Here is a 115,343-nt window from a genome sequence, read left to right as displayed (position 1 = left end):
GGGGTTTGCAACACAATATCATCGCTGAAGGAAAAGGTTTCTATTTACCCCTATCTGGCATTGCCCCTGAAGATCCCAAACAACAGCGTACAGAAATTCGGCTTGTGCGTCTCAACTAACTATTAGCGAAAAAATCATTGTTACTAGAAATGATGTGAGCTTTTAAGTTCATGAAGTTCATGACAGAGAGAGGCGATCGCCTCTGAATTCTACTCACAACCAAAGACTAATCAAAAAGAACCCCAACAATTCTCAGATCAAGAATTTAACTGGAGAGAATCTTCTTTATGTGGATCTTTAAACAACAGCAGTGCGTGATTGACTATCTTCATGAAATGCATCTGAGCTTCCAAGGTGGGCGGAGAAATCCCCAAAAACTCATCAGTATTCGTCGAAAATTGCCACTTTTCATCGCCACGCTCAAAACCATTGGCATCTATCCGACTTAACCGGCAAGTCGGCTCCCGAAGATCTGTCGAGAACTTCAGCTGCATTAGAACACAATTGACATTTAACCCAGTACTCTGATGAAAGGAGTGAAAACTTAGATCAATGGAATTAGGGTCTAAGTGACTTTGAGTTTTCCGATCCTCCAACCATGGCCTGAGATCGACATGAGTACCCAAAAATTCTGCTCGAAATAGAACGCCTAAGTAGGCAATCTTACTGGTTAGCTTAAGGGTGAAAGACTGACTGACTGCATTCATAGGCTTTAAACGGACTTTTATTTATAGTTTTTCTTAATAAAAAATATCTCAATTAAATTCCGCCACAAAAATCCAAAATATATCCAACGGGAAAAGCCTCCAAAAATCAGTCTACAGAAGTAATAGAAGCAGATCCAAGAAATCTTAAGGCATTCATCTCGGCAAAGAAGAAAAGGAAAATATTGAGAATATAGAGCTTGACAAATAAATCTTATTGAGAGTATATGTCAATAAGCAACTGCAAGCAAAAAATTTAGGACCTCTTGATGAGTAAATATTCAGAAGAATTACGAGCAACAGCAAAAGCAATGGTTGCTAAAGGCAAGGGTATTCTTGCGATGGACGAGAGTAACGGTACTTGTAACAAGCGCTTTCAAAAGCTTGGTATTCCAGCAACTGAGGAATATCGTCAGATGTATCGCACGCTAATCTTGACCACTCCTAATCTTGCAGACTACGTCAGTGGGCCCATTCTCTATGATGAGACCATTCGTCAAACAACTCCTGAAGGTGTGTCTTTACTAGCTGTCATTAAAGAGGCTGGTATGATTCCTGGCATTAAGGTTGATACTGGCGCGAAAGAGCTAGCTGGTCACACTGATGAAAAAGTAACTGAAGGTCTTGATGATTTGCGCGATCGCCTGGCTGAATACTACAAAATGGGTGCGCGGTTTGCGAAATGGCGTGCGGTTATCACCATTGGCAACAATATTCCTAGCAAGGGGTGTATCGAAGCAAATGCCCATAGTTTGGCGCGTTATGCTGCACTATGCCAAGAATGTGGCCTTGTCCCAATTGTTGAGCCTGAAGTCTTAATTGATGGCGACCACACCTTACAGAAGTGTTGGGATGTGACTGACGCAACACTCCATGAAGTGTTTAAGCAGCTCCATGCCCAGAGCGTTGCCTATGATCAGATGATCCTCAAGCCCAGTATGGTCATTGCAGGCAAAGATTGTCCGCAACAAACAAGTGTTGAAGATGTGGCTGAGGCAACAATCAGCTGTTTACTCAAGAATGTTCCTGCAACTGTAGCCGGGATTGCGTTCCTTTCTGGCGGGCAATCAATGCAGCAATCATCTGCCCATCTGAATGAGATGAACAAACGCTTTGGTGATCAATGTCCATGGCCGGTAACCTTCTCCTATGCACGCGCCATCCAGCAGCCCGCTCTAGATCATTGGTCTGGTCATAAAGCGAATATTGCAGAAGCGCAATCTCGTCTGCTTAAGCGTGCTCAATGCAATAGCGCAGCCAGCCGCGGTGAATACTCTGCCGAGATGGAAAAAGAACTGGCGATCGCCTAAAAAGCTTTTAAGTTGTGCCTAGTGCTCTCAAAATAGCCCGATATTTTGGGAGTTTTTTTAATTATCAAATTGAGTATTTAATCGTATTAAATACTCAATTTGAGCTCTAAATCAGCCACTCATTCAAATATTAAAATCATGTCAAAGATTGGATTATTTTTTGGTTCAACAACAGGCAAAACAGCAGATATTGCAGAACAAATACAGGAGGTTTTAGGTGGAGAAGGGATCATAGACCTTCATGATATCAGTGAGAAAAATGCATCTGACTTATTAGAATATGACTTCTTGATTATTGGATGTCCCACATGGAATATTGGTGATATCCAAGATGATTAGAATGAAGTTTTTGAAGATTTAGATGATCTCAGCTTTAATGGCAAAACAATTGCTTATTTTGGTACCGGTGATCAAATTAGTTATGCAGATAACTTTCAAGATGCAATGGGTCAACTTGAAGCAAAGATTTCCAGTCTAGGCGGTAAAACTGTTGGATATTGGCCAGCAGATGGTTATAGTCATACAGACTCAAAAGCCATACGTGGTAGTCAGTTTTGTGGTTTAGCTCTAGATGATGACAACGAGTTTGAGAAGAGTGGAGAACGTATCGAAATTTGGTGTATTCAACTTAAACCATTATTTAATTTATAGAAAAAGATCAGTCTATCAAGTAATTTCGAGTTCTTGTTAAAACTCCATGAAAATGCGAGGATTAAGCATAGTTAACCCTCGCAAAAAAATTCACTGGTGTGACTATATTATAATCTTTTATCAAACAGATTACTTAATTTCTCAAAAATAAAATATGTCACAGAATAATCATTGATATTAATATCTTCAGTCTCCCATTTAAGAATGATCCCAATCTGGTCTAAACCCTTTACGACTATTTAGATATTTATCGATTGCCATTGCTGCAACACAACCATCACCGGCTGCAACAACTGCTTGCTTAAATGGTGTATTTCGTATATCTCCAATTGCCCAAACACCGTCAATATTTGTAGACATCAAATCATTAACTTTCACACCACCATCATCATTGAATTCCACTTGATCACCAATAAAATCTGTAATGGGCTTTGAGCCACTTTGATAGACGAATACTCCTTCAAGGGATAAAGATACTGGCTCTTTTGATTCTTTGGTTTTTATTTGAACGCCTGTCACACCAGTATCATCACCCTGAATACCGACAAGGCGAGAGCGATCCCAATGTTTGACATTTGGTGAGGCTAATAAAGCTTGAACATGGGGCTCTTCCATAACCGGGATTTTAAACGTCACAAAATGTACAGTAGATGCAAATTTTGTTAGCACCTGCGCTTCTTCTATTGCTTCTTGGTTAGAGCCCACAACTACAACTTCACGATCGCGATAAAAAGCTGCATCACAGGTTGCGCAATAACTGACACCACGTCCCAAAAATTCTGCTTCTCCTTTAAATGATGCTTTGCGACCCATTGCACCTGTCGCCAAAACGAGAGCCCGACAAGTAAATGTACCTTCTGGTGTATATACTGTTTTCTTTTCACCGCTAACGTCGATGCCAAATACCTGAGCCCGACGGTAGTCCGTGCCATAGGATATCGCTTGTTCACGCATAATTTGCAACAGTTCATCCCCGCTGATATCTGTAGCAACACCAGGATAATTAGCGATTTTGTGGGTGATAGCTAGTGCACCAACTGCTGAGTTTTTATCTAAAATGACGGTCTTTAGATCGGCTCTGGATGTATATAGGGCACAAGTGCAGCCAGCTGGTCCACCACCAATGATCGCGACATCAAATTCATACGTTTCCACAAATACTAATCTCCATTCAATTGAGAGGTCTACTGAAAGTTAGGAAATGACTTCAATGAGTGCTGTTCTTGCGAAAGGTGAGGTCGCCCTCTGCCAAAAATCAACGATGATCGGGTTAACTTGTGAGGCATGGCTATGATGGAAAAAATGTCTTCCTTTTTGGCATGTCCATAGGCGATCGCCACTATTCAGATACGGCTGCCAACGAGCATGTTCATTTGGATCAATAATGGTGTCGAACGCCCCATTGCACACGAGGATTGGAACTTCCACACCGCCACTCTCAAAATTACGATGCTCGATCAGAGAGTGAGAAGACAATTCTGTATCTAAATTTTTGACTAACACCCTGGCAATACCAGTCAGTTTTTTTGAACCAATAGCACCAAATAAAATTCTTGCCATCTGCATCAAAATCATTTGACGATTGCAAGGCAAATTATTTCTAAGAGCATAGTATTGGGTATGCCAACTAATCGCAGGATTTGCACCAACCCCCAATAGAGTCAAGGACTTAACTCTCGATGGGTGTAAGCGCGCGTATAACAAAGCTACAGCACCACTTACACCATGTCCGATGAGATGAATGGGTACTGATCGATGCTTGAGATAATCATGAAGTAGCGTAACGGCCGTTTCAATAGAGCAAGGCTCATCAGGTGTTTGATGGTAGCTCCAATATTGGATTTCGACATGTCTGCGCAGTAGTCGACATAAACGCTGATCGAAGTGTCTCAAGCTGGGATTGACGCTTAGCCATAAAGCATCAGAAGGACAGGCCATAGTAAGTTTAATGAAACAGTATTTTCTAAACGATATTTAGCGAAAAGTAGGTAGAGTCTGCTTACGCATGTCAGTAAATATGGTGTTCTCCATGGAATAAATCAAATCTCTCCAGCGTAAAAAGAGACACAGAAGAGACGAAAGCCGATTCCTATTAGTTTGGAAGTTATCCACTAAATATGTATGTCACATGAAATAGCATACCAGACAAAGTTGATAATTAATCTCATTAAGACTGATCAAAAATTCTCTCTATAGTTACAGATCATGGTTCGATTCCAGTTTTTCAGAAGCAATACGGTTAGGTCTTTTAGATCTAAAGACCTAGAATCCAGCAGTCTGGTGTATGTTTTTTTCATTAAAAGATTTTTCTTGATCGCCCATAATCTCCTAAAAGCTTTGTGAGATAAGCCTTGAAACTTTTTTTGTCGTCTCCAAAAAAAGATGGGTGATTTTTTGTCAGATAAGACAAGGAGAGTAAATTTAATATTGCGTGCGCAGACTTATAGCTCTTTTTTTGACACACACCTCTAAAATACCCCAAAGACTCTATTGCCAATTTATTTCAGATAAATATCTAACACTATAGCAGGCAAGGAGTGGGTTAAGACAAAATAGGATAGAAGCAATAAACATAGATGCCATGCCTGCTCCCCATAGTCTTGATTTACGCCTAAAAGCTGTTGCCGCCTTCGATAAAGGTGAACGAAAAAGTGATATCTGTCGCTTCTTTGGTATTAGCCGAAATACGCTAGACCTGTGGCTGAAACGACGAGAGAAAATCGGTTCAGTCGCTCCGAAGACAGATTACCGTCGAGGCCCTCAACCGAAGATTAATGATCTAGATGCTTTTCGTGCTTTTGCAGAGAAATATGGGCATCTAACCCAGAAGGAAATGGCGGAGAAATGGCCAGAGTCTATTAGTGATGCATCCAGACGTGAAGCTCTACGGAAAATTGAATTTACTCGAAAAAAAGACCTATCGATATCAAGAGAGAGATAAAGAATTAGAAAAAGCATTTGTGGCACAACTGAAGCAGTATGTCCAAGAACGACTCGTATATATCGATGAAAGTGGATTTGATAATACCTTAGATTATGGGTATGGCTACTGCCATAAGTCAGAGAGGTTTATCGCAGAGAAGTTAGGTCATCGTACAGAACGAGTTAGCGTGATTGGAGGATGGCGAGAGGGAGAGCAGATAGCACCGATGGTATTTGAGGGCTATGCCAACAGCGCCTTAGTTTGCCAATGGGTAGAGGATTGCTTAGTGCCAGAGTTGATTCCGGGTCAAATTATTATTCTGGATAATGCCAGTGTTCATCCAAAGGAAAGAATACAAACATTGGTGGCGAAGGCAGGATGTGAAGTGATATTTTTGCCACCCTACTCACCACACCTGAACAAGATAGAGAAGTTTTGGGGGAGGTTAAAGAAGGAGGTAAGTAAGCTCATCAAGAAGACTGAGGATTTGTTCGATGCCATCAGAATAGCCTTCTGTTCTATGTCCTAACCTTCTCCTTCGCTGCTATAGAAGGTATTCCAGCTTTATTTCGGTATTCTGGCAAATTTCATCATGTGTATTTTCAATATGCAGAATCTGACGGATAAGAACTATTCCAAATGGTTTGTACTTCAGCATGTGACTTACTTGGCTCAGATAAATCACAAAGGCAAAAATAGGCGACCGCCCTCCTGATGCCACATATTCCGCCACTGATTGTTACAGGCACTACAATTGCGGATAGTCTAAATTCTTTCTCCCCATGACCCAGCCGCTGAAACCCCAAGCCGAAAAACTCAATCTCACCACAAAAATTGCGTTTGGGGCGGGAGATATTGGGCCAGCCCTTACGGCTAATGTTTTAGTCTTTTTCTTGCTGTACTTTTTTACGCAGGTGGCCGGCTTACCGCCAGGATTAGCGGGCAGTATTTTGATGATTGGCAAAATTGCCGATGCGGTGAATGATCCTGTCGTCGGCATGATGAGTGATCGCACCCGAACGAAATGGGGCAGGCGAATCCCTTGGATGTTGTGGGGAACCTTGCCATTTGTGATCGTCTTTTTCGGGCAATGGCTTGTGCCACATTTCAGCGATGTTGATGCCATTAATGACTGGTTTTTATTTGGCTATTACGTGGTGATGGGGATTTTATTTAACCTCGCCTACACTGCTGTTAATTTGCCCTATGCTGCGCTCACACCAGAGTTGACGCAAGACTATAACGAGCGGACAAGCCTTAACAGTTTTCGGTTTAGCTTTTCCATTGGCTCCAGTATTTTTTCGCTAATTGTGGCGCGCATTGTGTTTCAGGCTTACCCCGATAATCCAGCTAAACAATATTGGATTTTAGGTTTAGTGTGCTCGATATTTGCGTTGCTCACATTGCTCTGGTGTACGTTGCGATTGCAGGAAAAAGGTCGCGAAGCCATCTTCAATAATGCACAGCGTATTGCCTTGGGATATATTTTGGCTGGATTGTCTGGATTATCGGTTTTAGGGGTGATTGTTCTGCAATGGCTGCAAGTCGGTTTTGTTTGGATATTTGTGGCGATCGCCCTTGCAATTCTATTGGGTGTGAGTGCTTTTACCTTTATTCAGTCACCGACAGAAGAGCATCTATTAGTCGCTCATCCTAGCCATGATGATGGTGAAGCCCCAGTTCCATTCAAAGAACAACTCAAAATTGCCTTTAATAACAAGCCTTTCCTTTATGTGATCGGCATCTATTTAGCATCGTGGTTGGCAATCCAATTAACCGCGTCAATTTTGCCCTACTTCGTCATTAGCTGGATGGGTTTACCCGATGCCATGTTCCCCAACGCAGCCCTTGCAGTACAGGGAACAGCCTTAATTTTGTTATTTGTCGCCAGTGCCTTCAGCAAAAAAGTAGGCAAGAAAAAAGTCTATTTTGCGGGGGTTAGCATTTGGATTCTCGCGCAAGTTGGCTTGTTTTTCCTTCAGCCCGGACAAGTGGGTTTGATGTTCTTCTTTGCAGTGATGGCGGGATGCGGTGTGGCAGTCAGTTATCTAATTCCTTGGTCAATGGTTCCCGATGTCATTGAGCTAGACGAACTCAACACAGGCAAACGGCGGGAAGGCGTTTTCTATGGCTTTATGGTGTTACTCCAAAAAATGGGCTTAGCGATTAGTCTATTTCTCGTGGGACAAGCCCTATCTTGGGCGGGCTTCGTCGAATCCGTGGCGGGTGAAACACCTCCCATCCAACCAGACTCTGCTTTGTTTGCTATCCGCGTGGCGATCGCCCCCTTGCCAACTCTTGCCTTAATTATCGGTTTAGTATTGGCGTATTTTTATCCCATCACCAAGGAATACCACGAAGAAATTCGCCTCAAACTTACTGAACGCAATAATAAGCAGATTGTCGATTCTTAGGTGGAGATGATCAATGACACCCATTACCTCGGTTTTAACCAAACAAAATACGGCCAATCCCTAATAAGCAACCTCATTCTGCATATTTTCAATGTCGCAAGTCGAAATACAAATCGAAATATTTGACTGAGGAGCGAACTCCCTAACAAGAGAATTTTTACACTACGACGCAAGGTGGAACAATGTTTTCTTTCTCGGAAAAAAGACTTAAGAACTCAGCTGCTGGATTTTACCAGATTCAAGCATTTGGGTCATTATCGCAAGGGACTCCATTTCTCGTTTGCTGAACTTATGAGACCACAAAATCGAACTATAGCAATGGTCATATAGTTTGATACGTCATGTGAACCTCAATCCTAAGCTTGTCTGCAAAACCATTATGGAGTGTCTTAATCTATCTGGCGACTGCTATAAGTGCTTCTGGCGATCGCCGAACTCACGTTCTTTAAGAGATGCGATGGATGAGGTTCTTTGTTCTTCGTCTTGATCTATCTGGGCATTGCTATATCTTGTCGTCCATGCGTAATTTTGTAGCGCAGCATATGAGGAGACTTCCAAAAATCAGCTTTAACAAGGACGAAAGTACTGCGATTCTTTGTGCCTTGCATAAGCAAGGCGAGGATTGCTGCTCATACCTTGATAAATCCGTTTCATAGGGCATCCAGTACACAGAATCCAAGGTTAATGTTGTTTATGCTGAGATGATTTGCTGTGTTTTGTTTTAGTAATGCATTGCTAAATCCTAAAGACGCTAGGATTGTATTTTGTATGGAATGACGGCGCTACATTATTAAGTTTTCAAATCTATTATCCGCATTTTACTCGTATTAACTATTCTATTTTAGTCTTTCCTTTTTTTCTATCGTTGTGGCAGCAACTGACTGGTTGGATGCTGACTTATTTGTTAGCGATCGCCACTGTTGAGCAATACGTTCTCTCTGATTAATAAGATAGATACTCACAAGGGTTAAACCGACGCCGAACCACTGGAGCTGACTTAACTCCTCTGCAAGAATGAGGTGTCCAAAAATCAAGGCAAAAACTGGTGTGAGAAAGGTTAAAGCACTAAGACTCGTTAAATTGCCTTTGGAAGCGAGGAGGAAAAATAAACCATAGGCGATCGCACTGCCAAAGATCGTGGAGTAACCCAGCGCCAACCACCCCGACACATTGATGTTTTGCCACTGCTGCGTTTCAAGAAAGCCAGAGGCTACTAATAATGGAATACCGCCGATAATCATGTGCCAACCCGTCGCCACCACAGGGTCAACATAACGACTGACATACCGAATCAAAATTGTTCCGACTGCCATTGACAGCGATGCAGCTAGCATTAATACCTCGCCACTGATTTCGAGGTTGTCCACTTGCAAAAATGAAAAATCCCCAGCCGTTACCGCAAAAATCCAGTCATCGGGAATGCCAATGAGGCTAATGCCTAGGATGCCAAATGTTAGACCCAGCCAACCCCATAGACCGATACGCTCACCAAATAACCAACTCGACAGTAGTGCAACGGCAAGCGGTTGAGAATCGATCATGACTGATCCTAAACCTGCCCCAGTTTTCACCAGCCCTTCTGCAAGAAAACCCTGAAACATAAGGCCATCGATGAAAGCAAAGGCACAGATCCAAATCCAGCCCTCTGCTGGAATTCTTTGGTTCCGACCCATGATGCGAGCAAATAGTAAAACCAAAATTCCGGCAGGAACAAGACGTGTCGAGGCGAGAAACAAAGGCGATGTGACTTCCAAAACGCCTTTCATGGCCACCATCGCTGTGCCCCACAAAAAGAATGGCGCAATTAACACCAAAGGAAATTTGAGGAATGTGTCCTTCGATAAGTTTCCGGTCATAGGGTCTTGGTAGGGATAAAAAAAGACGTAATGATAAGGATAGGGGAATTTCTCAGCGATCGCAGCGCAATTTCTGACATTTCTGAAAGGTAAACCCCTATCACTTCGCTTTATGTTTTGGCCTACTCTTAATTGTTTTTTTTCCAAGGACTCTGAGGCGATCGCCACGGAATAACCAGCATCCGATAAGATAAAGAACTGTCGTCGATTGTGACTGCGACTCAAGTCTTTTATTTTTCCTCAAAAATCTATGGTGTGGCCTTTTCCTCCCAAATCTCGGAAACAAATAGCTCGCATTGAAATCACTGGGGCGATCGCCTCGGAAACGCGCAAAACAGTTTTAAAAGCGCTAAAAGAAGTTGAGGAAAAGAAATTTCCGGCTCTATTACTCCGCATCGATTCTCCTGGTGGTACAGTCGGTGATTCTCAGGAAATTTACGAAGCACTCAAAAAATTACAAAAGAAAGTCAAAATTGTCGCGAGTTTTGGCAATATCTCAGCATCCGGCGGCGTTTATATCAGTATGGGTGCGCAGCACATTGTCTCGAATCCAGGCACGATTACGGGTAGTATCGGCGTCATTCTACGAGGCAATAATTTAGAGCGGCTCCTCGAAAAAGTCGGTGTTTCTTTTAAGGTGATTAAATCAGGGCCGTACAAAGATATTTTGTCTTTTGATCGGCAGCTAACCTCTGAGGAAGAGCGCATTCTCCAAGACTTAATCGACGTGAGTTATGGGCAATTTGTCAAAACCATTGCTGATGCTCGTGGTCTAGAGGTCGATGCAGTAAAAGCATTTGCGGATGGCCGTATTTTCAGTGGTGAACAAGCAAAAGAACTCGGTACTGTGGATCGCTTAGGGACTGAGGAAGATGCCAGAATTTGGGCGGCAGAGCTGGCGGGCCTTGATCCAGAGAAAGCAGAATGTAACACCATTGAAGAGCCAAAATCTTTTGTCAATCGACTTTTAAATCGGAGTCAGGGGCGATCGCCTATTGGCAATACCCTCAATTGGGTAGAATTTGAACTGGCGACAGCAGGACAACCACTCTGGTTATTTCGCCCCTAAAGACAACCCTATATAGTGAAGTCATAATTTCTCGTGGAGGACAACAACGTGGACTGGAAGGTACGAGCAATTCGCGGCGCAACGACAGCATCGTCAAATACCAAGGAGGCGATCGCAGAGTCTGTCAAAGAATTACTCGATGATATCGACCAGCGTAACGAGCTTGATCCCGAAGAAATTATCAGTGTTGTGTTTACGACGACAGCGGATTTGGACGCGATCTTTCCGGCGGCGATCGCCCGCAAACGAGATCATTGGGACAGTGTGCCTCTTTTAGATGTGCAACAGATGGCAGTAACTCCCAGCTTGCAACAATGCATCCGGGTACTCATCCACATCAATACCCCCAAACCCCAAGCAGAGATTAAGCATTCCTACCTCCGCGAGGCTAGCAATCTCAGACCAGATTGGTCTTTAGCCCAAGTGGCTAGCCGTTAACCAATCGCTAAGTTTTCGAGATCAACATTGAGTCCATAGGCTAGAGAAAGCTGTCTAAGCGCTTGCCAACATCTGGCACGCACTACAATTTCATCTTCTATAGTGATAAATTTTTGTAGGTAATCGCAAGCTTCTCTTTGTCGCTCATCAGATAGAGATTTCACTAATCCTTCTAAGCCGGCGATCGCCCCATAGCGAACAACCCATTCTCCATCCTCTAAAGCGAGCAATAAACAATCAAGTACTTTTCGTTGCCATTGGAAACGCTCATTTTCATCAGCAATATCTTGCCAGAGAATACTCCCTAAACCTTTCGTGGCAGCTCGTCTCACACTGAGAGAAAAATCAGTATTAGCCGCCTCAACCAATAAATCTAAAGCTCTTGGGTCGCCGACTCCTGCAAACACACGAATCATCCATGCCCTTGCACCATAGTTATAGCCATCCAGATTTTCCAATAGATACGAAACAACTGGCTTACCCAACTGAATCAGGCCATCTACAGCGGCCACTGCAGCCCCTGGATTATTAAACTTGAGCACGTCTACAAGGGTTGTCATCGCGGTTTGATCAACGTGAGCCACCAAATCTTCCACAGCATCGATTAAGCCTTGCGCAGAATCGGCATTATTAACGGCAGTAATTAAGTCTGAGACGGTCATAAATTCGGAAAAAACTAGGCAATAAGTGAGGGAGGTTAGAGCAAACTATCCATTAACTGTAAGAGGTTATCGCCCTCGGCGTCTAATTTGCTGTTGGTGCGATTGAGATGGGCTTCCAAAACACCTTTGAGGGAAATCAATTTTAGGCTATTTTCCGCTAATGTATTGGCGATCGCCGGACCTGCTGGCACATAGCCCACTGCGCCCAAATCCATCAACGCAGACCGACGAAGCTGCAAAGTATCTCCGCCCAATGCATCGATTAATTGTTCTGCATAAATTGCTTTGCCTGTGAGCTGATACATCGCTCTAAGGGTTGCATAGCGAATCTTTTCGGCATCATGCTCTAGAAATACTTGAATATCGGCGATCGCCTCCGTTGCACACATCGCTCCTAGAGCCTCAATAATCGCTTCATAGGGTTGTACAAAATGAGGTTTTCCTTCCTTTAATACCGCGGCTTCTATTCCACCCACCAACATCTTTCGGAGAGGGGAGATCGACCGCTCATCTTTTAAAAGCTCTAAAGATTGCGCCGCTGATTCCCGCACATAATAGTCTTCGCTATCCAGACAACCAATCAAAGGTTCAACAACGTTGGGATTATTTAATTTACCCAAAGCTTTGGCGGCATTGCGCCGGAGGGGATAGCCTCCATCAGGAGAACGGTCTGCTTCATCTTTTAAAGCATCGAGTAAAGCAGCCAAGGCCCGATCATCTTGCACTCGAAAACGACCAAACCACCAAGCCGCATAATATCTTTTGCCTAAATCTTCTGTTTGCTGGATATTGGCGATCGCCTCTTCAAGCGTCCATGCCTCAGCCATCTTCCAGTCACTATCACCCATACCAACTTCTTACCATGTTTGGTTTATAGCCAAGACCAAAATATTCATAGATACAACAAGACCCAGATAGATAATCAAACATCGACAAAAAAGCCACTAGTCGATTATCCACCTAGGTCGGTCAAACAATCACAATCAATTAGCTAAGAGCGTTGATCGCGTAGTCGATATAGTTATTAGTTTCAGTAGCAGACTGGCCACTAAGACCATGGTTTGCTTTGATGTAAGTCAAAGCTTCAATGTACCAGCTAGGAGAAAGCTCAAAAGTACGGTTGATCTCATCAAGACCAGCGACAAGATACTCATCCATAGGACCAGTACCACCAGCAACTAGGCAGTAAGTAACCATGCGGAGGTAGTAGCCAATGTCACGAGCACACTTTTCTTTACCAACAGCGCTGGAAGCGTAAGTAGGGCCAGGAGTAGAAGTCGTGTAAGGGAACTTGCTGTAAACAGCATTAGCTGCACCAGTGATGAGAGAGCTAGAACTAGCACTTAGGCTTTTAGCTGCTGCCATTGCTGCTGCTGCGCGCTCAAAACGACCAAACAAAGATTGGAGCTCAGTGTTGCTTAAAAAGCGACCTTGAGAGTCTGCAACAGATACCGCTTCGGTGAGAGGGGTTTTCATTGTTAAATTATCTCCCTGTGGATTATCAATAACTTTCTTTAAAAAATTGCCTTACAAATTTTGCTGTAAGACTAGCGTAAAAAGCTTGGGCCATAAAGACCGTCACTTCCTACTCGACAGCAGCTGCCGCAGCTTCGAAATAAAGGTTGATTTCTTGAAGTAGAGTGCTGCAATCGCCAGTAGTGATTCCATTAGAATCGCCAACAATCTTTTGAGCAGCTTTACCCATCATTCTGACGCCAACAGCAACAGAAGCACCGGGAGTACCGAGAGCGAGATAAGTCTCACGAAGGCCATTGAGACAACGATCGTTAAGAACAGACGCATCTCCAGTGAAGATTGCGTAAGTTACATAGCGGAGGATGATCTCCATGTCGCGCAAACAAGCAGCCATACGACGGCTAGTGTAAGCGTTACCACCAGGAGCAATAAGTTGAGGCTGGTCTGCAAAGAGTGTGCGAGCAGCTTCAGTAACAATAGCGGAAGCGGAACCAGTGATGCGGTTCACAGCATCGGCACGCTTGTTGCCATCACTAACGATTTTGCTAAGAGCATCGAGCTTGTCAGTAGAGATGAACTCACCTCGGGCATCAGCCTGAGAAACAACCCGAGTAAAGATGTCAAACATGTTTTTATCTCCTACTTATATTTATGAGTGGGATTTTATTGAGTATGTTTTCGCTTAGTTTTTTTTAAGCTTGGTTCAGAGCCATTGGCGCCGCAAAAGTTTGATTCAAAGGCTGTGAAGCAAAATATTGTGACAAGGCAAATTGACTCTCTAAACCATTTAAGAGTGTGAGCCATTTTCGTGGCTTTCCTCCCCACACCTTTAAGAAACTTTACAAAGATTAAGTTCGAAAGTCTTTAGTGGGCGAAAAAGGAAAATTCACGATTAAAGTCCCGGTTTGAAAGGATCTTTAAGGCTGCATTTTTGTAATCTTAGGTACAAGTTATACAACGAGCTACTCACTTAGATCATTACATCTTGTAAAAATATTGCGTTACATTTCGCAACAAGAATAAGTGCTATTCAATGCTGTTTCATGCTCCTCTCCGAGGAGATATGTTGTACTTATCTGGCTTAGTTTCCTTGCCTGGTGAGGATTAAATCATCCAAGCTGCTGAGTCGGATGTCTAGACAGCATAGACGTCGTTAAAATATCAACTCAGAAAATAATGAATTTACTAGGCGCGATCTTTAACAAAAATCAATAAGTGGCGATGATCATCCTTACAGAATGACCTAGTTAAAGTATTACTTCACTGCATACTGAGCGATTACCCACTCAGAGATAGAGGCTTGTTTATCCATACAGAAAAACCTCCTTCTTAGCAAGGAGGTTTGATTCCAGTTGTGATGAAATTTTTTGACTGATTCAGAAGCGCGATTTAGCCTTCGGAATCAGAAGAAGCTGAAGAGCTGAAGATTACATCAGATTCTTTTACGAAACCGCTGTAAGCTTCCATGCCGTGCTCACTAATATCGAGACCACGGAGTTCTTCGTCTTCTTCGACACGAATACCGCCAAGAACTGCGGCGATCGCGTACCAAGCGATGAAACTAAAGGCAACGGTAAAGCCACCGATAGAGAGAATTCCAACGACCTGAGCAATTAACTGTTGGATACCACCACCAGTGAAGAGACCTCCACCCATTTTGAATAGACCAACAGCGAATGTACCCCAGATACCACAAACGAGGTGTACAGAGGTCGCACCAACGGGGTCATCAATCTTGATGCTATCGAACATAGCAACGGAGAAGACCACGATTACGCCGGCGATCGCACCAATGATTACAGCAGAGAAGATAGAAACACTATCACAACCTGCAGTGATACCAACGAGACCAGCAAGGATACCGTTAATAATCATGGAAAGATCAGGCTTGCCATCCTTTAACCAAGACGTGATTGTTGCAGTGCAACCACCAGCAGCAGCAGCCAAGTTAGTCGTTACAGCGATGTAAGGAACATTTGCACTTGCTGCCAACTCGGAACCAGGGTTAAAACCAAACCAGCCGATCCAGAGAATCAAACAACCAAGGGTCGCGATACTCATGTTGTGACCGGGAATTGCATTGACTTTACCGTCTTCACGATACTTGCCAGCACGAGGGCCAAGCACAGCGGCACCAACAAGAGCAGCCCAACCACCAACAGAGTGAACGATGGTAGAACCAGCAAAGTCATGGAAACCAAACAGAGCTGCACCTTCTTCATCTACACCGAGGAAAGGAAGCGCTGATAGCCATTCGCCATCCCACTGCCAGTGACCTGTGATGGGGTAAGAAATAGCAACCAAAAGGAAACTAAAAATCAAGAAAGCATCAAACTTAATCCTTTCTGCAACCGCACCGGAAACGATGGTTGCCGCTGTTGCTGCGAAGGCAACTTGGAAAAGGAAAGAGATACTTTCAGGGACGAAGTTCAGGATTTGAGCGTCACCATCCATGGTGTACCACTCACTACCATCGCCACTGTAGGGAACACTACTACCGGAGAAGAAGAAACCCTTCAAACCGATGAAAGAATTACCGTCGCCATACATAAAGGCGTAACCGATTGCCCAGTATGCAATTGTTGCAACCGCAAAGACAATCAGGTTTTTGGAAAGGATGTTAACGGCATTTTTCTGACGACAGAAGCCAGCTTCGAGCATTCCGAAGCCTGCGTTCATGAAAATGACCAGCACTGATGCAACAAGCAGGAAGATAGTGTCCAAAATGATTTGGACTTGACCAGCTGCATCAACGGCTACTTCATGGCCGTCTGCCATAGCTGCTGTGCTCCAAACTACAGTGATAATCGCTGCAGCAGGAATACAAGCTAGCCAGATTGGAGAAAAGTTACGGGAGAGCTTACGGGCAAAGTTCAGAACAACACTATCATCGTGTGCTGGGCTGAAATGTGCTTGCTCCATAGCCAGACTCCGTTTTTGGAAAGTTGACTTAGGCATTAGTTTGAGATGTTTTAGGCATTTATGCTCTTGAATAACACAGACAAATATCTCTAATCGGTAGCAGAAGTAACTTTTAACCGATGAGAATATTGGCTTTGTTTCACAAAATACTAATGGATCGAGCGAAAGAATCAAGGGGTGACTTGATGGGTCTTAATCCTAATTGCCTTGGATTTCTCTGTGTATTACGGGAGAAACTTATTCAGCAGCTCTTTTTGAAATTAGTATTTATGCTTATCACGTCTTAAAAAGTATTAAGAAATGATTTTGGTTACCCTAAGGCATACTGGTTTCTAAAACGATTTACACCTTTATTCCGTATCAAACGCTACAAAATAACTGTTGTTTCTTAGATTTAGTTCGACACTTAGAACACAATAATTGTGATGGTGAGTCAAACTCCTAGGGTGGTTTACCAAACGGGATCGCTAAATAAATGAATCGTGATTTCTGGGCGATCGCCAGGGATGCCAGCAATGCAAGCGCAAAGACTTTCTCCGTCATCTAGCTCTACTTCGCAAGCATGACATGAGCCCATCAGACAACCGGTGGGGATCATGATGCCAGCTCGCCGCGCCACCTCAAGCATCGGTTCTCCAGGTGCCGCTTCAATCACGACATCATTGGGCATAAATTTCACTGCAACTTTCGACATTTTGTTGTGTTTCCTCCAAGGGCAAATAATAAATTTCGTCGAATAACACTTGTAAGACATTGTGAATTAATCACCAGACAAACGCCGAAATTGCCTTTATTCCGTAAAATAATAAACTGTCACAAATTTTCCCTAGCACACAGGGATTGAATGGCCATTAAAACAATCTAGATTACAAAAGTTAATTTTTATAGATCTTGCTTAAAGGAGAAATAATTTGGTTACTACAGCTTTAAATACAACCAAATCAGACGAAATTTTTAGTGCAGCTCAAAAATTAATGCCGGGTGGTGTCAGTTCCCCCGTGCGAGCATTTAAATCAGTGGGTGGACAGCCCATCGTATTTGATCGCGTCAAAGGCTCTCGTGCTTGGGATGTCGATGGTAACGAATATATTGACTATGTTGGCACTTGGGGCCCAGCGATCTGTGGTCACGCAAACGATGAAGTCAATGTGGCTCTTCGTGAAACCCTTGAAAAGGGAACCAGTTTCGGTGCGCCTTGTTTTAAGGAAAATATTTTGGCTGAGATGGTCATCAATGCTGTGCCCAGTGTTGAAATGGTTCGCTTCGTCAACTCTGGTACTGAAGCTTGTATGTCCGTGTTGCGTTTAATGCGCGCATTCACTGGTCGCGAAAAAATCATTAAGTTTGAAGGATGCTACCACGGTCACGCGGATATGTTCCTCGTGAAGGCTGGTTCTGGTGTAGCAACTTTAGGTTTACCTGATTCTCCGGGTGTGCCAAAGTCAACAACTGCGTCGACTTTGACTGCGCCTTATAACGATCTTGATGCAGTGAAGAAGCTTTTCGCGGAAAATCCTGAGGCGATCGCCGGTGTAATTCTAGAACCTGTCGTTGGTAATTCTGGCTTTGTCACACCTGATGCTGGCTTCCTCGAAGGCCTGCGGGAAATTACAAAAGAAAATGGTGCATTACTCGTATTTGATGAAGTAATGACTGGTTTCCGCATTTCCTACGGTGGTGCGCAAGCCAAGTTCGGCGTCACACCTGATTTAACAACTATGGGTAAGGTCATCGGTGGTGGTCTACCTGTGGGTGCTTACGGTGGTCGTAAAGAAATTATGTCAATGGTTGCTCCTGCTGGCCCCATGTATCAAGCGGGCACACTTTCCGGTAATCCTTTGGCAATGACTGCGGGGATCAAGACATTGGAATTGCTCCAACGTCCTGGCACTTATGAGCATCTCGAAACAATTACAAACAAGTTGATTAACGGTTTATTGAGCCTTGCTCGTGAAGCGGGTCATGAAGTTTCTGGTGGCAACATCAGCGGTATGTTCGGCATGTTCTTTACTGGCAAGTCTGTCCATAACTACGATGACGCAAAGCATTCTGATCTAGAGAAATTCAGTCGTTATCACCGTGGCATGTTGGAGCAGGGTATTTACCTCGCACCTTCTCAGTTTGAAGCTGGCTTCACGTCTTTAGCTCACACTGATGAGGATATTGATAAGACTCTCGCCGCTGCGAAGATTGTTTTTGGCAATATCTAGCATCATGCTGAAAAGGTTTGGGCGATCGCCTAAATCCTCGATATTAATTTGATTGCCATAAGGGCAAACTCCCCGTTCTCTTCAAGGATGGGGTTTTTCTTTTTCGGGGACTTTAAGAATTAGTTACAATTGCTGGAATAGCGATATTTCGACGGTTTATGAGTCAGACGAAACCTAATTCGTTTTCTGAGATGCCCAATGATAAGTTGCCACAGGCGGATCAGTCTGGGGAGATTACACCCGCCATAAAACCAACGAAAATTCCCCCGCCACGACAAGATTTGATGGAACGTCGATTTTACTTACGGCAGATCGACTCATCAAATCCCTGGCTCGTGTTTACAGCAGTTGGGGTCATGGTCATAGGCCTCTTGAGTAATTGGCTATGGCTCGGTTTATCAGGCACTTTGGTGACATTGTTGCTGTCGCTCAAAATCATTTTGCCGTCGGTAAAAGAATGGCTTTCAACATTTCTCACAGCTCAAGAACGCAAAACGCTAATTGGATTTATTGCCTTTGCGATCGCGATCGCCGGATTATTTAAATTTTTGGGTGTCTATGCACTCGTTGGTTATTGGCTAAACCAAATTAAATGGGATGAATTTGGCTCTTGGGCTGACTGGGTTGGCGCATTGGGCCAAATCATGATCGCTGTGTTGGCTGTTTATGTCGCCTGGGAGCAGTATGTGATTTCCCGTGACCTAACAATCCAGCAAAACCGCATTACCCAACAGCAAACCATCGATACTTATTTCCAAGGAATTTCAGAATTAGCACTTAATGAAGAAGGTTTATTAGAAGATTGGCCACAGGAACGCTCCATTGCGGAAGGTCGAACAGCTGCAATTCTCAGCAGTGTTGATGCTGGTGGTAAAGCAAAAATTTTACGATTTTTATCTCAGTCTCGCTTGTTGACTCCGTTGCGGCGAGATGGTCGTTTGGGACGTCCGATTTTTGATGGTACTGGTGGCTATCAAGAGGATCGATTAAGTGGTGTGCGGGTGATTGACCTCGGTGTGATGTTAGCGGGAACCGATTTACACACCATGGATTTGCGCTGGACTGATCTGAGCGAAGCCAATATGGTAAGGGCAAATTTACAGGGATGTGATTTAGTGCGGGCAAATTTAGCGAGAACAATTCTTGTGGATGCCAACCTCAAAAATGCCGATCTGAAAGGCACAATTCTTTTTTATGGTTCTTTTGATGCAGCAAGTCCACGGGTAAAAAATCAGCGACCAGATTATCGGACTGGTGAGTTTACAGGGGCAGTAGTCGAGGATGTTGACTTTACCAATGTCAAACGCATGAGCGAAGAACAAAGATATTATTGCTGCTCTTGGTGTGGCGAAAAAGCTCGCGGCACAATTCCCGGCGGTTGTGATGGCATTCCGAATCGACTCAATCGCTAAAAATCTATATTGGGCGATCGCCTGCCAAGCCTAATCGTTTCAAACTCGCATTCCCTGTTGTGTAGCGAGACAACCAAGAAAATGCAGTACGATTGAACTAGCTGAATTAAAGAGATAATCATGACATCTCAAACGATTGAAGTGGCTTGGCAACAGCTTGAAAATTGGCTTGCTGAAAATGCACCAAAAGTTGCAGCAGGATTAAATCCCGGTGCTACTGAAGAAGAACTTCTAGCCTGTGAAAAAGTTTTAGAGATTGCTTTGCCAAATGATTTCAAGGATTTTTATCGTCGTCATAATGGGCAGAGTGCAGACTCACCTTGGCTATTTGATGGGGTGGAATTTCTCTCGCTACATCGCATTCAAGACGAGTGGTTAGTTTGGAAAGATTTGCTGGATGGCGGAGATTTTGAAGATAGTTATTCCGAACCGCCAGCAGAAGTAAAAAATGATTGGTGGAATAAGCACTGGATTCCATTTACTTATAACGGCGGTGGCGATCATCTTTGCATTGATCTAGATCCAACGGAAGCTGGAACAAAAGGTCAAGTCATTGAAATGTGGCATGACTGGGAGAAACGTCCGGTCCTCAATACTTCCTTTAAACAATGGTTTTGCAAATTTGTAGAAGATGTCCTCACAGGAAAATTAGCCTATGAAGAAGAAGATAGTTGTTCTCGTTAAAAAAATTGGGAATCAACCACACCGGGAAAACTTTCGCCATTTAAGATAATTAGCCAATAAAAATAAAAGTAGACCAATGATAAAACAACCGTAATCAGTTTAAAATATTCCAGAATAATAAAAAGCTAAACTATGCATAAAAAGCTACATTTATAGAAAAAGATAAAGACACTTTTGTAGAGATGAAAGAACTAGATGAGCTGCAAGAAATTGCTCGGATAGCAACAAGAAAAGCCCTTGAAGACTATGAATTTCCTGAGACATGGCAAGACAGTCTTGTATTAGGAGTATTCTTTGAAGATAATGCTCGGATTTTTGAGCTATATATTCCACGAGAGCGGCCAGAGGAAGCAATTGTCATTAGTTCTGCGAGAGTTAATTGCCAGACCAAAGCTGTTTCAGTCACCATTTCTAATTTAGAGAAAAAGATTAATTAAAGCATCATGGAAATGAATATTGCTCAATAGTTATTGAGATATAAATGAAATTTCCAATAACTGGTTGGGATTGATCGCCACATTCACTTATCTAGATTGATTCACCAATGAGGGTTGGTGCGGCCCAGAGATTTGGTGTTGCCCAAAGTACTAGGTCATCAGGCTTATCTGCAAACTCAATGAGGGTTGCAAGCATTGTTTGTCGAAGGGCGATCGCCTATCTGATCGCGATATTAGAAAACCTAAATATTGGATAGGTTATAAAGAATTGAGGCTTACTACCTATTAAGAAGGTGAAACAAGATGGGATTTTTCGCTTCAGTAACCGCTGATAACTCTTTAACTGATGAGCGTATGAATTGCAAAATGTGGCGACAATATGCCGCCCAAGCTCTCACAGTTTTCGGCTTGAGTACTTTCCTTGTTACTGGTTTACAGTCCTCTGTCATCTCTGGCGATCGCCAAATCTTTGGCGAAAATCCCACTGCTATCGAACGGTACTTTGGTCAGTACTGGACTCGCTTGACTTTGACCCATGCCGAAGGTGATCGCCACGTAACCTACACCTACAGCCCTGGAAAAATAAGATCTTTTTTCAATAATGCAGAAGACTTAAGATTATCGGTCAGGTTTACCAACGATCAAGCCGTGAGTGTTCGTGTCCACCAAGATGGTGCAGGCTTTAATATTCCAGTAGAGCGATTCGAACCTTCAGCCAATTCAATAGATATCTTTGATGATGTATTTGAATCTATTTTTGGTTATCGACCTCCTTCAATATCTCCTGTTGATCGACAAATACTCCAGCCAGAGCTATTACAAGGCACACTCCATACAGTTACCTATTGCATGGATGAGGGAATCGCAATGTCTTATGAATGGATCAGCACAGAGGATTACATCTGGTTTATCAGTTTTTTTCAAGAGCCTATGTGTGTTTGAGTCGGATTTGGCTGAATTTCGCGAGGCTTCAAGCCAAAGGTTACGAATACTTAGCGTCTCTAATGTGGCACTTTCTCATCCTTATGAATGGAGAAGCATTTTGCCAAAGCAGTTTTAGAAATGGGCGATCGCCAATACTAAACAATGCCCAATCAAAAATAAAATAAGTGCCCATACTTTCTAGACTTGAGGCGATCGCTCCCTATTCGACAAAAAATAAAAGATACCTGCCTTTCGGAAATAAATACATCTAACAATATTACTTCCGAGAGTATTCAGGATTAACAATAAAAGCCTAAATCAGTTTGAGAACTTGCCAATTTTCGGTGGCACTACACGTAAATTAGGGAGTAAGACCTTAGTGATAGTTCGGCCTTCAAATGAAATATCAGCCAATAGAGATAAAGTGCCCCAACTGCGGCGGCCTCGCCAAATTTGAAGAGCCATTTGAATTCTTGTCGAAAAACGAGATTTGCCCTGATGACACTCGACCAATGCATCAGTGGGGTGGTTGGACTGTTATCGAAAGATTTCCTTCTCAAGTCCGTTGGAAAACACCTTCAGGCTCAGGCCAATATCTTCGAGGTGGAGGTGATTCAGTTTATGGTGGTTATCCTTTACTGACGAATGGTTTGGTTCAATGTTCTCACTGCCACTCAAATAAAAAACACAAATTAAATTGGCCTAGTGATGCATATTGGCAATGGAAAATCCGAGGCAGAATTTTGTGGGCATGGGATAAAAGACATGCTCGGATAATTTTTAAATTTGTCAAAGAAACGATTAGACCATCACGACATTCGTACAGTTTGAAGTACATTCCATCACACTTTCTCTCTGCAAAAGTCCGCGATCTTGTGGTCAGAAAGATGGAGCATAGCTTAAATGCCGAACACTGCTAAATTTCTGAGGTAAATCAAAGGGCGATCACCCCATTCTTTTATCTAGATTGATTCACCAATGAGAGTCGGAGCTGCCCAGAGATTTGGTGTTGCCCAGAGTGCCGGATCATCGGGATCATCGGCAAATTCGATGAGGGTTGATAGCATGGCTTGTCGGAGGGTGATCGCTGATATTATTTTCTAGTTTATTTGTTAAGAATATAAAATACATGCACTGAGTTTATTCGAACTCGAATATTCTATATCACTGAATAATAATAAATGCCTTGGAGTTTGTAATAGAATAATATATAAATCAGGGGATTTCTAGCAAAACATATAGTATGAATATTCATTATGAGGCTGTAAAAATGAAGCCAATGAGGATAGCTTATACAGGAAATACTGAAGTGCCAGCCTACCTATCTTTGGTAAGTCTAGGATTCGAGATTTCAGTCAAAGATACTGAGAATCAAACACAAATATGGAAAGCGACAAATGGGAAACTAGAAGTGGTAGGTGAAGCTCCTCTCGAATTATTGGCATTAATAAAACTCATTGAATGTCGTGGTGAGGATTGGAAAGCAAGTGATCGTGAAATTAATGAATTTATCAATAAATATTGCTAGCCAGGAACATAACTAACAGATGTAGTTCACATATCACTTTTGCATTGGGACAATTAATACAAGTAAAGCTTACAGCAAATTTCAGCCTAGCAAGGTGTATGAAGTAGTATAGGTGAGTTGACTGGTGAGGAAGAAAGTAGCATCTTGCCGAAAGCCTACTCATTAGACTTAAGACAGAAATAGTGGATGCCTACGAAAGGGGTGGTGTGAGTCAAAGTAGTCTTGCCCGACAATTTGGAGTGGCGAAAAGTTTTGTACAAAAGCTCCTCGACCAAAAACGACTGACAGGGTCGATTGCTCCGAAAAAACGAAGCCAACAAACACCTCCCAAATTAAACGAAGAGCAATCAAACAATATTGCGCCAGTTGCTCACCAAGAAAAACGATGCGACGCTAGCGGAACTATGTGATGAGATGGAGAAACGCACTGGTCTCCGTGTGGCCAATAGCACCATGCATCGCACCTTAAGAAGAATGGGATATAGCCTCAAAAAAAACATTCTATCCAGACCTTAAGGCGACAAAACGAGTGCAACAAGCCAGATATGATTTTTGGCAGAAAATGCAAGCGACTCTAGCGAAAAACTTGATTTTTATCGATGAATCGGGCGTGAACTTAGCCATGACAAGACTGAGGGCACGTTCTGAGAAAGGGAAACGAGCTTATAGTCCGAAATCCAGTAAACGAGGCAAGAATGTTTCTTTGATTGGAGCATTAGGCTTCAAGGGAATGGTCGCTAATTATCATCTGCTGGGGAGTACGGATGGATTAACCTTTGAAGCATTCATCAGCCAGAAGTTAATACCAAACTTATGGGCGGGAGCATGTGTGGTGATGGATAACTGTTCGATTCATTTAGGAGAGTCAGTACGCACAATGATTGAGGCCGTGGGAGCTAAGTTGATTTACCTTCCTCCCTATTCTCCAGATTTTTCACCCATTGAAAATTGCTGGTCAAAGTTGAAAAGTACCTTGAAAAGTATCGGGGCAAGAACTTATCTAGCTCTAGACAAGGCAATTGAGGTAGCTTTTTCCAAGATTACCCTTGATGATATTCGATGCTGGTTTACACATTGCTGCTATTGCACCTCACTCGACTAGAAATTGCTATACTTGCTATTATTTCCTTTACAAGGATTCGCCAATAAGAGTGGGTGCAGCCCAAAGATTTGGGATTGCCCAGAGTGCTGGGTCGTCAGGATCATCTGCAAATTCGATGAGGGTTGCAAGCATTGCTTTTCGGAGGGCGATCGCCTATCCATCCAAATACTAATGGCAAATTCTAGTCTTAATTTCCAGTGATGTTTATATTAAGGGGCAAGTAAGTGGTTGATGCAGATGCATTTGTTCCAGACTTAGGATATCTGAGCGATGTGGATGTTCCTACAATTTTGGCTGCATTCGAAAACAAGGCTGCTGAGCTTGCGGAGTTGAAGATTCCAGTTTGTGGAGATTTCAGGACCGGATGGCTTGATTCCACTGCCTGCTGTTACGTAATCGCTGAAATAGCTGGGTTACCAAGATCCAATACTTGGCTGACACATCAAGAAGTAAAACAACGGTTATCATATGCTGAATGGCCAGACTTCGATAGTTTACAACGCAGTGATCAGCCATGGGAACATTCAGAATATTCTAGATATGTAGTGGCAAAAGCCTTTGTGGATCTTTGTTTGGAATATAATCTCGCAATTGTATTCTCCTGACAACAGGATACCCAAACATCGCTACAGATATTGAAACCATCAAATAAGTATTAACGTGAGTTCGGGATAAGGAATAAAGGTTCTAATCAAGCTGAAGAGAGGGTTTCTTTGGCTGATGACAATAGGCAATGAGACCACACAGCAAGTTGACACAAAAATTGGCAGGATTGCGATGGCGAGAATGTTCAATCTGAGAAATTTTCTTCAGTTGGTCAATGACTGTCTCAATTAAAGCTCGCTTACGAGCCAGAACTTTGTCACGCCAAAGCATCAAGTGATTCTTCATATTGCGACGAGGCTTAGCTAGAAGCCTCACATCATAGCTTTGTGGAATGGATGCCTTAACATTAGTACCGCTGTGCATCTATTGGCGCCACTGTTATGGCCAATGCACAGGCATTAGTTTCATTGATGCTAGTGGCATCAATGTCTGTCATAACCGTCGTATATCTCAACATCACGTTTTTGAAGGTCATGCCGCTCGAGGTAAAACCTCTGTGGGTTGGTTCTTTGGCTTCAAACTACATCTGGTTATCAATGACTGTGGAGAATTACTCAATGTGAAAGTCACGCCTGGTAACACTGATGACAGAAAACCAGCCGTGGAGCTTTTGAAAGAGTTATCGAGAAAAGTCTTTGCAGATAAAAGTTACGTCTCTCAAGCTCTGGCACAGTATTTGCAAGAAGAATATGATGTGAGGCTTCTAGCTAAGCCTCGTCGCAATATGAAGAATCACTTGATGCTTTGGCGTGACAAAGTTCTGGCTCGTAAGCGAGCTTTAATTGAGACAGTCATTGACCAACTGAAGAAAATTTCTCAGATTGAACATTCTCGCCACCGCAGTCCTGCCAATTTTTGTGTCAACTTGCTTTGTGGTCTCATTGCCTACTGTCATCAGCCTAAGAAACCTTCTCTAAAACTTGATTAGAACCTTGATTTCTTATCCCGAACTCACCTTGAAAAGGATCTGGCTTCACAACGATTTTCATGAAATCCATTGATCATTTTAATATGTCTAGAATATGGATGTTTAAAAAAGTTTTTTTGCCAATCTCTCCTCAGAAAATCAATAAAAAATCGAATTAAGATTCCTTTTTTTGAAGTATTTAGCATCTTGAATGGATCGCATTTTAAGGTCTATTTAAGCTGTTTTTTAGGCAATTCTCATTATTTCAGGGCGTACCTGGTGAAGGCACTCAGATTTATCCTTGACCAAAATGTCGACCATGGTCAGAAAAGAAAGGGATTTAAAAGCAATTTTTATTATTTTAAAGAAATATGTCTCAATGCATTGTGTTTGCTCATAGGTCATCATTCTAGTCTTACTCTTTAATAGATCAACAAAGCGGCTCAATACGACTGTTTTTCATGAATATCGAGTCGGATTAAGAGGTATTCAATGAATAACTTTGCTATCAGCATTGTTGAATGGACGCTGCAATTAATAACCGCCTACGTGATCGCTGGGCTAGTTTTTTCGATTCCCTTTGTCACATTTCTGATCAAACGGGTCGACCCAGCGGCTACAGGATGGGCGATCGGATTTCGATTGATCATTATTCCGGGTGTTGTTTTGTTTTGGCCTTTGTTTGCCATTCGACTACTAAAGGGTAAACAACATCCCACTGAGAAAAATGCCCATCGCATTGCAGCGAAACAAGCACCTGTTTCAGGAGGTTAAAGATGCTCCTTTCCCGACGACAGACCCATTTGGCCGCTAGCTCGATCTTGGCGATCGCCCTGCCTTTGATCCTATTATTTGGCTTTATATTTCGTCCCCAATATCTACCATCGGATGAGTCGGCGCAGATCCTCTTTGAACAAGATGGCTATGCCTTGGTTGCAGATAGTGAGCTAGGTGAAAAGATAGCTTCTGAAGACCTCGGTAAATCGAGTCAATTTAACGCCATAACCTATACCCAAGAAGATGACAAAGTCATTCTCACCCTCAAACCTCGGTGGGATCTGAGACAACCAGATCTATTGATTTACTGGGATGGCGCTGCGGAAGCACCAGAAGAAATTGGTGATAGCGCCCTACTACTTGGCCGATTATCCGGTTCAGCTCAACGGCAATTTAGTGTGCCAGATGCAATCGTGGGGAAAGACGGATATTTGTTGATCTACAGTCAAGGTAGACAAGCTATACAAGCTGCATTCCCGATTTCAGCATCTTTGACACAACTCTAATCCCAGTGAAGTTGGTTTTGTTTTCCATCGGAATTTTCCATCGGAGTTTTCTATGAGTGTTGCCTATAAATCTATTCAATGGAATCGACAGGTCATTATCTATGACGTCATTTTGTGGGCGTCAGTCATTGCTTATTTATTTGTGTTTGAGGCGATCGCCAAGAGCGGTGGTTCGAGTTTAGATCTGAAGGGGATTTGGATTCGCGATTATGGCTCTGCCGGATTTATCCTGCTCCACATTATTTTGGCCATTGGTCCCCTTTGCCGACTGTTCCCCAAGTTTCTTCCACTACTCTACAATCGCCGCCATATGGGCGTTACCATGTTTGCCCTCGGTGTGCTCCATGCCAAGGAAACATTAGGGTGGTATCACGACTTCGGGAATCTGAAGCCGATCGTCAGTCTGTTTGTCAGTAATACAAACTACACCTCTTTTATTCGCTTTCCCTTCGAGAGCTTAGGGGCGATCGCCTTAGTCATATTCCTCTTTATGGCCGTTACGAGCCATGACTTCTGGTTGGTTAATTTGACTCCTCCAATTTGGAAAGCTTTACACATGGGCGTTTATGTCGCCTATGGTCTCCTTGTCAGTCACGTAATCCTGGGTGCACTAGAAACAAATCGTCACCCATTAATGACCGCCTTAGTCGGCGTTGGTTTTGTCACTGTGGTAGGACTTCATCTCATCGCCGGACTCAAGGAAGCTAAGACTGATGGGAGTTGGCCTTTTGGTAAAGCTAAGCACACACTTCAAGCCGATGCCGAAGGCTATGTTGCCGCTTGTACTGTCGATGAAATTCCTGAAAATCGCGCCAAAATTGTTGTGATTGCTGGTGAGCGAGTGGCTATCTTTAAATACGACGGTAAAATCTCCGCTATTTCTAATGTCTGCCAACACCAGAATGGCCCCCTTGGCGAAGGCAAAATAATCGATGGTTGCGTTACCTGTCCTTGGCATGCGTATCAATACTATCCAGACAACGGTTCTTCTCCGCCACCCTTCACTGAGAAAGTTCCGACATTCAATGTGAAGGTCGAAGGCACTCAAATTTTCGTTGCATCAATCCCGAACCGACCCGGCACTCCGGTTGAACCTGCCCATTTCACAGAGGAGTTTGATTCATAATGGCTTTACATGATTCTGACAACGATGAATTTTATCGTGGCTATGCCAAAATCCCCCGTAAGATACGCCGCTTTTTACTAATACTGATTCCATCACTGGTGATTGGCTACATCGGCTTAGCATTGCTCTTGCCGTCTATCCATTCCGAGCAGGTAAATCCCGGTCGTTTTGCCGGGCAGCAAACTTTTGTTGGGTTGTTAATGAGCGATCCTTCACCCCATTTGATGGTGCCTCGTCCCGGCGATGTGGGCGATCAGAGTCCTTATTCGGTTTATTTGCTGTCCGGGCCAGGCAAGACTTCGCCATCAGCTAAAGTCATGGAAAATGCAGGCCAATGGGTGGAGCTGAGAGGGTTACCAGTACACCGCAATAGCTTGACTGTCTTAGCGACTTTCTCGGCAGAGCCCATCGACCCTCCAGAAACTGCACCACAGGAATTGGAGATGGGGATCTCTATGGGGCAATTCTCTTTGCGAGGAGAAATTATGGATGGTAAATGTTATCCCGGCATTATGAAACCTGGTCGCACAAAAACCCACCGCTCCTGCGCGATTCGCTGTATTTCTGGTGGTGTACCGTCTGTGTTTTTATCGCAAAATGAGGACGGTTTGCCGCTGTATTTTATGCTGTCGGATCTAGAAGGTAAGGCTGTAAACGATGAAGTATTGGATTTAGTCGCAGATCCGATTGAAATTACGGGTGATGTGATGCGCTACGGGGATGCTTACGTTCTCAAAGCTGATCCACAGACTTATAAACTGCTCTAATATTTGTTTGATTCTGAATTATTGTGGCGATCGCCTTTTTCTGCAGCGAGTGAGGGGTGGCGATCGATTTATTCACCGCAATTTACAGGAACATCTCGCCGCTCAATATGAAGCTTCTCTTCAGTCAGAATAGGGTTGCATAGATCTCCGACTTCTCAGAGAAGTCGAGGATCTGAATTTTTAAATCTAATCACAAATCGACCAGGCGATATCTGATCTGTTTTTGAGAGTTTCAAGAGAGTAATGTTAAACGCCAATTGCGCAGTAGCTCAATACTTCCATTCACTCTAAATTTCGCAAACAGTGCCATGCTCAAGTCCACCATGTGTTTTGATTTAGAGACGACCTTCGTCCTGCGATGAAACCGAGCAAACCAATGGCGATTGTCTGAGTTGTTTCTCTCAATTGCTATTGTCTCTTTCTTGCTAATGACATGAAAAGCATCTGGGTGATTCTCTAATAGCTGTTGATAGGGTTTCCAATTATCGGTGCAATAGACAGTGATTTGCCATTGCGATAACCGCTCTAGTAAATGACCTAAAGTTCGACTATCACGACTTCCCAATTCCCAGTCAATGAGTCGCCCAGTATTACGGTCATATGCTTTCCAGACCCAAAGTTTGTTTTTTTCTCTTGGATAAAATGCCATAGCTCATCTAGCTCCACCACGACAGCAGACTCAGGAGTGGGCTTTTCATAATTGGCTTCACCGAAATCTCTTACCCAATTGAGCACTGATTGAGCTGATACACCGAGAATCTTGGCTGTCGCATTCATGGACATACCACTCATATACATCAATACAGCTTCTAATTTCATCCAGAGAGGCTTGCCCCGCTCTTTAGAAAAGCTTGTAAATTGATAATTGCACTGCTTACACTTAAATCGTTGACGATTTTTAGCGAATCCACTTTTGATGATGTCTTGAGCATTACATTGGGGACAGTGAATTGTCATAGCGAGACTTCCAAGGAAACGACTCACTCCATTTTGCTATAGCATTACTTACTTGAAACTCTCCTGTTTTTTACGCGCTGTAAACAAAAATTGCCCCAGAGCCTACAAAGCGACTGAGACAACAGATTTAACGAAAGAGTGATTGAGTAAATTCTTTAGTTGGCGTAATTCCAGATGTACCAGTTGGGATAAGAATAGACCCAGTAACCAGCGGAACCATCTTCGCCACACCAGCTACCACCGCCCCAATAGCCATAATTGTTGTAGTCACCATAGGCATCCACATCGGCTGCACATTCAAGTATTTGGACAAGACCTGAGTAACTGCCATAGGCACTCGCTTCAGGGTCTAATTCATCTGTTGTCTCAGATGCCCAGACGTACCAATTGGGAGCATCATAAACCCAATATCCTTCTTTCCCATCTTCACCGCACCAACTGCCGCCACCCCAATAGCCATATTCATTGAAGTTGCCATAGGATTCTTCGTCTTCGGGGCAATGAATTGTTTGAACGAGGTCTTCGTAGCGCCCATTTACAGAGGGAGATATGGGTTGCGCAAAAACAGATGCAGTTGAAATGAAAGCAGTCGTCGCGGCGATCGCCACAGCAGAAAATTTAGTGAAAAAAGTCTTAAACATTGGGTGTTGTCCTGGAAAAATAGGCAGAAAAATAGACAGCTTGTTCGGTTGCTTGCTTTCCCCGTTGGATAGAGAATTCCATGGAATAACATCGTTTTGAGTGATGCGAGCAATGAAAACTGGGCATGGCTTTAGTATTCCCAAACTGTCTATAGAAAAGCATGTCAGCATTTGTTTTGTGTCTTGACATGATGCTTCTAACCCTTAAATTTGAAATCCGAAAAAGCACAGTAATCCCTTAACTTCTCGCAGCAGTCGAGGCTTTAAATCTTTAAGCTTAAAAATCAGCTTGCCACTTGCCAATCACAATCTGCTACAAAATCACGAAACCAGCTGACAGCTTTGAGATTCGTTTTCCCACGCCATTGCAGACCAATCGTACGGTTTAAATCTAGATCCGAGATCGGCACATAAACGATATTCTTAATCCTTTTCCACATCGGCATAATGCTGACCCCCATCCCTGCTTGGATCAATGAAATTGCCCATTCCTCATTATTAGAAGAATAAATAAATTTAGGCTCAATCCCAGCCGTCGCAAAGAGTTTGGGATGCATTTGCCATAGCTCACAATTGATCCGATTTATATAGGCATGTCCATCCAACTCAGCTAAACAAACAGTTTCTCTTTCTGCAAAAGAATGGTCTTGATGAACCGCTAAAGCTAAGGGCTGGTGAAACAAAGCCTGGGAATTTGGGATGGTCTTTTCTCCCCGTAACCAAGTAATGGCCAAATCCACATCACCTTGCTCCAACCATTGCTGGATATCTTGGAAATAACCCTGCAAAATCTCAATGGCAACATTGGGGTATTGCTCATGAAATCGACCGACAATCTGAGTTAAGCTATCGGCTCGGAGCGTGTGCAGTGTAGCAATGCGTAAGGTTGGGGCATCCTTTAACTGTTCCAAATCTTGGCGAATTGCCTTATATTCTGCCAGAATGCTTTGGGCTTTTTCTTGGAATAAACGGCCTGCCGATGTGAGTAATACTCCTCGCCCAACTCGTTCAAATAGCTGCACGTCTAAATCTTGTTCTAATTTTTTTATCCCTGCCGAGAGCGATGGTTGCGATACGTATAGTTGTTCTGCTGCTTTGGTAAAACTACCAACCTCGGCGATCGCCAGAAAATAGTGTATTTGGTAAAGATCCATCGTTATAGTTACTATCTATCGGTTCAATTAAAAAAATCAGCTTGCTCCAACCGAAAGCCCGATTCATGATCTTGGTAAGCCCATCGTAAGGCGAATGATCCATCAAAAGAGGTGATTATGGCTAATTTACAAAATCTCAACGAAGCTGGCGTTGCGCTACAAGGTTATGACCCAGTGTCTTATTTCTCTGATATGCCGACCAAAGGTGATGAAAGTATTATGGCAACCTACGAAGGCGTAACCTATCGCTTTAGTAGTGAGGCGAACAAAGCAACATTTGAAGCCAATCCAGAGCGTTATATTCCTCAGTATGGTGGCTTTTGCGCGCTGGCAGTCTCAGAAGGAAAAACCTTTCCGATCGATCCTAAGAGCTACATTGTGTCAGAGGGAAAGTTGTTCCTGTTTTATAACGGTAAGCTCGGCGAAACAAAGCCTCAGTGGGAAGCTGATCCAGAAACGCGCAAAGCAAATGCGGATACCTATTGGGAAAATAATGACGTGAAAGTTGTCTATCCGACTGCTGATTATTAGGCTGAGAAATTAGGGCAATAAAGGGACAGGCGATCGCACATTTTGTTTTGTTGAGCAAAGCCTAGTCCCTAAGTAATGATTCAGTAACATTCAGGTTAATTAATAAAGATTAGAGTGAGCCGTCTATGGAAGGACCGGGTCTGATTTTGGCTGTCGGTTTAGCCTTGATTCATGCTTTTGTTTCCAAGCGAAATATTTTTGCATTTATTCCCGAACACCGTTGGCTGTCGTTTGCCGGAGGCGTATCGATTGGATATGTTTTCCTAGAGATTTTCCCTGAACTCAGCCATGCCCAAGAGGAATTAGAACATTCTGCTGTGCCCCTGATGGCCTACCTGGAAAATCATATTTATATCATTGCACTGGTTGGTCTTTTGATTTTTTATGGGTTGGATATTTGGGCATTAAATTCGCGAAAGTTCAACCGTGAAAATCACAATTCTGATAGTACTGACACTATTACTTTTTGGATTCATATCGCCTTTTTCTCAGTACTAAACATCATTGTGGGTTATTTGCTCCAGGACATCGGTGAGCATAGTTTATTGCAGTGCATTTTGTTTTTTGTGGCGATCGCCCTGCACTTTTTTATTGTGGATCGCAGTTTACGGGAACACCATTCGATGCCCTACGACAAGCAAGGACGGTGGATATTGACCGGAGCGATTATGGTTGGGGCGATCGCTGGACAAGCCTTTCATCTCAGTGAAGTAACAGTGTCCCTGGTGTGGTCATTTTTAGCCGGAAGTATCATCCTCAATATTTTGAAACGAGAATTGCCCGACGAACAGCAGAGTTGTTTTTTCTCCTTTCTCGGCGGCACTATCCTGTATGCCGGACTCATCCTATCGAGTTAAATCAATCCCTTTTACCCCATTTTCCCAATCAGCCCCAATTCAGTTAGGAACGACACCCAATGAAAAAAGTCAAAATTGCCACCTGGAGTGAGATCGGCGATCGCCAGCCCGTTGCCGCATTAGTCGAAAACGTTGATCTTGTGATTATCCGCTGGGATGAAAAACTCTCAGTGCTCTATGGCCGATGCAAACATCGGGGAGCTTTGATGGCTGATGGCTCCATCGAAGGCGACAACATCATTTGTGGGCTGCACCAATGGGATTACCGCATGGATACAGGCGTTAGTTCTTACAATGACAGCGAAATTCTCGACAAATTTAATGCCTGGGTCGAAGACGACGATGTGTATGTCGATGCCGACGAAATAATTGCTTGGCGCACCAAACATCCCCAGCCTTATAACCGAGATGCCTACCAAGGAACCTACGCTGATATTCACGGCACTGTCGATGAACCAAGCACCCACTATATTCATGCTCTGGCCACCCACGGACTTTCAAAAACTGGACACCATGGCCCCGTTTCTGCCATGGGAGTGCCCGCCCCACAGCTCCCAAAATGGGATGATCTGCAATTTGTTACAGCCCAATTAGCCCGTTTACCCTTGCTCGATGATGCAGAAGTCGGCACAGAATTGGTGATTGGCCCCAATGCCAAGAAACCCTTAAAACTGAGTATGCCAATTTTCGTGTCAGACATGAGTTTTGGCGCATTATCTGAAGAAGCAAAGGTTGCCTTAGCGAAAGGCTCTGAACTGGCAGGCACAGGCATTTGTTCCGGTGAAGGCGGCATGTTACCCGAAGAGCAATCTGCTAATAGCCGCTATTTTTATGAACTCGCTTCTGCCCGGTTTGGTTTCTCCATGGATAAGCTCCTGCAAGTGCAAGCCTTCCACTTCAAATGTGGTCAGGGCGCAAAAACAGGCACAGGTGGCCATCTCCCCGGCCACAAGGTTAAAGGTAAAATTGCTGAGGTGCGAGGTTTAGAAGAAGGTCAATCTGCCATTTCTCCCCCACGCTTTCCAGACTGGGAGTCCGTTGATGACTTTCGTAACTTTGCCAAAACTGTACGGGAAAAAACGGGCGGTATTCCTATCGGTGTGAAGCTTTCCGCCCAGCATATTGAACAGGATATTGAAGCATCATTACGCATTGGTGTGGATTACATTATTTTGGATGGTCGCGGTGGTGGGACGGGCGCTGCACCGTTGCTCTTCCGCAATAATATTTCTGTACCCACCATTCCGGCCCTGGCTAGAGCGAGAAAATATTTAGATAGTCGCGGTGCTAAGGATGTGACTTTAATTATTACGGGCGGGTTACGAACGCCTGCTGATTTCGCGAAAGCTTTGGCTCTCGGTGCTGATGGGGTAGCCGTTTCTAATGCGGCAATTCAGGCGATCGGTTGTCTCGGGATGCGCGCTTGCCATACGAATAATTGCCCGGTGGGTATTGCCACCCAAAAAGAACATTTGCGTCGCCGCTTAATTATTGATGATGCAGCCGAAAGACTAAATCGTTTTTTCCGTGCCTCTACGGAGTTGATGCAGGTGCTTGCACGAGCCTGCGGACATACTCACTTTAATCAGTTTTGCGCTGATGATTTGACCACTTGGCATCGAGATATGGCCCATCTCACAGGCGTAGATTATGCCGGTGTCACCCCTCTTTAAAACTGATTGAAAAGAATAAGACTTTGGCTGGAGCCGTCATTTTAGATTTAACCCAATATTTAGAGCCACTCGATCCATTCATTAAAGGAATTCCATCATGGCAAATACTTCAACTCAATGGTTCAAAGTTTTAGCACCAGACGAATTGCCGGAGGGTCGTGTCAAAACGGTGATTGCCGGACATAAAGGTCTCGCTCTAACCCATTACGATGGTCAATATGGTGCCTTGGATAATCGCTGTCCGCACCAGGGTGGGCCTTTAGGGGAAGGTTCGATTGAGAATGGTTTGTTGCGCTGTCCTTGGCATGGCTGGGATTATTGCCCTCTCACTGGACAGTCTCCCGGTGCTTTCGATGACGATGATGCACTGGAAACATTCCCGGTAGAGGTGCGAGAGGATGGCGTTTATGTGGGCTTGCCTGTGGAAGACCCTCATACCAGAACAGTAAGCGATGTCATGGCTGAAACGATGGTGAACTGGGGAGTTACCCATGTTTTTGGCATGGTGGGCCATTCTAATCTTGGTTTGGCAGATGCTTTGCGGCGTCAAGAAGAGCAAGGGAATATTACCTTCTTTGGTATTCGTCATGAAGGGGCAGCGGCTTTTGCGGCAGCGGCCTATGGCAAATTAACGGGAAGACCTGCAGCTTGCCTGACGATCGCCGGGCCGGGAGCAACAAATCTTTTAACTGGGATGTGGGATGCCAAGGTGGATCGTTCACCGATCTTAGCTTTGACAGGACAAGTGAATTCTCAGGTATTGGGGACAGGCAATTTTCAGGAATGTGATCTGGGTGCAGCTTTTAGTGGGGTGGCAGCTTGGAGCCAAACAGTTTTAAGCCATAGCAAACATGCAGAGTTGATGACCCTTGCGGTAAAAAATGCACTTTTACAGCGTGATGTATCTCATTTGATTTTCCCTGATGAAGTTCAGGTACAAGCTGCTGTTGATGTGCCAGCTTCTAGTCCGACTGGGCGCATTACACCGTTACAGATTGCGCCACCACCTGATGCTCTACAAAAGGCGATCGCCCGTCTAAAGCAATCCCGTCGCCCAGTGATTATTGTGGGTCATGGATCTCGGTTTAATATGCCTGCCATTATCGAATTGGCTGAACTATTGGGAGCACCAATTCTTACGACCTTTAAAGCAAAAGGACAAATTAGCGATCGCCATCCTTTGGGCTGCGGTGTCTTAGGACGTAGTGGTACACCCATTGCCAGTTGGTTTATGAATGAGTCGGATTTGCTGTTGGTATTTGGTGCATCATTCTCTAATCACACCGGAATTTCTGCGAAAAAGCCAATTATTCAAGTAGATTTTGATCCTCTTGCCCTCGGTAAATTCCATCCGGTAGAAGTGCCAGTCTGGGGTGAGATCAGTATTGTCGTCGAACAATTAAAAACAGCTTTAACAGGGCAAGTAAATACCGAAAATCGGCGTGAGGAAATAGCAGATCGTTGGGCAATTTGGCGCGAGGAAAAAATTCGTCGAGAAGCAGATGATCGTGGCCAAGGTTTAGGTTCTGCTGCTATTTTTGCCGCGATGACCCGCCAAATTCCAGCTAATGCTGTGATTTCGGTGGATGTGGGCAACAACACCTATTCTTTTGGTCGTTACTTTGAATGTGAAGCCCAATCTGTTCTCATGTCAGGCTATCTCGGTTCTATTGGTTTTAGTTTCCCGGCGGCGATGGGGGCATGGGCGGCAGCTGGGCATGAACGGCCAATTGTCTCGGTATCCGGAGATGGTGGTTTTGGTCAATATTTGGCAGAATTTACCACTGCGGTGAAATATGACATGAATATCACTCATTTCTTGGTGAATAACTCGCAATTAGGGAAGATTAGTAAGGAGCAACGAGCTGGAGAATGGGACGTTTGGCAGACATCACTGCATAATCCTGATTTCTCGAAATATGCTGAAATTTGTGGAGGCCTGGGTATTCGGGTGACAAAAAAAGAGGAGCTTGATGATGCGATGCAACGAGCCTTGGAATATAAAGGGCCAGCTTTGGTTGAAATGATTGCGGATGCAGAGTTGATCTAGTGATTAAGCATGGCGGCGATCGCCTGAAATAAAAAAATAAATAGCGAATCTTTATCTACTTTCCTGTGGCCCAAGTTTTCCGGGCATGGTTGGTGGCGATCGCCAGAGATTTTCTTAATGAAAGTGTTTGTGTAATTTTACGCATAAACTAGATTTCTGTCGGTACAATGAGCCGTAATATTACCCTCAGACATCTCCCTGGTGTTAGGGGCTAAGACCGAGGTGCTCGTTTTGTTTCGCTCCAATATTTCTTTTTTTCTGCTTGCTATTCCAACGTTGCCCTTCGTTTTTCTGGAGCCCCAGCAACAGGCGATCGCCCAAATTACCCCAGCAGGGGATGGCACAGGTACCATTGTCAACCAAACTGGCTCAGACTTTGAGATTCTGGGCGGTAGCCTATCCGGTGATACCGCAAATCTTTTCCATAATTTTTCCGACTTTAATTTATCTCCGAGCCAAAGCGCGACTTTCTTTGCCGACCCTAATATTCAAAATATTCTTTCCAGAATCAGTGGTGGCAATCCCTCTTTTATTGATGGTTTACTACGGGTCAATGAAAGCGATGCCAACTTATTTCTCGTCAATCCTGCTGGCCTGATTTTTGGCGCTAATGCTCAGCTTGATATTGGCGGTAGTTTCACTGCAACAACGTCCACAAGAATTGGCTTTGGCGAAGACTTTCTCCAGAGTTTTGGTACTAATAACTATGCTGCCCTGAACGGAAACCCCACCAGTTTTGTGTTTGACGATGCGACAGGCATGATTCTCAATCAAGGGAATCTCGCAGTGCCAGCTAATGAGTCACTATGGTTGGTGGGCAGTAGCGTACTCAATCTGGGGACTTTGTCTGCACCCAATGGCAATATCAGTTTGACTGCCATCCCAGAACAACGACAAATCAAAATATCCCAACCCGGTAATTTACTGTCCCTAGCTCTCGATGCTGCACCTATTGGCGGAACGCTTCTCCCTAATGATCTGCAAGTCTTCACCACAACCGATCTACCGCAATATCTGACAGGTTCTAGTGAAACAGTTTCAGTTGGTGAGACTGGAGAAGTTTCTCTCAAACAAAATGGAGAAAATATTGCTTTTAATGCTGGTGATGTTGGCATTGCCGGGACAGTTCAAGCCGATACCGTGCAATTGATGGCGACTGGGCGTGTGACTCCCACTGATTTTTCTCTAATTGAAGCAGGTGAATCCAGTCGTGGCGGTTTAACCGTTGTGCGTTTCCGAGATAATTTGGAAGATTCGCTTGGTTATACATTTATTGATCAGCGGGCTGATAATCCTGACCAACTACTTTTCGGTGGTGAATCGGGAACCATTGCAACCATCGTTTTGAAACAAGAAGCTGGTTTAGATGCCGTTACCAATGCTCTCTTAGAATTTGCTGCAACGGGTGAAACTCTCGATGCGATCAATATCGTTGCAGAAGGTAATGAAGGTTATTTTTGGCTCGGTAGTGACTTAGTTGATGGTGCAACCCTAGAAGCCTATCAAGCTCAACTACAACAGTGGCGATCGGTTTTGGGGAATGGCGCAGATTTGTTACTCTATAGTTGTTTTACCGCTTTGGGGATGGATGGCGAAGCGCTACTCACTCAGTTGGCAGAGCTAACTGAGACAGACGTTGCTGCCTCTTTAGATGTCACTGGTAGTGCTGAATTTGATGGAAATTGGGATCTGGAATATAGCACTGGCGATATCGAAGCGAGTAACCCTTTCACCCTAGAAACTCTTGCCACTTGGGAAGGAAGATTAGCGACGATCCTCGTTCAAAATCTAAATGATAATGGCCCTGATTCTTTACGTGAGGCATTTTCTGCGGCCGTAGCTGGAGATTTAATTATCCCTACAATCTCAGGGAATGTTGTGCTAACCACAGGAGAAATCGCCTGGACAACGGATAATTTGGTCTTAGATGGAACAGGACAATTTTTTGCGGTTGATGGCAATGGTTCCAGCCGAATTTTTAATATTCTTGCACCTACTGCCACGATTGAAGACATAACAATTCGGAATGGTTCTGCATTCAATGGTGGTGGGATTTTTACCGCTGGAACAGGAATAGTAAACATTAATAACTCTATTATTTCTGGTAATACAGCAAGTACTGGTGCTGGCATTTACACTAATATTGCAACGGTAAATATCAATAGTTCTACTGTTTCTGGCAATATGGCTTCCCTTAATGGAGGAGGTATTCAAAATAGCTTGGGAACAGTAAATATTAATAATTCCACTATTGAGAATAATTCTGCCTCTAATTTAGGTGGAGGAATTAGTAATGATGGAACAGTAAATATTAATAGTTCCACTATCTCTGGTAATACATCTAGTTTCTTCGGAGGAGGAATTTATAATGCTGGAACAGGAATAATAGATGTTAATGATTCTAATATCTCTAATAATGACGCTTCTGCTGGTGGAGGAGCTTCTAATTTTGGTTCACTAACTATTAATAACTCTAGTATTTTTTCTAATTCTGCTTCTTCAGGTTCAGGTGGAGGTATTGACAACGTTGGAACAGTAAACATCAATAATTCCACTATCTCTGGTAATACTGCTACGACTTCTGGAGGGGGAATTTACGATCTCAGTGGAATAGTAAACATCAATAATTCCACTATCTCTGGTAACTCTACACAACCTGCTGGAGGTGGAGGAGTACGCAGAGCAGGAGGAGGCACAGCCAATCTTACAAATAGTATTATTACCAATAGCATTGGGGGAGATTGGAGTGGAGCAACGCCGACTGTCTTTGGATTTAATCTTGTACAAGATGGTAGTGTTGCAGGCGCTGGAGTACTGAATGTAGATCCGCTACTTGCTCCGTTGGGAGACTATGGTGGCTCTGAAACTGGTGACCCCAATACTGGCACAACTCCTCTACAAACACATTTATTGCTCCCCAGTAGTCCTGCCTTTGATGTTGGTGATGATTCTTTTGTTTCGAGTTCTTTTGAGCAGCGAGGTGGCGATCGCCAAGTTGGGATAGTTGACTTAGGAGCAGTGGAATTTCAGGGGACTGAACTCTTTATCCTTGCAGGCGATAATCAGACCGCACTCACCAATACAGCGTTTTCTCAAGAGTTAATTGTTTTTGCCGAAGAGGCCATTTTTGGTAATTCATTAGAAGGAATCGATGTTGATTTCCTTGCCCCTGTTACTGGAGCCAGCACTAATCCTATCGATTTTTTCACCGTCACTGATATTTTTGGTGAAGCTGCTTTTCCTGCCAGTGCGAACGGGATTGTTGGAGCTTTTGATGTTTTCGTATTTGCGGATACTGGTATCGTCGTGTTTACGCTCAACAATACAGATGATGTCACTTTAGTAAGTGAAGGTGAAACTTTCACTGATCCTTTTATTGATCTATTTTTAGACCCATTTCTTAATTCATTTTTCGAAGACTCCGATTTTATCATCGAAGAAGATACTGGCATTTTTGGAGAAGGCTCTGAAGGCATTGATACTGTAGACAGTTCGGAGGTGATCGCCGAAGGGATAGATGACAGTAGTATCACTGCCGATAATCCAGAAGAAGGTTCTGATGGAGTCGATAATGAAGACTCTGAGATCGGAGGAACCACACCAGAGGTTGGTGGACAAAATAAGCCAGATGCCATTGTTACAAATGGAGACACATTTCTGACTGCAGAAGTCGAACAAGCTGCAGAATATGGTGATTATTTGGGACAAAATTTGCCGTCTCCTTTCACTCCAGAACAATCACAAAGTCTCCTCGGGAATCTTGATGCACAAACAGACACAAAAACTGCTTATCTTTCTTTACGCTTTCGTCCGATAAGTAACAATTTGGCGTCAGATAATGAGCCACAAAGTGTACAGCTTAGTCGCACTAAAAATAATCACAAAATAGATACGCTCAAACCTTGGTTAGGTCAAATTCCAGGGCAAACAAATGGCGAAGATCCCCTTGAGGTGATTATCACGACTGCTAACGATGAAATTGTGGTGAAAACGCTTCCCATCACTCGCAGACAACTCAAACAGCTCGAACGTGAACTCCTCAGAGTTGCGATAACGCCTAATCAAATTTTTCGGCGACGTCTAGATCGCGCCTTAGAAAGCATTCATCAACAAGTGTTTGAGCCGATTGAAGAAACATTGCGAGAGGAAGAGATCAGTAATTTATTGATTTCCTTAGGACGAGATTTACGGAGTGTGCCTTGGGCTGCTTTATATGATGGAGAGCAATATCTCATCGAAAAATATAGTCTGAGTATCACCCCTAATCTGAGTTTGACAGATACCAGCTATCGCCCCCTGCATGACCGAGAGATGTTGGCGATGGGGGCATCTAGTTTCTCTGAGCTGAATGATTTGCCTGCTGTGCCAACAGAATTAGAGCTGATTACGCAGCAATTTGATAATTCTCGTTATTTTCTAAATGAAGAGTTTACGGAAGAGAATTTGCTTGCTGCTCGCGATGAGATTAATCCCGGCATTATTCATCTGGCTACTCATGCCAGTTTTCAAGGCGGTAATCTCCAGAACTCCTATATTCAACTTTGGGGTGAAGAGCAATTGGCAATTAGTGAAATGAAGCAATTGCAATGGTTTCGAGAGCCGCCTGTGGAGCTGTTGGTGCTGAGTGCTTGTCAAACAGCTTTGGGAAATCCGGAGGCAGAGCTGGGTTTTGGTGGACTGGCAATTCAGGCAGGGGTACGTTCTGCTGTGGCCAGCCTCTGGGAGGTGAGTGATGTGGGCACAATGGCGCTGATGAGTGAGTTTTATCAAAATCTGCGCGACCCTAATATTCGTACTAAAGCTGAAGCGCTACGACAGGCCCAAATCGCGCTTATTCGTGGTGATGTGAGGATTGATGGCAATCAGCTACGGGGCGGTACTCGTTCTCCTTATTCGATAGAGCTATCGGGTAATTTCACTGCTCCAACATCTAATTCCCTTGCTCATCCTTACTATTGGTCAGCGTTTACGTTGATTGGTAGTCCTTGGTAGATCAGGCGATCGCCGCGCGTTTTTTTCTCTGAGCAATATGTTTAGAGGCTAGATTTTATAGACTATTTACAGTTCTTTCGTGGCTCGATATTTTTAACCTATGCCAAAGATTATTTTCGGCGATCAAATCATTACCTGTGACGTAGGAGAAAACCTTCGTAAAGTTCTCCTCAAGCATAATGCAGCCCTCTATAACGGCAAAGCAAATATCATCAACTGTATGGGGATTGGTTCTTGTGGAACTTGTGCTGTCGAGATTGAGGGGGAGTTACCGGAGAGAAATTGGAAAGAAAAAGCGCGGCTTTCTTTCCCTCCCCATAACCCGGAGAAACAGCGCCGCCTAGCTTGCCAAATCACAGTTGAAAATGATCTGACGATCACAAAATATGATGGTTTTTGGGGACAGGGCGATCGCCGCCTATTTTAGATTACGTAACCTGACACCACACCTGATGCATTCCTTCCAGTAGTGCCTGATCTAAAGGCACCTCAATAGAAGAGTCCGGCAACACAGAATCGGTACCGCAGATTGGGCAAACAGCTGTCCTCCCGCTAATTCCTTCTGCATTGGACAGTTCATCAATCCATTCTGAGATGCGCTGCGGCTCAAAAATTGACAAGCAGTCAAAGCACCCACATATTTGACTATTCTTGATTTCTGCTTCATGGCAGATAGAGGCTAAATGTAGCTGTTTATAATCGGGCAGCATCAGCTTTTCAGCCATATTCTAAGCGAATAATTAATCGAGATAGCGTTCAAAAGATGACTGCTTAACGTGGACAAAGCGAGGGGAGAGAGGCGGTAGATTATCTGCATTATTAAAGTCCAAATCGTATTCCCAATCACGTCCTGGAGGATTATACTTTTGGCTACTCCATTTCCCGGAGACATGCTGTGATGTACCTAGACTGACAAAGGAACCACGATATCTTAGGGTTTTACCAGACCAACTCTCTGCAAAACGCGGATAGTTCTCAAGTCCGCCGTTATAACCACCATTACCGCCATTCGGAACCGTAATATCAGTGCCTGCTAGAAATGCACTATTGATTTCAGTGGTGGCGCCATTAGATTTTGTATCTTCGTTGTTAATATCTGGGTTGCAATTTTTCCCTGACTTTTTATTGATCATGCCGTCTTGGTTGCGACAAGCATTAGATAAAACATTTAGCGAGTCGGCTAAGACACTGGCTGGCTGTTTATTGACGATATTGTAATCGCCTTGGACATATACGCCATGGTCACTAACAAATGTGAGTCCGGTATTTTCGGGGTTACTGGCAGTGCCTGCTAAGCCCATCAGTTGTTCGCCTTTTGTTAGGACAAAGCCGTAGGGGCTATCAACACCTGCTGCATCAGGATAGGTTGTTTGATCAACAGTGGCATGGAAAACAAGTCCACCTTCACTGGTATCACTGGATGCTAAACCGAGACTCTGAAAAGAGTTAGCGACTGCATTACCATCTGGCTCGATGCGTTCAAATAATGATTCATCTGAGCTAAAACCCTGACCACTGTTGAGGTTTTGGACAGCTCCACTATTAAACTCCACGTAAACACCATCACGATTCCAGACCGTTAAACTCTCGATATTCATCTGTAACAGACGCATCTCGCGACCTTCGCGGTCATTGTAATAACGATAGGGAGACTGATGACTAGAAGAATCACGACCAATATCCCGCAGAGGTGCTGCAACAAAACAGCGCTCTCCTAATTCGATTGTGCTGCCATCATCGGGGTCGGTGCCTTGATAAGAAATGGCCGCAATTTGTTCGGGGGATAAATTATCTAAAATGTTGAGTTGCGTCGAGTCAACAATACTATTTAGAGATGCAATTTGGGCTGTATCACCACTAGATAAAATACTCGTGAAATTCAGCTGTGCATCCAAACGAGCAGTCAGAGCTGTGTCGAAACTTGCTTTAAGATTGGCAAACTCTGCATCACTCATGCTGGTATCTAGCGTAGTAAATTGGAGCGGTTCTACTTGGGAGGCGATCGCCGTTTGTAGTGCTTCAACAATATATCGCTTCACTTCGTTGTCCGAGGTCAGTGCCGAAATACTGGGTTCACTAACAGCATTACAATATCCTGCCTGCTCCACATCTCGACCCACCATTACAGGCTGTCGTAAACTCCGCAATTGACCTTCTGTGAGCTGTTCATGGGTTCCTGTACTACTATCCGGCACTTGAATTTCGAAAGGAACTGTCGCCAAATAATCTGTGTTATTAGTCGCCGTATCCGCAGGCTTGTATTCGATCCGAAGATCTCCATTTGTATAGTAAGCACCAGTCGCATCAATAAATGAAGGAGATGGAATGATCACAGGTTCAAGATCTGTTTGTACCTGCGTGCCCCAAGTGCTATCCACTAGCTCTGGATTCATTGCACTATTTGTTTGAGATGTGCTGCCAGTACCACCAGACAATAGATTTTGCCAATTGCCTGCCGCATCTTTAATCTGAACTTTACCCTCCGAGTAGGTCGAATTTTTGTTTTTTCGACTGTTGTATAGTTCGCCAGTAAGAGTCACTTGGTTATGAACAAACAACGTACCACCAGCTCCGAGATAAAGCGAACCATTAGTATGGACTGGCCCTCGCAAATTCATCGTAGGACCTGGCAAAATCTCAAGATCGTTAGCATAAAAAGCGGCAAACTGAAACATTGGAATCAGTCGACTTTTAATATCCATTTTTAAGCTGGCACCTAGCTCGGAATCAGCCGCAACGGTTTTTTTTGCAACGGCATGGATCGCAAAACCATACTCTTGCATATTCAAATTTTGAAATGCTTCGCCCCGTGGCACTGTACCAATGGTTGGCTGGCCATTATTTTTTGCAATGACGTAAGACGCTGCCTCAAAGGCGGCTTGGTCTGAGGAGCTAGATACAAATGTTTCGATGTCGCAGCCAAAGTCATTCGTGCCATCATTTGTGGCGTCTAAATCAAAACAGGACGTAATGTCAGTGGGTGGGGTGCCATTCGGTGTATTGTAGCCTGCAAATTTCTGGCGAATATCTTCAACTTTTAAATTTAAACTCGCTTCGGCAGCATAGAAAGCGGTATTCCCCTCAAACGAAGAGGTTGAGCGCATCTTATCAACGTGGGTGATTTTCGCGTAGGCCGCAAGTAAACCTAGGGTTGATAATGAAATCATCATAATGACAAATAAAACATACCCTCCCTCTGACCGAGGCGATCGCCGCACCGGTTTCCCTTTAGAATGATAATTTAGATGGCAAATTAATTTAAAAAAAATATTCATATGATTAAGTTTAAAAAGTAGATTGACTGATGCTTTTAGATCATTTAAGAGCTAGAAATTAAAGACATTTCGAGGAACAAATTGTCGCCTTAGTTGTAGAGCCTCACAATCATTCGGATCCGGACAATTTTCCTGTAAAGCTAATGCCGGTGACGAATCTGCTGCTACCTGTAACATCACATCAATAGCTTTAATCTGAGACCAAGAATAAGAATTGGTTAAAACAGGGTCACAATCTGTTGCTGTGGTCGGTGGCAAAACGGTGCAAGTATGTTCAACATTGTCTTGCTCGACAATCACCGCCACTTCTAAAATATCGATATTATTGGTGATACTTAATGTCTGACTATTATCTGTAATTAGTTGTAGAGTATTGGATGTTTCATCCAGTTGGTAACGGCGCTCTTCAAGCAAATAAATACGACTACTACTATCACCTAGATAGTTGTTTGTCCAAACATTACTATTGCTATCTAATGTCGTATATTCGACAGGATTTACTGTGGCTAATGGATTGGGGATTTCATTATCATCGATATCAAATGCTCTTTCATTTTGATAATCAAAAAATTCTCCTTCACCATTGCCATTGTAAATAAAAGCACGGATGGCACTACCATTATTGAGGCGGTAATCACGGAATTTTTCGGCATTGTCCCACTGGTCTGGCCACCCATCACTATCAGCATCAGAAAGTACTGTGATTTCACATCCGACTAAAGGCGTTCCACCATTTTGATCGAGTACGACAACAGGATCACTCGAACCCACTGCAATATCACGACAAACAGGAATGGATGTTGGGACTAGTTGACGTCGAATCGTTAGCTGTGTTGGGTTTTGAGTGAGTAAGACGACAGGGAAATTAGGGTCACTGGTACCAATTCCCTCTCCTGCTTGTTTAATATCATTGCCGACAGTATCAAGAGGTAAACGTAATGTTTGGGCAATCTCAGAACGTGCCCTATCTTGTACAAAAATTTGGCGATTAAGGACACTGCCAAAAAAAGCTAAACTGATTACCAGCAAGCCAATAGCAAGGGATACTAAAAGCTCAACTAGAGTAAATCCTAGTTCTGAAGAATTATTTTTTGTTTTTCTTTGATAATCTAAAAGTTTGAGATAAAAACTCAGCTTATTGGATATCTGTGTAGATGGTTTCCACTGTATAAATTGTCTCTTCATTATATTCGACCTGAAGGAGGATATATCGCATAGGATTGCTGAGATCTACTGTGGTATTACATGACACAGAGCTATCAGCATTAAAGCTAGGCTTGTCAGAACAGACAAATTGATTGTAGCTATACTCTTTTCCTAAGCTGCTAATACTACTTTCGTTGGTTTCGCCGAGCGTCAGGGATGTTTCTAGACGTAAGTTGTCGAGCACTTGTTGAGAAAGAGATACAGCTCCTGTGCGAATTTCATTATTGATATTACTTTTCTGTTGGGCAACAAATAAAGGTGCTGCCAAGGAAAAAGTAATCACAAAAATTAAGAGGGAAACGATAGATTCAATGAGAGAGAATCCACCATTGTCTTCTTTTTTATCGATATCTCTAAAAAGAAAATTGTTGATATAAAATAGCATGGTTAGAGGTGGTGATTATTGTGATATCAGGAATACAACCAAGTTAATTTTTCAATGAGTTCTGTGATGAAATTTTTATATGGCTCACTATCGCGATCTACCGTCTGAGTGCCTTCAACAAGACTCTGATAATATTCGTTGTCATCTAACCATTCTCGGTAGACGACGAGTTTTTCTTCATATGTTTGAGGTTCTTCATCATCTGGGCTCGTATTGTCTGGAGGGGTTATGTCTGTAGCTGCTGGCTCTGGGTCTGTAGCTGCTGGCTCTGGGTCTGTAGTTGCTGGCTCTGGGTCCGGGTCTGGAGGTATGGGAGAGGAATCATCAACGGTGACGACAACGCCGTTATCTAATTCATATTCGGTTTCTTCAGCGATCGCCTCTGGTTCTGTTGATGTGTCATCTGGTTCCGTCGAAGTCTCAGTCTCTGTTGATGCTTCTGGATCTGTCGAAGTGTCATCTGCTTCAGTAGAGGCGTCATCTTCGCTAGATGTTGCACTATCAGAGCCACCTCCTGTGCTGGAAGAATCACTCCCAGTCCCGGAGGACGAGTCATCTGAGGTGCTTGTACCTGTGTCGCTAGCTGATGCAACAACCACCTCTGGCTTCGGTTGAATGACAACAGAATCAATCAAACCACCTTGAAAAACAGTGATTTTTCCTTCTTTCGCACTCTGCTCACTAATCAGCGTAATTTCTAAATCATCGGTGGTGATACCTGTGTCATCACTCACACTTGCAATACCACGGCTGTCGAAACAAAGTACCCAATTGTTTAAATTGCTGGCAATTGTCACCGTATCTGGCAAGGTCATATCTTCTTGGAAAAAGGTCTTGTCACTAGTCCAAGTACTAATAATTTCAACAGCCTCGCCAGAAGCTTGAGATGTTCCTAGCGGTTGGCCTAGGGTTAGAACAGAAGTGCTGCTATCCGTTGTGAGGACGACATTTTCTGTTTCATCATCACCAACTTTGAGGCGATCACCTGCCGCAAAACCATTAGTCGAAACGACTGTCAGCTGATTGCCAGTTGTTGGGACAGCTCCTGTTAGCTGGGTAGTATTCGGATCACAACTGCGGGTATCCGATGCTTCAACTATGAGCGAATGGTCTGGATCGCTGGGGTCTGGTTGGATCCGTATTGAAGAAGTTGTGGCGATCGCCCGTGAGCGTCCTTGTGAAAAAATACCTGCCGCCTGATAAGTCGCATTTTGTAACGGCTTATTTGCCCACAGCACGAGGGGAGTAGTGATTGCTGAAAGAATACCGATAATGGCAAGAGCCACCAGCAGTTCCAGCAAAGTGAAACCTTGATCTTGATTATTATTCATGGTCTTGCAAATAGTGAAATCTAGAAGCTAATCGTTAAAAATGACTCACCCTCGACAAAGCCAAGTCGTGACAAGGGCATAGGTATTAAATAGAAAAAGAAATTGTAAAAAAGTGCTTTATCAGACTCGAAAATCAATGCGAAATGAGTCTTTACGATGCCATGTTTGTCGCAACTGAATCTCTGAGATTACGAGCAATACTGGGGCAAGCATTACCTTGGCCAGCGCCAGCAAGATTAATGTTGCGCGTGACCTCAAGACGGGATGTCGAGCCGTTTACTGTGCCTTCAACGACAAATGTGCCCTGCTGGAGGTTCGCATCATATTTATATGCAACAAGGCGGTAGCTACCATTTTGTACCGTTCCGCCAAACAAATCTGTTGGGACAGAACCTGGTGCAGTCATTGTTGCACCACAGCTTAGGGATCCTGTTGACCATTCATCGACACTAGCAGTAGTATCGAAATTTTTTGTGAGTAAGCCTCGATTTTGCTGCTGGATTAATTTGCTGAAAATGCGAGCAACGCCAGCCTCGGCGATACCGTGGCTTTGGGCATCATGTAAAGCAGCTTGGGCTTGATGCTGAGAAGAATAACCAGAGGCGATAATTGTCGAACAAGTAACTAATGAGACAACGCCAAAACCATTAATCCAACTAGAAGGGACTAGCTCTGGCGGCTTGACGTTAACTGTCTGTTGAGTTTTGCGTGCTTTCGATGCTTTTTGGAATGATGTTGTATTCATAGCGATCTGCCAATAGTTTTAAGGGCGGCAACGCACTCATTTCGCAAAGTAAATGCACGTTTTGCCCAAAAATGGATAGTCGGTAGATGCAGATCGTTTTCCTTATGTAGGCACAATTATAGGGTCGCTTGGTCTGGTGTGGCTATACGTGAATTCCCGGATTCAAAGAGTTTTCTGTAAAGGTTAGGGGCTTTATTTTAAGTTTTTGTGAAGTCTCTCGGTAATTACGTACGGGTACGGAAGGCGTTTTTGAGGTTATGTGAAATATTAGGGTGAAAATCAATCGTCAAGGGAATGAACAGCAGGTATCAGGGTTGTTGTTGAGTGAAATATTGGGATTGTAAATTGATGTTGGCAGGGTTGTATTTAGAGACTAAAGATTAGTTAGGGGTGGGCGCCTTTATGTCTAGCTATCTTGGTTTCATGGATAGTCGTACAAAATTTGAAGATGGGTTGCGTTAGATTGTAAAGCGATAAATCTAGGAAGGGTGAGAGGAGTCGCTTGTCTGAATATATTCATGGTTACGATCCTGAGGAGCAGCAACGTCTAGTTGAGCAGGCTCAGTATTGGAGCGATCGCCTCTTTCTTCCGAATTTAGATCTTGAACCAGATGCCCACATTCTTGATATTGGCTGTGGCGTTGGGGCTGTGCTTGGCATTATTAGCCAAAAGTATCCCGACTTGATTTTTGCTGGAGTCGATCTTCAACCACGTCAAATTGCCTTCGCGACGCAATATCTGACAGATTTAGGGCTGAATTTTGATTTGCGAGCGGGAGATGCCTACCAATTACCTTGGGCAGATAATACGTTTGATTTTGCGTTGACAGTGTGGCTATTAGAGCATGTGCCAGATACTGCAGGTGTTTTACAAGAGGCTTTGCGAGTTCTGAAATCTGGCGGACAAATCTGTTTAATGGAAACGGATTATCAAAGTTTGCTGGTGCATCCGACTCACCCGGATTTTGAATACTTTCGGGAGGCATTATGCGAGCTATTTTTCGCTGCGAATGGTAATGCTTATGTGGGTCGCAGTTTAGGTGCTTATCTCGTGCAAGCTGGTTTCGCTGAAGTGAATAATGAGGCGATCGCCTTTCACTATTGGCAAACTCCAGAAAATGAAGAGCTACGCGGTTTGGTGAACCATATCGATACGTGGCTAAAACTGATGATTCCGCAGATGGTTGAAAAATTAGGCAAGGATGGTGATCGCCTCAAAAACGGCTTAGAACATTTCCGCAATGTCCCGAACGATCCACTAGGTTCGATTACGCTCAATATTTATCGAGCTACTGGCACAAAGCTTTAAAAACAAAAAATCCCCCTTGAGAAAGGGGGATTTGGGTAGATGTAATCTTTAAGGATTAAACAGGTGGATTTGTTGCAGAAGGACTCTTATCAATCACCTGATCGATTAGGCCATAGTCCATCGCTTCCGCTGCGGACATAAAGAAGTCACGGTCAGTATCAACTTCAATCTTGTCGAGGGGTTGACCCGTATGATCTGCGAGGTGCTGGTTGAGCTTACCTTTGAGATACAAAATTTCTTTTGCTTGAATTTCAATATCTGTGGCTTGACCCTGAGCACCACCGAGGGGTTGGTGAATCATGATGCGGGAGTTGGGTAGACTCATACGCTTACCTTTTTCGCCAGCACTGAGTAGGAATGCGCCCATACTTGCTGCAAGGCCAATACAAATGGTGCAGACATCGGGACGAACTTGGTTCATCGTATCGAAGATGCCCATACCTGCTGAGACGGAGCCACCGGGGGAGTTGATGTAGAGGTAGATGTCTTTTTCTGGATCGTCGGCTTCTAGGAATAAGAGCTGTGCCACGATGAGGTTAGCGATTTCATCATTAACCTGTTGTCCGAGGAAAACAATTCTTTCCCGTAAAAGGCGGGAGTAAATATCAAAGGCACGTTCGCCCCGACCAGAACTTTCGATAACGGTTGGAATCATGGGGTCTGTTAGCTCGTTCTCTTGCTATGTCTATTTGTCTGATTGTAATAGATTCGGCTAGTCGTGGTCATACGGCTACTACGAAATAGTTTATGAAAAGATAGCGGCCTCAATGTCGGCGATCGCCTGTTCGAGATCATCATTAATAATCTGATAGTCAAATTCTGTGCTCAGTTCGAGTTCTTCTTTGGCGCGGGTTAAACGTTTTGCAATCACTTCGTCGGCATCTGTGCCCCGTCCCCGTAATCTTTCCTCTAATACCTCAAAAGAAGGCGGCAGAATAAAAATCCGAAGAGCCTCAGGAAAAATATTTTTAACGGAATTGGCACCAACTACTTCAATTTCCAATAATGCCGAATTCCCTTTCTTCATTTGGGCTTTTACAGGAGGGAGAGGGGTTCCATAATAATTGCCAGCATATTCCGCCCACTCTAATAATTCTTTTGCCGCAATCATCGCTTCAAATTCTGCACGGCTTTTAAAAAAATAATCTTTGCCGTCTACTTCTCCGGTACGGGGTTGACGGGTTGTTGCGGAGATCGATAAAAAAAGCTGCTCGTGGCGGGGTAATAGTTCACGGACAAGGGTGCCTTTCCCAACACCGCTAGGGCCTGTAAGGACGATAAGTTTTCCGGGGGAAGTCATGGATGCTAATAAGTGGGGTTAAACCGAGAAGACCACCCTAAACTTTAGCATTGGCGATCGCCCCATCTTTTTGCACCACGAAGCGATGGGCGACAGTCTCGGGTTGGATTGCAGAGAGAACCACATGACTAGAATCTGTGATAATTACCGCGCGGGTACGTCTGCCATAGGTTGCATCGATGAGCTGACCACGGTCACGAGCGTCACTAATAATTCGCTTGATGGGGGCGGATTCGGGGCTAACAATCGCAATCACCCGGTTCGCAGAGACAATATTACCGAACCCAATATTTATTAATTGTATTTCCATAAGTCGACTTGAGCTTTCGCAAGCAGTTGCCAGCGAATTTACAGATGACACTTTCAATGGTAGCGAGAAATAATTGGGAAAGACAACGATTTAACCGCAAAAATAATATAAATTCCCTGATTTTTACAGATGTTTACCCGCGACACGAATTATCTCGTCTATCTTTAAGCTGTATAGTGCATTTTTCATTGCATTTCGTGAAGTGATCCCAGAAAAAATAAACTGATGAGCCGCCGTCAAATTCTGGAACAGGAATATGCCGATTTTGATCTCGCCGATGTGTTTCGGATTGCCTGTGAGATGAATATCGATATTACGAAGCCTGAGCCGTGGCTGCGGGTTTATTACGATACGATTGGTCGTTGGGGTGTTGGGTTTATGGGTCCGGAATGGCCACCTGCTTTTGTCCATGCCCTTGCTGAATTAATTCGGGAAAATGTTGCTGATCAGAGCTCCTTTTGGAAGTGGGAAACATTGCCGGATGGGGCACAAGAGCTTTGCGAGCAGGACCAAATCATTGTTGAGAAATTATTTGCACCGTAAAGTCTAGTCAAGGTTTGGGACAATAATTGAGCCTGATTCATCATCAAAAAAATCGAGTCTCCGCCCAGGGATAGAATTGGGATAAACTGCTACTGAAATTACAGAATTCCCTTTTTGTCAGACTAAAATCGGGGAAATTAAAGGGTTTGGAGGCAAATCATGCAATTAGGTGAACTTCTTGGGCAAGTATCGGTTATCGACTCTCTGCCAGATCATCCTGCCCTAACTCAAGAGGTAAAAGGGCTTGTCACGAATTCCAAAGTGGTAACGACTGGGGATTTGTTTATTGGTTTGCCGGGTACAAAAGTTGATGGTGGTGAGTTTTGGTCAGGTGCTTTAGATGGTGGGGCGATCGCCGCAATAGTTTCCGCAGATGCCCTCGAAAAAGTGCCTACCGAAAATGGTGAATGTGTCATTGTTACCAGCGATCCAGTGATTGCCTGTGCAGAATTGGCTAACCTCTTTTTTGAAAACCCGACCCAATCCCTCAAACTCGTCGGCGTGACAGGCACAAACGGCAAGACGACAACCAGTCACTTAATCGAATTTTTCCTCCAGCAAGCGAAAAAAAATACTGCTCTAATCGGGACGCTCTACACCCGTTGGCAAGGTTATGAAAAAATTGCGACCCATACCACCCCTTTTGCGATAGACCTCCAGAAGAATTTTGCGAAAGCCGTTAAAGCTGAAAACACCCACGGGGTAATGGAAGTGAGCTCCCATGCCCTCGACCAAAAACGAGTGAAAGGTTGTGAATTTGATGTGTCTGTATTCACTAATTTGACGCAGGATCACCTCGATTATCACAAGACGATGGAGGAGTATTTTCAGGCGAAAGCGCTTCTCTTTAATGATGAATACTGTAAAGAGCGAGCTGTTGTTAATCTCGATGATCAATATGGCGCAAGGTTAGCCCATAAACTTGGTGAAAAATGTTGGGGATATAGTCTGCAAGATAAGTCGGCTGCAATCTTTATGGATCGGTTGGAATATACGGCTATCGGAGTGACTGGTCGTCTCACAACGCCTGAAGGAACAGCTCAATTTTCGTCGCCTTTAGTCGGTCAATTTAACCTCGAAAATGTGATGGCGGCGATTGGTGCTGGTTTGGCATTGGGTTTAGACCTCGAACAAATGTTGACAGTTTTGCCGGAATTCACTGGGGTTCCCGGTCGGATGGAGCGTGTGCAGGTATCCGATGAGCAGGATATCAGCGTGATTGTGGACTATGCCCATACGCCCGATAGTCTCGAAAATCTACTAAAGGCCTCTCGTCCGTTTATCCCTCGCAAAATGATTTGTGTGTTTGGTTGTGGGGGCGATCGCGATCGCACGAAGCGTCCATTGATGGGCAAGATTGCGGCAACAAAATCTGATTGGGCGGTGGTGACTTCTGATAATCCTCGCACCGAAGATCCGAAACGAATTTTGGTAGATGTCGTGGAAGGTATTCCCGAAGCAATTCAGTTTCTCGTGATTCCTGATCGAGCGGCCGCCATTCATCAAGCCATTCTCGAAGCCAAACCTGGAGACGGTGTACTTATTGCTGGAAAGGGTCACGAAGATTATCAAATTCTCGGCACCGAAAAAGTCCATTTCGATGACCGTGAAGAGGCTCGTAAAGCTTTGGGCGATCGCCTAAAAACATCGTAGATTTCTGGATGTTCTAATTACCAAAATTCCGCTAACTCTAGTTCAAAATCCACCAGAACATCTTCCCCAGAAAGTTTTGGCGGCGCGTCTAGAGTTTCAACCGCTTGTCCTTGGCGATAAATTTCGACTTGGCGATCGCCGCGATTAATGAGCCAGCCAAGCCGACAACCATTTGCTAAATATTCTTGTAGTTTGGCGCGAGTGTGGTGAATGATATCGCTGGGAGACATGAGTTCTGCCGCAAAATCAGGACAAAGGGGAATATATTTCTCTCGTTGCTCTGCCTGTAAAGCGTCCCACCGCAACTGCTCTACCCAAGACATATCCGGCGATCGCGTTGCACCATTCGGCAAAATAAAGCCTGTGGAAGAATCAAAACACTGACCAAGTTTATACTTGCGATGCCATAACCCCAGCTGTAAATTCAAGTCAAAATTAATGCGACTCGTTTCTCCACCAGTCGGTGGCATAACAACTAGTTCTCCCTGAGCGGTGCGTTCAAGTTTTAAATCAGGATTTGTCTGGCAAAGCTGCAAAAATTGCTCATGACTTAAGGTAGCAACTGGATTTAGATCGAGCGTAATCGCGGTCATTGACTTACCCCATAAGTCATTGGCTACATTTTAGCAATGCAAATCACATGAATAACTTACTCGGCGATCGCCTCAAAATTTCATAATCCAATCACTCATTTCACTGTTTAAATTCACTACCAAAAAAACCGGCTAGATAACTCCATCCATAACAGAGTTATCAGCGGGTGATGTGCGAAATGAAATTGTTGCCTTTGTTTGTCTATCGTTGGTGCAAACGAAAGTTATGCAATTTCTCCCAAAGTTTATTGCTAACGTGGATGAACAGATAAGTCTTGTGGGCGATCGCCCGACTTTCCTAAATTTATTTGGCGGTGTGCCTATGTCTGAGCCTCAAAATCAAAATCAAGCTACTGTCCAAATTCGTTTGATGGACATTGATGATATTGCACCCGTTTTTCACTTGGGAGAGCAATTGTTTCTGAGTGAGTTGTATCCATCTCTCTATCGCTTATGGGATCAGTGGGAAGTGACGGGAGCCTATAGTACCGATCCTGATCTCTGTTTTGTCGCCACTGTGGATGAGCAATTTGCTGGCTTTATTCTCGGGACATTAGTCGAGAAGCAAGAGAGCACCTATAGCTATATTCGGTGGTTGGGAGTTAGTCCCGATTTTCATCGGATGGGCATCGCCGGAAAGCTTTTAGAAAGATTAATCGAACGGGCGATCGCCCAAGGTGCTGACACTGTTCTGATGGATACTGACCCAGCTAATGAAGCGGCGATTCGTTTCTTCTCGAAGCAAGGTTTTCGCAATCCCCGTGAACATGTTTATCTAACGCTTGATTTGGCGAGTCATAATTATTACGGCAAGCTTCTCGAATACGAACGTGATCGCGCAGAACAATTGACTCAAATTTTACGCCACCGCTATCAATAATCATAATCGCCCTTTTCTAACAAAAAATCATTTAAACAAATTGATTTTTTGGAGCTTTTTAGAAGGCAAAGAGCTTTGATAAAGTGTATACATATATAATTCCTTAAAGCTTTGCTTTTCGTCTTCTGTCAAACGAGCATAGCTCAAAGGTGATATGACAAAGTTTTCAATATGAATTGCAATAATATTCGATAAAAAAATCTTTCTCTGTTCTATAGATAAATTCTTGGGCTCATTCATGAGTTTAGAAAAATGTTTTCTATATTTCTTCAAGCAACTAAATAGAATATAAGTTTTTCCATTCTGTGGAAATATTGTGAAATAGATGTATTTTTTGTCGCCTAAAGAAGGTTCTTCTTTGCATAAAATCTCTATCAAATTAAAGGTTGATGAAACTGCAATATGATATTCTTCGTGAAAAGTGTATAAACGAGAATAGATTAAGTCATAGTTTTTTGTTTTTAATGCATGATTAAAGATTTTGCGGTCAGATTCCATTTGATTGACTGCACATCTAGCTCCATAAAGCATTACTTGTAAATGTTCAGGTTTTTCACCGTGAATCCTTTTTAACTCTTTGATTCCATTTTGATATGCATTTACAGAGAATTTTTTAGCATGCCACTCTTTAGCAAGAGCTCGATATGCAAATAAAAAATTTTGCTCCTTATTATTAGCCAAATAATACTGTGACTCAATAGGCTTAAATATTTCACCATCATGTTTGTGACAAAATCCAGTAAATGTTGTCGCTTTTTTTCGACCTACTTTCTGCATAAAAGCTTTACCATCTCCTAGCTTTACACACATCACCTCACCATGATGGGATATTTTATTTAAAATCCGATTATTTTGAATTGAGTGAGCTGAAATTATTTGAGAATTACACGTCTTATCCTTACAAAAGCATTCTTTGACATGAGACTGTTTTTTTATCTGACTCCAGAAATAATTGGATGATTTTTGTTTTTTATTTGTTCTTTTCATCTTCATGTCTGAATGTCAGTGCATATACTCTTAAATGAAGCATTGATGTTGTTCTGACTTGTCTTTAAAAAGCGATATTCTTCGAAAGCTATATCGACGTTCTGTTGCCGCAACCATCAGAGTTTCCTCGCTCTATAGACATATTCTAAATAAAATCTCCAAGAAAAAACCTTACCCAAAGACAAGATAAGGTTTTCTTTAATTATCTAATTCAGACGAGTTAACAATTGAGTTTTTTTTCTAGGTTAGCGATCGCCAATTTAGTTTTCAGTAGAGAATCGGGGTTGAGGCTAATGGAATCAATGCCATTTTCCACGAGGAACTCCGCAAATTCTGGATAGTCAGAAGGTGCTTGTCCACAGATCCCAATCTTGCGGCCATGTTTCTTCGCACCGGCGATCGCCATTGCAACCATCCGTTTAACCCCTTCATTACGCTCATCGAAAATGTGGGCGACCAGCGCAGAATCTCGGTCTAAACCAAGGGTTAGTTGGGTGAGATCATTGGAGCCAATGGAGAAACCATCAAATACTTCGCTAAACTCGTCCACTAAAATCACGTTGGAAGGCAATTCGCACATGACATAAACTTGCAGGCCATTATCGTCGCGACGCAAATCATGTTTCGCCATTTCTGCTAGCACCCGACGACCTTCTTCAGGAGTACGGCAGAACGGAATCATCGGAATAATATTCGTCAATCCCATTTCATTGCGGGCAATCTTGAAGGCTTCACATTCGAGGGCAAAGGCTTCCACATAATTCGGATCGTAGTAGCGGGATGCCCCACGCCAGCCGATCATCGGGTTTTCTTCCTTCGGCTCAAACTGCTTGCCACCGAGCAAATTGGCATACTCATTAGATTTGAAATCGGACATGCGCACCACCACAGGATTCGGGTAGAACGCCGCTGCAATCATGGCAATGCCACTCGCCAATTTATCCACGAAGAAATCGGCTTTATTTTCATACAAATGGGTCAGTTCGGCGATCGCCTTTTTCTCTAGCAAATCTTCTAGCTCCTCAAAATGTAAAAGAGCTTTTGGGTGAGCCTTAATTTGATTAGCGATGATAAATTCGAGACGAGCTAAACCCACACCATCCGCAGGAAGCGGCGACAGCGAAAACGCTTGCTCTGGATTGCCAACATTCATCAAGATCTTGGTCTTGGTTTCGGGGATATTTTCGAGGGATGTTTCCTGAATTTCAAAGTCCAGTAAACCCTCATAAATCTTGCCGTCTTCCCCTTCGCAACAGGAAACGGTAACCTCTTGCCCCAGCGCAATGAGTTCCGTTGCATCACCACAACCGACTACTGCCGGAATGCCCATTTCTCGCGCAATAATTGCGGCATGGCAAGTGCGACCGCCTTGATCGGTAATGATCGCCGAAGCCTTTTTCATGATCGGTTCCCAATCCGGGTCGGTGCGGCGGGTAACGAGAACCTGACCGGGTTGAAAGAGTTTAATTTGCTCCACATCGAGGATGACATTCGCCTCACCCTGACCGACCATTTCACCCACACTACGACCTTCAGCGAGGATAGTTCCCGTTTCCTTGAGCTTGTAATTGCGGAGAATGTTGCCGGATTTTTGGGATTGAACCGTTTCGGGGCGGGCTTGTACAATGAAAAGTTCACCTGTGATGCCGTCCTTCGCCCACTCAATATCCATCGGGGTATATTGCCCACGCACCGCAGAATAGTGATCCTCGATGATGGTTGTCCAACGCGCCAAGGTCAAAACATCTTCATCGCTAATGCAAAACTTGTTGCGTAGCTCTGCCGGAACCGAAACGTTTTCGGTGAGTTTCGCGCCGTCGGCATAGACCATCTTGATCTGCTTGCTGCCGAGACGCCGTTCGAGAATTGGCTTAAATCCTTCCTTGAGAGTGGGTTTAAAGACCACAAATTCATCGGGATTGACTGCGCCCTGAACTACATTTTCACCAAGTCCATAGGCTCCAGTGATAAACGCTGCATCTTTAAAACCGCTCTCGGTATCGATGGAGAACATTACACCAGAAGTCGCCAAGTCTGAGCGCACCATCTTTTGCACACCGACGGACAATGCCACTTCAAAATGATCGAACCCATTGTGCTGGCGGTAGGCGATCGCCCGATCTGTAAACAGCGACGCAAAGCACTTATGACAAGCATCGAGCACACTTTTTACACCGTGGACATTGAGGTAAGTTTCCTGTTGACCGGCGAAACTCGCTTCGGGCAAATCTTCTGCCGTCGCACTAGAACGCACTGCCACATCGACATCGCTAGCATGATCTTCACAAATTTTGCGGTCTTCCCCTTCAAAGCGATCACACACATCCGAGCCATTACCATACCGCTCACACATTTTTTTGTAAGCTGAGGCGATCGCCTCCTGTAGATTCTGTGGGAAAGGTGTGTTGAGAATTAATGCCCGCGCTTGCCGACCGCGCACCTGTAAATTGGCGACATCATCAATATCTAAATCGGCGAAAAGACTGCGTAATTTCTCTTCTAAACCAGCCAATTTTACGAAGTAACGATAAGCATGGGCTGTCGTTGCAAAACCTCCTGGAACATTTACTCCCTTGGGCTGGAGCTGCTGAATCATTTCACCAAGAGATGAATTCTTTCCTCCCACTAAACCCACATCTTTAGAACCAACTTCCTCAAACCATAAAACCAATGATTCCGTACGCGGATCTGAGTTTTTAGTCGAAGTAAGAGTGTTAACCATGAATAACCATCTCCTAGGGCCAACAATTGAGAGTTATATCTCTCTAACTCCATCCTAGATCCGGAATATGGCTCTATTTCCTAATGTGAAATATATCCTTACTAACTCTGAAAAATTAATGAAAATATTGATTTAAACAACTTTTTCTTTGCTTAAATCCACAAAAAAATGAGTTACCCTAATACATATTCACATTATATCTTTTTTCCTTAATCTAAAATTAACTAGGAGATAATTTGCTTACCATAAATCTTTGTGCTTTGTGAAAAGTTGAGATGTAGATCGATGAGGAGAATCTCTTTTCTTTGCTGATTTTTAGAAGATTTAGTAAAACTTTTTACCTGGTGTTAGGCAATGATGAGATTGAGGTGCTTTGATTGTCGAATTTAGGTTGGGTTGAAGATTTGAGTTCGTTGAGCAATTCGACAGGCGATCGCCTCACAGTAAAAATTTGCCCGATTGAGTGATACCTCAAGTTTTCGGTCTGGGTTCAAGTTAAAATGATGAACCTAGCTTGCTTTGTACCAGTCTCTCGAAACAATCTATGAAAAGCCTTTTCCTCGATCGCCTCAATAGTCCCGAACGTCCCGTCCTTGTATTTGATGGAGCGATGGGAACAAATCTTCAAGTGCAGGAGTTGACCGCTGAGGATTTTGGTGGTCCTGAATATGAAGGCTGTAATGAATATTTGATCGAAACGAAACCTGAGGCTGTGGCGATCGTTCATCGTGGCTTCCTTGAAGCAGGAGCCGATGTCATTGAAACAGATACCTTTGGTGCGACATCTATCGTCCTCGCTGAATATGATTTAGCAGATAAAGCCTACGAACTAAACAAAAAAGCGGCAGAACTCGCCAAATCTGTTACCGCAGAATTTTCCACCCCAGAGAAGCCTCGTTTTGTTGCTGGTTCCATAGGACCCGGTACAAAGCTGCCAAGTTTGGGACACATTGATTACGACAGTTTAGAGAATGCCTTTGCAGAACAGGCAGATGGTCTTTTTGATGGTGGTGTTGACCTGATGCTTGTCGAAACTTGCCAAGATGTTTTACAGATTAAAGCAGCGCTTAATGGCATTGAACGTACCTTTGAGAAGAAAGGCGATCGCCTGCCGATTATGGTGTCGGTGACGATGGAAACGATGGGCACAATGCTCGTTGGAACAGAGATTTCCGCAGCCGTTGCAATCCTTGAACCCTACAAGATCGATATTTTGGGATTGAACTGTGCGACAGGCCCTGATCTAATGAAGGAGCATGTCAAATATTTATCTGAACATTCACCCTTCATCGTCTCCTGTATTCCGAACGCAGGTTTACCGGAAAATGTTGGCGGCCAGGCACACTACAAATTAACGCCCCTCGAAATGAAAATGGCGATGATGCATTTCATCGAGGATCTTGGGGTGCAAGTTATTGGTGGTTGTTGTGGAACCCGTCCCGCTCACATCAAAGCTTTAGCGGAAGTTGCGGCAGAACTAAAACCCAAAGAACGTCACACTACATTTGAACCCTCCGCAGCATCCATTTACAGCACACAGCCCTATATCCAAGACAATTCTTTCCTAATCGTTGGCGAAAGATTGAATGCGAGTGGCTCGAAAAAATGTCGAACATTACTCAATGAAGAAAATTGGGATAGCTTGATTTCCCTTGCGAAATCCCAGGTGAAAGAAGGTGCTCACGTCCTCGATGTCAACGTTGATTATGTTGGTCGTGATGGCGTGCGAGATATGCATGAACTGGCGTCACGGCTAGTGAATAACATCACGTTGCCATTAATGCTCGACTCCACCGAATGGGAAAAAATGGAGTCTGGCCTCAAGGTTGCGGGCGGTAAATGCATTCTCAACTCCACCAACTACGAGGATGGTGAAGAGCGTTTTTATAAGGTGTTATCTCTCGCGAAAAAATATGGTGCTGGTGTAGTCATTGGAACTATTGACGAAGATGGAATGGCGCGGACTGCGGAGAAAAAGTTTGCGATCGCCAAACGTGCCTACGATGCTTGCTTAGAATATGGCATTCCTCCCTATGAAATTTTCTTTGATCCGCTGGCATTACCTATCTCAACTGGTATTGAAGAAGATCGTCTCAACGGTCAGGCAACGGTAGATGCCATTAAACAAATTCGTGATGAACTGCTTCACTGTCACATTATTTTGGGTGTTTCGAATATTTCCTTTGGTCTGAATGCCGCATCACGGCAGGTCTTAAACTCAGTCTTTCTCCATGAATGTATGCAAGTGGGGATGGATTCGGCGATCGTTAGTGCCAGTAAGATTTTGCCGATGTCGAAAATTAGTGATGAACATAAGAAAGTTTGTCTCGATCTGATCGGCGATCGCCGTGAATTTGATGGCGATGTATGTACCTACGATCCGCTGACGAAACTAACGGAACTCTTTGCTGGTAAGAAAGCGAAAAAATCTGAGGCGATTGATAAAAACCTACCCATTGATGAGCGTTTAAAACAACACATTATTGATGGTGAAAGACTCGGTTTAGAAGATGCCCTTAATGAAGCTCTAGAAAATCATCCACCGCTCAATATTATTAATGTCTTTCTATTGGACGGCATGAAAGTTGTCGGTGAATTATTTGGCTCGGGTCAGATGCAATTACCTTTCGTACTCCAGTCAGCCCAAACTATGAAAGCGGCAGTGGCATTCCTCGAACCCTTTATGGATAAAGAGGAAGGCGATGATCGTGGTAAAGGCACATTTGTGATTGCAACAGTTAAAGGCGATGTGCATGATATCGGCAAAAATTTGGTCGATATTATCCTTTCAAACAATGGTTATAACGTCGTCAATCTCGGCATTAAACAGCCGATTGAAAACATCGTAAAAGCCTATGAAGAACACCGACCTGATTGCATTGCGATGAGTGGTTTATTGGTGAAATCAACTGCTTTTATGAAAGATAATCTTGAAGCATTTAATGAGCGAGGAATTACTGTTCCTGTCATTTTGGGTGGCGCAGCATTAACACCTAAATTTGTTAATCAAGACTGTCAAAACACCTATAAAGGTCGAGTGGTTTATGGTCGCGATGCCTTTGCTGATTTGCACTTTATGGACAAGCTCATGCCCGCGAAATCGGCGGAAAATTGGGATGATCTCAAAGGTTTCCTCGATGAGTATGACGAGAATGGGAGTAATGGTAATGGCCATCATGAAACCAACGGATCTGCCATCATCGAAGAAGTTGCGCCAGAGCCAGAGGAGCCAGAAGTCATTGACACTCGTCGTTCTGAAGCTGTTGCTTTGGATATCGAACGTCCAACGCCACCTTTCTGGGGCACAAAGATTTTGACTGCGGCTGACCTAGATCTGAAAGAACTTTTCTGGCATCTAGATTTGCAGGCTTTAATCGTTGGTCAATGGCAATTCCGTAAGAAGAAAAACCAGACCAAAGAAGAATATGATCAGTTTGTCATTGATGAAGTGCATCCTTTATTAGAGCAATGGAAAGCACGGGCGATCGCCGAAAAAATCCTCGATCCGACATTAATCTATGGTTATTTTCCCTGTCAATCTCAAGAGAATAGCTTGATTATTTACGATGTTGATAAATATGCAGCCGATGAAACCCTAGAGAAAGTAGCGAAGTTTGATTTTCCTCGCCAAAAATCTGGCAAGAGACTCTGTATTGCAGACTTCTTTGCAACTGTAGAATCTGGCCAAGTTGATGTCTTTCCGATGCAGGCGGTAACAGTCGGCGAAATTGCCACTGAGTACGCAAAAAAACTATTTGATGCCAACGAATACACCGATTACCTTTACTATCATGGTCTCGCTGTTCAAACCGCTGAAGCCCTTGCTGAGTGGGGTCATGCTCGTGTACGAAGAGAGCTAGGCTATGGCGATTTAGAACCGGATAATATCAAAGATATGTTGCGTCAGCGATACCAAGGTTCTCGCTATAGTTTTGGTTATTCTGCTTGTCCAAACATTCAAGATCAATACACGCAATTAGACTTGCTTAAAGTTGATCGCATTAATATGTATATGGATGAGAGCGAACAGATTTATCCAGAGCAATCCACCTCCGCCATCATTACCTACCACCCCGTTGCCAAATACTTCAACACTTAGAACCTGCGAGGAGTACTTATGAGAACTCTCACAAAATGGACGGTTAGTGAGTACCATAATCTAATTCAAAAAGGCATTCTAGATCACAAGCGAGTTGAATTATTGGATGGAGAATTAGTAGAAATGGCCCCAGAGAGTCCTTTACACCGTACGGTAATGGACAAAGGTAATGATTATCTTCGAAGTTTATTGCATGGAAAAGCGGGCGTTTATGAAGGTCATCCCATAACTCTCACGAACTCTGAGCCTGAACCCGATATTGTCGTTGTTCAACTGCCAAAATCTCAATATTCAGAAAGACATCCCAATGCCAGTGAGATTTTTCTCCTAATTGAGGTTGCAAAATCAACACTTTCTTCTGATTTAAGTGACAAAAAAAATCTTTATCAGAAAGAAGGCATTAAAGAATATTGGGTAATTGATTTAGTTAACAACCAACTTCACATTTTTAAAGACTTAATAAATGCTCAGTACCGTTCAATGACAATTTACACTGAAGGAAATGTTATACCCAATGCTTTTCCAAACTTAGAGATTTCTGTTGCTAAATTACTTAATTAATACTTGCGTTCTTTGGGTTCAAAACGATTAACGACGACTGGCATATATTCAATGTCTACGCCGTCTTCTGAACAGAAACTTAGGGTATGGCCTAGGTACTTTTTATCATCACGTATGGGGAAATCTTCCCGTGAATGAGCACCGCGACTTTCTTTGCGATTGTAGGCAGAAGTGAGAATGGCTTCCCCAACTTTAAGAATACTTTGTAGCTCCATAGCTTCGATAAGTTCTGTGTTCCAGTGAGTGGATTTGTCATCAAGAAAAACATCGTTATATTCTGCTTTTAAAGATTGAATTTCTTGAATCCCTTCGGACATGATTTCATCGGTACGGAAGACACCGCAGTGTTCACTCATCGTGTCTTGAAATCTTTGTCTTAAATCGCCAATTCTTGTTTTTCCAGTTTGGTCAATTAGTTTTTTGATGCGGGTTTTTGCGGCTTCTAGGTAATCTTTTTCGCTAATGTCTGGCAAAGGGCGATCGCCGATGTATTCGGCAATTTTGCTACCGACACGACGGCCATAAACAATACATTCGAGTAGAGAATTACTACCGAGACGATTCGCGCCATGAACCGAAACACAAGCACATTCCCCTGCTGCAAAAAATCCTTCCGTTAACTCAGTGCCATTTTTTCGGACACGCCCCTCGGTATTAACGGGAATGCCACCCATGGAATAGTGAGCAGTTGGACGCACAGGCATTGGCTCGACAATGGCATCAATCCCCACCAATCGCTCTGCCTCTTCCCAACAGAAAGGGACTTTACTCATAATTTTGTCTTTACCCATGTGAGTCAAATCGAGATGGACAAAATTACCGCCAGCACTACCATCTGGCTTAATACCGCGACCTGCTCGAATCTCTAAAGTGATGGCTCGCGAGGTGATATCTCTGGGTGCAAGTTCCATTTGTTTTGGCGCGTACTTCTCCATAAAGCGATCGCCGTCGCTATTACGGAGATAAGCGCCTTCGCCTCGTACAGCCTCAGAAATTAGAACTCCTACTGGAAATAAACCTGTTGGATGGAATTGCACAAACTCCATATCTTCGAGCGGTAATCCCACAGCTGCCGTCATCGCTAGTCCGTCACCTGTTGACGCAAAATCATTAGACGTCGTATTAAAAACGCGCCCATAACCGCCCGTTGCAAACATTACAGCTTTGGCGCAAACGACTTCGAGCTTCCCCGTTTCGATGTGATACATTACCAGACCCTTTGCCTGATTCTCCTCAAAAATGAGATTCATCACATACCATTCGTCGTAAATGGTGACGCCATTGTGCCGGAGATTATTGACGAGCTCGTGGAGAATGGCGTGACCTGTTTTATCTGCTGCGTAACACGTGCGTTTATGGGAATGCCCACCGAAAGCGCGTTGAGCAATGCGCCCATCTTCGAGGCGAGAAAATAACACCCCCATATGCTCCAGCTGGATGATAACCTCAGGAGCTTCTTTTGTGAGAATTTCGACAGCATCTTGGTCAGCTAGGTAGTCGGAACCCTTTACGGTGTCGAAGGCATGGGCTTCCCAACTGTCCTCAGGGTCAACATTTTTAAGACTGGCTGCAATGCCACCTTGGGCAGCGACGGAGTGAGAACGAATAGGATGGGTTTTGGCGATGAGCCCTACATCAATGTTGGAATTTGTTTTCTTTATTTCTAAAGCAGCGCGGCATCCTGCTAATCCACCACCCACAATGATTACGTCGTGCTGCAACATACAATCTTTTCCCCAGTCTCACTAATACTTCTATTTTTGTTGCAAAGACTGGGTTATCGGCGATCACCTGTCATATTTTGTATTTGCTCGTCATATTTTTTATAAAACATTTTTCTGTTTTCCGTTGAGTCCCTCAATATTGCAGTAAGCTGCTTTCCGCACTTCTACTTACATATGAACTTATAAATCAATTAGTTAGTGGAGGAAACTGACATTGAGGGATAGGCGATCGCAGGTACATTTTTGGACGTGTTTCTCTATAATGGCGGCACGGCAGATGCTCTCGGCTTTGCCAATTTCCACAGCTATAATGATTTCATGTCACTTTTAGCCAAAATTGACAGTTTTTTGATCTGCACCCAGACATTGATTACCATTAATGAAAATATCCACATGATTCAATTGTCTTTGCTCAATGATTGAAATTATTTTTGATGGTTCCCTTGCTGTAAATCATAAAGTTTCAATGAGAACACTAGGGATGACATATACTCATATCCAAAAGGCTCTAGAAAGAGCTTATATAGATATTGAAAGAGATGGCATTTTTAAAAATGAGAGATTAAAAAAAGAAGACTACTATCTCACCGAGTTTTTTTTAGAGAGTACAGCCAACAATTGTTATCGAGTATCTTTCAGAGAAGCAACGCAAAATCTAAAAAGGACTATTGATAGAGTATCTCAAGCAATTTTCAATCCTTATGATCTTGCTATAAGCGACGCAAAAATAACACATCAAAAAGTTTTAGAGCAAGTAAAAGACAGAGAAGGACAAAGTCTACTAATTCCCAAAAGCTACCAAGACATTTTGTCAGGAAAGAGTGAGATAAAATCAGAAAGCTATGGCAGTAAATCAATTATTAGCAATATAAATCAGGCTATCATTCCTGTGAGAAAGAGTCAGGAAGAAGGTAGCATTACCTTGAGATTAAATGGAGAGCAATCATCAGAGTATCACTTCGATACTAGGATAAGTACAAGATTTAGTACCATTACTTCATACAAAGAGTTAGGGCCAGAAATGCTCTGTGAATGTTATTTGTTAATGTTGAATCCAACCAAAACCAAAGGTAAGGTTAAGCATACTTATAATGGAAAAGAGTCAACTTTGTTTTTTGTTGAACACAGTGATTGCAATCAAGTACTACCATTCTTGGAGCAAGATGAGAACGGTCGCCCCAAGAAAAGTTTTTCCTTTATCGGCCATGTCGTTAAAGAATCTGGAGTTCTTAATGTAGAAACAGGTGATGTAATCTTCAAAAGATTGGCATCATAAGATACAAATCATGGAAGATTTTGTAGACTCCCTAAAAGACTTATATCTCGAAAAAATAACTACATCTTTTAGCCCTCAAAAGCTATTGATTTTCGTGCTATTTACTTTAGCTCAAATTATCATTCAAGATAGTACTCATGGTGATTCCTTCTTCCTTTCTTTGATTGATATTAAGATTCAAGATTTGTTTGATTTTGATGATGGTTTTTTTAGTAAGGTTCGTATACTAAATCTTATTCTTTCTTTTTTTCTTACAACATTAAATTTTCTCCTATACAATAAGCTAAAAATCTTTTTTTTCAACCAAATACCTCGTCAAAAAAAATTCAAGAGCTCAGTTAATAAAATGATTCAAAATACGAGACTAAATATGAGTCTTGAAAAGAGAATCAATATTGATGTTATGCATGAGCTAGCAGAGTCAATTAAGAGAAAAAAATTAGAGTTTATTCAAAAACATGACGCTGGAATTATTTCTATGACATTTTTGTTAATGGGATTAGTATCCTTATATACTCCAACTAAAAATGACATTTTTGTATGCGCACTTCTGTCAATTTTTATTCTGTGGATCCAGAGGAATAGTTATGTTTTTTACCTGTCGAAATTAGTTCCATTACTTGTGGTTCATAAGGTACTTCTTGAGAAGGAGTTTGATTTGCAAGATTCATCAGTTTTTGATAAAGAGTAAGTTCTTGGATGGAAAATATTTTTGAAATTCAGAAATGCCACTTCAATACATTAAATTAAAAAACATAATTTTCCTGATTAGACAGAGAAATTATTATTGTCTTACAAATGCGTGATTGTTCTGTTGTTTAGTGTAATTTCATATTGGATTTTTAATAACAAAAAAACATATCTTTTATCCATGCCAAAGCAACTACAATTAAAGACTTGATGATGATTTTCGAAAGGAGGTAAACCATAATTGAAGCAATTATCTGGAAACCCGGAAAAAAACTTTAGTTGTGATGGGGGTTAATAGTATACTTCTCTCCCTTCCCCCCCAATATATTAATTATATAGGCTAGGTATTTTTGACCTGGATTTTTTGATGATTTTTAAACCTCTTTTATCTCATGTGTAGAGACTTATCAGATAATTTCTTCTGTTGAAGTGAATCCCATTAAAAGCAATTGCCCTTAAGAATTTACGGATTATCATGAGAGCAGTAATCACCAATGTTCAATATATTTATGACCATTGCTGGCGATCGCCTGACGATATCTAAAGAAAAGCTAGTCGTAATCTGTCAACAGTGGCGAATTAAAGAACTGGCTTTATTTGGCTCAGTGCTGAGAGAAGACTTTCGGGAAGACAGTGATATTGATCTGTTGATTTCCTTTGCTCCTGAAGCTCCCCAAGGATTACTAACCCTTGCCAAAATCAAGTGCCACTTAGAAGACTCGCTGCATCGTAACGTTGACTTAGTGCTCAAAGAAGCTATACCGGAAGGAGATAATTGGATCCGTCGTCAAGAAATCTTGAATACTGCAGTAATAATCTATGAATCATGATGATGCTTACTTGCTCGATATTCTCAACGCCATTAAGCGAATTCAGTATATTTTTTTACTAGTCAGTACGGGTATGGGAAATTTGCCAACTGAGAAAAATAACAGGAATGAGACCAACACCCAAAATTGCGAGAGCTGGGACTGATGCTTCTACAAGTCTTTCGTCAGAGGCATATTGATAAACCTTGACGGCGAGAGTATCGAAATTAAAGGGCCTAATGACAAGGGTGGCTGGTAATTCTTTCATTACATCGACGAAGACCAACATCGCAGCGGTGAGTAAACCTGTCCACATTAGAGGGGTATGTACTTGGATGAGAGTTTTGATAGGGGAATAGCCCAGGCTACGGGAGGCATCGTCGAGGGTGGGTTTGATTTTGCCGAGGCTGGTTTCCACTGCGCCAAAGGATACTGCAAGAAAACGAACGAGATACGCAAAAATCAATGCTGTGATGGTGCCGCTCAGCAACAAACCTGTTGAGATATCGAATTGGGCTTTAAAAAAGTTGGCGATCGCATTATCGAGTTTACCGATGGGAATCAAAATACCAACTGCAATTACTGATCCCGGAATCGCATATCCTAGGGCCGCTACTCGAATACCAAATCTCATTACCAAGCTTTTGTTGAGTCGTTGACCATAGGCAAGAATCAAGGCGATCGCCACCGCAAGAACTGCTGTGAGCGTTGCTAATACAAAACTATGCTGTGCAAATTCCCAGAACTGTAGCCGAAACTTGGCTTGGGGACGATTTAATGCCATTTCGAGCAGGATGCCCACAGGCACCACAAAGCCGAACATGACAGGTACAGCACAAAAAATATGGACGAGGATTGATCGCCACCACGACAGACGATACAAATTTGGCGAAGAATAATTATTGCTTGTTTGGTAATATCTGGCTTGTTGTCGTGACCATTTTTCGAGAACGAGTAGCGCCGCAATAAATAGCATTAACATCGCTGCTAACTGAGCTGCAGCCTGCGGTTCTCCCATTCCAAACCAAGTTCGATAAATTCCTGTCGTAAAAGTTTCTACCCCAAAAAACTGCACGGTTCCAAAATCATTGAGGGTTTCCATCAGCGCCAATGCTAAACCTGCTGTTATTGCTGGGCGTGCTAAGGGGAGAGCAATTTCCCAAAAACTTTGCCAAGGGTCACAACCTAGAGTGCGACTGGCTTCAATAGTGGTTGCTGATTGCTCTAGAAAAGAGACTCGCGCTAATAAATAAACGTAGGGATAGAGTACTAAAATCAGCATTAAAATGGCGCCGGGCAGTGACCGAACCTCTGGGAACCAATAATGTTGAGCTGATGACCAGCCAAAAATATGTCGCAAGGTTCGCTGTACCCAGCCGTAATAATCCAGCAAATCTGTATAAACATAGGCAAGCAAATAAGCTGGAGCTGCAAGGGGAAGCAACAAGGCAACTTCCCAAAACCGTTTACCCCAGAAATCGCACATCGTCACTAGCCAAGCCGCTGTGACTCCTACCACTGTGACCCCAGTACCCACTCCCCACATCAGCCAGAGTGAATTAAAAATATACCGCCCTAAAACTGTTGCTGCGAGATGCTGCCATACTTCCCCGGAGTCTACAAAGACGCTGCTGAGAATAAATAAAATAGGGATTGCAATCAGTGTGGCGATCGCCAGAGTGATGGGAGTCCAGAAATTTAGCCGTAGACGTTTCAATAGGGTTAACCGGAAAAGATTCACAGAGCTCTATTGTGAAATGAAGCCCTATCTCCACGCAACATTATTCAAAGTCTGCAACTCTCAAACTCTCTAAAAACGAGGGCGATCGCCCTTATTCTTACACACAAGAAAAAAGGGAATAGCGACAAGACTACTCCCTCCAAAACAGTATTTATTTAGTTGAAACTGACGATCTCAAATTATTGAGAAACTTCAGGGAGACCTTCGATAATAATCGCGTCATCTAGATCAGACGAGCTTCCAGAACCACCAGAGTTGCCAGAACCACCGGAATTACCGCCAGTATTATCGTCAATCTCAGGTAGACCTTCAATGATGATTACATCATCGCCGTCGTCATCGCCGTCGTCATCGTCGTCGTCATCGTCGTCGTCATCGTCGTCATCGTCGTCGTCGTCGTCGTCGTCGTCATCATCGCCGTCGTCATCATCGTCATCATCATCGTCGTCATCATCGCCGTCGTCGTCATCGCTGTCGTTGTCGCTACCGCTGTCGTTATCATTATCAGAATTATCGACATCAGTATCGTTGTCAGAATCGTCATCGATGTCTGCATCAGCAACTTCTGGTAGGCCAACAAAAACATCGATTGGAATATCATCAAAATCGACTGCAACTAAAGCAATGAGACCAGGGAAGATAGAGGAACCAGGGCCGACTTGGCGGTAACAATATACTTCGTTTTCGTAATAGCCCTTCTTCTTTCTACCTTTGCCCTTACCTTTGTACTTATTCTTGTATTTTTTGCCTTTCTTGCGGTGAGCGACATAATACCGATCTAAACCTGCATTGACGACTGTGATGTCAATATCGATGTCAATATCAATATCCACTTCTGCGAGCTGTTCCTGTAATGCCTCATGCTCATCTTCACTGAGGTCATTAGAGTCATCAGAGTCATTTAGAGTGTCATCAGGATTATCATTCTGATCGTCTAATAAATCTTCAATGGATAAGAATCGAACATTCGTTGCAACAGTCGTGGGCGTATTGTTATTGTTTCCCTCATCTGGAGTACAAACATTACAGATTCCTAGGCCCACATTGGTGTCATCATCAACGTTGCTGATTAACTCTGTTGCACCAATTGCAGCGAGGAAATTAACTGAACCTCGACTGCGTCCACTGAATTCGTCATGGCCTTGCTCAAATTCAAAATCGATGTCTTTAGTCGCCGTTCCATCAAATTCTGCAATGGTGCTGGTGTTGCCAATTAGAGCGGTAAAGTTACCTTCCGCTTGGCCTTTGATCTCGTAGTCAAGAGCTTCGGTAATATCAATGTCGCTTGCATCGCCTTTAATTTTAGAAAAGGGACCACCAAGGGCAATATCGACAAACGCTTCATCGGATTTATTGGCTTTAATTTTAAATTCGCCAGAAGCTTGGGTGCCAATAGTTTGAATCTCGAATTTATAATTTGATGCACCGACAAAACGAATTTCGTCATCGCCAGTTAAATCCGTACCAGTGCTGGGGATAACGTCACGTCCTTCAAATTTAAATTTGATGCGTCTGACGATGCTAGGAGTATCGCCACCGCCCGAACCGCCACCAGCAAAAGTCCAATTGCTAGGCAGATTGAATTCTCCACCCTCTAGATTGGCATTTAAAGTCCCAACATCTAAATCCCCTGCCACAGCATCAAAATTAGCATCGGATTCTGGCGTGAGGGAAATATCCTTATTGATGAAAACGAGAGGCGCTGCACCAACCACTTCGGGTTGAATGAGCGTGCCTGTCAAAGACGTTAAGGCGTCAAAACTATCAACGGCAAAATCGAGCTGAGTTGCAACGCTAGTAAAGATAACTGGGTAACCATCGCTATCGTAAGCGAGGCCAGTCAATAAACCCTGCAATATGCCAGTATCGCCGGAGTCGACGGTGGCCATGGTGGGATTAACGTCGTTATTAAACCTTGTGGCAGTTGGAGTGAATACGGCGGTTGAAGTGTTGCCGATTTCTGATTCGAGATTGAGGGTTTCAATTGTCGCGTCGAGGATTTTTACATCTGAACCCATGTCAGGGAGGAAAAAGCCTGCATTACCGGAAAAGTCGCCGCCTGTGACTTGGACTTGGGCGATCGCCGGGGCATTCAAACTAAATAATGTCCCGCCGACTAATCCGAAACAAATAATGTTTTTGGGGGAGAAATACATAGGAAAGGACTCCAGATTTCAGGAAAGTTAAGGTTTGAGCTTGAGGAGAAATTGTGACGAGACTAAAAAGATTTTAGAAAATGAAAATATCAGAGGATATGGTTGATTGTTCCCAAAAAGTAGATGACTCTAATGATTTATTCGAATCTATTTTTGTCCTGAATGACAATTGTCTAGCTAGGACAAAATAAGGATCTAATGTTGATGTTTAAAACAAAAACGAAGTAAGTCTTAGTGACAGCAAAAAATATGCTGAACAGGTATAAGAATTGGCCTTTTTTGTATGGACGGGAACACATTTTAAAAGTTCCTCATCCATCGCAATTTGTTTTTTGTACTCGCACCCATCACAACATTAAAGAGTGACGGGCGATCGCCAAAGCCACATACTTTTCAAGAACATCGAGAAGCTAATTAGAAACTGACAGTTGTTCTCAAAACACCGATAGTAATGGTTTCATTATCATCGTTGTGGAGTGGATTAAATACCGCAATAAAACCGGGAGTAAGGGCAATATTATCTGTCACATTGAACCGATAAAATGCTTCCAAATGAGTAGTTGTATCAGGTTGGCCGCCAGTACCTGCAGTGAAATCACCTCTGGAAATTAGAGAAGGTAAATTGCGTCCATCGGGAAGATTACTAGATGTGATTTTTGGTGGTTGCCCAAAGAAAATGCCGCCTAAACTACCTTTTTTACCAAGGTCAGGGAAGGTCATATAGGCCATCCAGTTAAATGTTTCGACATCACCAGCTTCTGCCTGATATTCAGAGTCGGTGTATCCTGCCCAGCCACCAACATTGAATTTTGGTGTAACGCGCCAGTCCATCGCCAAACCAAAAGCATTGGTACTAATCGGAGCGCGACCGCTGCCCAAATCCTGAATGACGACTTGGTCATCACCGATGCCAGAAGGGCGAGGATTGCCGGAAAGGGTACCCCAAGGAGAATAGGAATTCATGTATTGGAAGGTAAAGTCGAGATCCCTAGAAGGAGATGCTACGAGCTGAGTACCAAAAGTGGTCGAGCCAAGCTCTCCACCGAATAGGCCACCAAAAGTGGAATTTTCTGCCAAGTTGGTGGAATAAAGTGCCTGAAGACTGACACTATTTGCGATTTGCCAGTCTAGGCCGAAACCACTGCCGCTACCACCAATGTTGATTACGGGATTACGTTGGGCAAAACGAGAAAGAGGGCCATAACCAGCACTCTGAACACGGTTGGCACCTCGGAAAATGTTCGTCGCGCTTACGCCTTCGGTACCGACAATGAGGGCGAGTTTGTCGCTTATAAGGTGGCGATAGGTTAGGTCACTGATTTGAATATCATTGCCACTGTCAGCTTCATAACCCAAAGCAACGAAGGGTTGGAGAGTCCGATTACTGGGAGTCGTGCTTCCGGAGCCAGCGCTTAAACCCGTTAATAAAATGCTATTGGGGCTGAACTGTGTAAATAAGCTCAGTTGGGTATTGGTGATGGTATTGATTTGGTTGTCTTCGTTCGTGAGGCGATCGCGGAAGAATGTGTACTCATTCGAATTGCGACCTTGAATCCCGAAAACAGTTTGACCATAGAGTTTCGTCGTTGTGGAGAACTGATAATCTTCTAGTTCACTGACGCGCCCATCCAGATCATCGACCCTAGCACCAAGGGTTGCTAATTCAGCTTCAAATTCAGAGACGAGCTGCCTAATGGAATTAACCGATGCTGCATCGATGCTCGAAGTATCGCCAAGGTAAAGTCGATTTATTTGTTCTAAACAAGCATTTAAGCCCGCTGCAAATTCGTAACGGCTCAGTGGGCGATCGCCACGGAAAGTACCGTCAGGGTAACCGACTAAGCAATTGTATTTTTCGACGAGATTGCGCAGTGCATCAAAGGCCCAATCACTCGGTGCAACATCCCGCAGCTGGAAAATATTATTAATTTGACCCAATGCAGCCGAGCTTACTTCGAGAGTTTCCTCCTCTGTTGTAAACGCACCGTAGTTTTCTAACTCTGCGAGCTGTTCGCCAACGGATTCTGCCTGTGCCTGTACTAAAGCGCCGCCACTGAGAATAAACGTGAACGCTAGTAAAGGCGATTTCCAGCGAAATTTATAATTCATTAAAGACCTCACCACACCAGATGTTTTAGGAAAGAAAAGACAATCATCTTGAGATCGCTTTTACTCTATTTGGAGCTGTGAGACGGTGGGGGTTCAGAAAAGGTTCAAACAAATAACTAAACTTAATGAAACAAGGTTTTCTGATATGTCGATCTTATGCTTTGAGTGCTGGTTGTGAACTTGATTTGTCTTTTGTAACGTTTTGCATTGAGGTCTAGACTATTTTGTCTCGATGGATAGAACACAAAAAAATATTGGTGGCGATCGCCTCATTTTTGGTTAGCGGTTGTAGTCGGGCATTGTTTTATCAGCCCCAAATTGCCACAGGGGGAATTAATAGCAATTTCGCTGAAGAATACCCAAGTTATAGCGGTGATGGACAACTCTTAGCCTTTGCCTCTGAGCGAGATGGACGACGCAATATTTATCTCTATGATTTACAGGAAAATCGATTAGTGAACCTGCCCAACCTCAATCGTCGTGATTCGAGCCAAGATCAACCAGCTTTGAGCACTGATGGCCAGTACATTGCCTATGTTTCTACCGAGCGTGGGAAACCAGATATCTTTGTCTATGATCGCCAACGGCAACGTTCCGATCTTCTAACAGCAAACCTCAAAGGTGCGGTAAAACACCCAACTATTCGAGGGGATGGCCAACAGGTGACTTTCCAAAGTAATGACCGTGGACAATGGAATTTAATGATTGTGGACGTGACAGGAAATTAAGGCTTATAGATTTTTTGCGGCAATTTTCGCCTCGGTGCAGACAATAGTAATCAGTAGAGATATTCTTTCCCACCTATGCCCATAAATCGGACTAAGATCAAACGCTTTTGGCAAGATTATCAAGATAATATTGTGCTGGCGATCGCCATTGTTTTGTTGGCTGGTGTTGTCTGTGAAGGGCGTCGTCGAGGCGGTTTTGAACAATTAGAGCTTTTGGCCTACGACAGGATGCTGACCCAGCAACCTGTTTTGCCATCTGATGATCGATTGGTATTGGTGGAGATTAACGAAGAAGACTTACGCCAACAGGAGCGTTGGCCTTTTTCTGATGAAGTATATGCCGAGGTTCTCGAACATATTCAAGCGGGCGATCCTGCTGTGGTTGGCCTTGATGTATATCGAGATTTTCCCGTGGAGCCGGGTTATGCACGTTTAGTCGAGCAGCTACAACAGCCTAATTTAATTGCCATCCGGAACCTTGATATTCTGACCGGAACTCCCGCGCCACCAGCGGTTGTAGCTGAACAGCAAGGCTTTAATGATGTGCCCCTTGATTCGGATGGCGTGCTGCGTCGTGCCTTACTCTATGCGACGGGTTCAGATCAACAGACTTTTCCCTCTTTTGCGCTGAATGTTGCGATGTCCTATCTCTATGAGCAGGAAGGTATTGCGCCGCAAGCGAGTGAGCTTGATCCGCAGTATTTGCAGCTTGGCGAGGCGACATTTTTTCCACTGGAAGCAACAAGTGGTGGTTACCAAACAATGGATGCTCGCGGTTACCAAATGTTGTTTCACTATCGCGATCGCCATAATCTCGGGCAAGTGGTTACCTTTACAGATGTTTGGGATAAGAATTTCGATAGTTCGATACTCAAGGACAAAATTGTCTTAATCGGCAGTACTGCACCCAGTCTCAAAGATGTGGTCACTTCTCCCTTTACCCTTGGCACCCCTGAAGGCAACAAAATGAATGGGGTTGTCGCCCATGGGCAGGTAATTAGCTATGTGCTCGATACGGCGTTGGGTGTGCGAGCTCAATTCCGGTTTTGGCGGGAATGGCAAGAAATGGTCTGGATTGTTAGCTGGCTTGCTGGCGGTGTGGTGATTGGTTGGTGGTTCCGACATCCTGTGGCGATTGTGGGAGGTTTTCTGTTTGGCATTGTTGGTACTTGGGGAGCAGGCTATTTTCTCCTCAAAAGTTTTATTTGGATTCCTGTCGCGACACCGATGATCTCGTTTGCGATTGCGATGGGGGTTGTAATTGTCTATCAGTCTTATCAAGATTTCCGTCAACAGAAGATGGTGATGACATTGTTGGGGCAAAATACCTCCCCGGCGATCGCCGATGCTTTGTGGGAAGAACGTTCGGAACTTTTAACCTCTGGACAACTGCCTGGATGTTCACTTACTGCGACGATGCTCTTCCTTGATGTGCGGGGCTTTAGCTCGATCTCTGAAAAAATGATGCCCCCTGATCTATTGGACTGGCTGAATAAAATGTTGGGCATGATCACCGCAGAAGTCCAGGGTCGCAATGGCATTGTGAATAAATTTACTGGGGATGGCATCGTCGCAATTTTTGGAGTGCCTGTGCCGAGAGAAAGTGATGAAGATATTGCCCAAGATGCCCAAGATTGTGTTTCTGCCGCTGTGGCGATCGCCGAGAAACTGACCGAGATTAATCAAACATTCACTGCACAAAATTTACCAAAGGCAAAACTTCGGATTGGCATTTTTACTGGGGAAGTCGTTGCTGGGAGTCTAGGGGGCAAAGATAGGATGGAATATGGCGTGATTGGCGATAGCGTTAATACTGCTTCCCGTCTCGAATCCTGTGCCAAGGAACGTCAACCTGTAGACTGCCGTATCCTTATTGCCGAAGCCACTCAACAGTATCTCGATCAAAAATTCCCATTGGAAGCTTGGGGACCCATGCCTCTCAAGGGAAAAGCAGAAGTTGTGCAAGTTTTTCGAGTCCTAACCACTGCTGAACTACAGACCTCGACATCAGTGAGTACGAGTTAAACGCTCATCCTGTTGTCACTTTTTTGACATGATGACTCTAGAGATAAAACCTTCAGTCTTAATTAGGCTTGGCTAAACGTTGCCGTAGACGTTGGTGAATGAGTGTTAATTGCGATCGCACATTACTGGGGCAGTGGGGCAAAGGCAGCTCAACATTCGGCCATGCATTGAGATCGGCACAGGGACAACCCATCTTTAAACCCAGTTCATCAGTGGGGATTGGCATGGAGCAACGGGAACAGGAGAGTAATTCCCACCGGGAAGTGAGCAGCTCGCCGAGAGTTTGTTCTGTGCCTTCAAGATAACTGTCACGGTAGCGTGGTGAGAGGATTTCCTGGAAACAAGACTCAAACTCTGAGGAATAGCGATCGCCCACAACAATAGTGTGAGGTAAGATCCGCTGATCGTTATGGGGAGAGATAAGCGGTTTTCCTACCTGAAACCAATAAGCTAAATATTTTTTGACTTGATCTGTACTTGCCATATAAACCTAAAATCTCGGCGGTCATCTAACGGAAACTTTATCTAATTTATGTTCACTGTCTCTATACTATCTAGCTCATCTTGAAACGAACTCAGCTCAGTCTGCTAACGCTAGTAAACGGATTTTTCTTAAGATGCTGTTTAGATTTAGCGGGAGATTTTGGCAGTTGATATGAATTTTTGTGAAACGCCTCACAGTGGTTATCACTGGGATTATCGGACGGCGCGTTTTTTTGAAGGCTGGTATTTTCGCATCACTCTGCCGGAAATCCAAGACAATTTTGCGTTTATGTATTCCATCGAAGATCCCCTTGGCAATCAACCCTATAGTGGTGGTGCTGTGCAGATTTTGGGATTACAGGATGAGTATTTTTGGCGCACATTTCCTAATATGAAAAATTTTTGGGCCGCGGGCGATCGCCTTGAACTGGGGCATTGGAAAACAAAACCAGCCCATCTAACGCCCAAACTATTGGCGCCAGAGGTTTTTGCTGAAACCATCGACGAAGGCTATCAAGCAACAACAACTCTCAATCAAGGCTCCATCAGAAATCCAGCAACTGGTGAAGTTTGTCGCTGGAATTATGAAACAAAACCCATTTATGGTTGGGGCATTCCGTCCATTGCTTCTGCTAATTGGTTTTCTTTTTTGCCGATTTATGATCCTGGTTGGCAAATTTTGCTAGCCCATGGATTGAGTAGCGGCTGGATTGAATGGCAGGGCGATTGCTACGAATTTACAAATGCTCCAGCCTACAGCGAAAAAAATTGGGGACAATCTTTTCCCAAGCAGTGGTTTTGGCTTAACTGTAATGCTTTTGACCAAGAGTCAGACTTAGCCTTGACTGCAGGGGGAGGAATTCGTGATATTTTTACCCAAACTGAGGAAGTTGCCCTGATTGGGCTCCATCATGCGGGTACATTTTATGAGTTTGCACCGTGGAATGCCCAAGTTAACTGGACAATTAAGCCTTGGGGAGAATGGCGAATGCAGGCGACTAATCAACAAGGTTTTTCGATCGAATTAGATGGTTTAACCGAGTTCCCTGGTCAGCCTCTACGTGCCCCAACCCATACAGGTCTAGAATTTTGTTGCCACGATACTTTACGAGGAAAACTTTCTCTTAGACTGCGATCGCCCCAACAAAAAACGATGATTCAGGCAACTAGTGCTTTATGTGGCTTAGAAGTTGGTGGCAAACCTTGGCAGACACCTTGGCGAAATTCGTAATCCTGAAACGAAATGCCAAGACCATATTAAACTAGACCCGATGATGATAATCTCTGAATCTAGACACCCTATTCTCTTTGTAATATCTCCGAAAATATCCATGACTCGTATCAAAAAAAATGTTGCATTAGTTAGTTTACTAAATCTAAAATCATAAACTTTGAAACACAACAAAAGACTAGCAATCAAAACTATTATTATTCGAGAGTTTTTTATATTTAGTAGGTTGAAAAAGTGCTTAAAAATTTTCGTTCTACCTTGTCCACACCGTCTTATCAACTTATTATTCAGACGGCATTAAAAAACTGGATATTGATTTCATTAAATATAATCACTAATCTCTTAGGTGTTTTTTTTGAAGGGACTACTCTAGGAATAATTTATGTGGCTATCTCTTTGCTTTCAGAAGGTAGTGAAGTACTAGAAAAGATACCTTTTGTTGCTGATTTTGTGAGAGAGATAGGATTAAATAATCAACTACTCTTTCTGGGTATGCTAGTAGTTGCTGTTATTTTTCAGTGTTTATTAGCAGCAAGTAAGTACTTTAATAATTTGTCAGTAGCCTTCTTATCTGCCGAAGTTCAACCTCAAGTTGTTGGTCGTGTCTTCCGACAAATTATGTCTCTCAGTTTTAGTTGTGCAAGCCGCTATAAAGTAGGAGATTTAGTTTACTATGCGAATGCTTCTGGTGGTACAGTTAATCGCCAAATTCGCATAGTAAATAATTTTTTTATTAGCTTTTCTTTTGCAATTGTCTATACTTTTATTCTTGTTCAATTATCGTCACTACTCGCTCTTATTGCGATTATTCTCGCTTTAAGCATTATTGCCATTCAGCGCTATATACTGCCGCAGCTTAAAAAGATTGCCCGGCAAGTTGTCGCTTCTCAGGTGAAGCTATCGGAAAAAATGACAGAGAATATTCAAGCATTAAGACTTGTGCATACGTTTGGCACTCAGGAACATGCTATTTCTCAAACAGATAGTGCTCTGATTAAGACTCGAAATGCTTTATTTAAACGTGGTATTTTCTTTTACCTGTCAGAACCTTTTTTGGATGTGATGCCAATTGTTGCCCTCGCAAGTTTGGCGGCAATTGCTTATTATGTTGATCCAGATAGTGAAACAGTTTTACCTTTACTACTAACTTTTTTGGTTACTCTGCAAAGACTTGCTATGCGTTTTAGAGGCGTTTCTAGTGCAGTAACAGATATGATTGATGCTAGTGCTACAATGCGTCGTCTAGATGAGATTTTAAGTAGTGATGATAAAGAGTTTACCGTTCTAGGCCATGACTCTTTTTCTCATATTGAAACGGCTCTCGAATTGCGTCATATTTCATTAGCCTATAACAGTAATGATGGTCCGGTTATTGATAAGCTTCATCTAACGATTCCCAAAAATAAAGTAACTGCTCTAGTCGGAGAATCAGGTGCTGGAAAGTCATCGATTGTAGATTTGATTATTGGACTTTATCAGCCCACAGCTGGTGATGTGATTGTTAATGATCAGAGTATTTATGAGTTTAAGCAATCAGAGTGGCGCAGCAAAATTGGGGTTGTGAGCCAAGATACTGTTGTATTTAATATGAGTATTTTGGATAACCTCAGATATGGTGCACCTGATGCAACTTTAGAAGAAGTAATTGAAATAACAAAAGCAGCCCAAGCTCATAAATTTATTACCGATTTACCGATGGGTTATGACACAATCGTTGGAGAGCGAGGCTACAGATTGTCGGGTGGTCAAAGACAACGTTTAGCCTTAGCAAGGGCATTAATTAAAGATCCTGAGATTTTGATTTTAGATGAGGCAACGAGTGCTCTAGATAGTCAATCTGAAAGATTGATTCAAGAGGCTTTAGATAAATTCCAAGAGAATCGAATGGTTATTGTGATCGCCCACAGATTATCGACGATTGTTAATGCGGATCAGATTGTTGTTTTAGAGCGCGGCAAAGTGATTGAGCTAGGTAATCATGAGGAGCTATTAGAGAAAGGCGGTCATTATGCGAAAGCCTGGAATATTCAAACAACGACTGTCCCTGGATAATCAAATTGTGAAATACGGTTTAGAAACTGGCACAGTGCTTGGTTGATTTTGACAGGTTTCTTGCAGAATCGAGATGAATGAGGCGATCGCCCACCGGAGTTTTCGGAGGACTGATGGTCTTATGTTGTGACGATCTCGACGGAGGAAAGCAGTGGCCATGAGTCGCACCTATAGTTATCAATATGCCGGTGTTGTGGGATTTGGATTTGGATCGGGTTTTGTAGCGCTGTTCACCTTTTTTATTCTGCAATGGCTACATATTCCAGTCGGCAATCTTGTGGATTGGTTGATTGGGATTGCTAGTTTTTGGTGGCTATTGGCGGTGGTGACAATTCCTTGGAATATTTATTTTGAGGCAATGGCGACTCTCGATGAGGCAAAGATTTCTGAGAAAAAAGAGATTCCTGTCGATAAGCAGCAGCTAATGTATGTGGCGAAGGTGGCACGGTGGGCTCTTATTGGGGCGATCACCTTACATATTCTCTCGGCAATTGCTTTGTATGCTTTGGCTGCTTGGGGGATTAGTGCTGTGGGCTATGTCAGTGCCTTTGCTGTTTTGCTGCTGACGATTTTGCGTCCAGCTGTTCGTGGCTATCAGTTTCTTGCATTTAAGCTGAGCAACATTCGACAACAAATTCAGTATCCTCGTGAAGATATTGTCGAGCTACGTGCCAGAGTGCAGACATTGGAATCTATCTCGGAATCCTTGCAAAAAACATTAGACAAAACGTCAGAAGAGCAGACTGAAGAATATTCGGAAATTCGACAAAGTATGGCAAAGTTACGGTCAAAACTAGAGGAGTTAGCTGCAGTTAATCAGACAGAACACCAACGTCTGGCGCGAGAGGCAACGGGAGCGATCGCCCAACTTTCTGAAGATAGTCAAGTTTTAAACCATGTGCGGGAAATTATTCGGTTTTGGAAAGACGCATAAATCGAATTTGTAAACCGTCTCGGAAAACCGTACTTTAAGGCTTCTAAACTCCTTCATACAATGAAGTTAAGAGATTTATGGAGCCTCACTAATGCCACAATTTTTTATTACTTGGCTGGCCACAGCTGCATCTTTATTTATCACCGCTATTGTTGTACCAGGTTTGGCGATCGCCGGGGCTCCGACAGCATTATTGGGGGCGGCAGTGCTGGGATTTGTAAATGCCATCGTGAAGCCACTTCTGATTGTTTTGACGCTACCTCTCACGATTTTGACGTTAGGTTTATTTCTATTAGTTATTAATGCGATCGCCCTTGGATTGGTCGGTTACTTAACGCCTGGTTTAACAGTGGGGGGATTTTTCCCTGCGATTATCGGTTCAATTGTTTTAACCGCTGTATCTAGTCTAATCAACCAGCTTTTAGGACAAGATTCAGAAGAGCAGCAACTTCAATAACATTGTCTAAACTTTGTAGAGTTTGGGCAAAAAAACTGAATAATTCATATAGGAGGCCAAGAGATTTGAGCCTCTTTTTTTGTGTCTAGGCTCTTTTGGGGCATAACCCTCTAAGGAAGAAATTGAAGAGTAAGCTAAAATGCTGGAGTTCTGAAGTTTACGGTTCGCTGGAGTGCATGGGGTATTGTCTTGAAGCGGTTTGACAAAATAGTACTCGGCAGTATTTTTGTATTGTCGTTGCTGGTTGCTTTGCTCTGGGGATTTGGCGATCGCCAACCGATTTCGGTGCAGCAGTTTAGCTGGGAAGGTAAGCAAGTTAGCGTTGCGGATAAGTTTTTTTCCTTCTCCCTAAATCAAGCGATTGACCCTGATTTTGTCGAGGCGAACCTCAGTATCGATCCGCTATTGCCGGGTCGTTTAAGTTGGACGGGCAAAAAGTTTTTTTATACGCTCACTGATCTGCCGATCTATGGACAGGAATATCAGCTCAAATTGGCCGCACCAGAAGACTCTGATTCTGAACAGGAAGAAGAAGAAAAAACAGAAGAAATTTTGCCTTTTACCTTTGAGCCTTTTTTAACGCGCTTTCAGAGCCGGGATCGAGCCTTTGCCTACATCGGGACAGAGGGTGATGACCGTGGCCGTTTAATTCTGTTTAATCTGACGAAACAGGAAAAAAGCATTTTAACGCCAGCGGATTTGACAGTTTTAGATTTTGAAGCCTATCCTGACGGCGATCGCCTGTTATTTGCAGCAATCCCCAATGCCACTTTTGATGCCAACCTCGAAGACCTACAACTCTATACAGTCACAACAGGCTTAGAAGATGATACTGTCACGACTACAGACGAAACGGTTATCGGCAAAATCGATTTGGTTTTAGATTCGGAAGAATATGTCAATGGTAAATTTCAGCTCGCCGATAATGGTCAACGGATTATCGTTCAGCGCGTTAATAAAGAAGATTCCCGTGATCGTAGTCTTTGGGTGATTGAAGGAAAAGCAGAACCGCGAGGTTTAGGGATTCCTGCGGAAGAATTTTTGTTGGCTCCCGATGCAGATGTAGTGGCTGTATCTCAAGAAGGCCGCTTGTCGATTGTGCCCCTCGGACGTAATAGTGGTGCGATCCAAGCAAAGGAGCAGTTTACGAGATTACTGGCTTTTTCCCCTAACCATAATGAGCAGATTGCCCTCCAAGAAAATGATGGCATTACATCTTTGTATCTAACTAATGGCGACGAAGATCAGGATGATCAATTACTGCTACGTACCTTAACACCAATTGTCGATTGCTTGTATGAACCGCGCTATGGCGAAACTATCTATTGCCTCAAAATTGACCAAGCTGAAAGTTTAGGTCAGATTGTCGAAGAACCTTTTCTCAGTGCCCTTGATATTGCGACGGGTAATGAAACGCCTTTATTAGCGCTGCCAAATTATCGAGATGTACGCCTCAGTGTGGCCGCAGATGGTCTGGCATTGCTTTTTGACCAAGTGGTGACTGCAAACCCTACCCAAAACTCAAATCTATTTACGGATAGTGGTCTGGCTGTGGAAGGGGGACGGGTTTGGCTGCTGGCGTTGCCAGAGCTGGAGCAAGATGCCGAGATCCAACCAGTACCACCCGAATCGCTGTTGCCTGGTTTCCGACCCCAATGGATGCCTTGATGTACGTACCTCTCCACCAAAGTTGAGTGGATAATACGCCATAATAGCGACGTGGCTTTTTCGGGCGATCGCCCCTAGCTGCGATTTTTCTGTTTGTCTGACTTTCCTATTCCATGGCTCAGCCTAACCCCATGACCAATATTGACCGTCTTGCCATCACGCTCATCGTTATTTTTAGCGTCATCATTACGATTGGCGTTGGAGGCGAACAGCTTTGCGGCACGGACTGTCCCTTTAATACAGGCCCCAAGGTACGGGAATTCTCTTGGCAAAATAAGGAGCTTGGCGCGGAAGATACAGCCTTCATCATGACTTTCGACCGACCGATGGATAATCAAGGGGTCGTTGACAATTTGGTAATCGATCCGCCGCTCCCAGGCAAAGTGAGTTGGGCTGGTAAACGCCTTGCCTATACGTTGTTACAGCCTGCACCCTATGGCGAAAGTTATCAGCTCAATCTACGGGGCGCACAGGAAAAGTTTGCGGCTTCGGATAATCTAGGACGGACAATGCAACCGTTTGCAAGTAGTTTTAGCACCCGTGATCGTGCATTAGCCTATGTTGGTACGGATGAGGAGCAGGACGAAAAAGGACGATTAGTTGTTTATAACTGGACGCAGGACGAGAAAAGAGTTTTAACGCCACCGAATTTAGTAGTGCTGGATTTTCAGGTGTACCCAGAAGCGAAAGCGATTTTGTTTAGTGCTGTTGACCGCACTAGACCAAATGAAGGTATTCAAGATAGTCAGCTCTATCGAGTAGAGACGGGTTTAAATCTGGATGAGGAGGCGGCGGCTGAGTTTACGCCGACCTTAGAGCTTGTACTCGATAATGCGGATTACCAAAATTTGCAGTTTCAGTTGGCAGCAGATGGTGAGGCGATCGCCGTACAGCGAGTAAACCGTGATGACCCGGCTGATTTTGGGTTATGGCTGATCCAACCAGAGCAAGAACCACAGCCGTTGGATTTGGTGGGAGGGGATTTTGCGATCGCCCCCGATGGCAAAACGTTAGCAGTGCCGCAAGGGGAAGGGATTGGGATTTTTTCCCTCGAAAATATTCAAAAAGAACCGCTCGATTTCTTGCCGCGTTTCGGGCAGATTGTGACATTTTCGCCAGATGGAACGGCGGCAGTATTGGTTGATTTTAATAGTGATAATCCCGAATTTCGTTATGTGCGATCGCTATATTTAGTCGATAATCGCAACCGTGAACAGAAATTATTAGATACAGATGGCTCGGTTTTAGATTGTGATTTTGACCCAGCTCAGAACAATTTGTACTGTCTCGTCACAGAGCTTATCGAAGGGGTGGAATATCAAGAGCAGCCTTATTTTGTAGAGATTAATCTTGAGACTGGGGAAGCGAATCGTCTGGCGCAACTGAATGAGTTCCAAGACATCAATCTCAGTATGGCCCCCGATGGCTTAGGGTTGTTATTTAGTCAGGTTGTGACTGATTTAACTGACACTGAAGAGCCTTATTTCCGCACAAGCTCTGGCGCGGCGATCACTGGTGGGCAATTATGGCTAATGGTGCCCGGTGTGACGCCTGATCAAACGCAATTAGAAGCTTTGCCTTTTGCTGGGGTTTATCCGCGCTGGTTGCCTTAAGTTTAAAAGAATCCCCCTAAATCTTCCTTAGAAAAGAGGGACTTGAGGTTCTAGAATGCATCCAGTTCTTGGAGCTTGGCTTGAAGGTCTGGATTGTAGAGGCGTTGGTAATTCCAGTAATTTGCAAAGACGGATTCGACATAGCCTTTGGTTTCTTTAAACGGAATCTGTTCAACGAAAAAGTCAGGGTCGCTTAGGTCATATTTCCGTACCCATTTCGCAACGTTGCCGGGGCCTGCGTTGTAGCTGGCGATCGCCAACATGGAGTTATCGTCATATTCGCGGTGAGTGTAGCGGAGATACCAGGTGCCAAATTGAATATTATCCTCGGGGTTATTGAGGGAATATTCAGTGTCATCAATCTGATCAGAAATCCATTCACCCGTCGCTGGCATCACCTGCATTAAGCCTGTCGCTCCCACCGGAGACTGAATCTCCTTCTCAAAACGGGACTCTTGGCGCATCAAAGACACTACCAATAGTGGATTTAATTCGTTGTCAGCGGAATGCCTCAGAATTTCTTCAGAGTAGGGGAATGGGAATAACGCATACCAATAATCGGGACGTTGCCGCAGTTCTAACCATGCTTGGCGATCGCCCTGAGATTCCCGTTGGCTTAGACCCCAAATTGTATTAATGCCTTTGAGATAGCGACCCTGAGAAAGTTTCAATAGCGCAGAGGTGAATTCCTCTTCAACTGTTAGCTCTTGTCGATCTGCAAGCTCTGTGTTGATCTCATTCCAAGCATCAAAATCTTGCCCAAGGCGATAAAGCTCTTGAAATGTTTCAGAGCCAGCGGGCGGTAAAGGGCGGACTTTTGGGATATTGATGGTGGGCTGTAAATCACGCACAGAGGTGAAACTACCCACGCCCCAACCGAGTTGCACAGCCGCACGCCAAGCATAGTAGGACTCGGGATAGTCGGCGATTACTGTGGTAAATGCTTGTTTGGCATCCTCCGGTCGATTGAGACGGGCTGCCCATTTTCCGATCCAGAATACGGATTCGGCGGCGAGAGAGTGGCTGGGCGTATTGACGGCGATCGGTTGTGCCCATTCCCATGCTTTATCGAAGCGTCCTTCTTTGGCGTACTGTTCTGCGCGCTTCCAACGGAATTCGCTGGTGGCTTCGTGATTTTTAAAGCCGTTGAGAGCCATTTGGCGGGCTTGTTCTGCGGATTGGCCACTGCCTAATCTATCGAGAATTTTAGCTTTACTAAATAGGGCATCGGGGGCTTCTTCTGGAAATTTCTGATAAACCTGATCGAGATAGGCGATCGCCTCTGTATCTTTAACGAGACTGGCAAGGCGGCGCATCCCTAAGCCTGTTTCTTCGGCATCGGGGAAGGTTTCGATCAGAGTACGGTAGGCGCGACGGGCATTGCGGTTTTCGTCGCTAATGTGAAAACCTCTCGCAACACGGTACAGATTACGGGAGGTGGAGGGGGCTTTTTCGTAGGCTTTGGCGGCTTTGCCATATTGCCAGCCATCCCAGAAGCTATCGCCGAGCGCTTCCCATACCTCGGGAGTGAGTTGGTCACTGTAGTTGTCTACGAGTTGTTCGCGCACTGTGCCAATATCTGGAGCATCGGCATCGTACAGTAACCGCAAAACTAAAAGTTTGAGTTGATTTGGGTTCGCTTCTAGTGCGGCTCTGATTGAAGTTTGGGTGCGGGGATGGGCGGGATATTGGGCGATCGCCTGTTCGATGTATTGATCATCATATTGACCGAGGCGGTACAGGGCTTCTGCAGAGGCGGGACTTTCTGGGTATTGCTTGACCACTTGCTGCCATGTTGTTTTCGCTAGCAACTCGTTATTGCTAAGTTCATGGGCGCGACCACGTTTGATCAAAATATGCGGTGCAAGAACTGGATAATCTTTCTCTAAGTTGTCGAGCTGCTCTAAAGCGGCTCCCCCTTCATAGGCTTCGAGGTGAGACATCGCCAATAGGTAGCGGGCACGGCTCTGGTCGAGGCGATTGGAATTTTCTGTGGCGATCGCCTGTAACTGAGGGTTACGCGAATCGGGTTCGGCATCAACCAGTTCGAGGACGGCGGATGGCGAATTTGGGTCAACCTGAGTCTGATTATCTGATGCGTTGGGTTGCCAGTTACGCCCTTTTGTAGCGAGGACGCTGATGCCCAATAACCCCGTCAAACACAAGCCAATAATAAAGGTTGGTGAACTGTAGTTGACAGAAACCCGTTTCATCTGACCGCCTGTAATAATTACGTGTCCGATCATAGGCGATCGCCACCCGATTCAGCCGCTTATAAGGTTGCTTTCTGACAAAGTTAAGTAACAAATGATGCATTTCTTACATCGCACTTACATGGAAGTACGGATTTATTCGCCATGAATGAATGTGCTGTTTTTGTTGCGACAGAAGATTTTTTTGAAGTACGGCAAACTGGTTTCGCTGAGCTTGTTTCGAGCTAAGGTTAGATTAAGTTTTTGAGGACGAATCAATGCATCGCGATCAGACAGAATTAGTGACAGTAGAGCTGGAAGATGGCACAACATTTCTGGTGCAGGCTCGCTCTCAAGGTGGTGAGGAAGATGTGGGAATCGGCGATGCGTTGAAGTTTGAGGCGATCACAAAGGTGGTGGGTGGTGTTGCTAAGGGACTCAAAAAAACGTTTGATACGGTCAAACCGAAAAAAGCAACGGTAGAGTTTGGTTTGGAAATGGGTTTGGAATCTGGACAATTAACGGCATTACTTGTTGATGATTCGGCAAAGGCAAGTCTCAAAATCACGCTGGAATGGGGTGAATAGGTTTGGGGCAGACCCGAGATTGGCAAGGTTGTGTGGTGCGGATCGACATCGCTGGAAAGCCTAATGGTACAGGCTTTTTTGTCGGTCAGGGTTTGGTGCTGACTTGTAACCATGTGGTGAAGGACAGGGCGATCGCCACCCTGTCTCTTTGTTGGGGTGAGCGTTCTTTTTCGGTGACAAAAATTCGGATCCCAAATCCTGAGATTGATTTAGCGTTGCTGCATCTATCGGAAGAGTTTGACCATGATTGGGTCATTTTTTGTGATGAGATTGCGGAACGGGAAAAGCTAAAAACGTTTGGCTATCCGGATGGTTATGCTCAGGGTGATCCGGCGACATTTGAGTATGAAGGGATGACGGGCGATCGCCAACTGATTAAGTTCAAATTGGGTCAGGTGCAAAAGGGTTTTAGTGGCTCGCCATTGGTGAATGAGCGCACGAATCAAGTTTGTGGAGTAATCAAAAAAACGCGTGATCGCCGTTCAGATTTAGGTGGTCGGGCGATTCCGGTGGGTGTGGTGTGGGATATTTTCCCAGAGCTAAAACCGGAGGTCGTAGAAATTCCAGCAAATCCTTTTAAGCCGCTGAATGGGGTCATTGATTCTCCGGACTTGTTTTTTGGGCGGGAACGGGAGCTGCGAAGTGTTTTTGAAATTCTCAACAGCGGCAGTAGTGTCGCGGTTATCGGCGATCGCCAAGTAGGTAAGTCTTCTTTTTTGAAGGCGATCGCCCACCATGCAGAGCGGCAACTCATAAAATATCGTCGTCCGGTCTATCTGAATTTTCAGGACATTTACGATGATGAGGATTTTTACTATGCGTTGTGTTCTGAAATAGATATCGAAACGTGCAGGGGTTATCGGCTGAGACGAACAATTAGCAAACTTGATCCGCCGATTTTGTTGCTCTTGGATGAAGTGGAAAAGATGAAGTGGGAAGGTTTTACGTTACAGATTCGTTCTCAGCTTCGGGGTCTGGCAGAAGGAAGCGATGCACCCTTGCGTTTGGTGGTGGCGGCTTCGATGGATCTAGATAGCTTGTTTCCGGATAGTGCGGGGAATGTGTCGCCGTTTAAAAATGTTTGTCTAAATGAGTCTCCGCCATTCTGGGATGAGGCAGCGGTCAAAATGTTTATTCAGTTGCGTTTGGCAGCGACACCGATTCGTTTTTCTGATCAGGAAATCATGCGGATTTTGCTAGACACTCAGGGGCATCCGCAAAAGGTGATGTTGGCTTGTTTCCGGCTTTATAATCGATATAAAAGTGAGTTTTAGGGATTGAGTATGATGTCGTCGCCTAGCTTAGAACAAATCAAAACTTTTACGCCTCTGGAGCTACAAGAGCTGATCAATGCGCTCTTAGATGAGGTGCTGAAGACTGGCAATCCCCTAGAAATCAGCCGAGATGGTCAGCTATTTCAGATTCTTCCTCTAGAACATTTAGAATCAGACAACAAATTGGATGATTTGGAACCTCACCCAGAAGTCTACGTGGGCGATCCTGATGATTTGGTTAATATTTCTTGGGAGCATGAGTTAAGTCTTGATTTACCTTGATACTCACGTGATTATTTGGCTTTATGGGGATGCGAGTAAAAAGCTATCTTCTATGGCAGAGAAATTAATAAAAGAGAATGATCTCTTGATTTCACCGATGGTGCGCTTGGAACTGCAATATCTCTATGAAATTGAGCGTTTGGGATCATCTCCACAAACAATTTTGGAATATTTAGCGGCGAAGAAGTCGAGATTGAAAGTTTGCCAGAAAGATTTCGATTTGGTGGTGGAAGAAGCCCTGAAAATCACTTGGACTCGTGATGCTTTTGATCGCCTTATCGTTGCCCATGCCAGTTTACATAACAATATTTTGCTAACTAAGGATCGAAGAATCTTAGAGCATTACGATCACGCTGTTTGGAATAACAATCCAGAAACTCAACTTGGTGACTGATAATTGTTCACTGGTAACCGATGTCTGAAAAATCTTCTGTCCCAAAGCTAAACCTCGCGCCGAAACTAAATCGTCCGCTACAACTCTGGAACCCACTAGACTATCTACGTTTACTCTACTAGGTATTTTATTTTCCACAAGCATTTCAATGGTATGTGGAGAGATTTATCAGAATAAAACCAAACACAATTAAACAAATAGAAATAAACTTTAAAATCCAGATATTTGTCTTGACTAATCTGGTCTTTTTGCTTGTTTTTTTAACTTCTCAAAAATCGGGACTTCCTTTAACTTGGGAAGTTCTCGTTGGCATTCTATTTTTGAATTTTATTCTTTACGGTCTGTGCTATCTATTTTCATTGTTTTTTCGTTCGACTTATCCAGCAAAATTTTATTTGTCTACGAGTGTAGTTCTCGGTAATCTTCTAATGGCTTATGATAGCCTTGCATGGAAAATTGCTTCTCTATTATCTTTGCCTCAAGAACATCAAGCGCCATTACCTAAAGATATAACAATTGTCTTCGATCCATCTCTCATTGCAATAAAAGAAATTGCATTAAATACTAATGAAACTATTATTCTAGCGTCTATTTTAGGTGGCTTTTGGGGTATTGGAGTTGGAGTTTATCTAAGTCTAAATGAGTATATTTTTCTTAGAAAATCCCACTATATTGTTTGGGTCTTACTGTTTTGTATAACAACAATAAGAGATATGCCGGCTGATGTTTTTCGAGATAAATTAAGTGAGATTGGAATAAATAATATTGGTTTCTTGTCCCATCCGTTTACAGATTTATTTTATTACCAGTATAACAATTATAATTATTCACTTTATAATGTTTGGTCTGATTATTTTGGGCATTATGATTATTTTGGAGATCGCTACATTACATCTGACTTCTTGGGGGCTACAAATGGATTGATTGCGGCTTCTTTGTTTTTTTGCTCTTGCTTTATTATTTCGCTTTTTCGTCCTGATGCCTTTTTGGTATCTTCTATCTTTCATTGTCTCAACCAAGCTAATGTTTCATCAAATGTTTGTATTCTGCCATTTTGGCAGTTTAAAAAAACACTTAAAAAAGACCTCCTCATGGGTTGGGATAAAACTCTCAATACATCGAATGAAATCTTAAGATACAGTAACCAATTTTTCTTGGTTGCAACTTTGATTGATGAAAATCTCAGGCATACTCAAAGTGATTTATTGATTTATCGGCTAAGTGAAATTAGAGAAAAGATCTTTTGTTGGGAATTAATCTTTTCGTACCTTATGTTAGTCAAGATCAATAAAAAGATACGAATCATAGATTATTTTGGTTTTTATTCGTGGTTTATATTGTTCCCAAAGTTAAACTATGGATTCTTTTTAAGTGCAAGATACAAAATCTTACTAATGCAATCAAAGTTAGGAGACTACATTCAAGCTGTAACTACTGGATTTTGGTTTCTCAACAGGAAGTCTCTTAATGAAGCGTTAGCCGCTTTCTCTGAAGTTAGAGGAATTGCTTACGGCGAAGAAGTTTACAATCTTGTCTATTGCATCAAGCTATGCCGATATGCTCGACAGCCTGAGCAAATTGCTTCTCTTCAATTAGCTGCATTTCTAACGAAAAAATCCTTATATTCTTCAACATGGGATGTTATTTATGCCCTTGAGAGAGTTATTAAAGACACTCAACTTTTTCTGTATGGCATTGGTAACCAGACTCGCTCTCTTGCTCTCAATCGTGCCATTGGTGAACTAACTAAAATCATCCAAACCAAAGACCAACTTCCCTCGGCAGAACGCAATCTAGTGATTGAAATTGCCCAAACTTGGAGAGCTGCCATCGAACCCCTTGCCCTAGAAATCGGTAGTGCGGAGATCACTAAACCTGTCCAAAATCCTTATGTCGTTGGCGATCCCGTTGTCGGTCAGAATTTTGCTGGGCGCGAAGACATTATGCGCCAACTCGAAGAACTCTGGATTACCAATACTACCCGCCAGTCCATCGTTCTCTATGGCCATCGCCGCATGGGAAAAACCTCCATTCTCCGCAATGCCAGCAACCATAATGGTTCCGCAGGCAAAATCATCTACATCAACCTGCAACGCCTCGGCGAAGTCGAAGAAGGTGTGGGCGAAGTCCTCATTGCCCTCAGCGACGAAATTGCCATTGCCACAGATATCGAACCCCCTAGCGATGACGATTTACTTAAACTCCCCAAACGCACCTTTGAACGCTACCTCAAAAAGGTTTTGGCAGAGATGGAGAGCGATAGCCTGATTATTGCCCTAGACGAATTTGAAACCCTCGAAGACCTGATCAAAAAAGAACAAATCTCCAAAGAATTTTTAGGGTATTTGCGCGGTCTAGTCCAGATGAGTCCAAAACTCGCCTTCGCCTTTGCCGGACTCCACACCCTAGAGGAAATGACCGCCGATTATTTCCAGCCCTTCTTCGCTAGCGTTATTCCGATCCGTGTGAGTTTCCTGAGCCGCGAAGCCACATTTCAGTTGCTAGTTAGCCCTGCTGAAGATTTCCCGCTCGACTACGAACCCGCCGCCCTCCAAAAAATCTATGACCTCACCTTTGGGCAACCCTATCTCGTTCAGCTCATCGGTTTTCAGCTTGTGCGCCGCTATAACGATTATGTTTTCGAGCAGGCCAAACAGCGCGATAATCTCCTGACCACCGAAGATGTTGAAGCTATTATCACCGAGGACTTTTTCCGGAAGGGTCGCTACTATTTCGATGGCGTGTGGCGACAAGCTTCGCAAGATGTTGCCGGACAACAACAAATTATTAAAACCCTTGCCATCCATCCCGCAGGCTTAACCACCGCCGAACTTTTAGAGCTCCTTTCTTTCGGCGCAGACATCCTCGAACCCGCCCTAAAAACCCTCAGCAAACATGACGTTATCCACGATATTGCTGGAGATGTCGAAGAATCCCGCTGGCAAATCACTGTAGAACTGCTGCGAATTTGGCTCGAAAACTATGCCCCACAAATTCAACCAGAATAGAATGACTTTTTTGAAACGCTACTGTGACTAACTGACAGATGATGTTTGACGTTGCTCTCTTTGTTTTGCTTTCGCCGCCACCCGCAAATATCGTGCGAGCCATGCCCGCCAAGCTGCCAACTCTTCATCTGAAGCCCTCGTTTTCTGCCATGCAGGTCTCGATGTCAGGCGATCGCCCCAAGCTTTTAACTCTGGATAATCCGTCAGCTCTAACCCCAAACGACACATTAAAGGAATCGCTGCACCCACCACAATATCTGCGAGATTGAGGCGATCACCCCCGAAATATAATTGCCCGTTCAAATGCTGCTCAAAAAATGTCAAAACCTTATCCAATCGGTCTTGAGCCTGAGCTGGAAGTGGTGAATCTATTGCCGCAATTAATTTAGGCAATAACGGAAATAGCTCGTTTGCGGTCACCATCTGAAGCATTTTCATTGTGGCGATCGCCTCAGATGTAGAAGGCATCAGGGAATTTTCTGGATATTTCAGCTCCAGATAATCAAGAATCGCAAATGATTCTACTAATCGAAAATCCCCATCCGTAATCACAGGCACATGATGAAACGGATTGAGATCAGTAAAAGGCGATCGCCGCTGTGCCCCGTTCGGAATATCAACAATTTCTTCGCGAAATGGAACGTCTTTCTCCAGCAGCGCCAACCAAACTCTCAAAGAAATTGGAGACAGAGGATGGTAATGGAAAGTCAGCATGATCTTCTCCGCAGAAATTGAACGGCTTGCTACAGCTTACAACAAAAGAGACCGATCGGTCTTTCCGAGATCGGAGAGCATTCATTGGTCAGTATTTTTCTGGCTGAGTCTATGCCAAAAAATGTTTTTAGATAAAAATCAAGGAATTAAAAATCACACTTTTAAACCTTCAAAAAACTGAAATAAATGATCTTTGATTTGACAAAGATGTTGTCGGTCGTCGTATAGCTTACTCATCATTAATGCCCCTTCTAAATTAGAAATAATAATTGTTGAAGTGACTTCAGGATCTACCGATTCTTTTATTTCTTTATGACGAATGCCAAAGTTGATAATTTTGACGAAAAGTTGTCGCCAAGTATCCATCGCTTCTCTACTTCGTTCCCGCAACACAGGATGAGTATCATCACTATCAATAGCCGTATTCAGTAAAGGACATCCCCCTTGAATTGGTGAGTCTTCAGCATTTAACGCCTCACAAAATGTCGTCACAATGAGCTGTAGACGAGGGATGGCGTGACGTTCTCTCTTGAGCACTTCGCCATAACGCTCTCGAATCAATCCGATGTAAAAATCAAACGCGGCGATCGCCAACTCATCTTTATTTTTAAAATGATTGTAAATGCCACCTTTCTTTAGACCTGTCGCTTTCATGATGTCCGACATTGATGTGCCGACAAAACCTTGGCGATTAAAAATTGGTGCGGCTTTTCTAATAATATTTTCTCGTGTTTCTTGAGATTTTGACATCAGTTATAAAACACTTGAATAAAATAGCTGAGGCATGATTATACGAAATTCTTCGAGAACATAATTGTAACCGTTTAAAATACTCCTGGTGACTCTGGCTACCCGTCACGTCTATCTCCAGAGCGCCACAAATTCAGACATACTCTAACTCAATCTTTTTTTGCATCACTTATGAAACAAGCGCCTTTCTTCGCAACACTTGTCAATGGCAGTTCCCTCGTACTGCTAGGGATTTGGGGCTATGTCGCTAGCGGCTCGATTACTGCGCTCATTCCTGTGGGATTAGGTCTCGCATTTTTCGCCCTTTCACCAGGAGTCAAATCTTATAACAAGGCGATCGCCCACGTCGTTGCGTTTCTTGCATTGGCGACCCTTGCTGCTTTGGTGCCACCCTTTTTACGTGTCCTTGGCAGCGGTAATGGTGCGGGCATATTTCGTATTGGTGTGATGCTTCTGACAACAGCCGCAGCATTGGGGTTTTACGTCAAAAGTTTTATCGATGCTCGGCGATCGCGCAAAAATGCTTCTGAATCCGAATAATGTCGCGAATATATGTTGGTGCTGCCCGATGACCCTAGAACATCTCGTTTTGTAACGGGTTCTTCGTTCAACCACGACTTTGTAAAGCATCCAGCAATATTGGGTCACAAATATTCAAGGTTTCAAAATTAGTGACATTCACAACTGTGGAGATGGGCGATCGCCCCATAAATCAATACTTTTCAGATTTTCGGGTTTTGTTGCGATGAAGGAAATTTTGCTGATTATGCTATAGAAATAAATACCTAGAACAGAAGCGCAAACTGTAAATAGTAAAATCAGCAACTAACGCGATAAATTCCAGCCTTAACAAATAATCATGAGCGAACAGCAGAAAACAGCGATCATTACCGGCGCATCGTCCGGAGTGGGGCTATATGGCGCCAAGTCCCTCGCCGCAAAAGGTTGGCACGTAATCATGGCGTGCCGCAACCTCGAAAAAACTGAGAGAGTTGCTAGAGAAGCCGGTATTCCCGAGGGCAGTCGAACTATTATTCATCTCGACCTTGCTGACTTCGATAGTGTGCGTAAATTTGTAAATGATTTTCGCGCCACAGGCAGAGTCTTAGATTCTCTCGTCTGTAATGCTGCTGTTTATCTTCCTCTGGAGAAAGAGCCGCAGCGTAATAAAGATGGTTATGAGATTTCTGTGGCGACAAATCACCTCGGCCATTTCTTACTTTGCAACTTGATGCTTGAGGATCTGAAAAATTCTTCCTCAACGGATAAGCGTCTCGTTATTCTTGGTACCGTAACGGCTAACCCGAAAGAACTTGGCGGTAAGATTCCGATTCCTGCTCCCCCAGATCTTGGTGATCTACAGGGTATGGCCGCTGGCTTTAAGCCTCCTGTTTCGATGATTGATGGCAAAATTTTCAAGTCGGGTAAAGCATACAAAGACAGCAAACTCTGCAATATTTTGACCATGCGTGAGTTGCACAATCGTTTCCACAAAGAAACGGGCATTGTGTTCAATTCTTTCTATCCCGGTTGTGTTGCTGAAACAGGTCTATTCCGTAATCACTACGGCCTATTCCGCACGATTTTCCCTTGGTTCCAAAAGAACATCACTGGTGGCTATGTGACTGAAGCTGTGGCTGGCGATCGCCTCGCTAAGGTTGTGGCAGATCCCGGTTTTGATGTGTCCGGTGTGTACTGGAGCTGGGGTAATCGCCAACAAGAAGGACGCGAAGCATTTATGCAAGAAGTCTCTGATGAAGCGCTCGACGATAACAAAGCTGATGTGCTTTGGGATCTCAGTGAAAAGCTCGTTGGACTTGCTGGTGTCCCTGCCTAAATAGCCATTGTGAGTTTGGATTTTTCAAACAACACAAATCTGATTTACCTTCCTTAAGTGACTTCTCCCTAATTGATTTTGGGGAGATTTTTTTTATGAGCTGTAATGTTGTGGCGATCGCCAATATCTTTAGGCTGAAGGCAAAGTTGTCTTTTCAATGGTGCTTGCAAGTTTATCTGCGATACCTGCCACCCATTGTTCATCCTGTTTGGTGTAGCTTCTGGGGATGTTTGTGCCGACCACAAGTAAGCCTTTTTTTCCAAGGGGCTGACAGATAATGCCTTGGGTATTTTCGGGTAAATAATCGAATTCAACCCGCCCCGGATAAACCTTTAGGGTGACAAGGTAAACGGCTTTTTGTTTCTCTAAAACGCGCTCGGCGATCGCCCCGACGTTAAACTCTTTTTTCTCTGGGAGAATACCTCGCCGCAGTAAAACTTGCCCGTCATGATAGACCACAACGGATTTGGTGACGGTGGTCGTCAGCAAAATATGAGATGCCCAGGCTAATTCAGTGGCGATCGCTTCAGGGAGATTTTCGGTTAGCTCAAATTCTTCTGTGCCTTCTAAAACCACAGCTTCTGGAGGTCTCGGTTGAATTTGCTCCCACAGCAAAGTGACGAGAATTAAAATTGCACTGAGAATCACACCCACTACATCAGAACGCGCTTGAGAATCAGTCAGGGCAGGGGTTAGTAGACGATTTAGCATCAGCATCGATCCACCGATTATGCCGACGATGAGAGGTAAATTTTTGATGGGGCTAGTGGCGTTGTCTGACATGGATATAGGGCGAAGACTTGTATTCTCTAGCTTGGAAGATAATCACAAAGAAAGTCAACGTTTGGGCGGAAGTTGAGATCGTTTGAACGATATTAATACGAAAAATAACCCACAACCATTAAGGCTGTAGGTTACAAGATCAAGAAGTTGCTTGATGAATTATGCAGACTGTATCTGTGTTTGGCTGCGTTTTTGGAGCAGATTAATAATGTTGGATTTCTCAAGAAGCCCGACTAATGTTCCGTTGTCACGAATAACGGCGATCGCCTGAGTTTTTTGCTGTTCCAACTTACCGATTACATCGAGAAGAGATTGATTCGATTCGACTTGATTTTCCTCAGAGACGGGAGTCGCAAAGTGGCGAACTAATTGGTTAGACCACTCATAAGAAGGCACAGCCTGCAAAGTATTGAGACGAATGCTACCGAGTAACTGATCGTTTTCGTCTTTAACGAGGAAGCGTTGCCATTGAGTTTTGTTGTTGGCGAGAATGGCCATATCAGCGAACTCACGGAGAGTTACATTAGCATCGACAATGGGGCTTTCAGAAACCACTGCATCCGCTGCAGTCAAACCAGAGAGTGCTTCCTGTAGGGTTGCGGATTGTGCAGAACGACCTGCATTTTGTAGCAAGAACCAACCGATAATTAGCGTCCAGAAGCTACCAATATTGGAAATGCCGAGGGTGCCAAGGATGCCGAAGCTAACGGCTGTCCAACCAATCACTTGACCAACGCGACTTGCCCAACGTGTGCCTTTGTATTGATTGCCTGAGAGTTTCCAAACGATTGCCCGAAGCACATTACCACCATCAAGAGGTAGGCCCGGAATCATATTAAAGGTTGCCAAAATAAGGTTGATGTAAGCCAACAATCCGGCGATCGCCGCCATAGGGCCAGTCAATAAACCACTACCTGCAACAAGAGTGAGCGCGATAAAGAGTGCCAAACTGACGAGGGGGCCAGCCACAGCGATCCAGAAAGCGCCGCTGGGAGACTTTGCTTCATCATCGAGGTTTGCGAGACCACCGAAGAGAAAAAGTGTAATCGAATTGACTTTGATTCCTCTCTGAATTGCGGCAAAACTATGGCCTAATTCGTGTAGTAGTACCGATGCAAACATCAGTAAGCCTGTCACTAAGCCGAGGGCGATTGCGCTGCCACCTAGTCCGGGGAATTGTGCGGCGAGACCTGTCCCAAAATTTAGGGTGACTAGGGCAAGCACAATAAACCACGAAATATTTAGGTAAAAGGGAATACCAAATAAGTTGCCGACACGAAAATTACCATTCATAAAAGAACCTCTCAAATTTGACAATGAGGCTCAAAAAATTAGCGTTTAGTGCTACTGAAAAACTTTTAAGCCCGTTTGTCTCACACCCTCATTGTAACGAAATGTTAAAATCTAAAAATGTTTGTGAGGTAGTACTTTCCGCCATTTTGAGTTCGGTTGAGATAACTGTGATCTTAATCGCTTAAAAGGCGATCACCGATCACTTAGTTCGCATTTATACCTAAAACTATGGCTATATTAAATAGGCGAAAAAATATTGGTTTTAGAGATAAAAATGCTGGAATTTTCTGAAATTGAAGCGGGTTACATTATTCCCCAAAAGGCGTTAGAAGATTCTGTCGGGTATTGCTATGAGGAGAATCCAGAATTTTTTGAATACTATCGCGCCGATGTTTATCGACTGGTGCAAAATGCTCTAGAGAAAATCACTCCCCATCTCAATCTAAAAGTTTATCCAGCACTTGATTTCAAGGGGTTCGTGGTGCTTGATCCAGAGACTTTAGCCGCTGATGAAATACAGCTCTATCATGAGCAGCGTAACGATCTCCTGAGAATCCAGGCCCGACAGGATATCAAGCGTTCCGAACTTTAGGCTACCAATATCGTTTAGAGGCCATTGCCAATCAAAATAAATGATGCCCAATAGTAGGGATGATTGAACTTGTCATTGGTCAGCATGGCGCGTTGAGATTCTTGGAGAGCTACGGTTTTGGTTCTGCCACCATCTAAAAGATTTTCATAAAACCGATTCATCAGAAGTTGGGTGCTGCGATCGCTCACTGACCAGAGGGTTGCTAATGTTGCATCTGCGCCTTGCTGTTGCATTTGATAGCCTAATCCCAAGACCTCAATGCCGTTCCCCAATGTGTCGCCAACACCAGTCTCACAGGCACTAAGGACAATAAGGGCAACATTGCTTAAATCCCAGTCCCGTACATCTTCGAGGGTTGCAAACTCCCCTTTCCCAAAAGCGATATAGGAATCTTTGGGGCGACCAGAAACAAATTCAGCATGGGTCGCTAAATGAACGACGTCATAGCTATTCATTTCATAAATAATGTCACCATTAAACTGCTCATCGAGGCGAACACTACTACTAGGAACAGTTTCTGCAAGGGTTTCAACTTCGCGGACGGCATAGGGTAACCCGTCTAAAGGCACTTGGCGTGTGCCGAATTCTAAGGTGGCTCCCTGACTCGGAAAAGCACCAGCGAGCAGATCAAAATTATGCAAAGCCGACACTTCGTCAAAGTCTGTGAGGCTCAGGGCTGTGATGTTATTGATGTCATATTTTTCGATCAGCCATTGATCGCTATCTGCATCAAATAAGGCGGCGAGGGGAATATAGCGTAGTGCACCATCAGGGGCATAAATGAGAGTTTCAATATTGGCTGTTTCTAGGGTCGATTCGATGGGTTTGATCAGCCAATCATGGAGTTTGGAGAGGGATGCGTTGGAGTTCGAGGATTTGGCGTAACTCTTTGGTGGAGTCGTTAAGGCTTGGCGGGCTTCGAGGATGGTTTCATTTAGTTCGGCGGGAGAAATTGGAACAGTATGACGTAAAGGTGGGGTATCGGCACTGACCACTACAATTTCTAGGCGATCGCCCAAAATGAGCGGGTAAATAATGGCAGCATTGCGGCCGGATTGTTTAATAGTTTGGAGCTGTTCCTTGAGTTTTGCGTCCTGGCTGAGATTGAAAGAGAGAGATTCATTCGTGCTGAGGTTACTTTTTAGCTCGCCAATCACTGACTGTACTTCATCACTTTCCAGAAAAGCTCGGAACTTACCCCGTTCAGCATTTTGCTGTTTACGTAGAGAAATTAATTCTTGGCGCTGTATTTCTGTGAGATTGCTGGGAGAAATTTTTTCGAGGTCTGCTAACCTTTTTGAGGCAATGATGAGCTGTTCTGTTTGCTCTTGATTTAAGGCTAAAAACGTTTCTTCAGGCGGACGGTAACCAGTGCCTTTTTCAGTTTCCTCAGTGCCACGCACATGGTAGAGATAATCGCTTAATTCTTGCACCTTCAGTAAATCTAAAACGCGTTGGGCTTCGAGAATACGGTTTTGGGTAAGCAATAAATCGGCGAGATCACGGTAAGTAGATTCAACACTGCTGAGATAACTTTCTTGGAGGGAAGTCTCTAATCCTTGAATCTCACCACGAATACTTTCATAGGTATTGATGGTTTCTTTGAGAAAAATAATGGCTAGTTCTGTATCGCCTTGGGTTTGGAAGAAACTACCTAAATTTTTCAACACGCGACCAGTGGAGTGGCGATCGCCCATGGCTGTCGTGATACCGAGGGCCTCTTGGTAATAAGTAAGTGCTTGGTCTGATTGCCCCGTTGTTTCATAGGCTTTACCGAGGGAATTTAAGTTGAGCGCAGTGACACGACGGTTATCAATTTCCCTTGTAATTTGTAGTGATTCTTCGAAATAGGCGATCGCCTTCTGGTTTTCCCCTTGCCGAAAAGCTACTTCCCCCAAATTTTTTAGGGCATAGGACATTTCATATTGATAATTTTCCGCCGAAGAAATCTCTAAAGATTGGAGATAATAGTCTTGAGCTAGAGCATAATTTTCCAGCTCCATATGGGCGAAACCTAAATTATTAATCAGAATTGGCTGGACTTGTAAATCCTGAGATGATTGCATCATCGACAATGCTTGTTCGTAATAGGTAATCGCATTTTCGATTTCACCCAATTGGCGGTAGGCTTCCCCAAGATTATTGGCGATCGCCGCTTGTTGTCGTGGGTTATCCAGCGGCTGGGTAACGACTGCTGCCTGTTCATATTGACGCACCGCTTTTGTGAATTCGCCGAGGGAATGGTGGGAGATACCGATGCAATTATGAGCTGTACCCATTCCCTCAAAATGATTGTGGGTTTCAAATCCCGCCAAAGCTTTTGTGCAGATGGCGATCGCCTCTTGGTATTCACCTGTCCGAAAGGCCATTTCCCCGTCGTGAATGAGATTTCGTAACTCTGCGAGGGTGTAAGCTTTTTTCTCTATTACCTCTTCCTTAAGTTCAGAAGAGAAAGTCTGGGGGGCGATCGCCACATTCTGCACCACCACAGCCAGTATTAATGCCGAACAGAATTGCCTAACTCGCATCATCTCTTCCCCAAGCCACTAGTTCAATTGTAGAAATCTCTAGCTATTTTGAAGGTCAAGAATAAAGAACTGTTCCCCAAAACAAACAGCTCAATGGTTTTTCATCACTGATTTACGGAGGCGATCGCCAAATAACAAGAACTTCGCCTCAAACAAATCACGCATATTGGGATGAATCTCAGTCTGGCAGACCAATACTTATTCTTCAAACAAAGGAAGTAATACCTGTGGATCTGCTTCACCAGCAGGAATATTCCACAACTCAAGCAAATCATTCCAATAAGTAGACGTTGGCACAGTAGCAACATCAGAAACTAACTCAAACCAGAGTTCATTGTCTAGATAGGTTTGATAGCGTTCTTCTAAATTATTACTCGTTAAAGCAGACTGTACTTGTGCATTATCCGGAACCCTAGCAATTTCCCCAAACAGAGCACTTTGCTCAGTTTCACTAATCTGCAATGACGTAGCTTTACTTTGGTCTAGCGTTACTTTGCCCTGGGGGGTCACCTGCCGACAGAGTAAACGCAGTGTCCATTCATAGGACTGGCCAGCAACCAATGGAGCATTCTCATCCGTAATTGGCAGTTTTACCAATGTATTATCAGTTGGCAAAGAAAAATAATAGCTATTAATTACATCACTATTGTTATTTTGTGTAAGCTCTAACTGCAGGAGCAAATCCACATTTTCTGATTCGTCAAATTGCTCTAAATCCTCGAACTTAATATCTTCGAGCTCAATGCCTTGAATCCCTTGTTTGGTACCCAATAACTGGGGAGACAGTTTTGCTTGAGGTGTACTCTCAGACTTCTGTTGCAGATAAACAAAAATACTGGGTACTGATTGCATCGTCTGTTGAGCAGTCTGGGGAACTAGAGCAGAAATCTGCCACTTTGGTTGAGAAACCTCAGCACTAGCAACTGGAGTATCCGACTCACAAAACTCATCACGGGTCGCTCCCCCTCGGGAATTTCCGCTGGCTCCACCTTGGGTATCACCACTAAACAGACCTTTAAATGGCCCCCATGCTTGGGCTGGCACCGCAGAGTTCAAGGCAAAGGATGAGGCTAAAACCAGAGTTAAAGCACCTCGTCGAAAGAGGTTTTGTTTTGTTTGGCGACGCGGCTGATAGTGAGACATATTCGTTCGTGAAACTATTTTGTGTGAAGCAGATATTCAGCGCCAGAGATTCGGTGACCTCTAACTTGAAAATATTTAGGGATTCCGGAGACGATAGCTCAGAATGCCAACGCCACCAGCACTAAGGTTCAAGGCAAGTAAAGGAGGAATAAAAGAAATCCAGAGGGCTGCGTAAATCATGGCGATCCAGCAACTACTGTAGAGCAGCACCATCGAGATCATTAGGCCACCACCTAATCTTTCCCCGCGAATCAATTGCCGACTAAGAGTGCCACCAACGATCGCCCATGCCAAGATCCAGAGTAATTCTTCACCCAATGACCACCAACTAATCAATGCCCGCTCATCCAAGGTTGCACTGATCAACTGACTTGCCATTTGACCTTGTAAAAATACACCAGACACAGAACCGTAGGGTGTATCCCAAATATCAGTATTATTATCTGCTTGATCTGTATAGCCAATCAGGACAATGCGATCAGCAATTTGTTCTTGGGGGACTTGGTTCTCTAGTAAGGCTTCGAGGGTGACTTGATCTGCAAAGTGCTCTACATCTTTTTTCGAAGGCTGCTCTAGATTAGGTGCAGTCCGAAAATTCACCAAGGTTTGGTAGCCATTTAAGGTGCCATCATATTGGTAATAGGGGCCACGCGCCTGAGAAATATTAGGAATGACGGTATCCCCAAATTGCAGACCATTCATCCGGAAGCCGCCTTCTGATTTAGCGGGACTCGTAAATTCAAGTCCTTCTTGCTTCAAGTATTCCTTTGCAAGGGTCAAGCTTAGGGATGTATTGGTTTCACAATCTGGTGGATCAGAGTAATCCATTAGATACTGTCGCCGTAAATAATCGATACCACCGGGGCGATCACCCAACATATTGGCAAAACTCACTTGGGAAATATCGACTTCTGGGGGCTTTTGGACACTGCTCTCACCATCTCCCGTAAGCTTACAAACACCCAAGAAATTATCACTGGACGCTAATGTATTGGCGAGATCACTATTCGCCGCTGGAAAATCCCGGTAAAAATCAAGTCCAATCAAGCGAGCACCATTCTCATTGAGAACATCCAAAACCTCGGCCAAAGCATCATCCGGCAAGGTGCCTAGCCAAGGCTTATATTCTCCGCTGACTAAGCCATCACGCAGATAAGAACCACTACTGTCATCGATGGTCACCACGAGAAAACGATCATCCGGTTCTTCATTAGGACGTTGGCGCAAGAAATGATCATAGGCCCACAATTCTGCCCCTTGGAGTAGCAAGAAGATTCGAGCCATAAAGATCAAAAATGTCATGCCACCACTCACACCGAATAGCGATCGCCACTTCACTTTGCGTGCAGACAACTCATGACTAGCCTGAATATAAGTCTTATGGAGTTCTGCAGGTGGCGGAGAAAGCTTTTCCGCATCCACTAGCCAACTCTCAGCCTTGACAACTTCTTTGGCTCGTAACAAGGAACTATCATCACGATCCGTCTGTTCCCAATTCGTTGCCCGCATGAGTAACTGGGTATGTTCCCGAACATAATCGGGATGGCTTTTAATTAGACGATATAAATTGCCAAAATTTGCGACAAAATCACCATCATGCTCACAAAAATCTACGGCGTAGCAATTGCGTAAAGCTGTTGGAAGTGGGGAGGCTGCCGCTGGTTTATTTGGCTCTTCTGGCGCAGTGGTTTTACCTTGTAATTGTTCGACCAAAGCCCATCCGCTCTCTTGATAAGAGACCGCCACAATACGCTTGGAACGGGCTGCTGCAATCTCTATTTCATTGAGGACTGTTGTATCGGTTAGTGCGACTTCGGAAACCACGAACACTACATTTTCTGCTCGTTCAATCCCTGCGGTCGCTAGACTAAGATATTCATCTCCCAATTCTGTACGATCACCTTCAAACCAAGTCCTTTCCCCTTGAACCTGTAGCGTCTCATTGAGCTTACGGGCAAAGTCGAGATCCCGGGCATGGCTAATGATGAAAACATTGAGTTCTACATCAGGGGGCTGTTTAAGACTCGTTTCAATATATTCAGTTTGGAGTGGTAAGGGTTGATGTTGAGAACGTTTTTGAGCGACTTGTTGCCAGGCTGCATACCGCTGTAGTTCATGGCCTCGCAAGAGAATGGAAGGGTTTTGTAATTGCCGTTCCCAACGTAATGCTTTTACCAATAGGCGTTTGTAAGTTTTAAAGTAATCTGCTTCTTGCTGAATGGTTTTGAGCAATTCACCCATTGCAACAGTCCCGTCTTTCCCTTCTGCAAGGGGAGTTAAATCAATGAACTGAAGCTTTTGGATACCAGGATGAATCGTTTTTAGATCGATAGATTCAATGAGAACCGGAATAATGCGTTTATTCAGCGATAAAGCATAGTCAATTTCAAATTGACAATAGGATGATTTGACCGATTCAGCAGACAGTAAATAAACAACGTTATCGGTTGTTTCGATACCTTGCTTGATCGCATCTTGAAAATCAACCCCAGATTTAATATCTCGTTCGCTACTCCACGCAGTCAGACCGGCACGGGATATGGCCTCATCAACTTTCCCCAAAATATCTTGGTCGCTGGCAGCATGGCACAGAAAAATCTCCGTCATGCCATCCTGTGAATATTTCAGGCTCTCGGCAATAAACTCACCATGGAGTTTCGTCGGAAGGCAAGGCGGTTGGCGATCGCCGAACTGAGTTTTGAGCCAAGCAGTAGATGCCTGTAGCGTTTCATCTACCAATAAATGTTGCGGTTGACGGCTATTACTATCCCACTCTAAAGCTCGATTGAGCAATGCAGTGTGCTGATGTACATAATCGCGATTGCGCTGGAAAAGAGACAGTAAATCTTGAAAAGCTTTTTCAAAATCGTCCGCCCCTTCACGGCAGTACACCCAGTTGATTTTGCCGATCGCAGGGTGCATATTTGGGAAACTAGAATGTTTACCTGCGGCACAATATTCTTCCCATTGAGCATCCGTGCCATTGGGATTACGTTCCTGCCATGTTTCCCGACTAATTTCCTCAACATGTAAAATCGGAAAAATTCTTTTGTTCCGTTGGAGTGCCCGTTCGACTTCGAGACCACAGTAGGGAGAATTAATCGAATGCGGTGCAATCACAAAGACAAAGTTATCGGCCTTATCGATGCCATCATCAATTTGCTTCTGGTAATCCACCCCAAGCGGAATATCGTCAAAATCAAACCAGACCTCTAATCCAGCCTCAACTAAACGCTGATTTAGCTTCGCTGCGAACCCAAGGCTATCAGCGCGGCCATAGGAGATAAAGACGTCCTGTAGGGGATTCATAAAGCAACCGAGAAAGAGTTATGAGAGCAAATAATACTACTTACTTATAAGTGATCTTCTATCAATCCGGAATGAAATCTTGTAGCTTTGCCCCTATGTCTATTGTTTTATTACTGTATGTGAAATCGTGGCAAGCCAAGCTTCATCTACACTTAGATGCTTAATACAGTTCAAGATTACGGTTTGAAATTGACCATAATATAGCAATTTCTAGTCGAGTGAGGTGCAATAGCAGCAATGTGTAAACCAGCATCGAATATCATCAAGGGTAATCTTGGAAAAAGCTACCTCAATTGCCTTGTCTAGAGCTAGATAAGTTCTTGCCCCGATACTTTTCAAGGTACTTTTCAACTTTGACCAGCAATTTTCAATGGGTGAAAAATCTGGAGAATAGGGAGGAAGGTAAATCAACTTAGCTCCCACGGCCTCAATCATTGTGCGTACTGACTCTCCTAAATGAATCGAACAGTTATCCATCACCACACATGCTCCCGCCCATAAGTTTGGTATTAACTTCTGGCTGATGAATGCTTCAAAGGTTAATCCATCCGTACTCCCCAGCAGATGATAATTAGCGACCATTCCCTTGAAGCCTAATGCTCCAATCAAAGAAACATTCTTGCCTCGTTTACTGGATTTCGGACTATAAGCTCGTTTCCCTTTCTCAGAACGTGCCCTCAGTCTTGTCATGGCTAAGTTCACGCCCGATTCATCGATAAAAATCAAGTTTTTCGCTAGAGTCGCTTGCATTTTCTGCCAAAAATCATATCTGGCTTGTTGCACTCGTTTTGTCGCCTTAAGGTCTGGATAGAATGTTTTTTTTGAGGCTATATCCCATTCTTCTTAAGGTGCGATGCATGGTGCTATTGGCCACACGGAGACCAGTGCGTTTCTCCATCTCATCACATAGTTCCGCTAGCGTCGCATCGTTTTTCTTGGTGAGCAACTGGCGCAATATTGTTTGATGCTCTTCGTTTAATTTGGGAGGTGTTTGTTGGCTTCGTTTTTTCGGAGCAATCGACCCTGTCAGTCGTTTTTGGTCGAGGAGCTTTTGTACAAAACTTTTCGCCACTCCAAATTGTCGGGCAAGACTACTTTGACTCACACCACCCCTTTCGTAGGCATCCACTATTTTCTGCCTTAAGTCTAATGAGTAGGCTTTCGGCAAGATGCTACTTTCTTCCTCACCAGTCAACTCACCTATACTATTTCATACACCTTTCTAGGCTGAAATTTGCTGTAGCGGCATTCCAAATATCAATTATCTTTTCAGATTATCCGGAGTGTTCTCTACGAATCCGAACAATAGTTAGCGCCACTCAGAGAAAATCATCTAGTCTCGTACAATTCTGATAAAAAGAAGATATACACAGGGTGAGATCGTCCTGAGGCAGACATATAAGCAGTTGATGCGAATAGTCTCGTCTTCGTTCGGCACAAATCAAATAGTTTGCCATTTCGTTCTACTAGGGTTGGCGATCGCTAATATTCTGAAGACAACGGGTCTATATGAACTGCCCTTCTCATCCAATTAAAACGACCTTGTTATGTTTCCGTTGGGTTGCTCTACTCATGGGAGTGATCGTTGGAACCATACTCCCTAAAGTACCTAGCCAAGCGCAATTACAACCTGATAATTCCCTCGGTACCGAAAGCTCTATTGTGAGCCTCGACAACATAATTAATGGTGGCGCAACACGAGGCAGCAATCTTTTTCACAGCTTCAGTGATTTTAATGTGAATGCTGGGCAATCAGTTTATTTTGCTAATCCAGTTGGTATTGACAATATCCTTAGTCGAGTCACTGGAAATAATGTCTCTAATATCGATGGCTTATTAGGAGTTAACGGCACAGCTAATCTATTTTTGCTCAATCCCAATGGCATCATTTTTGGCGAAAATGCAGCCTTAGATATCAGCGGTTCTTTTACAGCGAGTACCGCCAATAGTTTTCAGTTTACGGATGGTAGTGAATTTCAGGCGACGCCACTCGCTGGAGAACTACTCAGCATGAGCGTGCCGCTGGGAGTCCAGTTCAATGATCAGCCCCAAGGAATTCTCACTGATAAAGCAGGCATTCTCGTTGGTTCTGGCTCAACTCTAACTTTACTCGGCAAGAAAGAAGAGAGTAACAAAGATACTTTACTGATTCGTGCAGAAGATTTAATCATCGAGAATACTTCAACATCAAATCCAACTGTCCCCATCATCAGTGCATTAACAATTGAAGAGCAACTATTTAGTTATGCAGTGATCTTACAAGCCATCAACACGCTGACTATTAATAGCTCTGTTCAAGGATTCCGAGACAATGACCTAGTTTTAGAAGCATCTAATATCGAGATCAATAACGAGTTAGGACAAAATAACGGTGGTGACATTAGATTAATCACGCCTCAAATCGAGGGCAATGCAATCTCTATAAATGGGGCACTCGTCAGCACAGCAAATGGGGATGAAACTATCAGTGGCGGCAACATAGGCGTTATCACTCATGATTTCACAATCCAAGATGATGCAAGGCTAATGGTACAGACAATAAGTGACAATGGCAAAGGTGGCGGCGGAATTTTTATTGATGCATCCGGTGACTTGTCTGTACAAACATTCTCTTCAATTCAGAGTGCAGCTCTTTTTGGTGGGGCAAAGAGTGGCGTAATTGATATCACGGCGGATAATCTCGTTGTTACAGATTCCAGCTCTATCTCCACTTCAGTTGACACTTTCAATAACCTCGGAGGTTTTGGGAATTCTGGTGATATAAACATCGTGGCGGTAAATAATCTGGAGGTAAGCGATGGATCTGAGATTCTCAGTCAAGTATCTGACGGTGCAACTGGAAATGGTGGATTTATTTCTATTACAACCCCTCAGTTAACCGTTAGTGAAGCCAGCTTCATCTCCACCAGTACTTTGGGTACTGGAAACGCGGGAAATATGCTCCTCAATGTTTTTGGTGATGTGTTTGTTACAGAAGGGGGAGCTATAGAAAGTCAAGTTGCAAACAGTGCCATGGGTAATGGCGGGCGGATTGATCTTATTGCCAGCAGCCTTAATGTCATCGCAGGTCAAATCAATGCTGCCACTGAAGGCATTGGGGATGCCGGAAATATAGTCATCAATACTTCTGGTGATGTGACTATTAGCGAATTCTCAGGACTTAATAGTCAAGCGGCTTTTGGGAGTACAGGTGATGGTGGCACAATTGAGATTAACGCACGTAATCTGAAAATTGCAGATGAAAGTTTTCTTGCTGCGAGTAGCCTTAGTGACGGCGATGCAGGGGACATATCTATCAATGTAGCTGAGGATGTGTCTGTCACAGGATTCTTCTCAGCGATTGAAAGCCAAGTGGCATTTGAAAATAGTTTGGGTGACGGCGGAACAATCGATATTAATGCACGTAATCTTGAGGTTGCAGATCAGGCATTTCTCTCCGTAAGTAGCTTTGGTGAAGGCAATGCGGGAAACATAATTATTGATGTTTCTGAGACTGTTTCTGTTACAGGAGAATTCACGTTTATTGAAAGTTTAGTTTCCGGCAATGGTGATGGTGGGTCAATTGAAATTACAACCACGGAGCTAATCCTTAGTGATGGAAGCCTAATTTCTGCAAGTACTTCCGGCAGTGGTGATGCAGGAAATCTCACAATTCTTGGTAGAAGTCCTTTAACGTTGCGCGGTGATGGAAAACTCACGGTTGAATCTCTAGAGGCTACAAGCGGTTCAGCTGGAACTTTGACCATCGGTAATGCTTCTGACCTTGCCATCAGAGATGGGATTGTGTTGTCTGCAGAGAGTGCTTCCGAGAATGGTGGAGGCGAAATCATCATCGACATCGACAATCATCTATTTTTCACTGGCGGTAGTTTGATTAATGCCGGTTCGACTAATCCCAATTCAGGTGATGGGGGAAATATAACGATCCGTCTTGGTAATGGTTTTGTGATCACTCCACCAGGACAAGATAATGACATCATTGCCAATGCAGTAGCCGGAGAGAGGGGAAATATTGATATTACCGCGCTACAAATCTTTGGTTTTACAGAACAAGAGGAAAGTCGCACAGAACTTTTACGTGGCAATGGCAGTTCTGATCTAGGGGCTAGTGGCGTTATCACTCTTTCGACCCTCGATCTTGATCCCAGTCAAGGTTTAGTAGAACTCCCTGCTGTTTTAAGCGATCGCACGGATCAGATTGCAGCGGGTTGTGACCTCAACCACTCAGAAGACCAAAGTGAGTTTGTTGTAACTGGTCGAGGGGGACTACCACTGAATTCCAGCACTCTAGGGAATGCTGCAGGAGTCTCCGTACCCTGGGTCATTGCCTCAGATGACGAATCTCTTGCATTGGTAGGTCAGCAATCCTCCTCGGCATCGCCAACTTTGGTTGAGGCGCAAAAAGTGGCGATCGATACGATGGGTAATCTCAGTTTTGTGGTACCCCAAGACTCAATTGCCCATTCTGAGATACAGGCTTCTACTTCAGATTTTTGTCAGGTGAACCACCAACTCTAGGAAAACAATATCTCCCTTACTCATCACACTAGGGTTTTAGCTTTACAGCAAGCCCCACAGCGTTTGTATCTTATCGTTGCGATCGCCTCTTAAAATCTGTAAAGTGTCCATGTCTCACCTAGAATCTGGGATAGCACAAGGATCGATATAGGTGCACCTCTGGCTAAACCACTAGCGACTAACTCCAGCCACATTATTTTCTGAGAATAGGCGATCGCTTAGATTGCATAAACAACAACTCAATATGACACACCAATTCAGTCACACGACAAAAAGTTTGTTTCACTGGAATGCCTTAGTAGTTGGTGCCGCTAGCACAATCATGTTTGGTGCTTCTAGTAGTCAGGCACAGTTGCTACCAGATACTAGCCTTGGCATCGAAAGCTCCACGATTAGTGCAGGCGATGTCATCCATGGCGGTGCGACGCGAGGCAGTAACCTTTTCCACAGCTTTAGTGATTTCAATGTCAATGCAGGACAAGCTGTTTATTTTGCCAATCCGACGGGCATTGAGAATATCCTCAGCCGAATTACAGGTCGCAATGTCTCTAATATTGATGGTCTTTTAGGAGTCGATGGCACAGCGAACCTCTTTCTACTGAATCCTAATGGCATCATCTTTGGTGAGAATGCCCGGCTCGATATCAGTGGTTCATTTACGGCGAGCACTGGCAATAGTTTCACTTTTACAGATGGTAGTGAATTTAGTGCAACCCCAACCGCCGGGGAACTACTCACAATGAATGTGCCACTGGGAGTTCAGTTTAACGATCGCCCCCAAGGTAATCTCACCAACGAAGCTAATTTAACTGTCGGGAATGGCTCGACTCTAACGCTATTTGGTAGAGATGTTGTGAATAGCGGCAATTTAACAGCGCTGGGTGGAACTGTAGAAATATTGGGCGATCGCGTTGCACTTACTGATCAAGCAAATATTGATGTCTCTAGCCCTATTGGTAATGGACAAGTTTTTATTGGCGGCAACTATCAAGGTATAGGTTCTCTCCCCAATGCAATCTCGACTTTTGTAGGCAATGATGTCGTGATCAACGCTAATGCTTTAACCGATGGCGATGGTGGTCAAGTCATCGTTTGGGCAGATGAAGATACCCGCTTTCTCGGCAAGATCAACTCTAAAGGTGGCGTAATCAGCGGCAATGGCGGCTTAGTGGAAGTCTCCGGTAAACAACAGCTGGATTTTCGCGGCGATGTTGATACTTCAGCAGTGGCGGGTTCTAGTGGAACATTACTCCTCGACCCAGAAAATATAACTATCGTTGATGGTAATTCTTTGCCAGCTAATGTAGCAGATGGTCTCTGGGATTTTAGTGAAGATCCGGGAGATCAAACTATCGGTGCTGGGGCGATCGCCACCTTATTACTTAGTAATGCCCTAACGTTGCAAGCCATCGATACAATCACTGTGGATAGTGCTGTCAACACAGGCAGCAGCAATTCTTTAACCCTAGAAGCATCAAACATTATTTTAAACGAGGTTATAACTTCACCATTGGGTGGAGATGTCAACCTGATAACCCCCCAAAGCGACAGTAATAGGGTTCTCATTAATAGTAGCAGTGGAATTAATAACGATGTCTCTACAAATGTGAATGGTGGAGATATCCAGATCACCACCCATGATTTGACGATCCAAAATGGAGGAATACTATTTGCAGGAACTGTAGCAGATGGAGGCGATTCTGGTCGCATTACCATTAATGCTAGCGGTAATGTGTTGGTCACAGAAGGAGCAGTTATTGATAGTCGAGTCCTCAGTGGAGTTGGCCGCAGTAGAGGTATCGAAATTGTCGCCAACACATTCACCGCCGAGAATAGCAGTATGATCACAACTTCAAGCTCTGGCAATGGTGACGCAGGAAATATTACTTTTAGGGTAGCTGAGCTAAATCTTCTCAATAATGCAGCAATCAGCGCCTCTACAACTGGTGGAGGAAAAGGTGGCGTAATTAGAATCGAATTCTCCGAGCAACTCTTTGTCGATGGCGGGAAAATTACTGCTTCAACCGAGAATGTAGCAGATGGGGGGTCTATTGAAATTATAGGAATTGAACCGACGGGGTCCGGCACCAATAATGACAAAATAGTCACTATTACTAATGATGGAATGCTCTCTGCCTCCAGTACTAGTGATGGTGCTGCAGGAAATATTACTTTTCAGGTAGCTGAGCTGAATCTTCTCAATAATGGATTAATTGAAGCCTCTACAACTGGTAGAGGAAAAGGCGGCGTGATTAGAATTGAATTCTCCCAAAAACTCCTTATCGATAGTGGGAGAATCACTACCTCTGCAAATGGTGTAGGAGAGGCAGGAGAGGGAGGGTCTATTCTAATTTTAGAAATTGAACCTGAACCGACAAAGTCTGGTATCAGCAACGACAGAACAGTCACTATTACGAATGGTGGGGTACTCTCTGTTTTCACTGCAGGTTCTGGAGATGGTGGTGATATTGATATTCAAGTTTCAGAACTCAACATTACTGGAGGCGGGATCACAGCGGCAACGGGTGGGTCTGGGGAGAGTGGAAGCATCGGTATTCAGGCTTCAAAGCTAAATATCACAAGTGGCGGTATCGGACTTTCTACTGATGGTACAGGGGATGGCGGGCTTCTTGAAATCATCGTTTCTGAGCTAAATCTTGCGGATAGCAGCAGGATCGAAGCCTCTACGACAGGGCCTGGAGATGGTGGTGACATTGAGATCCAGACTTCGACACTCAACATTACGGACAGCAGTAGAATTGAGGCTTCTACAAGTGGTTCTGGAGAAGGTGGAATTATTAGAATCTTTGTTTTTGATGTTATTAATGTCAGCAATAATGGCTTCATCGCAGCTGGCACCAGCAGCTCTGGGGGAGGAGGAGACATTGAGATCCTAACTCCAGAGCTGAATCTTACAAATGCTGGAAGATTAGCAGCTTCAACTAGCGGTTCTGGACAGGGTGGAATTATTGATATCTTCTCTCCTAAAGTAAGCCTAACAAATGGCTCAACAATTACAGCCTCAACGAACGGCCCTGGCAAAGGTGGAAATATTGATCTTATTATTACAGAACTCAACTTTCTGAATGGCGGTGAGATTACAGCATCAACCTCAGGCAGTGGGGATGGAGGGGATCTAATCCTTGAAGGGAATAGTCCTTTGACGTTGCGTGGTAATGGTCGTTTTTCTGTTGCCTCTTCCACTCCTACAAGTGGTAGAGCAGGAAATTTAACAGTAAACAATGCATCGATTCTCGCCCTTAGGGATGGCGTAACATTATCTGCAGAAAGTGCCTCTGAGCAAGGTGGTGGCAACGTCAATATTACGGTGGATAATCACGTATTTTTAACTGGTGGCAGCTTAATTAATGCTAGTTCTAGCAACACCAATGCCGGTAACGGTGGTAACGTCACACTCACTCTAGGGAATGGGTTCTTGATTGCGCGACCTGACCAAAACAATGACATCATTGCCAATGCAGTGGGAGGTAATGGCGGCAACATCAACATTAATGCCCTACGCATTTTTGGTTTGACGGAACAAGGTAACAGTAATTTCAATGTGCTGCGAGGCAATCTCACCAATGATATTAGTGCCAGCTCTGAGTTTGGCTTTAATGGAACTATCTCCCTCAATACCTTAGATCTTGACCCTAGCCAAGGTTTAACAGAACTCCCTGCTGTTTTAAGCGATCGCACGGATCAGATTGCAGCCAGTTGTGACATTGGTAATACAGAAAATCAAGGTAAGTTTGTGGTGACTGGTCGAGGAGGATTACCGCTGAGTTCCAGCACTCTGGGTAATGCAGCAGGGCTTCCTGTACCTTGGGTAACTGCTCCAGACGATGAACCAGTGGACATAGTAGATCTGGACTCATCTTCAACCTTCCCGACTTTGGTGGAGGCACAAAGCGTAGCAAGGGATAAAACAGGAAATATGCATTTTGTTGCTGATCCAGAGATATTTGCTAGTTCTAAGTTACAGGCTGCTTCATCAGATTTTTGTCAAACTACATATCAGCTTTAGATAAGTACTAAAAATATTATTTCGCCTCTATTTTAATGACTTTAACCATGGTCTGAAATGACGATAATATCTCCATCATAGTGGCGCTTTCTCATCGCCAAATTAAATCATTTTTTCAGATTATCCGGAGTGTTCTCTACGAATCCGAACAATAGTTAGTGTCACTCAGATCAAACCACTGAGCCTAGTACAATCCTGATAAAAGAAGATATACACAGGGTGAGATCGTCCTGGGGCAGACATATAAGCAG

At 43.8% G+C, this 115,343-nt stretch carries 93 protein-coding genes and 4 pseudogenes (1 of these 97 running past the window's edge); 57 read left to right on the top strand and 40 right to left on the bottom strand.

Translation table 11 applies throughout. The features are described 5' to 3' along the window. From LEPTO7376_RS11695 to fldA, 4 genes and pseudogenes are all read left to right on the top strand, one after another. A protein-coding gene (locus LEPTO7376_RS11695; RefSeq protein WP_015134384.1) for an OmpA family protein crosses the window boundary here: on the top strand, nucleotides 1-119 show its 3' end. Its footprint begins 1,465 nt before the window's first position; only the last 119 of its 1,584 coding nucleotides appear in the window; the start codon falls outside the window, past its left edge; its stop codon occupies nucleotides 117-119. 168 nt (nucleotides 120-287) lie between these two features. After that, complete coding sequence (locus LEPTO7376_RS26415) at nucleotides 288-449, top strand: hypothetical protein (RefSeq protein WP_160148445.1); 162 nt, start codon at nucleotides 288-290, stop codon at nucleotides 447-449. Between the two features lie 524 nt (nucleotides 450-973). After that, nucleotides 974-2,014, top strand: a complete 1,041-nt coding sequence (locus LEPTO7376_RS11685; protein WP_015134382.1) for a class I fructose-bisphosphate aldolase — start codon at nucleotides 974-976, stop codon at nucleotides 2,012-2,014. Between the two features lie 138 nt (nucleotides 2,015-2,152). Continuing rightward, a pseudogene (gene fldA, locus LEPTO7376_RS11680) lies at nucleotides 2,153-2,665 on the top strand (flavodoxin FldA). 198 nt (nucleotides 2,666-2,863) lie between these two features. Here fldA and LEPTO7376_RS11675 read toward each other — a convergent pair. Together LEPTO7376_RS11675 and LEPTO7376_RS11670 are read right to left on the bottom strand one after the other, a co-directional pair. Then, entirely contained in the window at nucleotides 2,864-3,820 is a 957-nt protein-coding gene (locus LEPTO7376_RS11675; protein ID WP_015134381.1) for an NAD(P)/FAD-dependent oxidoreductase, read from the bottom strand. Between the two features lie 39 nt (nucleotides 3,821-3,859). Next, a complete protein-coding gene (locus tag LEPTO7376_RS11670) occupies nucleotides 3,860-4,603 on the bottom strand; it encodes an alpha/beta fold hydrolase (RefSeq protein WP_015134380.1) in 744 nt (247 codons plus the stop codon). Nucleotides 4,604-5,246: 643 nt separating this feature from the next. Here LEPTO7376_RS11670 and LEPTO7376_RS29070 point away from each other — a divergent pair. Both LEPTO7376_RS29070 and LEPTO7376_RS11655 read left to right on the top strand, forming a co-directional pair. Next, nucleotides 5,247-6,117 (top strand): annotated as a pseudogene (locus tag LEPTO7376_RS29070) (IS630 family transposase). A 253-nt stretch (nucleotides 6,118-6,370) separates the two neighbouring features. Beyond that, nucleotides 6,371-8,002, top strand: coding sequence for an MFS transporter (locus tag LEPTO7376_RS11655; RefSeq protein WP_015134378.1), 1,632 nt, complete (start codon nucleotides 6,371-6,373; stop codon nucleotides 8,000-8,002). Between the two features lie 836 nt (nucleotides 8,003-8,838). Here the strand turns inward: LEPTO7376_RS11655 and LEPTO7376_RS11650 are convergent. Continuing rightward, nucleotides 8,839-9,858: a DMT family transporter gene (locus LEPTO7376_RS11650; RefSeq protein WP_015134377.1), complete on the bottom strand. Its 1,020-nt coding sequence runs from the start codon at nucleotides 9,856-9,858 to the stop codon at nucleotides 8,839-8,841. A 250-nt stretch (nucleotides 9,859-10,108) separates the two neighbouring features. Between LEPTO7376_RS11650 and sppA the strand changes: the two genes are divergently transcribed. Next, complete coding sequence (gene sppA, locus LEPTO7376_RS11645) at nucleotides 10,109-10,927, top strand: signal peptide peptidase SppA (protein ID WP_015134376.1); 819 nt, start codon at nucleotides 10,109-10,111, stop codon at nucleotides 10,925-10,927. Nucleotides 10,928-10,975: 48 nt separating this feature from the next. Then, complete coding sequence (gene aroH / locus LEPTO7376_RS11640; RefSeq protein ID WP_015134375.1) at nucleotides 10,976-11,365, top strand: chorismate mutase; 390 nt, start codon at nucleotides 10,976-10,978, stop codon at nucleotides 11,363-11,365. On the opposite strand, the gene LEPTO7376_RS11635 is transcribed toward aroH, so the two are convergent. The 6 genes from LEPTO7376_RS11635 to LEPTO7376_RS11610 all read right to left on the bottom strand — a co-directional run bounded on the left by LEPTO7376_RS11635 (nucleotide 11,362) and on the right by LEPTO7376_RS11610 (nucleotide 17,119). Continuing rightward, nucleotides 11,362-12,027 carry a HEAT repeat domain-containing protein gene (locus LEPTO7376_RS11635; RefSeq protein ID WP_015134374.1) on the bottom strand — a complete coding sequence of 222 codons (666 nt, stop codon included), beginning with the start codon at nucleotides 12,025-12,027 and terminating at the stop codon, nucleotides 11,362-11,364. The two genes, aroH and LEPTO7376_RS11635, sit on opposite strands and share 4 nt — an antisense overlap. A 35-nt stretch (nucleotides 12,028-12,062) precedes the next feature. Continuing rightward, nucleotides 12,063-12,875, bottom strand: coding sequence for a HEAT repeat domain-containing protein (locus LEPTO7376_RS11630; protein ID WP_015134373.1), 813 nt, complete (start codon nucleotides 12,873-12,875; stop codon nucleotides 12,063-12,065). A gap of 139 nt (nucleotides 12,876-13,014) precedes the next feature. Beyond that, nucleotides 13,015-13,503: a phycocyanin subunit alpha gene (cpcA, locus tag LEPTO7376_RS11625; protein WP_015134372.1), complete on the bottom strand. Its 489-nt coding sequence runs from the start codon at nucleotides 13,501-13,503 to the stop codon at nucleotides 13,015-13,017. A gap of 109 nt (nucleotides 13,504-13,612) precedes the next feature. Next, the gene (locus tag LEPTO7376_RS11620; protein ID WP_015134371.1) at nucleotides 13,613-14,131 is read right to left on the bottom strand and encodes a phycocyanin subunit beta; all 519 of its coding nucleotides are present in this window, start codon (nucleotides 14,129-14,131) and stop codon (nucleotides 13,613-13,615) included. 761 nt (nucleotides 14,132-14,892) lie between these two features. Then, nucleotides 14,893-16,425 carry an ammonium transporter gene (locus LEPTO7376_RS11615; RefSeq protein WP_015134370.1) on the bottom strand — a complete coding sequence of 511 codons (1,533 nt, stop codon included), beginning with the start codon at nucleotides 16,423-16,425 and terminating at the stop codon, nucleotides 14,893-14,895. Nucleotides 16,426-16,876: 451 nt separating this feature from the next. Beyond that, a complete protein-coding gene (locus LEPTO7376_RS11610) occupies nucleotides 16,877-17,119 on the bottom strand; it encodes a 2Fe-2S iron-sulfur cluster-binding protein (protein ID WP_015134369.1) in 243 nt (80 codons plus the stop codon). A gap of 217 nt (nucleotides 17,120-17,336) precedes the next feature. Here LEPTO7376_RS11610 and hemL point away from each other — a divergent pair, with 217 nt between their 5' ends. The 10 genes from hemL (at nucleotide 17,337) to LEPTO7376_RS11565 (ending at nucleotide 25,327) form a co-directional block, all read left to right on the top strand. After that, a complete protein-coding gene (hemL, locus tag LEPTO7376_RS11605) occupies nucleotides 17,337-18,635 on the top strand; it encodes a glutamate-1-semialdehyde 2,1-aminomutase (RefSeq protein ID WP_015134368.1) in 1,299 nt (432 codons plus the stop codon). Nucleotides 18,636-18,919: 284 nt separating this feature from the next. Further along, entirely contained in the window at nucleotides 18,920-20,047 is a 1,128-nt protein-coding gene (locus LEPTO7376_RS11600; RefSeq protein WP_398339563.1) for a pentapeptide repeat-containing protein, read from the top strand. A gap of 120 nt (nucleotides 20,048-20,167) precedes the next feature. Then, entirely contained in the window at nucleotides 20,168-20,731 is a 564-nt protein-coding gene (locus tag LEPTO7376_RS11595) for an SMI1/KNR4 family protein (protein WP_015134366.1), read from the top strand. A gap of 182 nt (nucleotides 20,732-20,913) precedes the next feature. Beyond that, nucleotides 20,914-21,168: a hypothetical protein gene (locus tag LEPTO7376_RS11590; RefSeq protein ID WP_015134365.1), complete on the top strand. Its 255-nt coding sequence runs from the start codon at nucleotides 20,914-20,916 to the stop codon at nucleotides 21,166-21,168. Between the two features lie 303 nt (nucleotides 21,169-21,471). Further along, nucleotides 21,472-22,110: a hypothetical protein gene (locus LEPTO7376_RS11585; protein ID WP_015134363.1), complete on the top strand. Its 639-nt coding sequence runs from the start codon at nucleotides 21,472-21,474 to the stop codon at nucleotides 22,108-22,110. A gap of 1,225 nt (nucleotides 22,111-23,335) precedes the next feature. After that, a complete protein-coding gene (locus LEPTO7376_RS11580) occupies nucleotides 23,336-23,620 on the top strand; it encodes a hypothetical protein (protein ID WP_051188772.1) in 285 nt (94 codons plus the stop codon). 182 nt (nucleotides 23,621-23,802) lie between these two features. Continuing rightward, entirely contained in the window at nucleotides 23,803-24,030 is a 228-nt protein-coding gene (locus LEPTO7376_RS27580; RefSeq protein WP_264308888.1) for a hypothetical protein, read from the top strand. A gap of 4 nt (nucleotides 24,031-24,034) precedes the next feature. Next, entirely contained in the window at nucleotides 24,035-24,136 is a 102-nt protein-coding gene (locus tag LEPTO7376_RS29065; RefSeq protein WP_398337768.1) for a hypothetical protein, read from the top strand. Nucleotides 24,137-24,149: 13 nt separating this feature from the next. Further along, nucleotides 24,150-24,722 carry an IS630 family transposase gene (locus LEPTO7376_RS27570; protein ID WP_041763060.1) on the top strand — a complete coding sequence of 191 codons (573 nt, stop codon included), beginning with the start codon at nucleotides 24,150-24,152 and terminating at the stop codon, nucleotides 24,720-24,722. Between the two features lie 224 nt (nucleotides 24,723-24,946). Beyond that, nucleotides 24,947-25,327: a hypothetical protein gene (locus tag LEPTO7376_RS11565; RefSeq protein ID WP_015134358.1), complete on the top strand. Its 381-nt coding sequence runs from the start codon at nucleotides 24,947-24,949 to the stop codon at nucleotides 25,325-25,327. A gap of 82 nt (nucleotides 25,328-25,409) precedes the next feature. Here the strand turns inward: LEPTO7376_RS11565 and LEPTO7376_RS25730 are convergent. Further along, nucleotides 25,410-25,622, bottom strand: a pseudogene (locus LEPTO7376_RS25730) (transposase); the annotation flags it as partial. Nucleotides 25,623-25,639: 17 nt separating this feature from the next. Between LEPTO7376_RS25730 and LEPTO7376_RS11555 the strand changes: the two are divergent. The 6 genes and pseudogenes from LEPTO7376_RS11555 to LEPTO7376_RS28390 all read left to right on the top strand — a co-directional run. Continuing rightward, a pseudogene (locus tag LEPTO7376_RS11555) lies at nucleotides 25,640-26,256 on the top strand (IS982 family transposase); the annotation flags it as partial. A 471-nt stretch (nucleotides 26,257-26,727) separates the two neighbouring features. Then, nucleotides 26,728-27,009 (top strand): hypothetical protein, encoded by a 282-nt coding sequence (locus LEPTO7376_RS11550; RefSeq protein WP_015134357.1) that lies wholly within the window; start codon nucleotides 26,728-26,730, stop codon nucleotides 27,007-27,009. Between the two features lie 2 nt (nucleotides 27,010-27,011). After that, nucleotides 27,012-27,518: a hypothetical protein gene (locus LEPTO7376_RS11545; protein ID WP_015134356.1), complete on the top strand. Its 507-nt coding sequence runs from the start codon at nucleotides 27,012-27,014 to the stop codon at nucleotides 27,516-27,518. 52 nt (nucleotides 27,519-27,570) lie between these two features. Beyond that, nucleotides 27,571-28,644, top strand: a complete 1,074-nt coding sequence (locus LEPTO7376_RS11540) for a Rieske 2Fe-2S domain-containing protein (protein ID WP_015134355.1) — start codon at nucleotides 27,571-27,573, stop codon at nucleotides 28,642-28,644. Continuing rightward, entirely contained in the window at nucleotides 28,644-29,411 is a 768-nt protein-coding gene (locus LEPTO7376_RS11535) for a hypothetical protein (protein WP_015134354.1), read from the top strand. The genes LEPTO7376_RS11540 and LEPTO7376_RS11535 overlap by 1 nt, the downstream gene beginning before the upstream one ends. Before the next feature lie 7 nt (nucleotides 29,412-29,418). Then, nucleotides 29,419-29,544 (top strand): hypothetical protein, encoded by a 126-nt coding sequence (locus LEPTO7376_RS28390; protein WP_264308887.1) that lies wholly within the window; start codon nucleotides 29,419-29,421, stop codon nucleotides 29,542-29,544. Nucleotides 29,545-29,643: 99 nt separating this feature from the next. On the opposite strand, the gene LEPTO7376_RS25725 is transcribed toward LEPTO7376_RS28390, so the two are convergent. The 3 genes from LEPTO7376_RS25725 to LEPTO7376_RS11520 form a co-directional block, all read right to left on the bottom strand. Beyond that, nucleotides 29,644-30,368 (bottom strand): IS1 family transposase gene (locus tag LEPTO7376_RS25725; RefSeq protein WP_315861517.1). Its coding sequence is split into 2 segments (ribosomal slippage): nucleotides 29,644-30,044 and nucleotides 30,044-30,368, totalling 726 coding nucleotides; the frame shifts between segments, so codons are not numbered across the junction. Nucleotides 30,369-30,523: 155 nt separating this feature from the next. Continuing rightward, the gene (locus LEPTO7376_RS11525) at nucleotides 30,524-31,009 is read right to left on the bottom strand and encodes a hypothetical protein (protein ID WP_015134353.1); all 486 of its coding nucleotides are present in this window, start codon (nucleotides 31,007-31,009) and stop codon (nucleotides 30,524-30,526) included. 284 nt (nucleotides 31,010-31,293) lie between these two features. Beyond that, complete coding sequence (locus LEPTO7376_RS11520) at nucleotides 31,294-32,163, bottom strand: LysR family transcriptional regulator (protein WP_015134352.1); 870 nt, start codon at nucleotides 32,161-32,163, stop codon at nucleotides 31,294-31,296. Between the two features lie 117 nt (nucleotides 32,164-32,280). Here LEPTO7376_RS11520 and LEPTO7376_RS11515 point away from each other — a divergent pair, with 117 nt between their 5' ends. From LEPTO7376_RS11515 to LEPTO7376_RS11490, 6 genes are all read left to right on the top strand, one after another. Further along, on the top strand, nucleotides 32,281-32,694 hold the full coding sequence (locus tag LEPTO7376_RS11515) for a YHS domain-containing (seleno)protein (protein ID WP_015134351.1): 414 nt from the start codon (nucleotides 32,281-32,283) through the stop codon (nucleotides 32,692-32,694). A gap of 125 nt (nucleotides 32,695-32,819) precedes the next feature. Then, nucleotides 32,820-33,551, top strand: a complete 732-nt coding sequence (locus tag LEPTO7376_RS11510; protein ID WP_015134350.1) for a hypothetical protein — start codon at nucleotides 32,820-32,822, stop codon at nucleotides 33,549-33,551. A 59-nt stretch (nucleotides 33,552-33,610) separates the two neighbouring features. Next, a complete protein-coding gene (locus tag LEPTO7376_RS11505; protein WP_015134349.1) occupies nucleotides 33,611-35,224 on the top strand; it encodes a glutamate synthase-related protein in 1,614 nt (537 codons plus the stop codon). A gap of 97 nt (nucleotides 35,225-35,321) precedes the next feature. Further along, entirely contained in the window at nucleotides 35,322-37,274 is a 1,953-nt protein-coding gene (locus tag LEPTO7376_RS11500) for a thiamine pyrophosphate-dependent enzyme (RefSeq protein ID WP_015134348.1), read from the top strand. Nucleotides 37,275-37,496: 222 nt separating this feature from the next. Then, a complete protein-coding gene (locus LEPTO7376_RS23550; RefSeq protein ID WP_160148443.1) occupies nucleotides 37,497-42,266 on the top strand; it encodes a CHAT domain-containing protein in 4,770 nt (1,589 codons plus the stop codon). Between the two features lie 100 nt (nucleotides 42,267-42,366). Continuing rightward, entirely contained in the window at nucleotides 42,367-42,693 is a 327-nt protein-coding gene (locus LEPTO7376_RS11490; RefSeq protein ID WP_015134346.1) for a 2Fe-2S iron-sulfur cluster-binding protein, read from the top strand. 1 nt (nucleotide 42,694) lies between these two features. Here the strand turns inward: LEPTO7376_RS11490 and LEPTO7376_RS11485 are convergent, their stop codons facing one another. The 6 genes from LEPTO7376_RS11485 to LEPTO7376_RS11460 form a co-directional block, all read right to left on the bottom strand. Then, complete coding sequence (locus LEPTO7376_RS11485) at nucleotides 42,695-42,976, bottom strand: hypothetical protein (protein WP_041765502.1); 282 nt, start codon at nucleotides 42,974-42,976, stop codon at nucleotides 42,695-42,697. A 30-nt stretch (nucleotides 42,977-43,006) separates the two neighbouring features. Beyond that, nucleotides 43,007-45,541 (bottom strand): hypothetical protein, encoded by a 2,535-nt coding sequence (locus tag LEPTO7376_RS11480; protein ID WP_015134344.1) that lies wholly within the window; start codon nucleotides 45,539-45,541, stop codon nucleotides 43,007-43,009. Nucleotides 45,542-45,592: 51 nt separating this feature from the next. Next, on the bottom strand, nucleotides 45,593-46,726 hold the full coding sequence (locus LEPTO7376_RS11475; protein WP_015134343.1) for a PilW family protein: 1,134 nt from the start codon (nucleotides 46,724-46,726) through the stop codon (nucleotides 45,593-45,595). Beyond that, nucleotides 46,677-47,132, bottom strand: coding sequence for a prepilin-type N-terminal cleavage/methylation domain-containing protein (locus tag LEPTO7376_RS11470; RefSeq protein WP_015134342.1), 456 nt, complete (start codon nucleotides 47,130-47,132; stop codon nucleotides 46,677-46,679). Before LEPTO7376_RS11470 ends, LEPTO7376_RS11475 begins: the two co-directional genes overlap by 50 nt. Nucleotides 47,133-47,158: 26 nt before the next feature. Continuing rightward, nucleotides 47,159-48,463, bottom strand: a complete 1,305-nt coding sequence (locus tag LEPTO7376_RS23545) for a prepilin-type N-terminal cleavage/methylation domain-containing protein (RefSeq protein ID WP_015134341.1) — start codon at nucleotides 48,461-48,463, stop codon at nucleotides 47,159-47,161. Nucleotides 48,464-48,614: 151 nt separating this feature from the next. Continuing rightward, nucleotides 48,615-49,208 (bottom strand): hypothetical protein, encoded by a 594-nt coding sequence (locus LEPTO7376_RS11460; RefSeq protein WP_015134340.1) that lies wholly within the window; start codon nucleotides 49,206-49,208, stop codon nucleotides 48,615-48,617. Nucleotides 49,209-49,710: 502 nt separating this feature from the next. Here LEPTO7376_RS11460 and LEPTO7376_RS11455 point away from each other — a divergent pair. Further along, nucleotides 49,711-50,517 (top strand): class I SAM-dependent methyltransferase, encoded by an 807-nt coding sequence (locus tag LEPTO7376_RS11455; RefSeq protein WP_015134339.1) that lies wholly within the window; start codon nucleotides 49,711-49,713, stop codon nucleotides 50,515-50,517. A 55-nt stretch (nucleotides 50,518-50,572) separates the two neighbouring features. Here LEPTO7376_RS11455 and clpP read toward each other — a convergent pair whose 3' ends face one another. The 3 genes from clpP to remA all read right to left on the bottom strand — a co-directional run bounded on the left by clpP (nucleotide 50,573) and on the right by remA (nucleotide 52,127). Continuing rightward, nucleotides 50,573-51,172, bottom strand: coding sequence for an ATP-dependent Clp endopeptidase proteolytic subunit ClpP (gene clpP / locus LEPTO7376_RS11450; protein WP_015134338.1), 600 nt, complete (start codon nucleotides 51,170-51,172; stop codon nucleotides 50,573-50,575). 90 nt (nucleotides 51,173-51,262) lie between these two features. Continuing rightward, nucleotides 51,263-51,817 (bottom strand): guanylate kinase, encoded by a 555-nt coding sequence (gene gmk, locus LEPTO7376_RS11445; RefSeq protein ID WP_015134337.1) that lies wholly within the window; start codon nucleotides 51,815-51,817, stop codon nucleotides 51,263-51,265. Between the two features lie 37 nt (nucleotides 51,818-51,854). Further along, the gene (gene remA / locus LEPTO7376_RS11440; protein ID WP_015134336.1) at nucleotides 51,855-52,127 is read right to left on the bottom strand and encodes an extracellular matrix/biofilm regulator RemA; all 273 of its coding nucleotides are present in this window, start codon (nucleotides 52,125-52,127) and stop codon (nucleotides 51,855-51,857) included. Between the two features lie 225 nt (nucleotides 52,128-52,352). Here remA and LEPTO7376_RS11435 point away from each other — a divergent pair, with 225 nt between their 5' ends. Continuing rightward, complete coding sequence (locus LEPTO7376_RS11435) at nucleotides 52,353-52,670, top strand: hypothetical protein (protein WP_015134335.1); 318 nt, start codon at nucleotides 52,353-52,355, stop codon at nucleotides 52,668-52,670. A 159-nt stretch (nucleotides 52,671-52,829) separates the two neighbouring features. Next, the gene (locus LEPTO7376_RS11430; protein ID WP_015134334.1) at nucleotides 52,830-54,323 is read left to right on the top strand and encodes a UDP-N-acetylmuramoyl-L-alanyl-D-glutamate--2,6-diaminopimelate ligase; all 1,494 of its coding nucleotides are present in this window, start codon (nucleotides 52,830-52,832) and stop codon (nucleotides 54,321-54,323) included. A gap of 17 nt (nucleotides 54,324-54,340) precedes the next feature. Here LEPTO7376_RS11430 and LEPTO7376_RS11425 read toward each other — a convergent pair whose 3' ends face one another. Continuing rightward, nucleotides 54,341-54,916: a Uma2 family endonuclease gene (locus LEPTO7376_RS11425; RefSeq protein WP_015134333.1), complete on the bottom strand. Its 576-nt coding sequence runs from the start codon at nucleotides 54,914-54,916 to the stop codon at nucleotides 54,341-54,343. Between the two features lie 226 nt (nucleotides 54,917-55,142). Between LEPTO7376_RS11425 and LEPTO7376_RS11420 the strand changes: the two genes are divergently transcribed. Next, nucleotides 55,143-55,796: a GNAT family N-acetyltransferase gene (locus LEPTO7376_RS11420; protein ID WP_015134332.1), complete on the top strand. Its 654-nt coding sequence runs from the start codon at nucleotides 55,143-55,145 to the stop codon at nucleotides 55,794-55,796. A 27-nt stretch (nucleotides 55,797-55,823) separates the two neighbouring features. On the opposite strand, the gene LEPTO7376_RS11415 is transcribed toward LEPTO7376_RS11420, so the two are convergent. Together LEPTO7376_RS11415 and ppsA are read right to left on the bottom strand one after the other, a co-directional pair. After that, the gene (locus LEPTO7376_RS11415) at nucleotides 55,824-56,783 is read right to left on the bottom strand and encodes a hypothetical protein (RefSeq protein ID WP_015134331.1); all 960 of its coding nucleotides are present in this window, start codon (nucleotides 56,781-56,783) and stop codon (nucleotides 55,824-55,826) included. Between the two features lie 220 nt (nucleotides 56,784-57,003). Beyond that, complete coding sequence (gene ppsA, locus LEPTO7376_RS11410) at nucleotides 57,004-59,505, bottom strand: phosphoenolpyruvate synthase (protein WP_015134330.1); 2,502 nt, start codon at nucleotides 59,503-59,505, stop codon at nucleotides 57,004-57,006. Nucleotides 59,506-60,049: 544 nt separating this feature from the next. On the opposite strand from ppsA, the gene metH reads away from it, so the two are divergent. Both metH and LEPTO7376_RS11400 read left to right on the top strand, forming a co-directional pair. Beyond that, nucleotides 60,050-63,604: a methionine synthase gene (gene metH / locus LEPTO7376_RS11405; RefSeq protein WP_015134329.1), complete on the top strand. Its 3,555-nt coding sequence runs from the start codon at nucleotides 60,050-60,052 to the stop codon at nucleotides 63,602-63,604. Nucleotides 63,605-63,622: 18 nt separating this feature from the next. Next, nucleotides 63,623-64,165, top strand: a complete 543-nt coding sequence (locus LEPTO7376_RS11400; protein WP_015134328.1) for a Uma2 family endonuclease — start codon at nucleotides 63,623-63,625, stop codon at nucleotides 64,163-64,165. On the opposite strand, the gene LEPTO7376_RS11395 is transcribed toward LEPTO7376_RS11400, so the two are convergent. Continuing rightward, complete coding sequence (locus LEPTO7376_RS11395) at nucleotides 64,162-65,889, bottom strand: succinate dehydrogenase/fumarate reductase flavoprotein subunit (RefSeq protein WP_015134327.1); 1,728 nt, start codon at nucleotides 65,887-65,889, stop codon at nucleotides 64,162-64,164. The two genes, LEPTO7376_RS11400 and LEPTO7376_RS11395, sit on opposite strands and share 4 nt — an antisense overlap. A 415-nt stretch (nucleotides 65,890-66,304) precedes the next feature. Here LEPTO7376_RS11395 and LEPTO7376_RS11390 point away from each other — a divergent pair, with 415 nt between their 5' ends. The 3 genes from LEPTO7376_RS11390 to LEPTO7376_RS11380 all read left to right on the top strand — a co-directional run bounded on the left by LEPTO7376_RS11390 (nucleotide 66,305) and on the right by LEPTO7376_RS11380 (nucleotide 68,685). Next, on the top strand, nucleotides 66,305-67,165 hold the full coding sequence (locus LEPTO7376_RS11390; RefSeq protein ID WP_015134326.1) for a hypothetical protein: 861 nt from the start codon (nucleotides 66,305-66,307) through the stop codon (nucleotides 67,163-67,165). Between the two features lie 10 nt (nucleotides 67,166-67,175). Continuing rightward, a complete protein-coding gene (locus LEPTO7376_RS11385; protein ID WP_015134325.1) occupies nucleotides 67,176-67,856 on the top strand; it encodes a hypothetical protein in 681 nt (226 codons plus the stop codon). 493 nt (nucleotides 67,857-68,349) lie between these two features. Further along, nucleotides 68,350-68,685 carry a nucleotidyltransferase family protein gene (locus tag LEPTO7376_RS11380; RefSeq protein ID WP_015134324.1) on the top strand — a complete coding sequence of 112 codons (336 nt, stop codon included), beginning with the start codon at nucleotides 68,350-68,352 and terminating at the stop codon, nucleotides 68,683-68,685. Nucleotides 68,686-68,743: 58 nt separating this feature from the next. Here LEPTO7376_RS11380 and LEPTO7376_RS11375 read toward each other — a convergent pair whose 3' ends face one another. The 3 genes from LEPTO7376_RS11375 to LEPTO7376_RS11365 all read right to left on the bottom strand — a co-directional run bounded on the left by LEPTO7376_RS11375 (nucleotide 68,744) and on the right by LEPTO7376_RS11365 (nucleotide 74,670). Beyond that, nucleotides 68,744-70,405 carry an iron ABC transporter permease gene (locus tag LEPTO7376_RS11375; RefSeq protein WP_015134323.1) on the bottom strand — a complete coding sequence of 554 codons (1,662 nt, stop codon included), beginning with the start codon at nucleotides 70,403-70,405 and terminating at the stop codon, nucleotides 68,744-68,746. A gap of 179 nt (nucleotides 70,406-70,584) precedes the next feature. Continuing rightward, complete coding sequence (locus LEPTO7376_RS26410; RefSeq protein WP_015134322.1) at nucleotides 70,585-72,561, bottom strand: hypothetical protein; 1,977 nt, start codon at nucleotides 72,559-72,561, stop codon at nucleotides 70,585-70,587. A gap of 414 nt (nucleotides 72,562-72,975) precedes the next feature. Beyond that, entirely contained in the window at nucleotides 72,976-74,670 is a 1,695-nt protein-coding gene (locus LEPTO7376_RS11365) for an iron uptake porin (protein ID WP_015134321.1), read from the bottom strand. A 224-nt stretch (nucleotides 74,671-74,894) separates the two neighbouring features. On the opposite strand from LEPTO7376_RS11365, the gene LEPTO7376_RS11360 reads away from it, so the two are divergent. Continuing rightward, nucleotides 74,895-75,398 carry a biopolymer transporter gene (locus LEPTO7376_RS11360; RefSeq protein ID WP_216700241.1) on the top strand — a complete coding sequence of 168 codons (504 nt, stop codon included), beginning with the start codon at nucleotides 74,895-74,897 and terminating at the stop codon, nucleotides 75,396-75,398. A gap of 75 nt (nucleotides 75,399-75,473) precedes the next feature. After that, nucleotides 75,474-77,423, top strand: a complete 1,950-nt coding sequence (locus LEPTO7376_RS11355; protein ID WP_015134319.1) for a CHASE2 domain-containing protein — start codon at nucleotides 75,474-75,476, stop codon at nucleotides 77,421-77,423. Nucleotides 77,424-77,481: 58 nt separating this feature from the next. Here the strand turns inward: LEPTO7376_RS11355 and LEPTO7376_RS11350 are convergent, their stop codons facing one another. Continuing rightward, nucleotides 77,482-77,907 (bottom strand): hypothetical protein, encoded by a 426-nt coding sequence (locus LEPTO7376_RS11350; protein ID WP_015134318.1) that lies wholly within the window; start codon nucleotides 77,905-77,907, stop codon nucleotides 77,482-77,484. Nucleotides 77,908-78,078: 171 nt separating this feature from the next. On the opposite strand from LEPTO7376_RS11350, the gene LEPTO7376_RS11345 reads away from it, so the two are divergent. The 6 genes from LEPTO7376_RS11345 (at nucleotide 78,079) to LEPTO7376_RS11320 (ending at nucleotide 85,861) form a co-directional block, all read left to right on the top strand. Then, nucleotides 78,079-79,137, top strand: a complete 1,059-nt coding sequence (locus LEPTO7376_RS11345) for a tocopherol cyclase family protein (RefSeq protein WP_015134317.1) — start codon at nucleotides 78,079-78,081, stop codon at nucleotides 79,135-79,137. A gap of 234 nt (nucleotides 79,138-79,371) precedes the next feature. Beyond that, entirely contained in the window at nucleotides 79,372-81,189 is a 1,818-nt protein-coding gene (locus LEPTO7376_RS11340) for an ABC transporter ATP-binding protein (protein WP_015134316.1), read from the top strand. Between the two features lie 157 nt (nucleotides 81,190-81,346). Next, the gene (locus LEPTO7376_RS11335) at nucleotides 81,347-82,123 is read left to right on the top strand and encodes a hypothetical protein (RefSeq protein ID WP_015134315.1); all 777 of its coding nucleotides are present in this window, start codon (nucleotides 81,347-81,349) and stop codon (nucleotides 82,121-82,123) included. 91 nt (nucleotides 82,124-82,214) lie between these two features. Beyond that, the gene (locus tag LEPTO7376_RS11330) at nucleotides 82,215-82,580 is read left to right on the top strand and encodes a phage holin family protein (RefSeq protein ID WP_015134314.1); all 366 of its coding nucleotides are present in this window, start codon (nucleotides 82,215-82,217) and stop codon (nucleotides 82,578-82,580) included. Between the two features lie 189 nt (nucleotides 82,581-82,769). Next, nucleotides 82,770-84,248 (top strand): hypothetical protein, encoded by a 1,479-nt coding sequence (locus LEPTO7376_RS11325; protein WP_015134313.1) that lies wholly within the window; start codon nucleotides 82,770-82,772, stop codon nucleotides 84,246-84,248. Between the two features lie 113 nt (nucleotides 84,249-84,361). Then, entirely contained in the window at nucleotides 84,362-85,861 is a 1,500-nt protein-coding gene (locus tag LEPTO7376_RS11320; RefSeq protein WP_015134312.1) for a hypothetical protein, read from the top strand. Nucleotides 85,862-85,911: 50 nt separating this feature from the next. On the opposite strand, the gene LEPTO7376_RS11315 is transcribed toward LEPTO7376_RS11320, so the two are convergent. After that, entirely contained in the window at nucleotides 85,912-88,107 is a 2,196-nt protein-coding gene (locus LEPTO7376_RS11315) for a transglycosylase SLT domain-containing protein (RefSeq protein ID WP_015134311.1), read from the bottom strand. Between the two features lie 224 nt (nucleotides 88,108-88,331). Here LEPTO7376_RS11315 and LEPTO7376_RS11310 point away from each other — a divergent pair, with 224 nt between their 5' ends. The 5 genes from LEPTO7376_RS11310 to LEPTO7376_RS26405 all read left to right on the top strand — a co-directional run bounded on the left by LEPTO7376_RS11310 (nucleotide 88,332) and on the right by LEPTO7376_RS26405 (nucleotide 93,598). Beyond that, nucleotides 88,332-88,640, top strand: a complete 309-nt coding sequence (locus LEPTO7376_RS11310) for a CU044_2847 family protein (RefSeq protein WP_015134310.1) — start codon at nucleotides 88,332-88,334, stop codon at nucleotides 88,638-88,640. A 2-nt stretch (nucleotides 88,641-88,642) separates the two neighbouring features. Next, the gene (locus LEPTO7376_RS11305; protein WP_041763508.1) at nucleotides 88,643-89,914 is read left to right on the top strand and encodes a serine protease; all 1,272 of its coding nucleotides are present in this window, start codon (nucleotides 88,643-88,645) and stop codon (nucleotides 89,912-89,914) included. A 9-nt stretch (nucleotides 89,915-89,923) separates the two neighbouring features. Beyond that, nucleotides 89,924-90,196, top strand: a complete 273-nt coding sequence (locus tag LEPTO7376_RS11300) for a type II toxin-antitoxin system Phd/YefM family antitoxin (protein ID WP_264309020.1) — start codon at nucleotides 89,924-89,926, stop codon at nucleotides 90,194-90,196. 7 nt (nucleotides 90,197-90,203) lie between these two features. Continuing rightward, nucleotides 90,204-90,590 (top strand): type II toxin-antitoxin system VapC family toxin, encoded by a 387-nt coding sequence (locus LEPTO7376_RS11295; RefSeq protein ID WP_216700294.1) that lies wholly within the window; start codon nucleotides 90,204-90,206, stop codon nucleotides 90,588-90,590. A 1,394-nt stretch (nucleotides 90,591-91,984) separates the two neighbouring features. After that, nucleotides 91,985-93,598, top strand: coding sequence for an ATP-binding protein (locus LEPTO7376_RS26405; RefSeq protein ID WP_160148442.1), 1,614 nt, complete (start codon nucleotides 91,985-91,987; stop codon nucleotides 93,596-93,598). Between the two features lie 27 nt (nucleotides 93,599-93,625). Here the strand turns inward: LEPTO7376_RS26405 and LEPTO7376_RS11285 are convergent, their stop codons facing one another. Continuing rightward, nucleotides 93,626-94,312, bottom strand: coding sequence for a glutathione S-transferase family protein (locus tag LEPTO7376_RS11285; RefSeq protein WP_015134305.1), 687 nt, complete (start codon nucleotides 94,310-94,312; stop codon nucleotides 93,626-93,628). Between the two features lie 153 nt (nucleotides 94,313-94,465). Further along, a complete protein-coding gene (locus tag LEPTO7376_RS11280) occupies nucleotides 94,466-95,062 on the bottom strand; it encodes a TetR/AcrR family transcriptional regulator (protein ID WP_015134304.1) in 597 nt (198 codons plus the stop codon). Between the two features lie 171 nt (nucleotides 95,063-95,233). Between LEPTO7376_RS11280 and LEPTO7376_RS11275 the strand changes: the two genes are divergently transcribed. Both LEPTO7376_RS11275 and LEPTO7376_RS11270 read left to right on the top strand, forming a co-directional pair. Next, nucleotides 95,234-95,602: a hypothetical protein gene (locus tag LEPTO7376_RS11275; RefSeq protein WP_015134303.1), complete on the top strand. Its 369-nt coding sequence runs from the start codon at nucleotides 95,234-95,236 to the stop codon at nucleotides 95,600-95,602. 319 nt (nucleotides 95,603-95,921) lie between these two features. Continuing rightward, nucleotides 95,922-96,899 (top strand): protochlorophyllide reductase, encoded by a 978-nt coding sequence (locus tag LEPTO7376_RS11270; protein WP_015134302.1) that lies wholly within the window; start codon nucleotides 95,922-95,924, stop codon nucleotides 96,897-96,899. 129 nt (nucleotides 96,900-97,028) lie between these two features. Here LEPTO7376_RS11270 and LEPTO7376_RS11265 read toward each other — a convergent pair whose 3' ends face one another. Both LEPTO7376_RS11265 and LEPTO7376_RS11260 read right to left on the bottom strand, forming a co-directional pair. Further along, nucleotides 97,029-97,682, bottom strand: a complete 654-nt coding sequence (locus LEPTO7376_RS11265) for a cofactor assembly of complex C subunit B (protein WP_015134301.1) — start codon at nucleotides 97,680-97,682, stop codon at nucleotides 97,029-97,031. A 159-nt stretch (nucleotides 97,683-97,841) separates the two neighbouring features. Continuing rightward, nucleotides 97,842-98,975: a site-2 protease family protein gene (locus tag LEPTO7376_RS11260; protein ID WP_015134300.1), complete on the bottom strand. Its 1,134-nt coding sequence runs from the start codon at nucleotides 98,973-98,975 to the stop codon at nucleotides 97,842-97,844. Between the two features lie 274 nt (nucleotides 98,976-99,249). Between LEPTO7376_RS11260 and LEPTO7376_RS11255 the strand changes: the two genes are divergently transcribed. After that, nucleotides 99,250-99,567: a hypothetical protein gene (locus LEPTO7376_RS11255; protein ID WP_015134299.1), complete on the top strand. Its 318-nt coding sequence runs from the start codon at nucleotides 99,250-99,252 to the stop codon at nucleotides 99,565-99,567. Nucleotides 99,568-99,581: 14 nt separating this feature from the next. Here the strand turns inward: LEPTO7376_RS11255 and LEPTO7376_RS11250 are convergent, their stop codons facing one another. The 5 genes from LEPTO7376_RS11250 to LEPTO7376_RS27560 all read right to left on the bottom strand — a co-directional run bounded on the left by LEPTO7376_RS11250 (nucleotide 99,582) and on the right by LEPTO7376_RS27560 (nucleotide 107,742). Next, nucleotides 99,582-102,098 (bottom strand): CHAT domain-containing protein, encoded by a 2,517-nt coding sequence (locus LEPTO7376_RS11250; RefSeq protein ID WP_083891099.1) that lies wholly within the window; start codon nucleotides 102,096-102,098, stop codon nucleotides 99,582-99,584. A 195-nt stretch (nucleotides 102,099-102,293) separates the two neighbouring features. After that, a complete protein-coding gene (locus LEPTO7376_RS11245; protein WP_015134297.1) occupies nucleotides 102,294-103,238 on the bottom strand; it encodes a DUF928 domain-containing protein in 945 nt (314 codons plus the stop codon). 75 nt (nucleotides 103,239-103,313) lie between these two features. Further along, nucleotides 103,314-106,547, bottom strand: coding sequence for a TIR domain-containing protein (locus LEPTO7376_RS11240; RefSeq protein WP_015134296.1), 3,234 nt, complete (start codon nucleotides 106,545-106,547; stop codon nucleotides 103,314-103,316). A gap of 210 nt (nucleotides 106,548-106,757) precedes the next feature. Next, complete coding sequence (locus LEPTO7376_RS27565; RefSeq protein ID WP_041763060.1) at nucleotides 106,758-107,330, bottom strand: IS630 family transposase; 573 nt, start codon at nucleotides 107,328-107,330, stop codon at nucleotides 106,758-106,760. Between the two features lie 13 nt (nucleotides 107,331-107,343). Further along, nucleotides 107,344-107,742, bottom strand: coding sequence for a transposase (locus tag LEPTO7376_RS27560; protein ID WP_225901096.1), 399 nt, complete (start codon nucleotides 107,740-107,742; stop codon nucleotides 107,344-107,346). A 314-nt stretch (nucleotides 107,743-108,056) separates the two neighbouring features. Here LEPTO7376_RS27560 and LEPTO7376_RS11225 point away from each other — a divergent pair, with 314 nt between their 5' ends. Both LEPTO7376_RS11225 and LEPTO7376_RS11220 read left to right on the top strand, forming a co-directional pair. Further along, nucleotides 108,057-111,065: a filamentous hemagglutinin N-terminal domain-containing protein gene (locus LEPTO7376_RS11225; protein ID WP_015134294.1), complete on the top strand. Its 3,009-nt coding sequence runs from the start codon at nucleotides 108,057-108,059 to the stop codon at nucleotides 111,063-111,065. 244 nt (nucleotides 111,066-111,309) lie between these two features. Then, nucleotides 111,310-115,092, top strand: coding sequence for a filamentous hemagglutinin N-terminal domain-containing protein (locus LEPTO7376_RS11220; protein ID WP_015134293.1), 3,783 nt, complete (start codon nucleotides 111,310-111,312; stop codon nucleotides 115,090-115,092). Nucleotides 115,093-115,343 lie beyond the last annotated feature (251 nt).

This window comes from [Leptolyngbya] sp. PCC 7376 (assembly GCF_000316605.1).
GTDB lineage: Bacteria > Cyanobacteriota > Cyanobacteriia > Cyanobacteriales > MRBY01 > MRBY01.
This window is presented reverse-complemented; position numbering and strand designations above follow the sequence as displayed.

Coding starts and splice junctions, on each gene's coding strand:
- LEPTO7376_RS26415 (WP_160148445.1), top strand. CDS start 288: ATGTGGATCTTTAAACAACAGCAGTGCGTGATTGACTATCTTCATGAA.
- LEPTO7376_RS11685 (WP_015134382.1), top strand. CDS start 974: ATGAGTAAATATTCAGAAGAATTACGAGCAACAGCAAAAGCAATGGTT.
- LEPTO7376_RS11670 (WP_015134380.1), bottom strand. CDS start 4,603: ATGGCCTGTCCTTCTGATGCTTTATGGCTAAGCGTCAATCCCAGCTTG.
- LEPTO7376_RS11655 (WP_015134378.1), top strand. CDS start 6,371: ATGACCCAGCCGCTGAAACCCCAAGCCGAAAAACTCAATCTCACCACA.
- LEPTO7376_RS11650 (WP_015134377.1), bottom strand. CDS start 9,858: ATGACCGGAAACTTATCGAAGGACACATTCCTCAAATTTCCTTTGGTG.
- sppA (WP_015134376.1), top strand. CDS start 10,109: ATGGTGTGGCCTTTTCCTCCCAAATCTCGGAAACAAATAGCTCGCATT.
- LEPTO7376_RS11635 (WP_015134374.1), bottom strand. CDS start 12,027: ATGACCGTCTCAGACTTAATTACTGCCGTTAATAATGCCGATTCTGCG.
- LEPTO7376_RS11630 (WP_015134373.1), bottom strand. CDS start 12,875: ATGGGTGATAGTGACTGGAAGATGGCTGAGGCATGGACGCTTGAAGAG.
- cpcA (WP_015134372.1), bottom strand. CDS start 13,503: ATGAAAACCCCTCTCACCGAAGCGGTATCTGTTGCAGACTCTCAAGGT.
- LEPTO7376_RS11620 (WP_015134371.1), bottom strand. CDS start 14,131: ATGTTTGACATCTTTACTCGGGTTGTTTCTCAGGCTGATGCCCGAGGT.
- LEPTO7376_RS11615 (WP_015134370.1), bottom strand. CDS start 16,425: ATGGAGCAAGCACATTTCAGCCCAGCACACGATGATAGTGTTGTTCTG.
- LEPTO7376_RS11610 (WP_015134369.1), bottom strand. CDS start 17,119: ATGTCGAAAGTTGCAGTGAAATTTATGCCCAATGATGTCGTGATTGAA.
- LEPTO7376_RS11600 (WP_398339563.1), top strand. CDS start 18,920: ATGGAACGTCGATTTTACTTACGGCAGATCGACTCATCAAATCCCTGG.
- LEPTO7376_RS11595 (WP_015134366.1), top strand. CDS start 20,168: ATGACATCTCAAACGATTGAAGTGGCTTGGCAACAGCTTGAAAATTGG.
- LEPTO7376_RS11590 (WP_015134365.1), top strand. CDS start 20,914: ATGAAAGAACTAGATGAGCTGCAAGAAATTGCTCGGATAGCAACAAGA.
- LEPTO7376_RS11585 (WP_015134363.1), top strand. CDS start 21,472: ATGGGATTTTTCGCTTCAGTAACCGCTGATAACTCTTTAACTGATGAG.
- LEPTO7376_RS11580 (WP_051188772.1), top strand. CDS start 23,336: ATGAATATTCATTATGAGGCTGTAAAAATGAAGCCAATGAGGATAGCT.
- LEPTO7376_RS29065 (WP_398337768.1), top strand. CDS start 24,035: ATGGAGAAACGCACTGGTCTCCGTGTGGCCAATAGCACCATGCATCGC.
- LEPTO7376_RS11550 (WP_015134357.1), top strand. CDS start 26,728: ATGAATAACTTTGCTATCAGCATTGTTGAATGGACGCTGCAATTAATA.
- LEPTO7376_RS11545 (WP_015134356.1), top strand. CDS start 27,012: ATGCTCCTTTCCCGACGACAGACCCATTTGGCCGCTAGCTCGATCTTG.
- LEPTO7376_RS11540 (WP_015134355.1), top strand. CDS start 27,571: ATGAGTGTTGCCTATAAATCTATTCAATGGAATCGACAGGTCATTATC.
- LEPTO7376_RS11535 (WP_015134354.1), top strand. CDS start 28,644: ATGGCTTTACATGATTCTGACAACGATGAATTTTATCGTGGCTATGCC.
- LEPTO7376_RS11525 (WP_015134353.1), bottom strand. CDS start 31,009: ATGTTTAAGACTTTTTTCACTAAATTTTCTGCTGTGGCGATCGCCGCG.
- LEPTO7376_RS11520 (WP_015134352.1), bottom strand. CDS start 32,163: ATGGATCTTTACCAAATACACTATTTTCTGGCGATCGCCGAGGTTGGT.
- LEPTO7376_RS11515 (WP_015134351.1), top strand. CDS start 32,281: ATGGCTAATTTACAAAATCTCAACGAAGCTGGCGTTGCGCTACAAGGT.
- LEPTO7376_RS11510 (WP_015134350.1), top strand. CDS start 32,820: ATGGAAGGACCGGGTCTGATTTTGGCTGTCGGTTTAGCCTTGATTCAT.
- LEPTO7376_RS11505 (WP_015134349.1), top strand. CDS start 33,611: ATGAAAAAAGTCAAAATTGCCACCTGGAGTGAGATCGGCGATCGCCAG.
- LEPTO7376_RS11500 (WP_015134348.1), top strand. CDS start 35,322: ATGGCAAATACTTCAACTCAATGGTTCAAAGTTTTAGCACCAGACGAA.
- LEPTO7376_RS11490 (WP_015134346.1), top strand. CDS start 42,367: ATGCCAAAGATTATTTTCGGCGATCAAATCATTACCTGTGACGTAGGA.
- LEPTO7376_RS11485 (WP_041765502.1), bottom strand. CDS start 42,976: ATGCTGCCCGATTATAAACAGCTACATTTAGCCTCTATCTGCCATGAA.
- LEPTO7376_RS11480 (WP_015134344.1), bottom strand. CDS start 45,541: ATGAATATTTTTTTTAAATTAATTTGCCATCTAAATTATCATTCTAAA.
- LEPTO7376_RS11475 (WP_015134343.1), bottom strand. CDS start 46,726: ATGAAGAGACAATTTATACAGTGGAAACCATCTACACAGATATCCAAT.
- LEPTO7376_RS11470 (WP_015134342.1), bottom strand. CDS start 47,132: ATGCTATTTTATATCAACAATTTTCTTTTTAGAGATATCGATAAAAAA.
- LEPTO7376_RS23545 (WP_015134341.1), bottom strand. CDS start 48,463: ATGAATAATAATCAAGATCAAGGTTTCACTTTGCTGGAACTGCTGGTG.
- LEPTO7376_RS11460 (WP_015134340.1), bottom strand. CDS start 49,208: ATGAATACAACATCATTCCAAAAAGCATCGAAAGCACGCAAAACTCAA.
- clpP (WP_015134338.1), bottom strand. CDS start 51,172: ATGATTCCAACCGTTATCGAAAGTTCTGGTCGGGGCGAACGTGCCTTT.
- gmk (WP_015134337.1), bottom strand. CDS start 51,817: ATGACTTCCCCCGGAAAACTTATCGTCCTTACAGGCCCTAGCGGTGTT.
- remA (WP_015134336.1), bottom strand. CDS start 52,127: ATGGAAATACAATTAATAAATATTGGGTTCGGTAATATTGTCTCTGCG.
- LEPTO7376_RS11435 (WP_015134335.1), top strand. CDS start 52,353: ATGAGCCGCCGTCAAATTCTGGAACAGGAATATGCCGATTTTGATCTC.
- LEPTO7376_RS11430 (WP_015134334.1), top strand. CDS start 52,830: ATGCAATTAGGTGAACTTCTTGGGCAAGTATCGGTTATCGACTCTCTG.
- LEPTO7376_RS11425 (WP_015134333.1), bottom strand. CDS start 54,916: ATGACCGCGATTACGCTCGATCTAAATCCAGTTGCTACCTTAAGTCAT.
- LEPTO7376_RS11420 (WP_015134332.1), top strand. CDS start 55,143: ATGCAATTTCTCCCAAAGTTTATTGCTAACGTGGATGAACAGATAAGT.
- LEPTO7376_RS11415 (WP_015134331.1), bottom strand. CDS start 56,783: ATGAAAAGAACAAATAAAAAACAAAAATCATCCAATTATTTCTGGAGT.
- ppsA (WP_015134330.1), bottom strand. CDS start 59,505: ATGGTTAACACTCTTACTTCGACTAAAAACTCAGATCCGCGTACGGAA.
- metH (WP_015134329.1), top strand. CDS start 60,050: ATGAAAAGCCTTTTCCTCGATCGCCTCAATAGTCCCGAACGTCCCGTC.
- LEPTO7376_RS11400 (WP_015134328.1), top strand. CDS start 63,623: ATGAGAACTCTCACAAAATGGACGGTTAGTGAGTACCATAATCTAATT.
- LEPTO7376_RS11395 (WP_015134327.1), bottom strand. CDS start 65,889: ATGTTGCAGCACGACGTAATCATTGTGGGTGGTGGATTAGCAGGATGC.
- LEPTO7376_RS11390 (WP_015134326.1), top strand. CDS start 66,305: ATGATTGAAATTATTTTTGATGGTTCCCTTGCTGTAAATCATAAAGTT.
- LEPTO7376_RS11385 (WP_015134325.1), top strand. CDS start 67,176: ATGGAAGATTTTGTAGACTCCCTAAAAGACTTATATCTCGAAAAAATA.
- LEPTO7376_RS11380 (WP_015134324.1), top strand. CDS start 68,350: ATGTTCAATATATTTATGACCATTGCTGGCGATCGCCTGACGATATCT.
- LEPTO7376_RS26410 (WP_015134322.1), bottom strand. CDS start 72,561: ATGTATTTCTCCCCCAAAAACATTATTTGTTTCGGATTAGTCGGCGGG.
- LEPTO7376_RS11365 (WP_015134321.1), bottom strand. CDS start 74,670: ATGAATTATAAATTTCGCTGGAAATCGCCTTTACTAGCGTTCACGTTT.
- LEPTO7376_RS11355 (WP_015134319.1), top strand. CDS start 75,474: ATGCCCATAAATCGGACTAAGATCAAACGCTTTTGGCAAGATTATCAA.
- LEPTO7376_RS11350 (WP_015134318.1), bottom strand. CDS start 77,907: ATGGCAAGTACAGATCAAGTCAAAAAATATTTAGCTTATTGGTTTCAG.
- LEPTO7376_RS11345 (WP_015134317.1), top strand. CDS start 78,079: ATGAATTTTTGTGAAACGCCTCACAGTGGTTATCACTGGGATTATCGG.
- LEPTO7376_RS11335 (WP_015134315.1), top strand. CDS start 81,347: ATGAGTCGCACCTATAGTTATCAATATGCCGGTGTTGTGGGATTTGGA.
- LEPTO7376_RS11330 (WP_015134314.1), top strand. CDS start 82,215: ATGCCACAATTTTTTATTACTTGGCTGGCCACAGCTGCATCTTTATTT.
- LEPTO7376_RS11320 (WP_015134312.1), top strand. CDS start 84,362: ATGGCTCAGCCTAACCCCATGACCAATATTGACCGTCTTGCCATCACG.
- LEPTO7376_RS11315 (WP_015134311.1), bottom strand. CDS start 88,107: ATGATCGGACACGTAATTATTACAGGCGGTCAGATGAAACGGGTTTCT.
- LEPTO7376_RS11310 (WP_015134310.1), top strand. CDS start 88,332: ATGCATCGCGATCAGACAGAATTAGTGACAGTAGAGCTGGAAGATGGC.
- LEPTO7376_RS11300 (WP_264309020.1), top strand. CDS start 89,924: ATGATGTCGTCGCCTAGCTTAGAACAAATCAAAACTTTTACGCCTCTG.
- LEPTO7376_RS26405 (WP_160148442.1), top strand. CDS start 91,985: ATGCAATCAAAGTTAGGAGACTACATTCAAGCTGTAACTACTGGATTT.
- LEPTO7376_RS11285 (WP_015134305.1), bottom strand. CDS start 94,312: ATGCTGACTTTCCATTACCATCCTCTGTCTCCAATTTCTTTGAGAGTT.
- LEPTO7376_RS11280 (WP_015134304.1), bottom strand. CDS start 95,062: ATGTCAAAATCTCAAGAAACACGAGAAAATATTATTAGAAAAGCCGCA.
- LEPTO7376_RS11275 (WP_015134303.1), top strand. CDS start 95,234: ATGAAACAAGCGCCTTTCTTCGCAACACTTGTCAATGGCAGTTCCCTC.
- LEPTO7376_RS11270 (WP_015134302.1), top strand. CDS start 95,922: ATGAGCGAACAGCAGAAAACAGCGATCATTACCGGCGCATCGTCCGGA.
- LEPTO7376_RS11265 (WP_015134301.1), bottom strand. CDS start 97,682: ATGTCAGACAACGCCACTAGCCCCATCAAAAATTTACCTCTCATCGTC.
- LEPTO7376_RS11260 (WP_015134300.1), bottom strand. CDS start 98,975: ATGAATGGTAATTTTCGTGTCGGCAACTTATTTGGTATTCCCTTTTAC.
- LEPTO7376_RS11255 (WP_015134299.1), top strand. CDS start 99,250: ATGCTGGAATTTTCTGAAATTGAAGCGGGTTACATTATTCCCCAAAAG.
- LEPTO7376_RS11250 (WP_083891099.1), bottom strand. CDS start 102,098: ATGATGCGAGTTAGGCAATTCTGTTCGGCATTAATACTGGCTGTGGTG.
- LEPTO7376_RS11245 (WP_015134297.1), bottom strand. CDS start 103,238: ATGTCTCACTATCAGCCGCGTCGCCAAACAAAACAAAACCTCTTTCGA.
- LEPTO7376_RS11240 (WP_015134296.1), bottom strand. CDS start 106,547: ATGAATCCCCTACAGGACGTCTTTATCTCCTATGGCCGCGCTGATAGC.
- LEPTO7376_RS11225 (WP_015134294.1), top strand. CDS start 108,057: ATGAACTGCCCTTCTCATCCAATTAAAACGACCTTGTTATGTTTCCGT.
- LEPTO7376_RS11220 (WP_015134293.1), top strand. CDS start 111,310: ATGACACACCAATTCAGTCACACGACAAAAAGTTTGTTTCACTGGAAT.